At 50.5% G+C, this 114,293-nt stretch carries 116 protein-coding genes (1 of these 116 running past the window's edge); 90 read left to right on the top strand and 26 right to left on the bottom strand.

Features of this window, described 5'->3' with window-relative positions:
* On the bottom strand, positions 1-813 hold the 5' portion of the coding sequence (locus L3J94_00580) for a hydrogen peroxide-inducible genes activator (GenBank protein MCF6217250.1). 117 nt of this gene lie to the left of the window's left edge; the window shows 813 of its 930 coding nt (coding positions 1-813); it begins with the start codon at positions 811-813; its stop codon lies beyond the left edge, outside the window.
* Positions 814-906: 93 nt separating this feature from the next.
* On the opposite strand from L3J94_00580, the gene L3J94_00575 reads away from it, so the two are divergent.
* Positions 907-1,920 (top strand): cytochrome-c peroxidase, encoded by a 1,014-nt coding sequence (locus L3J94_00575; protein ID MCF6217249.1) that lies wholly within the window; start codon positions 907-909, stop codon positions 1,918-1,920.
* Positions 1,921-2,133: 213 nt separating this feature from the next.
* Here the strand turns inward: L3J94_00575 and L3J94_00570 are convergent, their stop codons facing one another.
* Positions 2,134-2,556, bottom strand: a complete 423-nt coding sequence (locus L3J94_00570; GenBank protein ID MCF6217248.1) for a hypothetical protein — start codon at positions 2,554-2,556, stop codon at positions 2,134-2,136.
* 741 nt (positions 2,557-3,297) lie between these two features.
* On the opposite strand from L3J94_00570, the gene hcp reads away from it, so the two are divergent.
* The 25 genes from hcp to L3J94_00445 all read left to right on the top strand — a co-directional run bounded on the left by hcp (position 3,298) and on the right by L3J94_00445 (position 32,307).
* On the top strand, positions 3,298-4,953 hold the full coding sequence (gene hcp, locus L3J94_00565; GenBank protein ID MCF6217247.1) for a hydroxylamine reductase: 1,656 nt from the start codon (positions 3,298-3,300) through the stop codon (positions 4,951-4,953).
* An 86-nt stretch (positions 4,954-5,039) separates the two neighbouring features.
* Positions 5,040-6,149: a 4Fe-4S dicluster domain-containing protein gene (locus L3J94_00560; GenBank protein ID MCF6217246.1), complete on the top strand. Its 1,110-nt coding sequence runs from the start codon at positions 5,040-5,042 to the stop codon at positions 6,147-6,149.
* Positions 6,139-6,960: an FAD/NAD(P)-binding protein gene (locus tag L3J94_00555; protein ID MCF6217245.1), complete on the top strand. Its 822-nt coding sequence runs from the start codon at positions 6,139-6,141 to the stop codon at positions 6,958-6,960. Before L3J94_00560 ends, L3J94_00555 begins: the two co-directional genes overlap by 11 nt.
* Before the next feature lie 187 nt (positions 6,961-7,147).
* Positions 7,148-9,328, top strand: a complete 2,181-nt coding sequence (locus L3J94_00550) for a bacteriohemerythrin (GenBank protein ID MCF6217244.1) — start codon at positions 7,148-7,150, stop codon at positions 9,326-9,328.
* 343 nt (positions 9,329-9,671) lie between these two features.
* A complete protein-coding gene (locus tag L3J94_00545) occupies positions 9,672-10,211 on the top strand; it encodes a flagellar basal body-associated FliL family protein (protein MCF6217243.1) in 540 nt (179 codons plus the stop codon).
* Between the two features lie 9 nt (positions 10,212-10,220).
* The gene (gene fliM, locus L3J94_00540) at positions 10,221-11,234 is read left to right on the top strand and encodes a flagellar motor switch protein FliM (protein ID MCF6217242.1); all 1,014 of its coding nucleotides are present in this window, start codon (positions 10,221-10,223) and stop codon (positions 11,232-11,234) included.
* Positions 11,227-11,694, top strand: coding sequence for a flagellar motor switch protein FliN (fliN, locus tag L3J94_00535; GenBank protein MCF6217241.1), 468 nt, complete (start codon positions 11,227-11,229; stop codon positions 11,692-11,694). Before fliM ends, fliN begins: the two co-directional genes overlap by 8 nt.
* A gap of 31 nt (positions 11,695-11,725) precedes the next feature.
* The gene (gene fliO / locus L3J94_00530) at positions 11,726-12,175 is read left to right on the top strand and encodes a flagellar biosynthetic protein FliO (GenBank protein MCF6217240.1); all 450 of its coding nucleotides are present in this window, start codon (positions 11,726-11,728) and stop codon (positions 12,173-12,175) included.
* Positions 12,153-12,923 (top strand): flagellar type III secretion system pore protein FliP, encoded by a 771-nt coding sequence (gene fliP, locus L3J94_00525; GenBank protein MCF6217239.1) that lies wholly within the window; start codon positions 12,153-12,155, stop codon positions 12,921-12,923. Before fliO ends, fliP begins: the two co-directional genes overlap by 23 nt.
* Before the next feature lie 9 nt (positions 12,924-12,932).
* Complete coding sequence (fliQ, locus tag L3J94_00520; protein ID MCF6217238.1) at positions 12,933-13,202, top strand: flagellar biosynthesis protein FliQ; 270 nt, start codon at positions 12,933-12,935, stop codon at positions 13,200-13,202.
* Positions 13,203-13,207: 5 nt separating this feature from the next.
* Positions 13,208-13,984, top strand: coding sequence for a flagellar biosynthetic protein FliR (gene fliR / locus L3J94_00515; protein MCF6217237.1), 777 nt, complete (start codon positions 13,208-13,210; stop codon positions 13,982-13,984).
* Complete coding sequence (gene flhB, locus L3J94_00510) at positions 13,984-15,120, top strand: flagellar biosynthesis protein FlhB (protein MCF6217236.1); 1,137 nt, start codon at positions 13,984-13,986, stop codon at positions 15,118-15,120. The genes fliR and flhB overlap by 1 nt, the downstream gene beginning before the upstream one ends.
* Positions 15,121-15,162: 42 nt before the next feature.
* Positions 15,163-17,232, top strand: coding sequence for a flagellar biosynthesis protein FlhA (flhA, locus tag L3J94_00505; protein ID MCF6217235.1), 2,070 nt, complete (start codon positions 15,163-15,165; stop codon positions 17,230-17,232).
* A gap of 35 nt (positions 17,233-17,267) precedes the next feature.
* Positions 17,268-18,668 (top strand): flagellar biosynthesis protein FlhF, encoded by a 1,401-nt coding sequence (gene flhF, locus L3J94_00500; GenBank protein MCF6217234.1) that lies wholly within the window; start codon positions 17,268-17,270, stop codon positions 18,666-18,668.
* Positions 18,661-19,539, top strand: coding sequence for a MinD/ParA family protein (locus L3J94_00495; protein ID MCF6217233.1), 879 nt, complete (start codon positions 18,661-18,663; stop codon positions 19,537-19,539). The genes flhF and L3J94_00495 overlap by 8 nt, the downstream gene beginning before the upstream one ends.
* On the top strand, positions 19,536-20,270 hold the full coding sequence (locus tag L3J94_00490; protein MCF6217232.1) for an RNA polymerase sigma factor FliA: 735 nt from the start codon (positions 19,536-19,538) through the stop codon (positions 20,268-20,270). The genes L3J94_00495 and L3J94_00490 overlap by 4 nt, the downstream gene beginning before the upstream one ends.
* A gap of 98 nt (positions 20,271-20,368) precedes the next feature.
* Complete coding sequence (gene cheY, locus L3J94_00485) at positions 20,369-20,761, top strand: chemotaxis response regulator CheY (GenBank protein MCF6217231.1); 393 nt, start codon at positions 20,369-20,371, stop codon at positions 20,759-20,761.
* Between the two features lie 43 nt (positions 20,762-20,804).
* Entirely contained in the window at positions 20,805-21,533 is a 729-nt protein-coding gene (locus L3J94_00480; GenBank protein ID MCF6217230.1) for a protein phosphatase CheZ, read from the top strand.
* 9 nt (positions 21,534-21,542) lie between these two features.
* Entirely contained in the window at positions 21,543-23,645 is a 2,103-nt protein-coding gene (locus L3J94_00475) for a chemotaxis protein CheA (GenBank protein ID MCF6217229.1), read from the top strand.
* Positions 23,646-23,655: 10 nt separating this feature from the next.
* Entirely contained in the window at positions 23,656-24,813 is a 1,158-nt protein-coding gene (locus L3J94_00470) for a chemotaxis response regulator protein-glutamate methylesterase (GenBank protein ID MCF6217228.1), read from the top strand.
* Positions 24,814-24,815: 2 nt separating this feature from the next.
* The gene (locus L3J94_00465; GenBank protein ID MCF6217227.1) at positions 24,816-25,556 is read left to right on the top strand and encodes a flagellar motor protein; all 741 of its coding nucleotides are present in this window, start codon (positions 24,816-24,818) and stop codon (positions 25,554-25,556) included.
* Positions 25,557-25,622: 66 nt separating this feature from the next.
* Positions 25,623-26,423 carry an OmpA family protein gene (locus L3J94_00460; GenBank protein ID MCF6217226.1) on the top strand — a complete coding sequence of 267 codons (801 nt, stop codon included), beginning with the start codon at positions 25,623-25,625 and terminating at the stop codon, positions 26,421-26,423.
* A gap of 273 nt (positions 26,424-26,696) precedes the next feature.
* Complete coding sequence (locus L3J94_00455; protein MCF6217225.1) at positions 26,697-27,893, top strand: methyl-accepting chemotaxis protein; 1,197 nt, start codon at positions 26,697-26,699, stop codon at positions 27,891-27,893.
* Between the two features lie 83 nt (positions 27,894-27,976).
* Positions 27,977-31,666, top strand: coding sequence for a methionine synthase (metH, locus tag L3J94_00450; GenBank protein MCF6217224.1), 3,690 nt, complete (start codon positions 27,977-27,979; stop codon positions 31,664-31,666).
* An 80-nt stretch (positions 31,667-31,746) separates the two neighbouring features.
* Positions 31,747-32,307, top strand: coding sequence for a heme-binding beta-barrel domain-containing protein (locus L3J94_00445; protein MCF6217223.1), 561 nt, complete (start codon positions 31,747-31,749; stop codon positions 32,305-32,307).
* 62 nt (positions 32,308-32,369) lie between these two features.
* On the opposite strand, the gene L3J94_00440 is transcribed toward L3J94_00445, so the two are convergent.
* Entirely contained in the window at positions 32,370-33,764 is a 1,395-nt protein-coding gene (locus tag L3J94_00440) for an OmpA family protein (GenBank protein ID MCF6217222.1), read from the bottom strand.
* Positions 33,765-34,038: 274 nt separating this feature from the next.
* Here L3J94_00440 and L3J94_00435 point away from each other — a divergent pair, with 274 nt between their 5' ends.
* From L3J94_00435 to L3J94_00415, 5 genes are all read left to right on the top strand, one after another.
* Complete coding sequence (locus tag L3J94_00435) at positions 34,039-34,941, top strand: class I SAM-dependent methyltransferase (protein ID MCF6217221.1); 903 nt, start codon at positions 34,039-34,041, stop codon at positions 34,939-34,941.
* Between the two features lie 49 nt (positions 34,942-34,990).
* Positions 34,991-35,752, top strand: coding sequence for a phosphonate ABC transporter ATP-binding protein (gene phnC / locus L3J94_00430; protein ID MCF6217220.1), 762 nt, complete (start codon positions 34,991-34,993; stop codon positions 35,750-35,752).
* Between the two features lie 12 nt (positions 35,753-35,764).
* Entirely contained in the window at positions 35,765-36,598 is an 834-nt protein-coding gene (gene phnD, locus L3J94_00425) for a phosphate/phosphite/phosphonate ABC transporter substrate-binding protein (protein MCF6217219.1), read from the top strand.
* 1 nt (position 36,599) lies between these two features.
* Positions 36,600-37,400, top strand: a complete 801-nt coding sequence (phnE, locus tag L3J94_00420; GenBank protein MCF6217218.1) for a phosphonate ABC transporter, permease protein PhnE — start codon at positions 36,600-36,602, stop codon at positions 37,398-37,400.
* Between the two features lie 261 nt (positions 37,401-37,661).
* Positions 37,662-38,210, top strand: a complete 549-nt coding sequence (locus L3J94_00415; protein ID MCF6217217.1) for a DUF2058 domain-containing protein — start codon at positions 37,662-37,664, stop codon at positions 38,208-38,210.
* Positions 38,211-38,252: 42 nt separating this feature from the next.
* Here L3J94_00415 and L3J94_00410 read toward each other — a convergent pair whose 3' ends face one another.
* The 5 genes from L3J94_00410 to L3J94_00390 all read right to left on the bottom strand — a co-directional run bounded on the left by L3J94_00410 (position 38,253) and on the right by L3J94_00390 (position 42,625).
* Positions 38,253-38,831 (bottom strand): LON peptidase substrate-binding domain-containing protein, encoded by a 579-nt coding sequence (locus L3J94_00410; GenBank protein MCF6217216.1) that lies wholly within the window; start codon positions 38,829-38,831, stop codon positions 38,253-38,255.
* A complete protein-coding gene (locus L3J94_00405; protein MCF6217215.1) occupies positions 38,824-39,459 on the bottom strand; it encodes a UbiX family flavin prenyltransferase in 636 nt (211 codons plus the stop codon). Before L3J94_00405 ends, L3J94_00410 begins: the two co-directional genes overlap by 8 nt.
* A gap of 138 nt (positions 39,460-39,597) precedes the next feature.
* Positions 39,598-40,665 carry a hypothetical protein gene (locus L3J94_00400; GenBank protein MCF6217214.1) on the bottom strand — a complete coding sequence of 356 codons (1,068 nt, stop codon included), beginning with the start codon at positions 40,663-40,665 and terminating at the stop codon, positions 39,598-39,600.
* Between the two features lie 72 nt (positions 40,666-40,737).
* Complete coding sequence (gene mpl / locus L3J94_00395; protein MCF6217213.1) at positions 40,738-42,123, bottom strand: UDP-N-acetylmuramate:L-alanyl-gamma-D-glutamyl-meso-diaminopimelate ligase; 1,386 nt, start codon at positions 42,121-42,123, stop codon at positions 40,738-40,740.
* Positions 42,124-42,136: 13 nt separating this feature from the next.
* On the bottom strand, positions 42,137-42,625 hold the full coding sequence (locus L3J94_00390; protein ID MCF6217212.1) for a hypothetical protein: 489 nt from the start codon (positions 42,623-42,625) through the stop codon (positions 42,137-42,139).
* A gap of 154 nt (positions 42,626-42,779) precedes the next feature.
* Here L3J94_00390 and rnd point away from each other — a divergent pair, with 154 nt between their 5' ends.
* Positions 42,780-43,931, top strand: a complete 1,152-nt coding sequence (rnd, locus tag L3J94_00385) for a ribonuclease D (protein ID MCF6217211.1) — start codon at positions 42,780-42,782, stop codon at positions 43,929-43,931.
* On the opposite strand, the gene L3J94_00380 is transcribed toward rnd, so the two are convergent.
* Both L3J94_00380 and apaG read right to left on the bottom strand, forming a co-directional pair.
* A complete protein-coding gene (locus L3J94_00380; protein ID MCF6217210.1) occupies positions 43,928-44,521 on the bottom strand; it encodes a class I SAM-dependent methyltransferase in 594 nt (197 codons plus the stop codon). The two genes, rnd and L3J94_00380, sit on opposite strands and share 4 nt — an antisense overlap.
* Before the next feature lie 6 nt (positions 44,522-44,527).
* Positions 44,528-44,911: a Co2+/Mg2+ efflux protein ApaG gene (apaG, locus tag L3J94_00375; protein ID MCF6217209.1), complete on the bottom strand. Its 384-nt coding sequence runs from the start codon at positions 44,909-44,911 to the stop codon at positions 44,528-44,530.
* Between the two features lie 197 nt (positions 44,912-45,108).
* Between apaG and L3J94_00370 the strand changes: the two genes are divergently transcribed.
* The 10 genes from L3J94_00370 to L3J94_00325 all read left to right on the top strand — a co-directional run bounded on the left by L3J94_00370 (position 45,109) and on the right by L3J94_00325 (position 56,424).
* Positions 45,109-47,085, top strand: a complete 1,977-nt coding sequence (locus tag L3J94_00370) for a bifunctional aldolase/short-chain dehydrogenase (protein ID MCF6217208.1) — start codon at positions 45,109-45,111, stop codon at positions 47,083-47,085.
* A 381-nt stretch (positions 47,086-47,466) separates the two neighbouring features.
* Entirely contained in the window at positions 47,467-48,891 is a 1,425-nt protein-coding gene (gene ccoN, locus L3J94_00365; protein MCF6217207.1) for a cytochrome-c oxidase, cbb3-type subunit I, read from the top strand.
* 14 nt (positions 48,892-48,905) lie between these two features.
* Positions 48,906-49,571 carry a cytochrome-c oxidase, cbb3-type subunit II gene (gene ccoO, locus L3J94_00360; protein ID MCF6217206.1) on the top strand — a complete coding sequence of 222 codons (666 nt, stop codon included), beginning with the start codon at positions 48,906-48,908 and terminating at the stop codon, positions 49,569-49,571.
* Complete coding sequence (locus L3J94_00355) at positions 49,568-49,786, top strand: cbb3-type cytochrome c oxidase subunit 3 (GenBank protein MCF6217205.1); 219 nt, start codon at positions 49,568-49,570, stop codon at positions 49,784-49,786. Before ccoO ends, L3J94_00355 begins: the two co-directional genes overlap by 4 nt.
* Positions 49,773-50,627, top strand: a complete 855-nt coding sequence (gene ccoP / locus L3J94_00350; protein ID MCF6217204.1) for a cytochrome-c oxidase, cbb3-type subunit III — start codon at positions 49,773-49,775, stop codon at positions 50,625-50,627. Before L3J94_00355 ends, ccoP begins: the two co-directional genes overlap by 14 nt.
* A 431-nt stretch (positions 50,628-51,058) precedes the next feature.
* Positions 51,059-52,480 (top strand): cytochrome c oxidase accessory protein CcoG, encoded by a 1,422-nt coding sequence (ccoG, locus tag L3J94_00345; protein MCF6217203.1) that lies wholly within the window; start codon positions 51,059-51,061, stop codon positions 52,478-52,480.
* 16 nt (positions 52,481-52,496) lie between these two features.
* Positions 52,497-53,030, top strand: a complete 534-nt coding sequence (locus L3J94_00340; GenBank protein MCF6217202.1) for a FixH family protein — start codon at positions 52,497-52,499, stop codon at positions 53,028-53,030.
* A gap of 14 nt (positions 53,031-53,044) precedes the next feature.
* Positions 53,045-55,522 carry a heavy metal translocating P-type ATPase gene (locus L3J94_00335; GenBank protein ID MCF6217201.1) on the top strand — a complete coding sequence of 826 codons (2,478 nt, stop codon included), beginning with the start codon at positions 53,045-53,047 and terminating at the stop codon, positions 55,520-55,522.
* 178 nt (positions 55,523-55,700) lie between these two features.
* Positions 55,701-55,889 carry a cbb3-type cytochrome oxidase assembly protein CcoS gene (gene ccoS, locus L3J94_00330; protein ID MCF6217200.1) on the top strand — a complete coding sequence of 63 codons (189 nt, stop codon included), beginning with the start codon at positions 55,701-55,703 and terminating at the stop codon, positions 55,887-55,889.
* Positions 55,890-56,007: 118 nt separating this feature from the next.
* The gene (locus L3J94_00325) at positions 56,008-56,424 is read left to right on the top strand and encodes a hypothetical protein (protein ID MCF6217199.1); all 417 of its coding nucleotides are present in this window, start codon (positions 56,008-56,010) and stop codon (positions 56,422-56,424) included.
* Between the two features lie 171 nt (positions 56,425-56,595).
* On the opposite strand, the gene L3J94_00320 is transcribed toward L3J94_00325, so the two are convergent.
* Positions 56,596-57,072, bottom strand: a complete 477-nt coding sequence (locus tag L3J94_00320) for a YcgN family cysteine cluster protein (GenBank protein ID MCF6217198.1) — start codon at positions 57,070-57,072, stop codon at positions 56,596-56,598.
* A 2-nt stretch (positions 57,073-57,074) separates the two neighbouring features.
* Positions 57,075-57,497 (bottom strand): HIT domain-containing protein, encoded by a 423-nt coding sequence (locus tag L3J94_00315; protein ID MCF6217197.1) that lies wholly within the window; start codon positions 57,495-57,497, stop codon positions 57,075-57,077.
* A gap of 100 nt (positions 57,498-57,597) precedes the next feature.
* Between L3J94_00315 and L3J94_00310 the strand changes: the two genes are divergently transcribed.
* Complete coding sequence (locus L3J94_00310; protein ID MCF6217196.1) at positions 57,598-58,254, top strand: flagellar brake protein; 657 nt, start codon at positions 57,598-57,600, stop codon at positions 58,252-58,254.
* Positions 58,255-58,266: 12 nt separating this feature from the next.
* Positions 58,267-58,704, top strand: a complete 438-nt coding sequence (locus tag L3J94_00305) for a YhcB family protein (GenBank protein ID MCF6217195.1) — start codon at positions 58,267-58,269, stop codon at positions 58,702-58,704.
* A gap of 36 nt (positions 58,705-58,740) precedes the next feature.
* Here L3J94_00305 and L3J94_00300 read toward each other — a convergent pair whose 3' ends face one another.
* From L3J94_00300 to L3J94_00290, 3 genes are all read right to left on the bottom strand, one after another.
* Positions 58,741-59,127 (bottom strand): hypothetical protein, encoded by a 387-nt coding sequence (locus tag L3J94_00300; protein ID MCF6217194.1) that lies wholly within the window; start codon positions 59,125-59,127, stop codon positions 58,741-58,743.
* Between the two features lie 149 nt (positions 59,128-59,276).
* Positions 59,277-60,050: a hypothetical protein gene (locus L3J94_00295; GenBank protein MCF6217193.1), complete on the bottom strand. Its 774-nt coding sequence runs from the start codon at positions 60,048-60,050 to the stop codon at positions 59,277-59,279.
* Positions 60,050-60,556: an RNA polymerase sigma factor gene (locus L3J94_00290; GenBank protein ID MCF6217192.1), complete on the bottom strand. Its 507-nt coding sequence runs from the start codon at positions 60,554-60,556 to the stop codon at positions 60,050-60,052. Before L3J94_00290 ends, L3J94_00295 begins: the two co-directional genes overlap by 1 nt.
* A 410-nt stretch (positions 60,557-60,966) precedes the next feature.
* On the opposite strand from L3J94_00290, the gene L3J94_00285 reads away from it, so the two are divergent.
* On the top strand, positions 60,967-62,397 hold the full coding sequence (locus tag L3J94_00285) for a S8 family serine peptidase (GenBank protein MCF6217191.1): 1,431 nt from the start codon (positions 60,967-60,969) through the stop codon (positions 62,395-62,397).
* A complete protein-coding gene (locus tag L3J94_00280) occupies positions 62,384-63,061 on the top strand; it encodes a hypothetical protein (GenBank protein MCF6217190.1) in 678 nt (225 codons plus the stop codon). The genes L3J94_00285 and L3J94_00280 overlap by 14 nt, the downstream gene beginning before the upstream one ends.
* A gap of 147 nt (positions 63,062-63,208) precedes the next feature.
* On the opposite strand, the gene L3J94_00275 is transcribed toward L3J94_00280, so the two are convergent.
* Entirely contained in the window at positions 63,209-64,156 is a 948-nt protein-coding gene (locus L3J94_00275) for a polysaccharide deacetylase family protein (GenBank protein MCF6217189.1), read from the bottom strand.
* 104 nt (positions 64,157-64,260) lie between these two features.
* Between L3J94_00275 and L3J94_00270 the strand changes: the two genes are divergently transcribed.
* The 4 genes from L3J94_00270 to L3J94_00255 all read left to right on the top strand — a co-directional run bounded on the left by L3J94_00270 (position 64,261) and on the right by L3J94_00255 (position 68,625).
* Positions 64,261-64,716 carry a YaiI/YqxD family protein gene (locus L3J94_00270; protein MCF6217188.1) on the top strand — a complete coding sequence of 152 codons (456 nt, stop codon included), beginning with the start codon at positions 64,261-64,263 and terminating at the stop codon, positions 64,714-64,716.
* A gap of 112 nt (positions 64,717-64,828) precedes the next feature.
* Complete coding sequence (locus tag L3J94_00265; GenBank protein ID MCF6217187.1) at positions 64,829-67,336, top strand: glycogen/starch/alpha-glucan phosphorylase; 2,508 nt, start codon at positions 64,829-64,831, stop codon at positions 67,334-67,336.
* 35 nt (positions 67,337-67,371) lie between these two features.
* Positions 67,372-67,788, top strand: coding sequence for a VOC family protein (locus tag L3J94_00260; protein ID MCF6217186.1), 417 nt, complete (start codon positions 67,372-67,374; stop codon positions 67,786-67,788).
* 333 nt (positions 67,789-68,121) lie between these two features.
* Positions 68,122-68,625: a hemerythrin domain-containing protein gene (locus tag L3J94_00255; protein MCF6217185.1), complete on the top strand. Its 504-nt coding sequence runs from the start codon at positions 68,122-68,124 to the stop codon at positions 68,623-68,625.
* 76 nt (positions 68,626-68,701) lie between these two features.
* On the opposite strand, the gene L3J94_00250 is transcribed toward L3J94_00255, so the two are convergent.
* The 3 genes from L3J94_00250 to rsmD all read right to left on the bottom strand — a co-directional run bounded on the left by L3J94_00250 (position 68,702) and on the right by rsmD (position 70,075).
* Positions 68,702-68,947, bottom strand: coding sequence for a YfhL family 4Fe-4S dicluster ferredoxin (locus tag L3J94_00250; protein ID MCF6217184.1), 246 nt, complete (start codon positions 68,945-68,947; stop codon positions 68,702-68,704).
* A gap of 61 nt (positions 68,948-69,008) precedes the next feature.
* Positions 69,009-69,485, bottom strand: a complete 477-nt coding sequence (gene coaD, locus L3J94_00245) for a pantetheine-phosphate adenylyltransferase (protein ID MCF6217183.1) — start codon at positions 69,483-69,485, stop codon at positions 69,009-69,011.
* Positions 69,482-70,075 carry a 16S rRNA (guanine(966)-N(2))-methyltransferase RsmD gene (gene rsmD / locus L3J94_00240; protein ID MCF6217182.1) on the bottom strand — a complete coding sequence of 198 codons (594 nt, stop codon included), beginning with the start codon at positions 70,073-70,075 and terminating at the stop codon, positions 69,482-69,484. The genes coaD and rsmD overlap by 4 nt, the downstream gene beginning before the upstream one ends.
* A 139-nt stretch (positions 70,076-70,214) precedes the next feature.
* Between rsmD and cysM the strand changes: the two genes are divergently transcribed.
* The 13 genes from cysM (at position 70,215) to L3J94_00175 (ending at position 81,301) form a co-directional block, all read left to right on the top strand.
* Complete coding sequence (gene cysM / locus L3J94_00235; GenBank protein ID MCF6217181.1) at positions 70,215-71,105, top strand: cysteine synthase CysM; 891 nt, start codon at positions 70,215-70,217, stop codon at positions 71,103-71,105.
* 9 nt (positions 71,106-71,114) lie between these two features.
* Positions 71,115-71,810, top strand: coding sequence for a hypothetical protein (locus L3J94_00230; protein MCF6217180.1), 696 nt, complete (start codon positions 71,115-71,117; stop codon positions 71,808-71,810).
* Between the two features lie 4 nt (positions 71,811-71,814).
* On the top strand, positions 71,815-73,158 hold the full coding sequence (gene rlmD, locus L3J94_00225) for a 23S rRNA (uracil(1939)-C(5))-methyltransferase RlmD (GenBank protein ID MCF6217179.1): 1,344 nt from the start codon (positions 71,815-71,817) through the stop codon (positions 73,156-73,158).
* 9 nt (positions 73,159-73,167) lie between these two features.
* Positions 73,168-73,644 carry a CYTH domain-containing protein gene (locus L3J94_00220; protein MCF6217178.1) on the top strand — a complete coding sequence of 159 codons (477 nt, stop codon included), beginning with the start codon at positions 73,168-73,170 and terminating at the stop codon, positions 73,642-73,644.
* Positions 73,634-75,106, top strand: a complete 1,473-nt coding sequence (locus tag L3J94_00215) for an ABC transporter substrate-binding protein (GenBank protein MCF6217177.1) — start codon at positions 73,634-73,636, stop codon at positions 75,104-75,106. The genes L3J94_00220 and L3J94_00215 overlap by 11 nt, the downstream gene beginning before the upstream one ends.
* Positions 75,090-75,614 (top strand): L,D-transpeptidase, encoded by a 525-nt coding sequence (locus L3J94_00210; GenBank protein ID MCF6217176.1) that lies wholly within the window; start codon positions 75,090-75,092, stop codon positions 75,612-75,614. The genes L3J94_00215 and L3J94_00210 overlap by 17 nt, the downstream gene beginning before the upstream one ends.
* A 76-nt stretch (positions 75,615-75,690) precedes the next feature.
* Complete coding sequence (locus tag L3J94_00205) at positions 75,691-76,062, top strand: hypothetical protein (protein MCF6217175.1); 372 nt, start codon at positions 75,691-75,693, stop codon at positions 76,060-76,062.
* Between the two features lie 19 nt (positions 76,063-76,081).
* On the top strand, positions 76,082-77,008 hold the full coding sequence (locus tag L3J94_00200; GenBank protein ID MCF6217174.1) for an ABC transporter permease: 927 nt from the start codon (positions 76,082-76,084) through the stop codon (positions 77,006-77,008).
* Complete coding sequence (locus tag L3J94_00195; GenBank protein ID MCF6217173.1) at positions 77,008-77,814, top strand: ABC transporter permease; 807 nt, start codon at positions 77,008-77,010, stop codon at positions 77,812-77,814. The genes L3J94_00200 and L3J94_00195 overlap by 1 nt, the downstream gene beginning before the upstream one ends.
* 13 nt (positions 77,815-77,827) lie before the next feature.
* On the top strand, positions 77,828-78,874 hold the full coding sequence (gene nagZ, locus L3J94_00190; GenBank protein ID MCF6217172.1) for a beta-N-acetylhexosaminidase: 1,047 nt from the start codon (positions 77,828-77,830) through the stop codon (positions 78,872-78,874).
* Positions 78,875-78,883: 9 nt separating this feature from the next.
* Positions 78,884-80,011, top strand: coding sequence for a mechanosensitive ion channel family protein (locus L3J94_00185; protein ID MCF6217171.1), 1,128 nt, complete (start codon positions 78,884-78,886; stop codon positions 80,009-80,011).
* Positions 80,004-80,555, top strand: a complete 552-nt coding sequence (locus L3J94_00180) for a hypoxanthine-guanine phosphoribosyltransferase (protein ID MCF6217170.1) — start codon at positions 80,004-80,006, stop codon at positions 80,553-80,555. The genes L3J94_00185 and L3J94_00180 overlap by 8 nt, the downstream gene beginning before the upstream one ends.
* A 5-nt stretch (positions 80,556-80,560) precedes the next feature.
* The gene (locus L3J94_00175) at positions 80,561-81,301 is read left to right on the top strand and encodes an S-methyl-5'-thioinosine phosphorylase (GenBank protein MCF6217169.1); all 741 of its coding nucleotides are present in this window, start codon (positions 80,561-80,563) and stop codon (positions 81,299-81,301) included.
* A gap of 3 nt (positions 81,302-81,304) precedes the next feature.
* On the opposite strand, the gene L3J94_00170 is transcribed toward L3J94_00175, so the two are convergent.
* A complete protein-coding gene (locus L3J94_00170; protein MCF6217168.1) occupies positions 81,305-82,222 on the bottom strand; it encodes a peptidoglycan binding protein CsiV in 918 nt (305 codons plus the stop codon).
* 156 nt (positions 82,223-82,378) lie between these two features.
* Here L3J94_00170 and L3J94_00165 point away from each other — a divergent pair, with 156 nt between their 5' ends.
* The 19 genes from L3J94_00165 (at position 82,379) to queC (ending at position 97,804) form a co-directional block, all read left to right on the top strand.
* A complete protein-coding gene (locus L3J94_00165; protein ID MCF6217167.1) occupies positions 82,379-83,506 on the top strand; it encodes a response regulator in 1,128 nt (375 codons plus the stop codon).
* A 201-nt stretch (positions 83,507-83,707) separates the two neighbouring features.
* Positions 83,708-84,256 (top strand): RNA polymerase sigma factor, encoded by a 549-nt coding sequence (locus L3J94_00160; protein MCF6217166.1) that lies wholly within the window; start codon positions 83,708-83,710, stop codon positions 84,254-84,256.
* Entirely contained in the window at positions 84,253-84,603 is a 351-nt protein-coding gene (locus L3J94_00155) for a hypothetical protein (GenBank protein ID MCF6217165.1), read from the top strand. The genes L3J94_00160 and L3J94_00155 overlap by 4 nt, the downstream gene beginning before the upstream one ends.
* On the top strand, positions 84,590-84,808 hold the full coding sequence (locus L3J94_00150) for a hypothetical protein (GenBank protein ID MCF6217164.1): 219 nt from the start codon (positions 84,590-84,592) through the stop codon (positions 84,806-84,808). The genes L3J94_00155 and L3J94_00150 overlap by 14 nt, the downstream gene beginning before the upstream one ends.
* Positions 84,801-85,247: a DUF3106 domain-containing protein gene (locus L3J94_00145; protein MCF6217163.1), complete on the top strand. Its 447-nt coding sequence runs from the start codon at positions 84,801-84,803 to the stop codon at positions 85,245-85,247. The genes L3J94_00150 and L3J94_00145 overlap by 8 nt, the downstream gene beginning before the upstream one ends.
* A gap of 41 nt (positions 85,248-85,288) precedes the next feature.
* Positions 85,289-86,158, top strand: a complete 870-nt coding sequence (locus L3J94_00140) for a hypothetical protein (protein ID MCF6217162.1) — start codon at positions 85,289-85,291, stop codon at positions 86,156-86,158.
* 93 nt (positions 86,159-86,251) lie between these two features.
* A complete protein-coding gene (locus L3J94_00135; protein ID MCF6217161.1) occupies positions 86,252-88,123 on the top strand; it encodes a DUF4382 domain-containing protein in 1,872 nt (623 codons plus the stop codon).
* 210 nt (positions 88,124-88,333) lie between these two features.
* Entirely contained in the window at positions 88,334-89,092 is a 759-nt protein-coding gene (locus L3J94_00130; protein ID MCF6217160.1) for a YebC/PmpR family DNA-binding transcriptional regulator, read from the top strand.
* Positions 89,093-89,168: 76 nt separating this feature from the next.
* Positions 89,169-89,660 carry a crossover junction endodeoxyribonuclease RuvC gene (gene ruvC, locus L3J94_00125; GenBank protein MCF6217159.1) on the top strand — a complete coding sequence of 164 codons (492 nt, stop codon included), beginning with the start codon at positions 89,169-89,171 and terminating at the stop codon, positions 89,658-89,660.
* Positions 89,660-90,277 carry a Holliday junction branch migration protein RuvA gene (ruvA, locus tag L3J94_00120; protein MCF6217158.1) on the top strand — a complete coding sequence of 206 codons (618 nt, stop codon included), beginning with the start codon at positions 89,660-89,662 and terminating at the stop codon, positions 90,275-90,277. Before ruvC ends, ruvA begins: the two co-directional genes overlap by 1 nt.
* Positions 90,278-90,283: 6 nt before the next feature.
* Complete coding sequence (ruvB, locus tag L3J94_00115) at positions 90,284-91,324, top strand: Holliday junction branch migration DNA helicase RuvB (protein ID MCF6217157.1); 1,041 nt, start codon at positions 90,284-90,286, stop codon at positions 91,322-91,324.
* A gap of 62 nt (positions 91,325-91,386) precedes the next feature.
* Positions 91,387-92,061 (top strand): protein TolQ, encoded by a 675-nt coding sequence (tolQ, locus tag L3J94_00110; protein ID MCF6217156.1) that lies wholly within the window; start codon positions 91,387-91,389, stop codon positions 92,059-92,061.
* Positions 92,058-92,489 (top strand): protein TolR, encoded by a 432-nt coding sequence (gene tolR / locus L3J94_00105; protein MCF6217155.1) that lies wholly within the window; start codon positions 92,058-92,060, stop codon positions 92,487-92,489. Before tolQ ends, tolR begins: the two co-directional genes overlap by 4 nt.
* Before the next feature lie 2 nt (positions 92,490-92,491).
* Complete coding sequence (gene tolA / locus L3J94_00100) at positions 92,492-93,475, top strand: cell envelope integrity protein TolA (GenBank protein MCF6217154.1); 984 nt, start codon at positions 92,492-92,494, stop codon at positions 93,473-93,475.
* 14 nt (positions 93,476-93,489) lie between these two features.
* Positions 93,490-94,806 carry a Tol-Pal system beta propeller repeat protein TolB gene (tolB, locus tag L3J94_00095; protein MCF6217153.1) on the top strand — a complete coding sequence of 439 codons (1,317 nt, stop codon included), beginning with the start codon at positions 93,490-93,492 and terminating at the stop codon, positions 94,804-94,806.
* Between the two features lie 21 nt (positions 94,807-94,827).
* Complete coding sequence (gene pal, locus L3J94_00090; GenBank protein MCF6217152.1) at positions 94,828-95,418, top strand: peptidoglycan-associated lipoprotein Pal; 591 nt, start codon at positions 94,828-94,830, stop codon at positions 95,416-95,418.
* A gap of 12 nt (positions 95,419-95,430) precedes the next feature.
* On the top strand, positions 95,431-96,438 hold the full coding sequence (gene ybgF, locus L3J94_00085) for a tol-pal system protein YbgF (protein MCF6217151.1): 1,008 nt from the start codon (positions 95,431-95,433) through the stop codon (positions 96,436-96,438).
* Positions 96,439-96,494: 56 nt separating this feature from the next.
* Positions 96,495-97,136 (top strand): 7-carboxy-7-deazaguanine synthase QueE, encoded by a 642-nt coding sequence (gene queE / locus L3J94_00080; protein ID MCF6217150.1) that lies wholly within the window; start codon positions 96,495-96,497, stop codon positions 97,134-97,136.
* Positions 97,133-97,804: a 7-cyano-7-deazaguanine synthase QueC gene (queC, locus tag L3J94_00075; protein MCF6217149.1), complete on the top strand. Its 672-nt coding sequence runs from the start codon at positions 97,133-97,135 to the stop codon at positions 97,802-97,804. Before queE ends, queC begins: the two co-directional genes overlap by 4 nt.
* Positions 97,805-97,816: 12 nt before the next feature.
* Here the strand turns inward: queC and L3J94_00070 are convergent, their stop codons facing one another.
* Entirely contained in the window at positions 97,817-98,236 is a 420-nt protein-coding gene (locus tag L3J94_00070) for an Rrf2 family transcriptional regulator (protein MCF6217148.1), read from the bottom strand.
* A gap of 121 nt (positions 98,237-98,357) precedes the next feature.
* Positions 98,358-101,183 (bottom strand): excinuclease ABC subunit UvrA, encoded by a 2,826-nt coding sequence (gene uvrA / locus L3J94_00065; GenBank protein MCF6217147.1) that lies wholly within the window; start codon positions 101,181-101,183, stop codon positions 98,358-98,360.
* Between the two features lie 116 nt (positions 101,184-101,299).
* On the opposite strand from uvrA, the gene L3J94_00060 reads away from it, so the two are divergent.
* The 3 genes from L3J94_00060 to L3J94_00050 all read left to right on the top strand — a co-directional run bounded on the left by L3J94_00060 (position 101,300) and on the right by L3J94_00050 (position 103,838).
* Positions 101,300-102,658 (top strand): MFS transporter, encoded by a 1,359-nt coding sequence (locus L3J94_00060; protein ID MCF6217146.1) that lies wholly within the window; start codon positions 101,300-101,302, stop codon positions 102,656-102,658.
* A gap of 67 nt (positions 102,659-102,725) precedes the next feature.
* On the top strand, positions 102,726-103,298 hold the full coding sequence (gene ssb, locus L3J94_00055; GenBank protein MCF6217145.1) for a single-stranded DNA-binding protein: 573 nt from the start codon (positions 102,726-102,728) through the stop codon (positions 103,296-103,298).
* 159 nt (positions 103,299-103,457) lie between these two features.
* Positions 103,458-103,838: a hypothetical protein gene (locus L3J94_00050; protein MCF6217144.1), complete on the top strand. Its 381-nt coding sequence runs from the start codon at positions 103,458-103,460 to the stop codon at positions 103,836-103,838.
* Between the two features lies 1 nt (position 103,839).
* Here the strand turns inward: L3J94_00050 and L3J94_00045 are convergent, their stop codons facing one another.
* Complete coding sequence (locus tag L3J94_00045) at positions 103,840-104,982, bottom strand: methyltransferase (protein MCF6217143.1); 1,143 nt, start codon at positions 104,980-104,982, stop codon at positions 103,840-103,842.
* Positions 104,983-105,065: 83 nt separating this feature from the next.
* Between L3J94_00045 and L3J94_00040 the strand changes: the two genes are divergently transcribed.
* A complete protein-coding gene (locus L3J94_00040) occupies positions 105,066-105,782 on the top strand; it encodes a UPF0149 family protein (protein MCF6217142.1) in 717 nt (238 codons plus the stop codon).
* 4 nt (positions 105,783-105,786) lie between these two features.
* On the opposite strand, the gene L3J94_00035 is transcribed toward L3J94_00040, so the two are convergent.
* Both L3J94_00035 and L3J94_00030 read right to left on the bottom strand, forming a co-directional pair.
* On the bottom strand, positions 105,787-106,740 hold the full coding sequence (locus tag L3J94_00035; GenBank protein MCF6217141.1) for a DUF1566 domain-containing protein: 954 nt from the start codon (positions 106,738-106,740) through the stop codon (positions 105,787-105,789).
* A 150-nt stretch (positions 106,741-106,890) separates the two neighbouring features.
* Complete coding sequence (locus L3J94_00030) at positions 106,891-107,853, bottom strand: porin (GenBank protein MCF6217140.1); 963 nt, start codon at positions 107,851-107,853, stop codon at positions 106,891-106,893.
* Positions 107,854-108,142: 289 nt separating this feature from the next.
* On the opposite strand from L3J94_00030, the gene L3J94_00025 reads away from it, so the two are divergent.
* From L3J94_00025 to L3J94_00010, 4 genes are all read left to right on the top strand, one after another.
* Positions 108,143-110,317 carry a GNAT family N-acetyltransferase gene (locus L3J94_00025; GenBank protein ID MCF6217139.1) on the top strand — a complete coding sequence of 725 codons (2,175 nt, stop codon included), beginning with the start codon at positions 108,143-108,145 and terminating at the stop codon, positions 110,315-110,317.
* Positions 110,295-110,648: a diacylglycerol kinase gene (locus tag L3J94_00020; protein ID MCF6217138.1), complete on the top strand. Its 354-nt coding sequence runs from the start codon at positions 110,295-110,297 to the stop codon at positions 110,646-110,648. Before L3J94_00025 ends, L3J94_00020 begins: the two co-directional genes overlap by 23 nt.
* Before the next feature lie 399 nt (positions 110,649-111,047).
* On the top strand, positions 111,048-111,953 hold the full coding sequence (gene ppk2 / locus L3J94_00015) for a polyphosphate kinase 2 (protein MCF6217137.1): 906 nt from the start codon (positions 111,048-111,050) through the stop codon (positions 111,951-111,953).
* Between the two features lie 42 nt (positions 111,954-111,995).
* Positions 111,996-112,217 (top strand): phosphatase, encoded by a 222-nt coding sequence (locus L3J94_00010; GenBank protein ID MCF6217136.1) that lies wholly within the window; start codon positions 111,996-111,998, stop codon positions 112,215-112,217.
* Between the two features lie 2 nt (positions 112,218-112,219).
* Here L3J94_00010 and L3J94_00005 read toward each other — a convergent pair whose 3' ends face one another.
* The gene (locus tag L3J94_00005) at positions 112,220-113,734 is read right to left on the bottom strand and encodes a DUF4080 domain-containing protein (protein MCF6217135.1); all 1,515 of its coding nucleotides are present in this window, start codon (positions 113,732-113,734) and stop codon (positions 112,220-112,222) included.
* Between the last annotated feature and the right edge of the window lie 559 nt (positions 113,735-114,293).

The raw sequence follows: 114,293 nt of genomic DNA, 5'->3' as shown, positions 1-114,293 counted from the left end.
TTCTGATAACGGGCGCAAGTGGATTCTGCTCTGCTCTACCAACATACTCTCTGCCGCCATATCAGGAATAAAAGTTATCCCCTGCCCCCCTGCAACCATCTCTATCATCGTGTAGAGGCTCGTGCCTTGGATGACCGCACGCTGGCGTGACGATTGCCAGTGGCAGGCGGCGAGTGCATGATCACGCAGGCAGTGCCCCTCCTCCAGTAACATGATCTCATCGGCGGGTAACTGATCAGACGACATCGCTTCGTGACTGCTCGCGAGTGGGTGATCTGGCGGGAAGGCAATGCAAAAGTTCTCTTCGCTGATAAGTTGATGCTCTAGCCCCTTCAAATTGTAGGGTAAGGCCATGATGGCGCAGTCAATCTGACCACTATTTAACCGCTCCAGCAGCGATGCACTTTGCTCCTCGATGAGCAGTAACTTCAATTTTGAAAAGTGTTTACGAATACTAGGCAACACCCTAGGCAGCAAAAAAGGGCCGATGGTTGGAATGATGCCAAGTCTCAGCTGTCCAACCAGTGTGCCCATCTCGCCTTTGGCGGTATCTACGATCTCTTTGGCTTGCTCTATTAACTGCCGCGCTTTAGGCTCCAGCTTATAGCCTAAAGGTGAGATAAGCACCTTGCGCTTATTACGTTCAAACAGCGCCCCGCCCAGCATCGCTTCCAGCTCTTGTATGCCGGAGCTTAAGGTAGATTGAGTGACAAAGCAGCGCTCCGCCGCATGGCCAAAATGCTTTAACTCAATAACGGCAAGAAAATATTGCAGTTGGCGCATGGAGGGTAAGTTAATAATCGAAATTTCCAATCACAGTTAGTTAATTAATTCATTGGATCTACTTTATCGATTTTTCTAGACTAGCTCCAGTTTAATTACCTTTCACCACACAAGGAACAATTCATGAAAAAATCTATCTTTGCCCTCGCTATGCTGGCTGCCGGTTCAGTCCATGCCCTAGAGGTGATACCGAGTGTAGTACAGGTGCCTGCTGATAACCCAATGAGCATGGCGAAAGTTGAGCTGGGAAAACAGCTGTATTTTGATCCACGCCTCTCAATAGATGGCACAGTATCGTGCAACTCTTGCCATAACGTCATGGCGGGCGGTGCGGATGATCGTCCAACCTCTGTTGGTGTCAATGGCCAGCGGGGTGGTCGTAATGCACCCACCGTTTGGAATGCTGCTCTATTGAGTGTCCAGTTCTGGGATGGCCGCGCAGCAACTCTGGAAGATCAGGCGAAGGGGCCACCGCTGAATCCAATCGAAATGGGTATGCCATCTGAGCAGGCCGTTGAAGAGCGCCTCAGCAGCATTCCGGGCTACAAAATTCAGTTTGAAGCGGTTTTTGGTGAGGTCTCCTACGATAATATGGCAAAAGCCATTGCGGCCTATGAACGCACCCTGATTACAATCAACAGCCCTTTTGACCGTCACATGAATGGCGATAAAATGGCAATGAGTGAGCAAGCAATTAAGGGCATGCAGCGCTTTGAGGAGCTAGGCTGTGTGAGCTGTCACTCAGGCATTAACTTTGCGGGCCCTCAAATGACTCTAGGCGAAGGCTTTTATCAGAAGTTCCCGCTCTTTGAAAATGACGACATCGCTAAATATAATCTGGATGAAGATAAGGGGCGCTACGAAGTCACAAAGGATGCCGCTGATATGAATAGCTGGCGTGTGCCTTCGCTACGAAATATTGCGGTTACAGCGCCCTATTTCCATAATGGTGCGGTAAAAACCCTGCATGAAAGTGTGCGTATCATGGCGGTCTCTCAGCTGGGTGTGGAGTTGAAGGAGAGCGAAGTTGATGAGATTGTTGCCTTCTTAAGCAGTCTGACAGGCGAGTTTCCTGAGCAGACCATGCCCAGGTTGCCCGGGATTGCAGGCGAGAGCTTGGTGGGTAGCATAAAGTAATCCACCTGCTTCCATCAAAACCCGCCTTGGGTGCCTGCGGCGCTTAGGGCGGACTGACTGTGAAAGTTCATTTAGGTACGTTTTTATCGGGTTTTTAGCGTCATCAATCTTCAAGAGAAGATGAGGAGTGATAGCGCGTTGCTTCGCCAAATGAACAGGGAAAAAGGTTGAAGTGATACTTGTCCTTTTCCTTGGCTGCCCGATTAGACATTTTTATCCTTTATACACTAGATGTTTTATTGCGCTACGCTTACCTGCAATATGTAAATTTAGATACAATCTTTTGCCAGTTAAAGCTTGACCCCACTCAAAATAATCTTGACCACTAAAGTTTAGGGTTTTACTTGAATGAGCTGATATGAAAATATCTCTTGTGTTTTCTGCTGGGTTTTCGTTTCGATATGGAATCCATTTCAGACTTTTGCGCTCACAAAATAAAAGCTCCCAATAAGTTAATGTCATCGGTTTGTCAGATAGGTTTCTTATAATGATGTCATTCCCATCGGGGCCACTGCTAAATCCATAACTAACCTCAATTCGGCTTCGGCTTGACCATAGCTCCCACATCTTTACAAGGGCTAGAGCAGTAGATAATCCTGCTCCCCATAATGCAAGAACTTCTTTACTGATTTCCATGATGCCCCTTCTTCAGATGCCTAACGCCTTGCTCAGCGGCAACTTAAAGGGGTGCGTTTTTGCGAATGCAAAAAAGTGCCGCTTTAAATTGTCCTCTGGGACTAGCCAGCATGGGCGAGCTAATAAGGTGAAAGTCCTCTGTAGCAGGATTACCGTCGAGCACCGTGCTGTTAGTAGACGATAACCACTAGCGAATGGCAAGGGCCAAGCCGCGAGGGGTGGTCTGAAGGGCTGATAGTTTGCTCCTGCAATATCTGCATTTCCACCCTCCATGACGGTCAATCGATAGCGCCAGCAGGGTAGCTCTGTGGATAATTAAGCAAGAGTCAGCAACTGGCCAAACGCTCATTGTAATGATTGGAGCACGGTGAAGGCTCGGATCTGAAGATCAGTAGCCGGTATTGGGGTAAGCCGAAGCTAGTCGGTCAGCTTGCTTTAAAACACCTTCGGAAACCGCCCCGTGCGGAACCGCATGCAGGGTGCTGTGGGGGCTTGACGGTATGGGGTCAGGTTGACACATAGGGCAGGGGCCGCATTGGCGGCTTGTGATGCTCTATTTTAGGGTTAGGGATTGATTTTTTCTTTACAAACCTCACCAAGGCATGCTTATATCTCTGAACTTAAGGCACTAGCGCATGCTTTTGGGTGTTGACTGTGGTGGTGCTAGATATAACACGTATGCTTAACAGAGTCTTTCTGTCTTGCTGTCTCTTAAAGTAATATTGAAGTGGAGAATGCTTAATGTTTTGTAATCAATGTGAACAAACAACTCGAACCCCTATGGGCGCTGGCTGTACAGTTGAAGGGGTTTGCGGTAAAACCGAAAAAACGGCTTATCTGCAAGACTTAATCGTTTATGCGGCAAAGGCAATTGGTCAATACGCAACACGGGCGCGTAAGCTGGGTGTGGTTGATGACAAGGTTGATCGCTTTGTGGCTTCTTTTTTATTCACAACCCTTACCAATGTTAATTTTGACGATGATGCTTTGGCTGCACTGCTTAAAGAGTCTGCGGTCATGCGTGACAGTATTCGTCAGCAGTATGAAGATGCTTGCCGCAGCGCAGGCATACAGCCAGAGACTTTAACCGGCCCTGCGGTATGGCGACCTACTGCGACAGTGGCTGAGCTTGTTCGCCAAGGCGGGCAGGTTGCACAAATGTTTAGTCGCACGCATACCAATGAAGATATCGCAGGCCTGGTTCAGCTGGCGACCTACGGTCTTAAGGGCTATGCCGCCTACGCCACTCATGCTCAAGGGCTAGGTCAAACGGATGAAGCGGTTTACGCCACGCTGCATGAAAGCTTGGACGCTTTGTGTAACTCGTCCCCTACTGCTGATGAGCTGCTAGCGCTAAACTTAAAAATAGGCGAAATGAACTTTAAAGTAATGGAGCTGCTTGATACGGGTCATACCACTAACTTTGGTCACCCGGAGCCAACTCAGGTACGTGTTAGCCCTGTAAAAGGCAAAGCCATTTTAATCAGTGGCCATGACATGATGGATTTAGAGGCGCTATTAAAAGCGACACAAGGCAAGGGTCTCAACATTTATACCCACGGTGAAATGTTACCAGGGCACGCCTACCCCGAGCTGAAAAAGTATCCCCACCTAGTGGCAAACTACGGCGGCGCTTGGCAGGACCAGCAAGAAGAATTTGCTAAATTCCCCGGCCCTATCCTAATGACGAGCAACTGTATTATTGAGCCAAAAGAGAGTTACAAACCACGTATCTTTACCACAGGGCCGGTTGGCTGGCCTGGGCTTGCTCATATTGAAAACCATGACTTCTCTGCGCTGATTAATGCGGCACTTTCTTCAGCGGGTTTTGCGGAAGATGCGGCTGAAGAGACCATTACTATCGGCTTTGCCCACAATGCCGTACTCGGTGTGGCAGATAAAGTCATTGATGCGGTTAAAGCCGGCGAGATTAAACACTTTTATTTAGTCGGTGGTTGTGATGGTGCAAAAACAGGACGTGACTATTACACTGAATTTGTTGAAAAAGCGCCAAATGATACCGTTATTTTAACCCTTGGCTGTGCAAAGTATCGCTTTAATCGTCAAGAGCTGGGCGATATTGGTGGCATCCCTCGTCTGCTTGATCTTGGCCAGTGCAACGATGCTTATTCAGCCGTAAAAATTGCCTTAGCCTTAGCCGATGCCTTTGAGTGCGAGGTTAACGACTTGCCGCTTTCTTTAATCATCTCTTGGTTTGAGCAAAAAGCAGTGGTCATTCTGTTAACCCTACTGCACCTCGGATTAAAAAATGTGCGCTTGGGGCCCAGCTTACCCGCGTTCATCACGCCCAACGTATTGAATATATTGGTTGATGCCTATCAAATTAAGCCCATTACCACAGCCGAAGAAGATTTGGCTGCGATTGCTGCGGCTTAAATAAAAGGAGATTTGAGGGGAGGCTGGCCATGCTTTGCATGTTTGGTTTCCCTTTTTTTATTTACCTCTCTTTTTAGGAAAATACCATGTCTTATTATTTCCTTGCCCATAAGCGCTTTCAAAGCCTGATAGATGTGCTGACAAAGCAGGGCTACGCTTGTATTGGGCCACGAGTACAAAATGGCGGCATCATGCTTGCGCCCTTAAACCACGCCACTGAGCTGCCGTGGGGGGTGCAAGATGAGCAAGGTCCCGCCCACTACCGCTTGCTCGAGGGAGACAAAAAACGTGCTTTTGCTTGGAGTAATAGTCCATCTTCCTTAAAGCCTTTTTTGTTTAAGCAGCAAGAAACCCTATGGCACGCCAGCCGAGATGAAGAAGGGCGTTATAAATTTGACCCTGTTATTGAAAGCCAGCGCCAAGCACTCATTGGTATTCGCCCCTGTGATTTGGCGGCAATGGCGATACAGGATAAGGTCTTTCTCGAAGGGCCATATATTGACACTCGTTACCAAGCGCGTCGTCAATCTTTATTTACCGTTGTTGTCAATTGCACCCACCCTGCAGACACGTGCTTTTGTCATGCCCAAGGCTGCGGCCCCAAGGCCAATAAAGCCTACGATCTTGCCATGAGCGAAACAGATGACGGGCTCGTTATGGAAGCAGGCAGCCCCGCTGGAGAAGAGGTGCTTTGCCTGCTGAATTTACCCATCGCAGCAGCCGAAACCGTTGAGCAAGCAGCACAAGAAATTGCCGCTGCGGCACAGCGTCAAACCCGCACCACTCCCCCACTTTCTTCTATGAAGGCGCAATTTTTAGCCGAAGGAAAAGAGGCGCAATGGCAGGCGGTGAGTGACCCTTGCACCAGTTGTGGCAGCTGTACCCAAGTTTGTCCCAGCTGTTTTTGCCATAAAGAGACCCTATTTCCTTCAATGGATGGCGTCGGGGGTGAAAAAGTACGGGAGTGGGATTCTTGCCACGGTGAGGCTCACAGCTACCTTAATCATGGCGCAATACGTAAAGAAAAACATCAACGCTATCGCCAATGGCTTAGCCACAAATTTGTTTCTTGGCATGAACAATTTGGTGAATCAGGTTGTGTTGGCTGTGGGCGTTGTATTAGTTGGTGCCCACAGGGTATTGATGTAACCGCCAGCATAGCAACGGTGATGGAGGTTAAAGATAATGATGGATAGCTATACGCCACGCTCGGTAAAAGTGCTTGAGCGATTTCAAGAAACGGCTAACACCGTCACCCTTAGGCTAGGCTTTACAGCCACGGTGCAGGCGAGTGATTATGCTTTTAAACCTGGGCAATTCAACATGCTTTGCTGCGATGAGGGTGAGATACCGATTTCGATAGCGGGCGCGTCTGAGCAAGGCTACTTTGAACACACCATTAGCATATTAGGCCGTGTTAGCCAGCACTTAAGCCTTGCTCAGCAGGGGGACTACCTTGCGTTGCGCGGCCCCTTTGGTCAGGGCTGGCCGCTGGATAAAAGCGCTGATTTGCTCATCATAACCGGTGGCATTGGTGCGGCACCGCTACTGCCTCTGGTCAATCACTATCTATCTAACCCACATTGGCAAGGGCATTTATATTTACTACATGGCATTCGGGATGAGGAGAACTTCTTGTTTCGTAAGCAGTTCGAAGCATGGCAAGGTTCGGATAAAGCAACGGTGCTACTGAGTGCCAACAGAGCCACCGATACTTGGCAAGGAGAAGAAGGCCTAGTGACAGAGCGGATTAATGATTTACCACACCTTGATTTTAAAAAGTTAACGATGCTCAGTTGCGGCCCGGAAGTGATGATGAAGGATGCAATTAAGCGCTTAGAAGAAAAAGGCTTACAAGATGAAAATATCTATATCAGCCTAGAGCGCAATATGCACTGTGGTATAGGTCACTGTGGCCACTGCCAGATTGGCGGCCAATTTGTCTGCAAAAATGGCCCTGTCTTTGCCTACCCCAAGCTTAAGAGATCATTGCAGCTTGGTTTATAACGCTGATCAGTATCCCTCGGAGTCAATGCCAGTGAGTTAAGCCTTAAGCTATTCAGTTGGAGGCCTTTGCACCAGAAGGCCTCATTATATTTAAAATTTGTGATAGGGGACATGGCGGCTATCCTTTTATAATCTATACTTTTCGTCTATGCAGAGAAAAAAGTATCGTCTTGAGTGGAATAGCGGTATGAGTGTCGGTATCGATGTTATCGATAACGAACATAAGATGCTGATTGATATGGTCGCCCGACTATCAGATGCCATTGATAACAATGATGCTGATGAAGTGGTTCTGGAGATATTCGAGCGCCTTGAGCTTTATGTAAAAGAGCACTTCTCTCGGGAAGAGGCGCTGATGGCAGCGTTTAATTATGCTCGTCTGGTTCCCCACAGAAAACAACACCAAAAATTTATAGAAAAAATATCTGAATTCAAAGTGACACTGCAGGAGAACTACTCCATTGCGGTCGCAGAAGAGGTTAACTTATTTCTATTCAACTGGTTAACCAACCACATCCTAATTGAAGATATGCGTTTCTCCTTGCCCGCTTATGAGTGTGGCTTGAGTGATTACCAGGCCAGACAGTTAACTGGATTAAAGGGTTTTGCTATCTGGCTTGGGCGCAATATTCCGCTTAGACAGCGAATATTATTGGCTGCATTGATCCCCATTGGTGGCATATTGCTGTTGAGCCTATTTATCCTTTTTTCCGGTTATCAACAGCTAGGTGATATGAAATCGCTTCTGGTGAAAAATAAGCTATTGCAGACAGTCAATGAGCTTACACATCACTTACAAACCGAGCGAGGCCTCTCCGTAGGCTATATAGCCTCTGAAAACGACTACTATTTTAATAAACTTGCCGACCAGCGGCGTCTCAGTGACCAGCATATTGTACGGTTTAATGATGAGTTGCAGCGTAGTTATGCTGTAACCCTTGGGGTGGATGTTTTACGGCCCATTGAGCAAGCCTGGCAACAGCTACTGCAGCTGAAACGATGGCGTGAAAAAGTAGATGAAAAAATGGTTGCGGAGGGTGACGTTAAACAGTTTTACACCCTGCTGATTGCTGATTTTCTTGATCTTCCGAGCACCCTATTGCAACTCGAAGTGGCCTCTAATATCGCCTTGAAAATGGCCGCTTTTACCTCGGTGTTGCGCCTTCGGGAGTCGGGGGCATTGCAGCGTGATTTGGGGGTTGAGGTCATCGACGCAGTGCACTTTAGTGAAGAGGATCACACGGTTTTTGCCCGTCTGTCAGGTGAGCAACGCGGCATCCAACACTTGATTGAGCAGCTGTTAACCAGCAAGCAGCGAGAGACGCTTCTCGCGCCGTATCAGCTCGAAGCGGCAGCCGTGCAATCTTATCAGGTACAGATATACCAAGCGGCGGCTGATGGCCAGCTCACTCACCTGAGTAGCCAGCGGTGGTTTGAAGTGATGTCGAACAAGCTAAATAAGTTGAAAGTGATCGCCGATCAGCTGGCAGCAGATGTTGAATCTCGTATTCATCATAAAATTCAAATATTGACAGCAAGGCTCAGTTACTATGCTTTTGGGCTCTTGGTTATTTTGGCGCTTATCTCATGCTCATCCTGGTTGTTGAGTTACAGTATTATCTCCCCTGTACACCGTGTTACCAGAGCCATGAAACGTTTGGCGCTGGGGTATCGAGATTTTCATTTTTTCGATAAATTTGCAAAAGATGAGCTGGGTGAAATGGTTGATGCCTATGAGGCTTGCCGTATCAATCTTCTGCGGGCTGATATTGCCGAAACCGTTCACTCTCGGCGGCAGGATTTTAACTTGAAAATAAAGATCAGGGAGCGGGAGCATTATAGAGCGCTCTCGTCAATTGATCCTCTAACCGGTGTATTGAACCGGCGTGAATTCAATAAACGCGCTCAATATGAGATTGAGATGGCGTGGCGTTATGGTCGGCCCTTCTCCTTGATGATGATTGACCTTGATCATTTTAAAAAAATAAATGATCTGTACGGGCATGGGGGCGGTGATACTGTTCTTAAGGAGTTTTGCAACACCTGTTATCGCACTATTCGAGAGATTGATATTCTGGCCCGCGTCGGAGGAGAGGAGTTTGCTATTCTGCTGCCAGAGACAAACGCCAGACAAGCTTACGAGCTGGCTGAGCGGATACGTATAGCGGTCAGTAAATTATCGATTCCTGTGAATGGCGCAGAGGCTTCGGTAACGGTCAGTATCGGCATAGTTGAGTGGTCATCGGCACATCAAAAAGAGATCGAGAAAGTGCTGGCTGATGCTGACTCGGCACTCTATCAGGCTAAAAGTTCGGGGAGAAATCGAAGCATCATCTCTACACCTGTTGATGGCAAAACTACTCACTGAAGAGTTGTTTCAGTAGCATGCGGCCCACCGTAATACCCTCTTTTACATGAAAAAATACCTTTTATCACCCAAGATCGAATGTAATACTTGCCTAGCTATTTCATGGGTTTGTACAAAGACCTCAGACACGTTAAATTGTACATAATTTATGAATTATTCGGGCTTGGTTTCAGGTTGTGGTTGTGTCAAAAAAATAACACCCACTGTTTTGCGGGTGGGTTAAGGTGGGGTGTGAAGGGTGATGACCGTGGTTGTCTTTCTGTATCTATTTGTTTTTGTACGATAAATAAAAAGTGGGCGCAAAATTTGCATTTTGTGTCGCAAGTTTAATGGAGAGTGAGTTATGGCAAAGCCAGAAGAGCTTGATTTGGCAGATAAAGGCGCAAAAGGCGGTAGCAAAAAGATTATTTTAATCGCCGTTCTGGTGCTGGTCGGGATGTTAGCGCTGGTGGGTACCCTGGTGGGTACCTTGTGGGCGTTAGGTGTTATTCCGGCACAACAGGGGGAGTCTGCACAGGTTTCGGCGGAGCAGGTTGAAACAAGCACCGAAGAAGAGCCAAAAGGGCCTGCGGTTTATATGAAGGTTGAGCCACCTTTTGTGGTTAATTTTGATGGGCAGGGAAAAGCACGCTTCCTGCAGGTGACGATGGAGATTGTGGGGCATGACGAGTCGGCGCTGGAGGATGCGATGCATCACATGCCAGCCATTCGCAACGCAATGTTGTTGATTTTAAGCAGCCAAAGTTATGACGTGCTGAGCACGGTGGAGGGGAAAGAGCAGTTGCGCCAGCAGGCGTTAACTGAGGTTCAGGTCATTCTTGAGCGTGAAGTGGGTCACTCCGCCGTTGAAGATCTCTATTTGACCAGCTTGGTGATGCAGTAGGAAGGTACCATGTCAGCTAACGACTTACTCTCGCAAGACGAAATCGATGCGCTGTTACACGGCGTAGATGATGGGGATGTCGAGACAGATAATATGGCCGATGATGGCCAGCCCCATAGCTACGACTTTACCTCACAGGATCGTATCGTTCGGGGGCGGATGCCAACCCTGGAGATGATTAACGAACGTTTTGCCCGTTTCTTTCGTTTTAGTATTTTTAACATGTTGCGCCGTTCGCCGGAGATCACCACCAGTGGTGTCGAAATGATTAAGTTTGGTGAATATGTCCACACTCTTTATGTTCCGACCAGTTTGAATATGATCAAAGTAAAGCCGCTGCGTGGAACCGCGCTATTCGTTATTGACCCTAAGTTGGTTTTTATTTTGGTGGATAACTTTTTTGGCGGTGAAGGGCGTTTTCATGCGCGAATTGAGGGGCGGGAGTTTACACCGACAGAGCAGCGTATTACCCATATGTTGTTGCAAGAGGCCTTCAAGGATATGCAGAAATCCTGGGCGTTGGCGATGGAGGTAGAGTTTGAGTATCAGAGCACAGAAGTTAATCCGCAGTTTGCCAACATTGTAAGTCCTACCGAGGTGGTGGTGGTGAGTAAATTCCATGTAGAACTGGAGGGCGGGGGAGGTGATTTCCACATTACCATGCCTTACTCAATGTTGGAGCCGATTCGAGAGCTATTGGATGCGGGTGTCCAGAGTGATCGTTCAGAGAGGGACGACCGCTGGACTGATGCACTGCGTGAGGGTGTTCAGGATGCCCTGGTGGAGGTTGACTGCCCTCTGACTCGGGCAACGATGTCGTTGCGGGATGTTGTTAAGTTGCAAGCGGGTGATGTTATTCCCATTGAGATGCCGGAGTCATTAACCGGATATATTGAAGGCTTACCCATGTTTCGTGGCCAATATGGCAGTCATAAAGGTAATGCGTGCCTGAAGGTCGATGAGATTATCGTTCGCTCTGAACAGAAACCGAGCCTAACCATAGGAGGCGATGCCGATGAGTGATGAAAAAAACCAGGATGAGATGGCCGACTCTTGGGCGGCAGCCCTTGATGAGCAGACCGGCGAGAGTGGTGATGCCGCAGGTGCAGCAGATGTTGAAGCGGGTGATGCCTGGGCTGATGCTTTAAACGAGCAGGCTGAGGCCGAAGTGGCACCGCTACAGGAGATGTCAGAAAACTCAACTTTCGCCTCTGCGGAGGGCGATGTGAATCTTGATATGATTCTGGATATTCCGGTTGATATTTCAATGGAGATCGGGCGCACCAAAATCAGCATTCGTAACCTTTTACAGCTCACCCAAGGCTCGGTTGTCGAGCTGGACAGACTGGCGGGTGAACCCCTCGATGTGATGGTTAATGGCACACTCATTGCGCACGGAGAGGTGGTGGTGGTTAATGAGAAATTTGGTATCCGTCTAACCGATGTCATCAGCGCCACAGAGCGCATCAAACGCCTGAAATAATATGTTTAAAACTCTATTTATAGTGCTTATATTGGCCCTTTTTCCACTGCTGGTGATGGCCGGGGGTGAGGTGAGCAGTGCCGATGCAGCGGCCACGGCCACGGCTCAAACAGGTGTGTTGGATGTTGGCAGTGCGATACGGTTAGTTCTGGGGCTGTTTGTTGTTCTCTTTCTCATCATCGCTAGCGCCTGGTTGTTTAAGCGCTTTGGCCGCTGGCAGGGGGGTTATACCGATCAGCTGAAAGTTGTCGGTGGTCTGGCCGTGGGGGCGCGTGAGCGTATCGTTTTGGTTCAGGTGGGTGAGCAACAGCTATTGATTGGTATCGCCCCAGGCAATATTCGCACACTGCATGTATTAGATGAATCACTTCCTCCGGTCGATCTTGGCAGTATGGGCAAACCGATAGCAGAAAAGTTTGCAGCGGTTTTGAAAAAACAACGTAACGGGCGAGTGGTGAATGAAGCTTCTACAGAAAAATAGCCCATCCTTTGTTTTGGCCGCGGTGGTACTCCTGTTAATGCTGTGGCCAACACTCTCCATGGCCGCTGACGGTGTGCTGCCGGCAGTGACCGTGACGGATAATCCCGACGGTTCGAAAACCTACTCCGCAACACTGCAAATTCTCTTTTTGATGACCATGCTCAGCCTGCTGCCCGCAGCGCTGATCATGATGACCTCTTTCACGCGGATTATTATTGTATTGGCGGTATTGCGCCATGCCATCGGGCTGGCACAGTCACCCTCGAATCAGATTTTGATTGGCCTGGCACTGTTTCTCACGCTGTTTGTGATGGCACCGGTATTTGAAAAGGTGAATGAGATGGCCGTGCAGCCCTACCTCGCAGATGAGATGAGCCTTCAGGATGCAGTTGTGGCCGGGAGCGGCCCGTTTCGTGAGTTTATGCTAAACCAGACGAGGGATAATGATCTGGAGGTGTTTGCGAAAATATCAGGCACCGAGTATATCGCCTCTCCGGAAGAGATTCCTTTTACATTGCTGTTGCCTTCATTTGTGACCAGTGAGTTGAAAACGGCATTTCAGATCGGCTTTATGATTTTCCTGCCTTTTCTAATTATCGATCTGGTTGTTGCCAGTGTGTTAATGGCCATGGGCATGATGATGCTCTCACCCATGATGATCTCACTGCCCTTTAAATTGATGCTGTTTGTCTTGGTTGACGGCTGGGTTCTGATTATGGGCACCCTGGCATCAAGCTTCTATATGTAGGAGGGAGATATGACTTCAGAAACGGTTCTAACCATTGCCCGGCATGCCATTGAAGTAGCAGTGCTGATGGCGCTGGTGCTGTTGCTGCCAGGATTGATTATCGGTTTATTGGTTGCTGTTTTTCAAGCCGCGACACAGATCAATGAGATGACACTCAGCTTTGTGCCCAAATTGATCTTCACTTTTGGGGTGCTACTCTTTGCCGGGCCATGGCTGTTAAATCTGTTAGTTGATTATACGCGTGGCCTGTTCATGAGTATCCCCTCGATGATTGGTTAGATAGCGTGCACTTTACGACGCCAGAGTTAACCGCCATGGTGGGTGCTTATCTATGGCCCTTTTTTCGTATTGGCGCGATGTTGATGGCGATGCCTTTGATCGGCACAAAAACAGTGCCAAAGCAGGTGCGCCTCGGCTTTGCTCTGGTTTTAACGCTGATCATAGCGCCGCTGGTACCCGCTGTTCCCCAGGTTGACCCCCTCTCTATAGAAGCAATTTTTATCATTTTTCAGCAGATTTTAATCGGCGTTGCGATGGGCTTTGTGTTGCACCTGGTGTTTGCCGTTTTTCTGGTCGCTGCACAGGTGATCTCCATGCAGATGGGGCTTGGCTTTGCGATGATGATTGACCCTCAATCGGGTACCAGCGTTCCTGTTTTGGGGCAGTTTTTTTCGATTGTCGTCACACTGGTATTCCTGTCGCTAAATGGCCACCTGTTGTTAATCGAAATGTTGGCGAATAGCTTTTACACCCTCCCTATCTCCTCTTCAGGCATCTCAACAGATGGCTTTTGGCGGATCGCCTTGTGGGGACAAGAGGTTTTTTCAGGTGCTGTTTTGGTGGCACTGCCTGCCATTGCCGCGCTGCTGTTTGTCACGTTGACGCTGGGTGTGATGACCCGTGCGGCGCCGCAGTTTAATATTTTTGCAGTGGGTATCCCGATTAGCCTTATCTGGGGGTTGATGATCATTTACGTCATTTTACCCGGTCTGATTGAGCAGATTGATGACATGTTTATGAGTGGTTTCCAACTCATTAGTCGCCTGCTAGGCGGTGCCTAATGGCCCAGGACGACAGCGGTGAACGCACCGAAGAACCCACCGCAAAACGATTACAAGAGTCCCGCGAAAAAGGACAAATTCCTCGATCCCGCGAATTAAATACCCTGATGGTTCTTATCGCCAGTGTGCTGGGGCTGCACCTGTTAGGTGCGGGCATTGTTGAAGAGATTTCATCAATTTTCAGAGCCACCCTGCACATTAGTCGCGAAGAGATTTTTGACAGCAGAGCCCCATTGGTGATGTTGAAGCAGGTATTGACGGATGCCTTGCTAATGCTGGTGCCTTTTTTTGCATTGATCGCTATTGTTGCCATCTTCTCGGCAATCATGTTGGGAGGGTGGAGTTTTAGTGTGAAATCACTCGCCTTCAAGGCATCTAAAATGGACCCGATCAAAGGCGTTGGCAGAATGTTTGGTGTCAAAGGGTTGATGGAGTTGGTGAAAGCGTTAGCCAAGTTTTTTCTGATCGCAACCGTGGCTGGACTCTTGTTGTGGAACCAGTTGGAGGAGTTTCTCCAGCTGGGGATGCAGACCGTTGAAGTGGGGATGGCACACTTTGTGGATATCCTCTTTTGGGTCATGCTTATTTTGGTGCTCTCGCTGGTGGTGGTTGCGGCCCTTGATGTGCCTTTTCAGTTATGGGATCACAAGCGGCAGCTGAAAATGAGTATGCAAGAAATCAAGGATGAAACGAAACAGGCTGAGGGTAGCCCTGAGATGAAAGGGCGGATTAGGCAGATGCAGATGGAAGCGGCCCAACAGCGCATGATGCAAGACGTACCAACGGCTGACGTGGTCATCACCAACCCGGATCACTATGCGGTAGCGCTTAGTTACAACCAGAATGAGAGCGGTGCTCCCAAGGTTGTTGCCAGTGGGGTTGACCTGGTTGCACTGCAAATTCGTGCGATTGCCAAGGAGCATGACGTGGCCATTGTAGAGGCGCCACCTCTGGCGCGTGCCATTTATCACAGTGCTGAGATTGGAGCCGAAATTCCGGCAGGGCTCTATGTTTCAGTCGCCAAAATTTTGGCTTATGTCTACCAAGTGGACTTGTATCAGAAACAGCAAGGGGGTAAGCCCAGCTCATTAAAAGAGAGTGACTTACCTATTCCTGATGATTTACGAAGAGATTGATCGTTGATGTTTGAGTTAAAAAAAATCACTCAATTCTTTAAAATGGTAATGAGCAATGGCTTGGGTGCGCCGCTGCTGATGTTGGCAATGCTGGGTATGGTGGTGATACCGATGCATCCGCTTATACTGGATGCGCTATTTACCTTCAATATTGCGCTGGCACTGTTGGTTCTCCTTGCCGCCGTCTACGTTAAGCGACCGCTTGATTTTGGTGTATTTCCGGCTGTTTTGCTGATTGCGACTCTGATGCGACTGGCCCTTAACGTAGCCTCTACTCGAATAGTCTTGCTTGAAGGTCATACCGGAACAGATGCCGCAGGCTATGTGATTGAAGCGTTTGGCGAGTTTGTTATCGGTGGTAACTACGCAGTGGGTATTGTGGTGTTTGCCATATTGGTGATTATCAACTTCGTGGTGGTTACCAAAGGTGCTGGGCGCATATCAGAAGTGAGCGCACGCTTTACTCTTGACTCCATGCCGGGCAAACAGATGGCAATTGATGCTGACCTGAATGCCGGTATGATCGATGCCGACACCGCTAAATTGCGTCGATCAGAAGTGGTGCAGGAGGCTGATTTTTATGGCTCCATGGATGGTGCCAGCAAATTTGTCCGTGGTGATGCTATTGCGGCGATCATGATTCTATTCATCACCCTGATTGGTGGGTTGGCAATTGGTATGGCGCAGCATGATATGCCCTTTGGCGAGGCGGTGCATAACTTCAGCCTGCTGACCATCGGTGACGGGCTGGTGGCGCAAATTCCATCACTGCTGCTCTCTACCGCCGCCGCCATTGTGGTGACCCGTGTCTCCTCGGAGCAGGATATGGGCGGGCAGGTGGCCGACCAACTATTGCAGCCCAGAGCGTTAGCCGTGACGGCCGGTATTATGGTCGTGATGGGGGTCATTCCGGGCATGCCTAACATCGCTTTTTTAAGCTTGGCAGCGCTGTGTGGTGGTGCGGCTTATTGGGCTAAACAGCGCCTCGCCCAGTCGTCAGAGGTAGCCCTTGCGGGAGGGGGTGTCACGGGGCAGGCTGCGGTTTCGCCGGTCGAGCCGGTAGCGGCAGAGCCTGAGGTGAAAGAGCTGGGCTGGGACGATGTACCTCCAGTCGATTTGGTGGGCTTAGAGGTTGGCTATCGCTTGATTCCCATGGTGGACAAATCCCAGGGTGGCGAGTTAATGGGGCGCATCAAAGGTGTCCGTAAAAAACTCTCGCAAGAGTTGGGCTTTTTGATTCCGCCGGTACATATTCGGGATAACCTGGATCTTGCGCCGAACGCTTATCGTCTTATATTGATGGGCGTTACAATTGCTGAAGATGAGGTGTTTCCTGATCGTGATCTGGCACTGAACCCCGGGCAGGTGTATGGCAGCCTGCAAGGGGCTGAGTGCCGGGATCCCGCCTTTGGCTTGGAGGCAGTTTGGATCGAGGATGGACAGAAAGAAAATGCACAGACACTGGGATATACCGTGGTCGACCCCAGTACCGTGGTGGCGACACATTTGAGCCATATATTGCAACGTCACGCCCATGAGTTGATCGGTCGAGAAGAGGTTCAACATCTATTGGACAACCTGGCTAAAAAAGCGCCTAAACTGGTGGAGGAGCTGGTGCCCAATGCGCTGCCACTGGGGGCTGTATTGAAGGTGTTGCAAAACCTGCTGGTTGAAAATGTCACTATTCGGGATATTCGTACGATCGCCGAAACTTTGGCGGATTACGCACCGCAAAGCAAAGACCCTCTCTTTTTGACGGGTGTGGTACGCGTATCGTTGGGACGTGCCATCCTGCAAAATATTGCGGGGCCAGCGGTTGAGCTGGAGGTGATGACACTCGCGCCTAATCTGGAGCAGATACTGCAACGCTCGGTACAACAGGCAGGTGAGGGCGGGATAGAGCCAGGCATGGCTGATAAGTTGCACAGTGCACTGCAAGAGCACACCCAGCGCCAGGAGTCATTGGGCAAGCCCGCTATTCTCCTTGTCTCAGCGCCGATACGCCCGTTAGTGGCGCGATTTGTGCAGCACTCAATCCCAGGGGTGAGTGTGCTCTCATATAATGAAGTGCCGGATGATAAACAGATTAAAATTATCGCCACTATTGGATAGCCATCTATCTATGGCAAGGGCGAAAGGGGCTAGCTATGAAGATTAAGCGTTATTTTGCGGCTGATATTCGCCAGGCGATTCGCCTCGTTCGTGAAGAGCAGGGGGCTGACGCGGTGATCCTTTCCAATCGCAGCGTTGAGGGTGGAGTGGAGATCGTCTCGGCAGTTGATTATGATGAGTCACTCTTTGAAGAGCAAACCGCTGGATCTGTAGAACCCCCGGTCATAAAGCCACCTGCCGTGGCGAAGAAGAGTGAACACCCCGCCCGTTTTGATGATCACTTTCGTGATGATGAGTATCACCCCGACCCCATACGTCAAAAGAGTGTCAATAAGGCAGCGGCACACCACTCTCCCCAAGGTGCCCCTGAAAAAAGAGCCGGTGCGATGCGTCAAAATCGTGCTGCTGCACGAAAAGAGGCCGTCACAACGCCCTCTGAGCGTCAAGTTTTCGACAGATCACCAAGCCATCGTACACCTCAAATGGAGTGGAGCCAGGATCCAGTGCTGGTGGGTATGAAAAATGAGCTAACAGAATTGCGGGGTTTAGTCGAGCAGCAATTGAGTGGCTTTGCATGGGGAAGTATGGTGCGTCAGCATCCGCTGCATGCGCGGTTGATGCGACAGCTAATGACATTGGGATTGAGTGCGCAAGAGAGTATGCGCATCGCAATGGCAGTCAATGAAAAGCAATCTTTTGAACAAGCGTGGCGTTTAGCACTGACGATTATGGAGCAGCGCTTAATGATGACAGAAGATGATATTTTGAGTGATGGCGGTATGGTTGCGCTGGTAGGCCCCACGGGCGTTGGAAAAACTACCGCGATTGCGAAACTGGCAGCACGTTATACGCTGCGTCACGGGGCAGGCCGGGTAGCACTGATCACCACAGACAATTACCGTATCGGCGCTCAGGAGCAGTTGCGTACTTTCGGTCAGATTTTGGGTGCCCCCGTCTATGTTGCCAAAAACTACCAAGAGCTGGCGCAGACTATTGAGGCGATTGATGATAAAGAGCTGATATTGATCGATACCGCAGGGATGAACCCTCAGGACCTTCGACTAACGGAACAACTATCCCGGCTGCGAAGCTCGGTGCATGAGGTGAAGTGTTACCTGGTTCTCTCGGCAAACAGTCAGGCCGCCGGGCTGGAGGTGGCAGTGAATACATTTAAAAAAGTGGGCTTACAAGGGTGTATTATCAGCAAGATTGATGAAACGACCAGCCTTGGTGAGGTACTATCGGTTGTGTTGACTCACAACTTACCCATCGCATACATCAGTGACGGGCAGCAGGTCCCAGAGGATTTGCACCCTGCGCGTGCACATGACCTGTTGGCGCGCTGCATCGCGATGGCCGAGAAACAGAACTGCCCGCTCTCCGATGAAATGGTTGAGCTTCAATATGGAAAGGTGGCCATGAATGCTAATGTCTGAAGGCTACGATCAGGCAGAAGGACTTCGTCGAATGAGTAAAGTAAACCCAGTTAGAGTGTTGACGGTTGCCAGCGGTAAAGGCGGCGTGGGTAAAACAAATATTTCGGTCAACCTCGCGGTGAGCCTTGCCCAGCTAGGCCGTCGAGTGATGGTGATGGATGCCGATCTGGGGCTGGCGAATCTTGATGTTATGCTGGGTCTTCACCCGCAATACAACCTTTCACATGTACTGAGTGGCAAACGAACACTTGAAGAGATCATACTCACAGGGCCGGCGGGTATTCGTATTGTGCCCGCCTCCTCCGGTGTGCAAAATATGGCAGAACTACAGCCCGCACAACATGCGGGTTTAATCCGCTCATTCAGTGAGTTAAGTCATACACTGGACGTGCTGATTATCGATGCCGCAGCGGGTATTTCAGATAGTGTGGTCAGCTTTAGCAAGGCGGCACAAGAGGTACTGGTGGTGGTGTGTGACGAGCCAGCTTCACTCACCGATGCTTATGCGCTGATTAAACTATTAAGCCGTGAACATGGGCTGTTTCGTTTCCGAATTATAGCGAATATGGCCGGTTCTACTCAGGAGGGGCGTGAGCTGTTCAAAAAGTTGACCCGCGTCACAGATAAGTTTTTAGATGTGATGCTGGACTTTGTTGGCGTAGTTCCCTACGATGAATACTTGCGAAAATCCGTGCGCAAACAACGAGCTGTGGTGGAGGCGTTTCCTAGAAGCAAAGCCTCGATGGCCTTTAAAGAGATGGCCAAGCGCATTGAAAATTGGCCAGTGCCCAGTGGGCCTGGAGGGCACGTTGAGTTCTTTGTTGAGCGACTAATACAAGCAGGGCGAAACAGTGAAGAGGGGAAATTATGAGTGGCGTTGCCATGCCTAAAGCTCCAAGAAGTGATATAGCCATCCCTGATAAGATGGTGAAAAAGTATGCCACCTTAGTCAAGCGAATAGCTTACCACCTGATGGGGCGGTTGCCGCCTACGGTTCAGGCGGATGATCTGATTCAATCGGGCATGATCGGCTTACTTGAAGCCGCACGTAATTATGATGAAACACAGGGTGCCAGTTTTGAAACTTATGCCGGTATTCGTGTGCGAGGCTCGATGCTGGATGAGATTCGTAAAAATGATTGGGTGCCGCGTTCAGTACACAAAAAAACTCGAATGGTGGCTGAGGTTGTCAGAGAGATCGAAAACCGTACAGGGCGCGATGCCCGTGACCACGAAATTGCCGAAGGCCTGGGCTTTACCATGAAGGAGTATCACAAGATACTCAAAGATACGGGTGGACAGCGGGTATTTAGTTTCGATGAGATTGGTTTAGATGGTACCTCACTTTCTGAAACCTATGCCGATGAGCGAACCGGGCCATACGAAGGTTTGCAGACCGATGGTTTTCGTAATCACCTGATGGATGCCATTGCTGGCCTGCCTGAGAGAGAGCGACTGGTGATGGGGTTATACTACGACGAAGAACTCAATCTGCGAGAGATCGGAACCATCCTGGGAGTGAGTGAATCCCGGGTGAGTCAAATTCACAGTCAAGCGGTTATTCGTCTGCAAGCGCGCCTGACACCTTGGACTCGGGGCTGATTTATTAATTAAATAAAAAAGCACCTAAACTAAACTCCCCTATAGGCCGAATAGTAACCCATAGTTTATTACTTCAGATAATTACAAGGTGAGCTTCAATGCCTGCGAATCCTAACATGAAGATCCTTATTGTGGACGACTTCTCCACAATGCGACGCATCATTAAAAATCTTCTTCGAGATTTGGGTTACAACAACACAGCGGAGGCGGATGACGGCCAGACTGCACTGCCTCAGCTTAAAAATGGTAATTTTGATTTTTTGGTAACCGATTGGAACATGCCGGGTATGACCGGTATTGAGCTTCTTAAGCTTGTTCGAGCTGATGAAAACCTCGCTAAGTTGCCTGTCTTGATGGTGACGGCGGAAGCTAAACGTGAACAAATTGTTGATGCTGCGCAATGCGGTGTCAATGGCTACATCATCAAACCTTTTACAGCCGCCACTCTCAAAGAAAAAATCGACAAAATATTTGAACGCATAGACGGTTAACAGTGCTCCCGTGTTTCCTCTTACCTAGGACGACTCTTTAAATATGTGCGACTCGAATACCCACCCAGAGATGCTCTCTATAGCCGAAAAGCTAGTGGTCGAATTAAAGGCTGGAAATGACGAGCAAGTGACACTGTTGGTTGATGAGCTGGCTCACATTAGAGAGGGTGAGCTGTTTCAGGAGATTGGTAAGCTCACCCGGGAGCTACACAGCTCAATTGCCAGTTTCGAGGTGGACTCAGAGCTTTGTGATATTACCAAAAGTGATATTCCCGATGCAAAAGAGCGTCTGAATTACGTCATCACCATGACCAATCAATCTGCCAACAAAACACTGACAGCGGTTGAAAGTGCCATTCCTCACTGTGAAATGTTACAGGAAAAATCGATTGAGCTACGAGCCGAGTGGAAGCGTTTCGTAAATCGAGAGATGAGTGCAGAAGAGTTTCGCAGGGTAAGTAAAACCCTTGAGGGGTACTTATCTGAAAGCGAAGGCGAGTTGGATGCCGTAAAAGACGCGCTTAATGAGATTTTGATGGCGCAGGAGTTTCAGGATCTGACCAGTCAAATTATCAATCGTGTCATCAAAATGGTTGAAGATGTAGAGGCTCACTTGGTCAATATGATAAAGGCCACGGGTGGTATGCCGGTTGCAGATAAAAAAGATGAAAAAGGTAAGTTGGAAGGGCCACAAGTTCCTAGTTTATCCAAATCAGATACGGTTAATGGACAGGATGAAGTGGATGATCTGCTCTCTAGTCTAGGCTTTTAAGGGTTAATTATGTCGTTTGATGCTGATGACGAAATACTTCAGGACTTTCTGGTTGAAGCGAGTGAGATCCTTGAAGAGCTCTCCGAGCAACTGGTTGAGTTAGAGCACTCCCCCGATGATAGCGAACTGCTGAATACTGTTTTTCGTGGCTTTCATACCATTAAGGGCGGTGGAAGCTTTCTCAGCCTAACGGGGCTTGTGCAGGTTTGTCATAGTGCAGAAGATCTTTTTAATCTTTTGCGCAATGGTGAGCTTTCAGTCAATGCAGGGTTGATGGATGTGGTTTTACGGGTTCTGGATGTCGTGAATGAACAGTTTGATGAGCTGCGCGAAGGGACAGAGCCCTCACTGGCACCACCAGAACTATTGCAACAACTTGAAGCACTTAAGAGGTCGCCAGACTCAGCGAAAGCCGAAGCAGCGGCTGCGCCTGAAGCTGAAGTGACACCAAGCGCACCTGCTACAGACGAGTCGGTGAGTGCGAGTGATGATGTTTTTTTCGAGGCGGATGTCACGCCTAATGCCCCAAGTGATTCCGATGAAATCACCGATGAAGAGTTTGAAAACCTGCTGGACCTGTTGCAGGGCGAAGACGGCAAAGATGTGGCAACCGCACCGGCATCTGATGAAATCACCGATGATGAGTTTGAAGCACTGCTGGATCAACTGCATGGTAAAACAGGTACGCCTGCCCCCGTTGTTGGCGTTAAAACAGCGTCAGCTCCCCCGGCTCCCGGTACCCTTAGTGATGCTGACGAGATCAGCGAAGATGAGTTTGAAGCGCTGCTGGATAAAATTCACGGTAAAAGTGGCGAGCCAGCTCAAGCCGCCTCGACACCTCCACCGAAAGCCCCCGCCACTAATGAACCTGCTAAAAAAGAGGCGGCCTCACCCGCGGCTGTAAAAGAGCCCGTTAAAGCGGCACCACCACCTAAAGCAAAAAAGCCAACCGCACCTCAGGGTGAAACGACGGTGCGGGTGGATACCAGTCGCCTAGATGACATCATGAACATGGTGGGTGAGTTGGTATTAGTCAGAAACCGCCTTGCAACACTCGAGGCGGTTCAGGTCGATGAAGAGATGGCAAAAGCGGTTGCCAATTTGGATGTGGTCACCGCTGACCTGCAGTCTGCGGTAATGAAAACCCGTATGCAGCCAATCAAAAAAGTCTTTGGTCGTTTTCCGCGAGTTGTGCGCGACCTGGCGCGGAGCTTAAAAAAGGAGGTCGACTTGGTCTTGCAAGGAGAAGAGACCGACCTGGATAAAAACCTCGTTGAAGCACTTGCTGATCCACTGGTTCATCTGGTGCGAAATGCAGTGGATCATGGTATCGAGATGCCTGACAGCCGTGTTAAGGCGGGAAAAGAGCGGGCAGGTACGGTTACTCTTTCGGCTGAACAGGAGGGTGATCACATTCTTCTCACCATTTCTGATGATGGTGGCGGTATGGATGCCGATGTGTTGCGTAAGATTTCGGTGGAAAAGGGCGTTCTGGAGCCGGATGCGGCCGCTCGCCTGAGTGATCAAGAGTGTTTTCAGTTGATTTTCGCCCCCGGATTTTCCACTAAGGCAGAAATTTCAGACATATCCGGCCGTGGTGTCGGTATGGATGTTGTCAAGACCCGTATTGTACAGCTGAATGGCTCAGTTGAAATTAGCTCTGAGCTGGGAGTGGGCACTACGCTACAGATAAAAGTACCACTCACCTTGGCGATTATGCCGACCTTAATGGTTTCACTGAAAAAACAGATTTTTGCTCTGCCGCTGGTTAATGTTAATGAGATTTTCCATCTGGATCTCCGTCACACCAATGTGATCGATGGTCAATGTGTCATTATGGTGAGAGAGAAAGCACTGCCACTCTTTTATCTCGCTGACTGGCTGGTGGGTGGTAGCGAACAGAAGGATGAGGGGCACGTTGTGGTGGTCAGTGTCGGTTCGCAAAAAGTTGGCTTCGTGGTTGATCAGCTGGTTGGTCAGGAGGAGGTTGTGATTAAACCACTGGGCAATATGCTGCTTGGAACAGGTGGGTTAGCCGGTGCTACAATCCGGGGTGATGGAAAGATCGCATTGATTCTGGATGTACCCAGTTTAATGAAATCTTACGCCTGATGGAGGCTGAATGTCGGTACGTGTACTGGTAGTTGATGATTCGAGGTTTTTTCGCAAGCGTATCGAAGAGATTCTGAAAGCTGATGGCGGGATAGAGATTGTTGGTTTCGCCGTAAATGGTAAAGAAGCGGTTGAGATGGCCGCCAAACTCAAGCCTGATGTGATCACCATGGATGTGGAGATGCCCGTAATGGATGGCATTACGGCGGTACGAATGATTATGAAGCGCAGGCCCGTGCCGATTTTGATGTTCTCTTCATTAACAACCGATGGCGCACAATCGACACTGGATGCCTTAGATGCGGGTGCGCTGGATTTTATTCCCAAACGGTTCGAAGATATCTCTAGCAACAGTGATGAGGCGAAGTTATTGCTGCGCCGAAGAGTTAAAGAAATTGCTCGCCGAGGCCATGCCGTCAATATGCGGATTCGGCATGCTGCTGTAAATACGCACCCAGCTTCAACGGCAGTGGCTGAGCGCCCAGGCTCAATTATCCCCCGTAACAAACCGATCCCACGGCTGCCGATTCGCTCCCATGAATCATCTAAACAAAACGCTGCCACTGCGACATCCTCGCGGACACAGCCCCGCGAGGCGGCGGACATTAAATTGTTGGCCATTGGTACTTCAACCGGTGGCCCTGTGGCCCTGCAAAATGTATTAACCGCGCTACCTGCTAATTTCCCACTACCCATTCTCATGGTTCAACATATGCCCGGTACCTTTACACCCGCATTTGCTCAGCGCTTGAATCAGGTGTGTGCTATTACCGTCAAAGAGGCGCAAGAGGGTGATCTGTTGCAGCCGGGTGTGGCTCTGCTTGCCCCCGGAGGTATGCAGATGAAGATTGCGCGCCGTGGCAGCCAATATATTGTCAAAGTGGAGGCGGGTGACCCTAAGCTTAACTACAAACCGAGTGTCGATGTCACCTTTTCTTCGATCGCCGCCAACTTTAATGGGCGCACGCTGGGGGTGATACTGACCGGTATGGGGGCCGATGGGCGTGAGGGGTGTCGCACACTTAAACAGAAAAAAGCTGAAATTTGGGCCCAAGATGAAGAAAGCTCCGTGGTATATGGCATGCCTTTTGCTGTTTTTGAAGCAGGGTTGACCAACCGAGTCCTCCCGCTGACTGAAATAGGCTCGGCAATATTGCAAGGAGTATGAGATTGGATTATATAGCCTTGGTAGGCTTGGCACTCGGGTTGCTCGCCGTACTCGCGGGGCAACTTATTGAGGGTGGATCACTCTTAACGCTGATAAATGGCCCTGCTTTTTTGATTGTTGTGGGCGGCACACTGGGAGCCACCATACTGCAATCTCGCTTGCCGGTTTTTAAGCAGAGCATGCGCTCACTGCCCACGGTATTTACGCCACTTGAGATCGATGATAAACAGATCCTCAGAAAAGTAATGCGTTGGTCGACTGTGGTACGCAAAGAGGGCTTTCTGGGGCTTGAGCCTATCATGAATCGAGAGCAAGATCCTTTTGCTAAAAAAGCACTCTCCTACCTTGTAGACGGTATTGTTCCGTCTAGTTTGCGTGATGCGCTCGAAATGGAAATCTCGCTGAGGCAAGAGTCGGAAATTGAATCGGCAAAGGTTTTCCTCGCCATGGGTGGTTATGCGCCTACCATTGGCATTGTTGGTGCGGTAATGGGTCTGATCCATGTGATGCACAACTTGACAGAGCCTGAGCTGTTGGGTGCCGGTATTGCGACTGCTTTTGTTGCCACAATTTACGGTGTTGGGTTTGCGAATTTGGTCTTTATTCCCATTTACAATAAGCTCCGTAGTCTCACCGCTATCCGGTGCCGTTATCGCGAAATGTTGATGGAGGGGGTTGTTGCGATTGCAGAAGGTGAGAACCCTCGATTTATCGAATCAAAACTGAAAAGCTTCCAGACGTAGCCCGCCATGACACGTAAATATCGCAAGCGCCACATGGAGCAAGACCCAGATATACATGAGCGCTGGATGGTCTCCTACGCTGATTTTATTACCCTTCTGTTTGCCTTCTTTGTTGTTATGTATGCCATCAGTATCAGTAAAGAGGGGTCGCTTAGTGTTGTGAGTGACTCTATTGAGCGGGCATTTACACCACAAGATACAAGTAAATCGGTCGCTGAAGATGATGCCGCCTCTTCAACAGAAAGTTCACTCAGTGTCATTGACTTGAATGGTGGTGAGGGCGTGCTTGAAGGGCATGAGTCGCCATCGCCCCCGGTGCCGGAAATATCTGAATCAATGGCTAAGTTGCAAGAGCTGGCAACTCAGGGTGTGATGAAGCCGGTTGTTGATGAAGTAGAGAAGGCGCTTGAATCCTTGATTGAAGAGGGGGGGGTCAACATCACCAGTGACGATCTTTGGGTGCAGATCGACATCGAAAGCAACCTGCTCTTTGAGAGTGGCCTGGCTCAGCTCAATAACAACGTCACCTCGACGATGCGCTCACTTGCACGGGTACTCGAGCAGTTTTCCCATAATATTCAGGTGGAGGGGTATACCGATAATGTCCCGATTCAGAACGAAACTTATCCTTCAAACTGGGAGTTGTCGGCTGCCCGCTCAGCCAGTGTTGTTCACCTTTTCGCACAGAGTGGCGTGGATCCAAAACGGATGTCGGCTGTCGGTTTTGGTGAGTTTCGGCCAGTAGCTGAAAATGATACCCCACAAGGGCGTGCTAAAAATCGGCGTGTGGTGATTGTGGTGTTGGCGGATCAACAGGCGGGTCGACTGATTGAGCTTCAGCAACAACTGCAAGTAGATGACCCATAAATTAAGCCTCTTGTTATGAGCCGCATCGCTTATTTGAGATGGATTGAAAACCCCATGTTAACTGGCATAACCCTCTGTATTAAAAGTGTTTATTATCTGTTTGGCCTGCCTGCTATTCGCGTAAAAATAAAGTTGCCCTATAGTATAGAGGCCTCAATGTATATTTTGGGGTAAGTGAATCGGTGGTTGTGACGATAACAGCGGGTATAACGAAAAAATATTTTACGCATAGGATAAATAGAGCGTGATCAAGCATTGTATGGAGGGGGTTGAGTGAAGGGGCGTGATCGGATATTTCTGGGTGTGGTCTTAACATTTATTGTGGCGGGAGTGATATACCAACTTTCCTCCCCCCTCTATAATATTCTCTTACTTTTTGTGGTCTCCGGGTATTGGGTCTATACGCTCTTGCGGATGAAAAAAAACGGTGAAGCAGCGGCTAAGCTGGCGCTAAGCGAGGCACGTCAGGAGATAAAACAGAAAATCATTGAGATCAACCATGACACCGCTCAATTTGGTGTGGCGCAAGTCAGCGCGGTTTCTGAAGGGTTGGGAAGTGCCCGAAATATTATCTCCAGTGCGGTGGAGGGTCTGTCGATGGGCTTTCAGGGTATGGAGAGCAAATCTCGGCTCCAGCTCGACCTTACGATGCAGATGATGCAACGCTTGACTCCCGATGATAATGCCGGTGGAAAAAGCCTGGCAGATGAAGTGGCAGATATCATGGGGATGTTTACAGAAAACCTGACCATGATGCGAGATGATAGTTTGGCCATGGTCACATCGCTCAATGCGATGAAAGAGTATATTTCTGAGGTTGATCGTCTGCTGCATGAAATTGATGGGATTAGTGCACAAACAAACCTGCTGGCACTCAATGCGGCAATTGAAGCGGCAAGAGCAGGCGAGCAGGGGCGCGGTTTTGCGGTGGTGGCAGACGAGGTGCGTGCCCTCTCAACACGAAGTCATCTATTCAGCGAGCAGGTCAGGGGCAAGTTTACTGTAGTTAAACGTGAAATGGAGGTGGCCAGCCGGGTTGTGGGAAAAATGGCCTCCCGTGATATGACAATGTCGATTAACTCCAAAGATCACCTTAATGATTTGATGCGGGATATTGAGGATATTAACCGCTATGTGGCGCAGAAACTCAGTGAAGTCTCAGGCGTTTCTGAAGAGCTAGCGGTTGATGTAGGCAATGCCGTAAGATCACTCCAGTTTGAGGATATATCTCGACAGCTGTTAGAGCACATGGAGCACCGTGTACAGGGGCTGAATCAGGTGGTTGGCTGTGTGACTCAATTTGAGAGCGACATGGTTGAGATAATGGCCTCACCCGGTGCTCAACAAGAGGCGCTCTATTTTGAGCGCATTGAACAGTTACAAAACCAGCTCAATGAGATCATGGCGGCGATACGTGATACCCCTGTCAGCCATGAAAACATGGATGAAGGCGAGGTGGAGCTATTTTAGTGTTCACCGGTTTCTATCCGGGGGTTAGGGAGATATAATGGCGTACTTTCGTCAATGCCCTCTACATTAGGTTGGAAACGCCCATGTCAACGCACACCACCCGTGCACAGCTACTCAGTGATGCTCTCAAACAACGTATTCTGATTCTCGATGGTGCCATGGGCACGATGGTTCAGGGCTATGCTCTGGATGAGCAGGGCTATCGCGGAGAGCGTTTTAGTGACTGGCATTGTGATGTAAAAGGCAACAATGACCTATTGGTGCTCTCTCAGCCCGATATCATTAAGGCGATTCACAGCGAATATCTCGAGGCGGGTGCCGATATTCTGGAGACCAATACCTTCGGTGCCACCACCATTGCAATGGCTGACTACGACATGCAGGCGCTCGCCTACGAGATGAATGTGGCGGGTGCCCGCCTAGCACGCGAGGCGTGTGATGCTTATGCAACCTCGGAGCGTCCTCGCTTTGTCGCGGGTGTACTCGGTCCTACCAATCGTACCTGCTCGATCTCTCCTGATGTCAATGATCCCGGCGCACGCAATGTCACCTTTGATGAGCTAGTGGAGGCTTACTCTGCGGCGACTAGGGGGCTGATAGAGGGTGGCTCCGACATCATTCTGATCGAGACCATTTTTGATACCCTGAACGCCAAAGCGGCTATCTTTGCCGTACAAAGTGTCTACGAAGCGTTAGATGTTGAGCTGCCAATTATGATCTCCGGCACCATTACCGATGCTTCGGGTCGCACCCTGTCGGGACAAGTGACAGAGGCGTTCTACAACTCGCTGGTACACGCTAAGCCGATCTCCATCGGTTTGAACTGTGCGTTGGGTGCCGATGAACTACGACAATATGTAGAGGAGCTGTCACGGGTGGCAAGCTGCTATGTGAGTGCCCACCCCAATGCCGGACTGCCAAACCCGCTGGCACCTACCGGCTATGATGATACGCCCGAAAACATGGCAGGCCTGATCCGTGAGTGGGCCCAAAGTGGCTTTTTGAATATTATCGGTGGCTGCTGTGGCACCTCCCCCGCCTTTATCAAAGCAATTGCGGATGCGGTTGCGAATCTTCCACCACGCAAAATCCCCGACAATCCTGTCGCCTGTCGCCTGTCAGGTTTGGAGCCGCTCAATATTTACCCAGAATCACTGTTTGTTAACGTGGGTGAGCGCGCCAACGTAACGGGGTCGGCGATGTTCAAGCGGTTGGTGTTGTCGGGTGACTATGATCAGGCGCTGAGTGTGTGTCGCAATCAAGTTGAAAATGGTGCTCAAATTATCGATGTCAATATGGATGAGGCGATGCTGGATGGTAAGCGGGCGATGGTTACCTACCTGAAGCTGGTCGCCTCAGAACCCGATATTTCCAAAGTGCCGGTAATGGTTGACTCCTCTAAGTGGGAGATTATTGAAGAGGGTCTGAAGTGTATTCAGGGGAAAGGAGTGGTCAACTCGATCTCCCTGAAAGAGGGTAAAGCGCAGTTTGTGAAGTATGCGAATTTGATCAAAAGATACGGTGCGGCAGCGGTGGTGATGGCGTTTGATGAGAAGGGCCAAGCCGATACTTTTGAGCGCAAAACGGAAATTTGTAAACGCTGCTACGACATTCTGGTAAATGAAGTGGGTTTCCCGCCAGAAGATATTATTTTTGACCCTAATATTTTTGCCATTGCGACGGGTATTGACGAGCATAACAACTATGCCGTGGATTTTATCGAAGCGACCCGTTGGATTAAGCAAAACCTGCCCCACGCAATGGTCAGTGGCGGCGTTTCAAATGTCTCCTTCTCTTTCCGTGGTAACAACCTGGTGCGTGAAGCGATTCATGCGGTATTTCTCTACCACTGTTTTAAAGCCGGTATGGATATGGGTATTGTCAACGCGGGTCAATTGGCGGTTTATGATGATCTGCCCGACGAATTGCGAGAGCGGGTGGAGGATGTGGTGCTTAATCGCCGCTTGGATGGTACAGATCGACTGCTGGAGATTGCTGAAAAATACCGTGGCGATGGTATCGAGGCAAAAAAAGAGGACCTGGCGTGGCGAGAGTGGCCGGTGGGTAAACGCCTTGAACATGCGCTGGTGAAGGGTGTAGATGCCTATGTAACCGAAGATGCCGAAGAGGCGCGCCTCTCTTTTGATCGACCGATTCATGTCATTGAAGGCCCCTTAATGGACGGTATGAATGTGGTGGGCGACCTGTTTGGCGAAGGGAAAATGTTTCTGCCGCAGGTAGTGAAATCGGCCCGGGTGATGAAAAAGGCGGTCGCGCACTTGATTCCGTTTATCGAGGAGGAGAAGGCCGAGGGTGCCAACAAGAGCAATGGCCGAATTTTGATGGCCACGGTGAAAGGCGATGTGCACGACATTGGCAAGAATATCGTCGGCGTTGTGTTGCAGTGTAATAACTTCGAAGTTATCGACTTGGGGGTGATGGTCTCTACCGCAACCATTTTGGAGGAGGCGAAAAAGCACCAGGTGGATGTGATCGGCCTCTCTGGGTTGATTACCCCCTCACTGGAGGAGATGACCCACATTGCCAAAGAGATGCAGCGTCTTGGCATGAGCACACCGGTGATGATTGGGGGGGCGACAACCTCTAAGGCGCACACCGCAGTAAAAATAGCCAATAACTGCGACCATCCCATCGTGTGGGTGAAGGATGCTTCCCGTGCGGTGGGTGTGGCTCAGAGTCTGATCTCCCCTGAGTTGCGGGGCAACTTTGTTGATAAGCTGCAAGTGGATTATCAGCGGGTGCGTGAAGGCTTTGCCGCCCGTCAAAAAGAGGCTAGCTCGGTCACTTTGAGTGATGCCCGTGCCAATAAAACTCCAATTGATTGGAGCCACGGCGTTGCTCCCGCCCCCCGCACTCTCGGAGTGCAGGTTTTTGAGGGTTACCCCCTTGCTGAAATTGTTGATTACATTGACTGGACACCCTTTTTCCACGCTTGGGAGCTAAAGGGGCGCTACCCAAATATTCTGGACGATGCCACTAAGGGCGAAGAGGCACGCAAAGTGTTTGCTGATGCTCAAGTGATGCTTAAACAGATTATCGAGCAGGCGTGGCTCAAGGCCAATGCGATTATTGGTCTGTTTCCGGCCAATGCGGTGGGAGACGATGTTGAAATATATGAAGATGAATCCCGCCAGAGCCGATTAGAAACCTTCCATTTTTTGCGGGTTCAAAAGCAGCAGCCAAAAGGTAAAGCAAACCGCTCTTTGTCCGATTTTATTGCCCCTAAAGAGAGCGGTCAGCCTGACCATATGGGCTTCTTTGCACTCACCACCGGCTTAGGGATTGAGCAGAAACTGAGTGAGTTTGAAGCGGCTCATGATGACTACAGCGCAATTATGCTGAAGGTGCTGGCGGACCGTCTCGCTGAAGCTTTTGCCGAATTGATGCACGAAAAGGTACGCAAGCAGCTGTGGGGTTACGGTGTCGCCGAAGTGCTGAGCAATGAGCAGTTAATCATGGAAGATTATCAGGGAATTCGACCCGCACCCGGCTATCCAGCCTGTCCGGAGCATACTGAAAAAGGGGTGATCTGGAAGCTGCTGAATGTAGCGGATAACATCGGTCTTGAGCTAACAGAAAGCTACGCGATGGTACCCACCGCAGCGGTGAGTGGTTTCTACTTCTCTCATCCACAAGCCAGCTACTTTTCGATTAGTAAAATCTATAGGGACCAGGTTGCCGATTATGCCAAGCGCAAGGGCATGAGCCTGGAAACTGCTGAAAAGTGGTTGGCTCCCAACTTAGGCTACTGATGCTTAACCGGCCTACCTCTCGCGTGTAGGGGGAGGCTGGTAGCTTTAAAATAATGTGTAAATTTGATGAGGTAGCCGAAATGGCTCACGAAAATGATACTGATTATGGGCCGCTCACCGGGTTGATAGGTACTTGGCAGGGTGACAAGGGAATGGATGTGGCACCTGAGCCAGATGGGCCAGATAATAACCCCTATTATGAGACCATTACCTTTGAGGCTGCCGGTGACGTGGATAATGCGGGTGAGCAGTTTTTGTCGATTGTTCACTATAAACAGGTGGTGCAGCGTAAATCCAACGATGAAATATTCCACCATCAAGTGGGCTACTGGTTGTGGGACGCAAGCAAGAAATTGGTAATGCAGTCGTTTACGATTCCCAGAGGTGTGGCGCTGGTGGCGGGAGGCGTGGCTGTGGCTGAAGATGAAACGATTGTGATTGAGGTCGCCGCAGGTGGTCGCAGTGCCGAATGGCCCATTGCTCAGTCGCCATTTATGCTTGATAAGGCGCGTACCTTGGCATTTGATCAGCAGCTAACACTGCGCGGCGATTGCCTTCACTACCGGGAAACCACGTTGTTGGATATCTACGGTAAGTCGTTTGAACATACCGATCAGAATGAGTTGCTGCGGATGCAGTGAGTAGTGGGGCGTTGAATAATGGCCCCCTTCACCCATTGAACCGGATGAAGGGGGTATTGGTTTTAGCGTTTAAGAATATGCAGCTCTACGCGACGGTTTTTCATCCGCCCATCGGCTGTGTTGTTATCTGCAATCGGATTGGCCGGCCCATACCCTTTGGCTTGCAGGCGCTGTGCGGAAATGCCACGATCCGTGAGGAAGGTGACGACCGCCTGAGCACGTTTTTGGGAGAGTTGTTGATTGAAGCTCTCAGCACCGCGGTTATCGGTGTAGCCAGAAACCTTGATCTCCAACGTTGGGTAGCGCTTCATGGTGCTTACCACTTGATCCAGCTCGATGCCGGATGCTGAAGTCAGCTCAGCCGAGCCTGTTTTAAAAGTGACACCCTTTAGCACAATCACTTTAGCCAGTTTGCAACCACTTTCATCAACCTTGGCACCCATTGCACTATCAAGGCACTGGTCGATATTGTCCAAGACACCATCACCATCCCGGTCAGCAATACACCCTTTGGCGTTGACGGAAACACCTGCTTCGGTGTTTGGACACGCATCCAGCGCATCGACAACACCATCGCGATCACTATCTTTCTCGCAGCCATTAAGATCGACGGTACGCTCAGGCGCGGTATCAGGACACTGATCAAGGGCATCTGTTACACCATCACTATCAGCATCTTTTTCACAGCCACGCTGGTCGACTATGCGTTCAGCAGGCGTATCAGAGCAGCGGTCCACCGCATCAGCCACTCCATCATTGTCACTATCTAAAGCGCAACCATTCGCATCAACGGCATAATTTTGCGCTGTGTTGGGGCAGCGGTCACTGCTGTCTGCAATGCCGTCATTATCGCTGTCTGTTGAGGCTGCTGGCATCGGCTTAGGTGCAGGCTGGGGTTTGGGTGCCGGCTTGGCTTTCTCACCAAAGGGGATCATCAAACCAACATTGAGCAGTAGATCTTCAAAGCGATCCGCACCCAGTATTCGATTTTCTTCGTCGAGTCGGTAGCGTAGCTCAGCGCGTAGCTGCATAGCATCACCGATTGGCTTCATCAGGCCAAGGCCGATGTTGGCGCTGGGGTTGATGGCAGCGTCGCCCGTAAGGGTGGTGCGGAGCATACCAACACCTAAAATTCCGTAGGTGGAGAGGTCGCTACCCCGATTGAAAAAATAGAGACCATCAAGCTGTAGCCCGGTCTGTTTATACTCACCACTACCACTCTCAAAATCCAAAGTATCGAAGTTGAAGTTAAGCTCAAGGTTCCAGCGCTCAGACAACTGCTGGCCCAGTGCAATTTGTGCACCGAAGCCATTATCAGAATTACGGTCCTTATCGGCCTGAATATAGGTGAGCATGGGCGTGAAATATTGCCCCGATGGCTCTGCCACGGCGTTACTTAGCGGAAGTGACACCAGTAATGAAGTGCAGATCAGTAGTGGTGATAACGGTCTTTTCATTTTCCCATCCCTCTGTTTTTCGAGTATCTAACTTATATTTTGAGGCGACAGTGTAGAGGATAGCGGTGATAAATAAAATAGACCACGACTCAGATTGGAAGCGTATTTTGAGTAGCCTGAGTGGTTTGAAGCTGAAAGTTGTTTTTTACAATTTACAAAGAAGGATCTCTTCTCCCGCCTCTACTTTAAGGGTCGTGACTGGGGCAGCTGTTGTCTATGCTGCGGGTGTGATCCGTGTTATTGAGCGTGTTACATGTAGTGTACACTACGACAAATGATTGAATATATCGACTTTTCTCCTCAGCAGATCGACAACGTAGAGCAGGCGCGGCGGCTATTTCATGGTCGTGGTCATCGTTATCCGGGTTGGGAGCACCTCGCTATCGATTGGTTGCCACCGGTGGTGTTGATCACCCTCTATAAAGAAGAGCCACACGATAATTTGATGGCGCTGGCCGAGCAGTTAATGGCACGACTGGCGGGTTGTCGCTCAGTGCAGGTGCAGTTTCGCTGTCGGTCGGGGTCACCGACTGAGCGGTTGCGGGGTGTGGCGATTGAGCAGTTGACGGTTGAGGTTGCGGGGTTGAAGTTTCAACTGCAACTTGGGCGCAGACAAAATTGTGGGCTGTTCTTGGATATGAGTAACGGCTGGCAGTGGTTGCGAGAGCGGGCAGAGGGTAAGCGAGTACTCAATCTGTTCTCGTATACTTGCGCCTTTTCTGTGGCTGCAATAGCGGGTGCTGCTGAGTCGGTTGTGAATGTGGATCTTAGTAAGGCGGCGCTCAGTCGTGGTCGAGATAACCATCGCTTGAATGGCCAAGATACCGGCAAGGTGATCTTTCAAGGTGTGAATATTTTTAAGTCATTCTCACGCCTTAAAAAATATGCCCCTTATGACTTGCTGGTGTGTGATCCGCCGCTGTTTCAAAAGGGTAGTATTGACCTAAAACGAGACTATAAGAAAATTATTCGGCGTATTCCAGAGTTGATGCGTCCGGGTGGTTTGATGATGCTCTGTTTGAATGCGCCAGAGCTGGATGAGTCATTCCTACATGAGACCGTAGCGCAAGCGTGTCCGTCATGTCGCTACCTAGAGCAGATAGCGCCGCCCGAAGTATACGTTGAGGCGCAGCCTGGCAAAGGGCTAAAAGTGTTGATTTTCGTTTACGATGGCTGATTTTTTTTATGCAACATGACGTGTGCGCTAATTTGGTTATGAGGCCCTGATGATTCAACTGCAACAACTTACAGTCACCTACCCCGGAGCCTCTCAGGCTGCGCTGCTACCGACCTCGCTGACTTTTCAACCGGGCGAGCTGGTAGGGCTGTTGGGTGCTTCGGGGGCGGGCAAGTCAACTCTGTTGCGGGCGATTAATATGTTAGTCAGGCCGACGGCGGGTCAACTTGTGGTGAATAATCAGCTGATACACAGCGGGTGCTCACTGCAACAGCACCGCCGTAACAGTGCGATGATATTTCAGCAACATCAACTGCTACTGCAGCAGAGTGCACTGAAAAATGTGCTGTTGGGCCGGTTGGGCTACTACAGCTCTTTGCGTAGTCTGCTGCCGATGTCAAAGGGTGATAAAGAGTTTGCACTCTACTGCTTGGAGCGCGTGGGGCTGCTGGATAAAGCACTTGAGCGGACGGATCGTCTCAGTGGTGGCCAACAACAGCGGGTAGGTATTGCTCGTGCCTTGGCGCAGCAACCCAAAGTGATTCTTGCGGATGAGCCGGTGGCCAGCCTCGATCCTGTCTCCTCTGAGCAGGTGTTGGGGCTGCTGCGTGATATTTGCAAAGAGGATGGTATCACTGCAATTGTCAGCCTGCACCAACTGGTGTTGGCAAAACAGTTTGCAGAGCGTATTGTGGCCCTCTCTGCAGGTGAGGTGGTGCTCGATGGCCCGCTTAATGAGCTGGACGAGACTCAGCTGGCCACCATCTATCCGCAGGGTTGTGTAACCCGAGCCCACGGGGTTGAATCATAAAAGAGAGAGAAGATGTTACAAAAGTGGATATTAATGATGGTATTGACCACGCTGCCCTTGCTTGCGGCAGTGGCGGATAATCCTGATACCCTGAAAGTCGCACTGTTACCCGATGAAGATGCGGCGACTATTATTAAAAAGCATCAAGTATTCAAAGCCTATCTTGAGCGTGTGCTGGATAAAAAAATTGAGCTGATCGTCACCACTGATTACTCATCCATGGTTGAAGCGATGCGCCATGCGCGAATTGATCTAGGCTACTTTGGCCCGTTCTCCTACATCATGGCTAAATCGAAAAGCAATATTGAAGCATTTGCCGCCAAGAGCACCCAGGGAACCCCCCATTATCAGGCGCTACTGATCGTCAATGCGGAGAAAGGAATCAGCCACTACGCCGATATCAAAGGGTACGACGTGGCGTATGGTGATCCCGCGTCAACCTCCTCTCATCTGATCCCTAAGTCGATGTTGCTGGCGGCGGGGCTTCGGGCGGGTGTGGATTATAATCAGCACTTTTTGGGTGCTCATGATGCGGTGGCAATGGCGGTGCAGCGGGGGCATGCAGCGGTGGGCGGCCTTTCCAAGCCTATTTTTGAGACATTGATTGCCCGGGGTTTAATTGATGCCCGAAAAGTAGTGGTGTTCGCAGAATCCAAACCTTTTCCACAATACCCTTGGGTGATGCGCAGCGACTTGGATGAGGTGCTTAAGGCACAGATCAGAGATGCCTTTTATACGCTAAAGGATAAACAGGTGTTGGCAGCATTTAAGGCGGATGGCATGGTCGCCGTCAGTGATGCTGACTACGACGTGGTGCGTCAGCTAAAACATGAGCTCAAGCTGTAGAATGTCTAAACCGCGTTATCACGCCATATTGCAACAGCTGCGTAAACAGCGCCGGCGGCAGGGCTTGCAACTGAGCCTGTTGCTGGTCGTGATCTTACTCTGTGGCTATTTTGTTGGGTTGTTTGATGCTGCGCGACTGTTGGAAGGCATTCCCAGTCTGTGGTTGATGGCGCAGGAGAGCTTCCCCCCGGATGCGAGCGAGTGGCAAAGTTGGTTAAAGCCGCTGTTCGAAACCGTGGCGATGAGCGTTGTCGGCACCGCGTTAGCCTTTTTAATGGCGCTGCCGCTCGGTGTTCTTGCTGCACGCAATACCTCACCCCATCCACTGATCTACTTGGCTGTTCGTGGCCTGCTCAACCTGTTGCGTGCCATACCCGAGTTGGTGATGGGGATTCTGTTTGTCGCTGCGGTCGGCTTTGGCGCGTTGCCCGGAGTGCTGGCACTCGCCTTTCACTCCATCGGTATGGTGGGCAAGTTCATTGCCGAGGCGATTGAACATGCTGATAATGGCCCCATTGAAACGGTACGCTCCACCGGAGCCACCCCCTTTCAAGTGATCAGCCATGGGGTGTTGCCGCAGGTCATTCCCCAGTTGCTGGATCTGGCTATCTATCGATGGGAATATAATTTTCGCGCCTCCACAGTAATGGGAATGGTGGGCGCAGGAGGAATTGGCCTGGAGCTAATGAGCGCGCTAAGGTTGATGAACTACGATGTGGTGGCCGCCATTTTACTGCTCATTTTGATCACGGTCACTTTGGTCGACACAGCCGGCGCGGTATTGCGCAAGCGCTATAAGTAGCGCCGGGTTTTCGGGTATGTACCTTGATGCAAAGGCCTCATACAGTATAATCACCACTGGGTACCCAGTACATCAACCCTTCGGGCGATTCTGTGGCACTCCGCCTCGGCGTTATAGCGCTGGTCAAGGGAATAATAACCACTACCTGCGAGCTATGCCTTGTTGCGAAATGCCACAGAATCGCTGACTAGGCAATATAAGAGGGTTGATATGCTAGCATGCCCCCACTCATTTTTGATTAAACAATTAAGAGCAAAGCACATGGCAGGTTCACTATTTGATCAGCTGAAAAAAGCCGGTTTGGTTGATGAGAAAAAAGCCAAGAAGGCTAAGCAGCAAAAATATCAGCAAACCAAACAGAAAAAAGGCAAAAAGGGGCGTGTCATTGAAGATGATGCCGCTCTCGCCGCACAGCAAGCGCAGCAACAAAAAGTGGCGCGTGATCGCCAACTCAACCAGCAGCAACAACAGCAGCAGGCGAAAAAGGCAGAACAAGCCGCACTTCGCCAGCTGATTGATAGCCACCGGCTAAGTGGTTGCGAAGGTGAAGAATGCTTTAATTTTGTTGATGGCAAACGGGTAAAAACACTCCATGTTAAGCCCGCTATTCAGCGCCAGCTAGCCGAGGGTGATGTACGAATAGCTCGGTTTAATAGCGGTTACGCCCTGTTGCCCAAGGCGGCGGCAGAGAAGATTTTGCAACGAGATGCCGCGATATTGATACCACTGCCCGTAGCGGATGAAACACGGTCAAAAGAAGAAGATGATCACTATTCACAATTTGAAGTACCGGATGACCTGAGCTGGTAAAGGTTACCTGCCGTAGGAGCCATCTTCAGATGGCGATGATGGTTATTTTTCTGTCAGTATTTCACGAATTCGAATCAGGCGCTGAATCGGGTCTTCCATCTCCAGCATGGTCTGTTTCTCTTGCAGGCCGATGGGTAGCAGTTCAGCTAGTCGGGCACTGACCCAGGTGGCACTGTTATAGTGTTTTGGCAGGCTGGTATAGGGGTGCCCCAATTCATTGAATATATCGCTGAGTATGTTGCGAAAGTCTTCGAATTCATCAGGCAAGGTGAGCTCGTCGGTGAGTGGTAACAGTTGAATCTCAGCGGTGGTGAGTTGATTGGATTCTACTTCACTGCTGAGGATGCGAAAGCGCTGTTTTCCTCGGGCGGTGATGCCCAGGCAGCCATCTTTGAGTTGCTGGAAATAACTGATCTCCACCAGGGTGCCGACGTTGAAGGTGGCGGCGGCATCACCGACCTCTGAGCCATCACTGATCAGGCAGATGCCGAAGTTACTTTTGTGGCGCATACATTGGCTGATCATGTCGAGGTAGCGGCTTTCAAAAACACGCAGTGGCAGCGCTCCGCCAGGAAAGAGTACGGAGTGGAGCGGGAACAGCGGTATGCGTAATTTATCCATCGTATTTTTCACCCCAGCGAGGCATCAGTTGTTGTTGGATTTGTAACTGATCAAGTATGCGGGCAACCACGAAATCGATCAAGTCGCTGATTTTGGCTGGGCGGTGATAAAAGCCGGGGCTGGCGGGCATTATCAGGCATCCCATGCGTGATAGTTTTAGCATGTTTTCTAGGTGAATGGCGGAGAGGGGCATCTCCCGGGTTACCAGGATTAGCTTTTTCTGCTCTTTGAGCATGATGTCAGCGGCCCGCTCGATCAGGTTATTGCTGGCCCCGCAGGCAATGGCGGAGAGGGTGCCGGTGGAGCAGGGGCAGATCACCATTGCACGCGGTGCGTTGGAGCCACTGGCAACGGGTGCCATCCACTGCTCTTTGCCAAATACCTGAAGTTGTCCCTCTTTTGCACCGAAGTGGCGGCTCAGCTGCTGTTGCAGCTCTGCTGGGCGGGATTTTATTTTGAGGTCTGTTTCTGTTGCGATGACCACTTGCGCTGCTTGAGAGACCATCAGAAAGACCTGTTGTCCCGCTTGAATCAGACATTCGAGTAGCCGCAAGCCATAGCAGGCACCGGATGCACCGGTAATTGCGAGGGAGATGCTCTGTCTGCTGTTATCTGTTAAATAAGCCATTTAAAGTTTGGGTGCTTTTTATAAGGGTTGGGCCAATATAGTCGAGTTGTCGCTTGTGTACACGTTATTTTAGAGATGGGTGAATGGCGGTGTGAAAGGTGGCTGCTGTTTTTGTGCTTTATGGGTCGAAAGATTTCACTACAATTCGATACCCGTTTGTATCAGCAGGCCAAGGGTGTAGCTTTGGCTGGGTTTGAGGCTATCGAGTTGTACTTGAAGCTTGAACGCGTCATTTTCATAGGCGAAGCCGAAAGCTTGGGTGTTAAGGGTGTAGAGGAGTGTTAGGTTCTGTTTGCCAAATATGCGGTGGCTGATACCGATACGATAAAAATTTTGTACTTCGCTACCGACTATCTGGGCATGCAGTCGGTTGCGGGAGCTGTAGTGGTGTTCAAGCTCGGCCTGCCACAAGATGGAGAGCTGTTGGCGGTAGGTTGCTGTTTCTGTATTACCGTTTAGTGCTTGGTTGACCGTAACATAGCCGTTCTCATCATAGCTTTTATCATCGGATGCGAGGGTGCCCGTGCTGTAGGGGCTGTTTTTCCATTTTATATAGCCTGCCAGGTTTCGAACTTGGAGTGAGAGCTGGTTGTTGCGGTTGATCTCCCAGTGAGCTGACAGATCCAGCGCAATGCCTTCTCCCTTTATCGACTCAACCACGCTGTTGAAGACTCTGTCTTCGGAGTAGCGATAGTCGATTTGTAAATTATCGTAGTCATAATCACGGTCACTGAGGGCTGTGACGCTGCCGCTGATGCGCCCTGACTGGAAATCGCTCCCTTTCATAAGGTGCGCGCCCAGTTGGAGTGAGATGTTTTGGTGTGGTTGCAGGCGATGAAATAGACGCACGCCTTCGGTGGTATAGGCATTGATCTGGTAGTCCATCTCATAGCGCCTGTCGGCTTCAAGAGGGCGCCTGTTTTGCGTGAGATAGTGGAACTCGGCCATATCACCCGAGAATTGCATCTGCACATATTGCTGCTGCACAATGGAAAGTCCCCACTGCTGGTTATGTACTCCCGCCTCTAGCCATGTATAACCGATGACGCTGTTTTTTTCTTGGAAGCCGGATGCCCACTCGCCAGTAAATTCACTATAGGGCACTGGGCCGCTATAAACAAAGCCCTCCATGTCGAGGTAGCTTTCCAGCGCGCTAAGCGAGGAGCTACTGAGCAGGAGTATTATGAGGAGGCAGATGCGGGGCATTATAAGTCGAAGGGGTCGCCTAATTTGTTGTATCAAGGGTGGTCTGATGGGTCGTTGATCGGCTGATTTTGCTTATTCCTTTAAATTAATGGTGGTTTTGCTCTCCTCGGCTAAAGCATCCAGCAATAGGGCGTGTATATTGCCAAAGCCACCGTTGCTCATGATGAGAATGTGGTCGCCGCTCTGTGCATGGTGTTGCAAGTATTCAACGATGGTGGACACCTCGTCAAACACCTTGCCACTGCCCGCCAGTGACTCCGCCATCTGCTTAATGTCCCAGCTGACTGTTTCGGGTTGGAGTATCAAAACGTCATTGGCCTCTTTTAAGCTGTTGGCCAGTGTCTCTTTATGCACCCCCATACGCATGGTATTGGAGCGTGGCTCCATGACCGCAATGATACGCGCTTCTCTGCCTACCCGTTGTCGCAAGCCATTAAGGGTGGTGGCAATGGCGGTGGGGTGGTGGGCAAAGTCATCATAAACCGAAATATTGTTGCAGCTGCCGCACAGCTCAAGCCGTCGTTTGACACCCGCGAACTGACACATGGCCATGACGGCATCGCTGGCACGAATGCCAGCGTGGCGTGCGGCAGCAATGGCTGCCAGGGCGTTGAAGATGTTGTGCTGACCAATTAACTCCCACTCGATGCGACCAATTAGTTTCTCTTCAAAATAGACATCAAAGGCTGAGCCGTCAGGCGCTTGGTTGCGTGCTTCCCAGCCTTGAGGTGAGGCGATTAACTCTTGTGGTGTCCAGCAGCCGGTTGCGAGGGTTTGGTGGATATGTGACTCATTGTCGGGAAAAATAATACGCCCATTGCTGGGTATGGTGCGGACCAGGTGGTGGAACTGCTGCTTGATGTCATCAATGCTTGAGAAGATATCGGCATGATCAAACTCCAGGTTGTTGATGACCAGTGTGCGTGGTTGGTAGTGGACAAATTTTGAGCGCTTGTCAAAGAAGGCGGTATCGTATTCATCGGCTTCGACCACGAAAAAAGGTGCAGCTCCCAGGCGTGCAGAGATATTAAAGTTCCGGGCGACACCGCCAATCAGAAAGCCGGGGTTAAAGCCTGCGTGCTCTAAAATCCAGGCGACCATTGAACTGGTGGTGGTTTTGCCGTGGGTGCCGGATATTCCGATAACCCAGCGTTGGGGCAGAATATGCTCAGCTAAAAAGGCGGGGCCAGAGCAGTAACGCATGCCGCGGTTGAGGACTAATTCAACCAGTGGATTGCCCCGCGACATGGCGTTGCCGATCACCACCAGGTCTGGCTCTGGCTCGAGGTGGGTGGGGTGGAAGCCCTCTTTTATCTGGATGCCTGCCTGCTCAAGTTGAGTGCTCATAGGAGGGTATATGTTGGTGTCTGAGCCGCTGACGAGGTGCCCCATCTGTTGGGCCAGCTGAGCAATGCCCCCCATAAAAGTCCCGCAAATGCCGAGTATGTGAATATGCATGGTCTCTATCCGTTTAACGTGTGAGTAGCGATGAGATGGCTAGATAGGTGATAGCGATGGCGATACCGGCAATCAATGGCAGGTTAAGCGCATGACGCAAAATATTGCCCAGTATCGCAAGGTTCCATAGGCCCAGAGTGGTAATGGCGGTGGCTAGCAGTGGCCCCGCCTGTTTATCCATTGCCAGATAGATGATTGCTAAGGGTGTAATGGCCAGGTTAAATAGTATACCGCTACCGTAGATTGCGCTGAGGGTCTGGTTGATACGTTCGCGCTTGCCTAATAATTGTAAGGGGACGACAGCGAGCAGTGCCAGAAACAGGGTGTCAAACAGTGTGGCCAAGAGTGAGTCTACGCTGGGTTCAATTGATATTGAGAGTGCAATGCCAATTGAGAAATAGCCGATAAGGGTGCTATTACGCAGCCAGCTTGAGGCCGGTAGGTGTTGGGGGCCATTGCGGAACAGGCAGAGGTCGATAAAGGCTTTAAGTAATCGATTCATATAAGGAAATAACGGCGTTAGCCTCTGTTATAGTGGAGCCATAGTAACTCAAAAAAGCGACTGACTGAAACCAGCCGTATGTGAATTAACCAAAATCCAAATCCATGCGCGTTGCTGTGTATGGATTTTGGTAAATAGAGAGGGTCATTTTGCCATGCAGGCACACTATATTGATACGCCAGAACAACTTCAGCAGCTGTGCCAGCAGCTTAAGGGTGCTTCTGTGGTGGTGCTGGATACCGAGTTTATGCGCGAGAAGCACTACTACGCGCAGTTTTGTCTGCTTCAACTAGCGACAGATGAGGTGATTGCGTGTGTTGATCCGCTGGCGATTGAAGATTTAACGCCGCTCATGGAGGTACTCTATGACGAGAAGATGATTAAAGTATTCCACGCGGCGGGTCAGGATTTGGAGCTGTTTTTTGATGCGTATGGCAAGCTGCCAAAGCCACTCTTTGATACCCAAATTGCCGCAGCTTTGCTGGGGCACGGTAACCAGATTGGCTATGGCAACTTGGTGCAGGCGGTGCTTGATGTGAGCTTGGATAAGTCCCATAGTCGCACTGACTGGCTATTGCGTCCGCTGGATGAGGCGCAGCTGGAGTATGCTGCCGATGATGTGCGTTATCTACTGCCGGTGTACCACCGTCTGGTTGATGAGCTGGCCGAGCGGGGTCGTAGTGAGTGGTTGGCTCGTGATTTTATGGCGTTGGCAGATGAGGCGCGCTATCAAAAAGATGATAATCAGCTCTGGCAGCGGATACGCGGTGCGAATCGGCTCAAGCCACCTCAATTGGCGATTTTGCGTGAGCTGGCAGCCTGGCGTGAGCACGTTGCCCGCGAGAAAAATAAACCGCGTAAGTGGATATTGTCGGATGATGTGATGCTGGATGTGGCGCGCCATGCCCCGGCGGATCTTACTCGGCTTGCGCGTATTCGCGGGCTTAATGAGAATAGTGTTCGTCAGTGGGGTGAGTCACTGCTGGCGCTGGTTGTGAAGGGGCAGGCGGTTGCTCGGGAAGCGTGTCCCTCCTTTCCGAAAAAGAGAACCCCAACGGTTCATCAGGAGGCGCAGGCTGACTTGTTGATGTCGGTGGTGCGGATGGTGGCGGCAGAGAGTCGTATCGCCATGGCGTCATTGAGCAGCCGTAAAGAGGTTGAGGCGCTGGTGATGGGTGACCAGGAGCAGGCGCTGTTGCAAGGGTGGCGTGGAGAGTTGCTGGGGAGACCACTTCTTGCGGTACTTAATGGTGAATCAATACTGAAAATTCGCGATGGTATGGTCGAACTACAGGCCACTCGCTAGGCTTTTTCGAGTGTGATCATGCGAAACCAGCCATTGAAAAGTGCCGGTTTGTTGTTCACCAGTTTCAGTGAAGGGCAGTGGGGAAGCAGTGCTTCAAACACCACATCAAGGGGTGTAGCGACCATACCGGTCAGTGGGCTGATAAGTCGGCGTAATGGTGCGGGGCGCTCTGGGGGTATGAATTTATCGAGGATAAAGATGTGCCCCCCAGGCTTTAAAATACGTTCAGCCTCTTTTAGCGCCTGTAATGGGTCGGGGACGACCGCCAGAATGAGGTGCATGATAACGTGATCAAACCGTTGTGATGGGAAGGGTAGTCGCATCACATCTCCTTGATACAGGCTTAGATCACTCCGGGAGTAGTGTTGCGCGCGCTCGAGCATGGCAAGGGTAATATCAACGCCATGGTAGTGGGGGCCATTTGGCAATAATGGAATATCCAGGCCACTGCCTATGCCGCTGATGAGTATGTGCTCTCCCGGCTTGGCGCTCAATTGTTGCAGACTTTTTTGGCGCGCCGGTTTGGTTACACGGGCGATGAAAAAGTCATAGAGCGGGGCGAGCAAGGTATAGCTTTGTTGTAGTCCCATTTTAAGTTAATGCAGCTGGTGGGGCTGTGAAAGTGTAAATGGCGCTATCTCGGCTTTAAAGAGCGCGCCATCTTCACCCATCATTTGATAGTGGCCTGTCATGTAGCCTATTGGCGTATTGAGCACAGTGCCACTGGTATATTCAAACTGCTCCCCAGGCCTTAAAAAGGGTTGCTTGCCTACGACGCCCTCACCAAATACCTCTTGTTGATTACCCTCAATATCGGTAATTAGCCAGTGGCGGGTTATCAGTTTTGCCGCCATATTTCCATGGTTTTGAATGCAAACAGTATAAGAGAAGGCAAAATACCCCTCTGCCGGAGTGGAGTGTTCGCTGATATAGCGGCTCTTGGTTTTTACATCGATTTTGTGAAGCGGCTCTTTTGGCATATGATCACTCTTTTTGAAGTTATTCGACGAGACTTTTGTGTGATTTATGCTCCGTAGTCTGTACCGGGCTGTGGCTGCACAAAGGTCTTAACTTTCCAATTATAGCGCTAATTCCTGGATAGGTGTGTTACGCAAGCTGTGACTCCTATCTGCTGGTGAGCGTATAGCCAAACACTGTCTGTTGAAAGGGGAATTACATGAAAAGTCTCTGGAGTGATGCCGAGGCAAAACAATATTCATCCGAGCTGGCGCAGCGTGTCTATACGTCACGACTGTTGGGTCGTGACGATAGCTTGGTGCTGCATGGCGGGGGGAATACTTCGGTAAAAATAGTTGAGACCAATTGTGTAGGCGAGCAGCAAGATATCCTGTATGTGAAAGGCTCTGGTTGGGATCTGGTTAGTATCGAAGAGGCGGGTTTTGCGCCGGTGCGTATGGATCACCTATTGAAGCTTGCAAAGCTCCCTTCATTGAGTGATGCAGATATGGTTAATGAGCTAAAAACCCAATGTACAGTGGCCACAGCGCCCTCTCCCTCAGTTGAAACCATTCTGCATGCGACGCTACCTTATAAGTATGTCGATCATACCCATGCGGATGCGGTGTTGAGCCTCTGCAATACGCCGGATGGTGAGCAGGTTATTCGCGAAATTTATGGCGAAGATACCGTCATTATCCCCTATATCATGCCGGGTTTCGACTTGGCACGTGTTTGTGCAGAGCGTTTTGCTGCTGAAGCGAATGAGAAGACTATTGGCATGGTGTTGATGAATCATGGCATCTTCTCTTTTGCTGAGAGTGCCCGTGAGTCATATGAGCGAATGATTGAGCTAGTGGCGCGCTCAGAGGCTTGCCTCGCCTCAAAAGGGGCGTGGCAACTCGATAATATTGCGAAACCCGACCTTACAGATGAATCAAAACGCCTTCCCCATGCCAGGCTGCGTGCGGAACTCTCCACGGTTGCGGGCAAGCCGCAGTTGTTGGCGCATCAAGCCGATGCGGTGAGCGAGGCTTTTTCTCAGCGTGATGATTTGCGTATCATTGCTCAGCAAGGCCCGGCAACCCCGGATCACGTGATTCGAACCAAGCAGCTGCCGCTGCTGGGTGATGATGTGGCTGCCTACGTGGCGGCTTATCAACGCTATTTTGATCAGCATGCTGCGAAGGCCAAGCAGCCTCTCTCCATGTTGAATGCCGTGCCGAAGGTGCTTATTGATAAAGCCCTGGGGCTTTGCACGGTGGGTAGCAGTGCTAAAGAGGTCTCGATTGTTGCTGATATCTATCGCCATACCATTTCGATCATACTGCGCGCAGAGGCATGGAGTCGTTGGCAGGCGCTGCCAAGTGAGGATGTTTTTGAAATGGAATATTGGGCGCTGGAGCAGGCTAAATTGAAAAACAGTGGTACAGCTCCCACCTTTTCCGGGGAAGTTGCTTTGGTGACGGGAGCTGCTTCAGGGATTGGTAGGGCGGCTGTTGATGCGATGTTAGCACGCGGTGCGGCGGTTATTGCGCTGGATATTGATGCGGCAGTCATAACGCATTGGAAGCGTGCCGATGTGCTCGGGTTGGTGTGTGATGTGACTCAGGAGAGTGCCCTGGAAGAGGCGCTTGAGCAAGGTGTGCGGCGTTTTGGTGGTTTGGATATGCTGGTTGTTAATGCGGGTGTTTTTCCAGGTGGTCGCTCTATTGGTGAGTTTGATATGGGTGAGTGGAGAGCGGTTCAACAAGTGAATATCGATGCCAATATGCAGCTGCTTAAAATGGCCCACCCACTATTGAAGCTTGCTCCCAATGGTGGCCGTGTGGTGATGATGGGTTCTAAAAACGTAGCCGCACCTGGCCCAGGTGCCAGCGCTTATTCCGCCTCCAAGGCTGCGTTGACCCAAGTTGCACGGATCGCCGCGCTTGAGTGGAGTGGTGACAATATTCGTGTTAACACGCTGCACCCGGACTGTGTTTTTGACACCGGCATCTGGAGTGATGAGGTGTTGCAGGCGCGTGCGGCCCACTATGGTGTGACGGTAGAGCAGTACAAGCGTAAAAACCTGCTGAAGGTAGAGGTAACCAGCCAGGATGTGGCAGAGCTTGTAGCTGAAAGCTGTGGGCCGTTGTTTGCCAAAATAACCGGGGCACAAATACCGGTTGATGGGGGTAATGATCGCGTTATCTAGCATGAGTTGCTGGGTGGTTAATGATGGCTGAATTGGCTTGCAACGAAGTGCCTGTGTTGAACTAATATTTATCTATCTTGTCGCGCAATGTGACGTGGCATCAGGGCTTGCGCGTCGCCAGATCAAAAACCCACTATAACGCTCTGATTTTATCCGTAAATTTATTATTGAAAAGTAGTCAAAGACAGGCTTGCTTAGCGGTATTAAATCAAGTACGCTGCGGTTAACGCCTAGTCAGCTCATTTAGCTATCAGTTGAAAGTGTTGGGGCTCAGAGGGCACTCTGGGTTTGGGGGTGATAAAAAAAGGTCGCGAATCAATTCATGGCACTATTTTGAAGTGATGAAGCGGAATTTTCTAACAAAGTATGGAGGGAGGCTTCGTGTCTGCAATAACAACCGATGATAAGACATACAATTTTGATGTCGTGCGGGCATTCACCATCTGTGCAGTCGTCTACCTAGTAGTCGGCGCGCTAATTGGTGTTTACATCGCATCAGAACTGGCTTGGCCTATTCTGAATTTCGATAATCCTTATATTACATTTGGACGTTTACGTCCGCTTCACACTAACGTCGTTATTTTTGCTTTTGGTGGTTGTACACTGATGGCGACATCATTTTATGTTGCACAACGTACATGTCATGTACGCCTGTGGAGCGATAAAATGGCATGGTTCACCTTCTGGGGCTGGAACCTGATAATGGTGTTGGCAGTAATAACATTACCGCTTGGTATGACCAGTGGTAAAGAGTACGCAGAGCTGGAGTGGTGGATTGACATCCTCATTGCGGTGGTGTGGTTATCCTATATGTTCAACTTTATTATGACCTTGGCGATCCGTAAAACTTCGCATATCTATGTTGCGAACTGGTTCTTCCTGGGCATGATGATCATGATTACCTATCTACATGTAGGTAACTCGCTGGCAATTCCTGTTGATTTTACTAAATCTTACTCAATGTTTCCTGGTGTTCAGGATGCAATGATTCAGTGGTGGTATGGTCACAACGCAGTAGGTTACTTCCTGACGGCGGGCTTCTTGGGGATTATGTATTACTTCATTCCTAAGCAGGCGAACCTACCTATCTTCTCATATCGTTTGTCAGTTCTTCACTTCTGGGCGCTGATGTTTGGTTATGCTTGGTTGGGTGCTCACCATCTGCACTATACTGCACTTCCTGATTGGACTGGTTCCTTAGGTGCGGCAGTCTCTATCGCAATGATTATCCCATCTTGGGGTGGTGCTCTGAATGGTCTTCTGACTCTTTCAGGTGCATGGCACAAGCTTCGCGATGATTACATCTTGCGCTTCCTGATCATCTCTTTGGCATTCTACGCAATGTCTACCTTTGAGGGTCCTGTTATGTCGGTTAAGACAGTTAATGCGCTGTCACACTATACTGATTGGACAGTTGGCCATGTACACTCAGGTGCACTTGGTTGGGTGGCGATGGTTTCTATCGGTGCGATCTATCATATGGTCGAGCGAATGTGGAATACCAAGATTTATTCTAAAGCGATGATGGGTGCGCACTTCTGGCTTGCAACAATCGGTGCTGTTATCTACGTCTGTGCGATGTGGGTGTCGGGTATCATGCAAGGTCTGATGTGGCGTGCTACAGATGATTACGGTAACTTGACTTATACCTTTGTAGAGTCTGTTGCTGCAATGCATCCGTTCTATGCAATGCGTGCCATCGGTGGAATAATCTTCCTGCTTGGTGCCGTAATCATGCTTTACAACATCGTAATGACGATTCGTAATGCGGATAAGCAACCCAGCATGGCTACCGCTAAGGCGTAAGGAGGAGAAAGATAATGGCTTCTAATAATGAAAAAATGTCTTTCCAGGAAAAGACAGAAACTAATGTATGGCTACTGGTGGCAACACTGGCACTGGGTCTTACTGTCGCGGGTATTGTGGAGATTGTTCCACTGTTCTATCTCCCGCAGACAATGGATGCAGGCTTGACGGAGGAAGAGGATAATATTCGCCCCTATACAGCGCTTGAGCTGGAAGGTCGAGATGTCTACATTCGTGAAGGGTGTTACACCTGCCACTCACAGATGATTCGTCCATTCCGTGACGAGAAAGAGCGTTATGGTCACTACTCGATTGCAGCTGAATCCAAGTATGATCATCCGTTCCAGTGGGGTTCAAAACGAACAGGTCCTGACTTGGCCCGCGTTGGTGGAAAATATTCAGATGAGTGGCATTTCCAGCACTTTATGTGTGCGAAGTGCGTTGTCCCCGATACTGTTATGCCCAACTACGCATGGTTAGCCGATGCTCTTGTTGATCATACGACGACAGCTAAGAAGTTGGCTGCTCTAAGAATGGTTGGCGTACCTTACACAGCAGCAGATGAGGCGGGAGCCGCAGATGCAGTGAAGGGTAAGACAGAGGTGGAGGCGTTAATCGCTTATCTGCAAGTTCTTGGGACTATGGTGAATTTCCAGGAAGGTAAGGACTATCGTAAATGATTGATTCGCTAAGGGAGCATCTATCAACAGACTGGGCGGCGTTGACCTTTATTGACTGGTTTGGCCTGCTGGTAGTTGTGATCTTAGCGACCCTTATGTTCGTTCTCTATGTCTATGTGTTTTCACCGGGCAATAAAGAGAAACTGGAATCATACAGAGATTTTGTCCTTAAAGATGATTTGACCGATGGGGAGAATAACCATGGCAGAAAATAATCAAAACAAAATTCCTGATACCGGCCACGAGTGGGATGGTATTCGTGAGTTGACTAACCCACCGCCACGCTGGTGGAATATTGCATTTGTTATGAGCTTTGTATGGATGGTGGCGTACATCATTATCTATCCATCCATTCCTCTAGTGAATGACTACACCAAGGGTGCTATGGGGTGGTCTGCGTTGCAAGAGTACAAGGATGCCGTTGCTAAAAATGACGCTATCCGCGCACCTTACATCGCAAAGCTTGAGAAGATGAGCGCTGAAGAGATCCTTGGTGATCAAGAGATGAAGAACTTCGCAGACTCCTATACCAAGGCGTTGTTCGGTGATCGGTGTGCATCATGTCACGGCTCAAACGGCCAGGGTGTTGACGACATGTTCCCTGTGTTGAATGATGATGACTGGCTGTATGGCGGTACCCTGCAAGATATAACCGATACGATCGCAGGTGGTCGCCTTGGTTTTATGTCTGCATTTCAGGGGCAGCTTGATGAGGCCGAGTTGGGTCAGCTTGCTGACTTCGTACTCAATGTTTCATCTGGCAAGGCAACGCAAGCAGGTTGGGATGCCTATAACAATGCAGGCTGCTCTGGTTGTCATGCTGAAGATGCCACAGGAAATAAATGGGTGGGCGCACCTAACCTGACCGATAGCATCTGGCGCTTTGGCGGCGGCCGTGATGAAGTCCTTCATACTATTAAGTTTGGTGTAAACCAAGATGGTGTTGAAGGTACACGGAGTGGTGTAATGCCTGGATTTAGCGAAGTGTTGTCAGCGAACGACATTAAGCTTCTGACAGTAAGGGTTTGGTCTCTAGGTGGTGGCCAGACTGAGTAATCTCTTGTTGAGAGGGGCCTCCCCTCTCATCTACACGAAATAAGGAGATAGAAATGGATGCAGTAGCAATATTATCGATACTCTCTGTAGCTGGATCTGCTGTCATCTTGGTCGTTATGGTCATCAAAGGCATTGCCTTGATTAACCAGGATCCACCCGAAGATAAATAAGACCAAGTTGTAGTAGTTGAGTTGACAAAGGGGCTTTTAGCCCCTTTGTTTTTTGTTATGCCCCTTTTTTTATCTGTAGTGATTGATAATCACCTCACCTCTCCGCTTTATTCACCAGCCTTCTGTTTTTTTGGGCTATTCATGCCGCGTTAGTGGCGAAATTATTTATTATGTGGTTGCCGCATATTACTGTATAAACTTACCCTGACCGAGTATAGTATTGGCTCATTGTGTAATAGCCTTGACGGGGTGAATCAGCGAATGGCAGAGCAGCATAAAGAGGAAAAAGTCGCTGGGGATGTTGGCGATATTTACGAAGAGCAACACGTTGTTAACGTGGGTGAAGAGACGATCCATGCTAAGCGCATGGGGGGGCGATTTCGTAAATACAAGGATCTGGTTTGGGTTTTTTGGTTGAGCTACTTGGTCCTGCCTTTCCTGCGTATAGGTGGCGAACAAGTTGTTCTGCTTGATATCCCGGCACGGCAGTTTCACTTCTTTGGTACCACTATCTATCCCCAAGATATTTGGATGCTGACCTTTGTTCTTATTCTGCTAGCCATGATGCTGTTTGGAATTACCGCAATTGCCGGTCGAATATTTTGTGGCTTTTTCTGCTTTCAAACGGTTTGGACTGATTGGTTTGTCTGGATTGAAGAGAAGATCGAAGGTTCCCCACTGCAACGCCGCAAGCTGGATAAAGCACCCTGGAATAGTGAAAAAATCACTAAGCGTGGCATTAAATATACGATATGGGCACTGATTTCATTAATGACAGGCATCAGTTTTGCGGCTTACTTTATGGACTCTTATGAGCTGCTGGAAGATCTGGTAACATTTGATGCCCATATTGCCGCTTGGATTGTGCTACTTTCATTTTTTCTGGGCACCTTTATTCTTGCGGGTTTTATGCGTGAGCAGGTCTGTTTTTGGCTCTGTCCCTATGCTCGAATTCAGTCTGTTATGGTTGATCGAGACTCCATTATCCCATCCTATGATATTGCCCGAGGCGAGCCACGAGGCAGGCTCAAAAAAGGTGTGGATAATGAACAAAAAGGTGATTGTGTCGACTGCAATCAGTGTGTGGCTGTCTGTCCGACAGGCGTTGATATACGTGAAAGTGCACTGCAAGAAGGGTGTATTATGTGCGGTCTCTGTGTCGATGCCTGTGACAAGGTAATGGAGAAGATCGACAAGCCAAAGGGGTTGATTCGCTACGCATCAGACAATGAGATGCAGGGGCATATTCAACCACCAATGATGAAGCGACCACGGGTCATCATCTATTTGGCTATTTCGCTGGGCTCAATATTAGCGATTATCTATGGTTTGGCGAGTATTCCCACACTGGAGATGCATGTGGTGCATGAGCGTCAGCCGCTCTTTGTGAAGATGTCTGATGGCTCTATACAAAACAGCTATACCATTAAGATTTTAAATAAATTGCCCGAGCCGCTTGATGTGAAGGTGACGGTAGACGGTGTTGAGGGCGCTGATATTATTGGTTTGCCCGATATTTTAACGCTGCAGTCTGCCAAGGTTGTCCCCTATACCATTCGTATTAGAGCAATGCAGAATGGTATTCCGGGGGAGAATGTGCCGGTCTATTTTAAGGTTGAAGCTCTAAATGACCCGACTATAAATGAAGAGTATGAGAGCTTCTTTGTCGGCCCCGCTCGCTAGGAAAAGGTTTGAAGATATGAGTGTTAATGAAAGAGAAGATAAGGCGAGTGCCAAAGAGCTCGTTCCTGCATGGAAAAGCCCTTTGGTTTGGGGCATGGCAATATTGGTGACCACCATGTTGGTGGTTAATTTTACGATGATTACCATTGGCCTGAACACCCACACGGGTCTGGTAATTGATGAGTTTTATGCGAAAGGTAAGGCTTATCTGCATGAAGAGGTGAGGCGTGATGAGGTCGCACAACGTTTGCAGTGGCGTATGGTTCTACGAGAGCCCAGCACCCCGAAGCTTAATCAATTGCAGCAGTATCAATTCATACTGAAAGATAAGCAGGGTGAGGCGATCAGTGATGCTACGGTTGAGTTATTCGCCTACCGAGTGAATGATGCCAGTAAAGATTTTACTATGCCAATGAAAGAGATACGCCCCGGTTATTATGCTGTTGAAATTGAATTCAAGCTGCCCGGACACTGGGATTTGATCGTTTCCGCCATGAAGAGTGAGGAGGATGCTCTTGACCTTGCTCAGCGCATCTTTGTACAAGACTAGTCATTGGTATCGACATGGGCAGTGATGTTGATAGCTGTTTTCACTGTGGTTTGGAGATCAAGCCGGACGCGTTGCAGCAGCAGACAATTAGTGGGCAGCTGAAAAGGTTTTGTTGCTCAGGTTGTGCGCTTGTTTGCCAAACCATTCATGACTCCGGTCTGGATGGTTTCTATCAGCGTGTTCGAGAAAATGAGCGGGCCCCTCCCCCTGGCCTGTTGGGCAATTTGGCCCAGTATGATCTTGAAGATATTCAGCAAGAGTTTGTTAAAGCTAATGGCACCCGCCGCGAGGCGATGCTGCTGGTCGAAGGCATCCACTGCGCGGCTTGTGTCTGGCTTATTGAGCGCGCACTCGCCTCACTGGGTGGGGTGTTGGAGGCTGAAGTTAACCTCGCTCACCACCGTTTGCGTGTGCGCTGGGATGAAACTGATCTCAAGCTTTCCGCGATTTTAAAACGACTGGCGGCCATTGGCTACTCTGCCATTCCCTTCGACATGGAAAAACTTGAGGGTCAGCAGCAGAAAGAAAACAGAGCGCTACTCTACCGCATGGCATTTGCGGGTTTTGGTGCTATGAACATGATGTGGCTCTCTATCTCGATATATGCGGCAGATATGTCGGCATCGGGCATGGACCTGGAGCATCGTCATTTTCTGCAACTGATCAGTCTGTTGTTGGCAACCCCCGTGCTGCTCTATTCTGGTTGGCCCTTCCTGAAAGGCGCATTGACGGGCCTTCGTTATCGCCAGATGACAATGGATCTGCCTATTGCAATTGGCGTAATGGTTACTTATCTCTACTCAGTCTGGGCAACCATTAACGGTTACATGGATGTCTACTTTGAAACGGTGGTCAGTTTTCTGTTTATCATCCTTGTGGGGCGGTACATGGAAAAAATGGCCCGCCGCAATGCAACCTCGGCAACCAGTCGTCTAATGGAGTTGCAGCCTCGTTCGGCAACGTTGGTTGTGAAGGGTGAAGAGAAACTGGTTTCGGTGCGGCAGTTGACTGTTGGTGATCAAGTTATTATTCGTCCGGGTGAACGTATTCCTGTTGATGGCATCGTCATCGAGGGTGATAGCGATGTCAATGAGTCTATGCTGACAGGTGAGTCACTGCCGGTTAAGAAAATGATGGGTGGAAAAATTGTTGCTGGCAGTGTGAACGGGCAGGGAACACTGGTTGTTGAGGTGGTCTCGTTGGGGCAGCAAACGGCACTTTCAAAGATTATTCATCTTGTAGAGGCGGCGCAAGGGTCAAAGGCCCCCATACAGTCTATGACGGATCGAGTCGTGCCCTGGTTTGTTCTTACCACGCTGTTGCTGGCGGCGGGGACATTTCTCTATTGGTCATATGCGGCCGACTTCGATGTGGCGATGTTAGCTGCTGTTTCAGTGCTTATTATTACCTGCCCCTGTGCTTTTGGCTTGGCAACCCCGATGAGTATTGCGGTCAGTGTTGGCCATGGCGCAAAAAATGGTCTGCTTGTCCGTAATGGCGCGGCGCTCGAAACACTGGCTACGGCTAACCATGTTGTTTTTGATAAAACGGGCACCATTACTGAGGGGCGCATGGGGGTCGGTGATGTCATCCTTAACGCTGCTGCCGGGGTTGATCGTGAGCAACTGCTGCACTATGCGTTGCTGGCTGAGTCTCGTTCTGAACACCTGGTGGCACGGGCGATCGTCCAACATGCCAAAGATCAGGGAATCTCGACCCATGGCGCTTCCTTGGATAGCTTCACCAGTATGCCGGGCCGTGGTGTGGTCGCTGAAGTGGCGGGGCAAGTAATCCAGATGGGAAGTCGCCGCCTGCTTGAATATATCAATATCAGCTTCCCTGACGATTTACGGCAAGCCTATGATGAAATAGAGGCATCAATGGGTGTGGCTGTGGTGGTGGTGGTTGATGGTGTTGTACTCGGAATTATTAGTGTATTTGATCAGATACGTGAGGGTGCAGTGGCACTGGTCAGAGCGCTTAATGAGCGGAATATTGGCGTAACACTTCTGACGGGTGATAGTCGGGCCGCCGCTGCGGCGGTGGCAAAGCAACTTGGCGGAACATTGGATGTTATTGCTGAAGTGTTGCCTCAAGATAAAGATAATGTCATCGATGAGTTACAAAAACAGGGGAAATCTGTCGTGATGGTTGGTGATGGGGTTAATGATGCCCCTGCACTGGCCCGTGCTGATGTGGGCATTGCGATGGGGTCGGGCACCGATGTATCACTTGAGTGTGCTGACATGGTATTGATGAGTAATCAGCTGATGCGTCTATTGTTTGCATTCGACCTGGCGCAACAGACAATCAGAACCATCAAGCAAAACATCAACCTTTCGCTTGGATATAATGTTATCGTGATACCCACAGCGGTGAGTGCGAGCTTAACGCCGGTGTTTGCCTCTATTGCGATGCCGATAAGCTCTTTACTGGTGATTGGTAACGCCATGTTGATAAAACGTCGTGCTAAGCTTGACTCGGGTGCCTGATCAGGTGGTCTGCGCTCTCACAATGGGATAGTGTGTGGTTATTCGAATTTAAATAGTCGCTAGCAGAGATCTCAACTAACCATCAATGAAGTATTTCGCTCTGGAGCGATTGTCGCTACGGGTCGATTTGCGCGCTGTAAATACACACATTAACTTGTCCAACTGAGGGTCTAGAGTTATGGATGTTATCTATGCATTACTGCCAGCGATGATAATGCTGGCGCTGGTGAGTGTGGCCGTTTTTTTCTGGGCTGCGCGTGCGGGGCAGTATGATGACCTCGAAGGGCCTGCTCATCGGATTCTTGATGATGATGACGACCCAATGTTGCCAATGAATAAACAACATGAAAAGTCAGAAACCAAATAAACAACTCAACTGCCTGGGGTGAATGATGTCAGAATTAAAATATAGTCGACAGGAATTGAAGGCTGCACAGCTACCGCATCAACTGTTTTTGTTTAATATGGTAGGGAATCACGTTCTCATGTCTGTTATCGCATTGAGCAACTCAACCGTTCCCTGGTTAGCACTGATTGTTCCCATTGTCTCTTTGATTATCGTGGGTTTCACCTTTATTCGTGGCATGAGCCAAGTGAATCATGAGAGTGAGTTTATTCGCTGCCATTGGCGAATGGTGATCAAGCGCACTAAGTTATTTATGATTACCTACGCTTTGCTGGCTATTGCCATCGGTCTCGCATGGCTGGTTCATAACTCGATCGAGATTAAAGAGATGGCGTATGCCATTGTTATTGGGCTGGGTATTTTGCCAACAATGGTACTGGTGCTTGTTTTGACCGTTATGGAGTCAGAATCATTGAACAAAGCGACAGCGGGCATATTAGATGACCGAGATCGCGAAAAGTTTTTAGGTGAATCACCGGTGACCCAAGCCGATTAGCGCTTGGTTTTGCCTGCGCAGGCCTAGTCAGGCTTGCGCTTGTTGCCCTCGCTACGCCCTGGTTTTTTTCGCGCTATCGCCCAGTAGACTAGGCCTAAAAGGCCGAAAATAATGATTAACTCAATATATGCGCTCATGCTTCTCTCCTAACAAAATTCTCTTGTCGTTATATTAACAGGGGCTCTCTGCTCTGTGCAGCTTTAATTCCTCTTCTGTGAGGATGAATTCAGCATACTCCCGATCACCCACTTCACACTCATGAATCACCTTGCCGCAAATTGAAATATTGGCCTTTTGAGCGCTATCATGCTCACCACTGACGAGCGGATGCCATGCCAAAAGTGACATACCCTCTGCCAATCGTTTGTAGGCGCAGGTGCTGGGCAACCAGCTTGCGGTTTCAGCAAGTTCCGGCGTAAGTTGGGTGCAATCGGGGGCCAATGAAAAACGATTTTCATAATCACTGCATTGGGCACTACACTTGTCTAATAGATCACAGGCAATGCGGGTCAGGTAGACCTCACCACTCTCCTCATCTTCTAGTTTATTAAGGCAGCAGAGGCCGCAACCGTCACATAGCTGCTCCCACTGTGTGGAGTTCATCTCTTTAAGGGGTGTTGTTAGCCAAAAGTGGGAGGAAGTGCTCATACTCAGGCTGTGGGCACAAAGTGGCTGTCTAGCGCATGGGTGAGTTGTTGAGTAACAACTCTTTGCTCTTCCGCAGTATAGGGTAGTGTCTTATGTCGCCCCCAAATCGGAGCAGGCCAAGATAGATCATTGCGGTAACGCACAACATGGTGAATATGAAGTTGCGCTACGATATTGCCTAGGGATGCGATGTTGATTTTATCGCTATTAAAAGTAGCGGCCAATGCTTTGGATAGTTGGCAAGACTCACAGGTAAGTTGCTGCTGCTGTTGATCGCTGAGTTGGTATATTTCTCGTGCATCAGCCTCTCGAGGCACTAGGATAAACCAAGGATAATTGGCATCATTCATCAGGAGTAATAAACTGAGCTTAAAACTTCCAATGACAGTACAATCGTTATCAAGTCTTGGGTCAAGTTGAAACATGGGGTGCCTGTTTTATTATTAATTAATGGTGGGCACTATTTTATCATGACTTTTTCATAGCGTCCTTAATCGTCAAAGTGAACGGACAAAAGGAAACACTATGCGATCACGCGCATTAAATCTGATGGTGGGTGCCAGTCTTAAAATTGAGCCGGAGAAGGGTGACTCATGTTATTTAGTTGAGCTGATTGGTTATGTTACAGATAAAAGCCTGATCGTTACCCCCGCCTATGGTGATGGCAGTATTCGGGTGCTTAAAGAGGGTGATAAACTGGCGGTTCGCTACCTGGGAAACGACAAAAGTTATGCTTTTTACAGCCAGGTAACCTTTGTGTGCGATAAGCCGTATCACTATCTGCACTTGGAGTATCCCAAAGGCGTTCAGGGGTTATCTGCCCGGCGAGCGAGCCGTATTCCCATTGAAGGGCCGGTGATGCGTCTGAGTATTCGTGAGGGTGAGCAGTCACTCTCAGTGACAATGGCGGATATCAGTACGCAAGGCGCTCGTTTTATCTCATCGAGCCGCCTAGGTGGCTGTGGGGATCAGTTTGTTATTGAAATGCCTGACATAGGGGGTGCGGGTGAAACCCTGTCCCTACCCTGTGTTGTTCGTCATGTGTGTGAGCAATACCCCGATGCAATGGGGGTCGCGACCACTTTTCACCATGGCGTTGAATTCGACCATCTGGATGAGGCAGCACAGCTATTTATTGCCCGCTTTATTCAAAATAGTATTTCACATGTTACCACGCGTTAACGGGAGGGAGTTATGTTGGTGGAAATTGCTATTGGAGTGATTGCAATGATTGTAGGGTTTTTCATCGGCCGTTTTGGTGGTGCCAAATCGAGGCAGGCCACAAAAGCGCACGAGCAGCGCATGGAAAAAGCTGAACAAGAGCTGGCAGAGTATCGTGAAAATGTGACCGCTCATTTTCAGGGAACCGCACAACTGATTGAACGAATGAATGAAAATTACCGTGAGGTATACCACCACCTTGCCCAAGGCGCACAGCAGTTAACTGATTGCGAAACAACCCTTCAGGCAGTAGAGCCGTTGAATATAGCTCAGCAATCGGCGGCCGCACTGCCACAAACGGTAGAGAAGTCACACGCAGAGATACCGGCTGAGTCAGTGGCAGAAAAAGTGGTCGAAAATGAAAGCGAAGGGCGGGATCAAGCCGTCTCAGCAAGGCAGGCGGGGCTTTAATCTGGTTTATTAATCGGATAGCCTGTCCCACTCGGGTTAGGTATACAGGTCAATTCCCACGGTCTTACGACCTTCTTGATCTGTATTGTGAGTGCTAACCGCGTCTGTATTGTTACTTAATTGACGTCGTTCACGGCCACTTCTCGTGTCGAGGATGACCGGTACTTGTTGCTGTCGCCGGTCATTGTGACGATGTTTATTTTCCTCTTGAACGGCTGTTGGCGCTTGTTGTTTCTCTTTATCTGGATACCCCTTCAGGGCGATATCTTCGCGCAGTGCACTCTCTTGAAAGCCTATTTTTACCGGATTAACTGCCGGGTAAGGGTCAACGGCTGTTGTGGCTTTGGTTGCGTGAGGCTTGAGGTTTTCATTTCGCAGATTTCGAATGCCCACATCATCAGGCCTAATGTTAAAGGATGTCATGCGGCTCTCCATTAATTATCGACACACTCAGCTGACTAGCGTCCAGTGTGCGCCCGCCTTCCAATAGAAATTTAATATAAAGGCTATAAAGTGGATTTATACTTGAATATTACAAGGGCGGCAATCAGATTTTCGCCTTAATTCTCATACTAACGCCACGCCTTCTGGATAAGGGCTTGCTCTTCGGTTTGGTCGAAGGCGATGCCGCTCCATAGATCATCAAGGACTGCATCCAGTGTGATTTGGCTATACCCTGAGGCGGGTTGATAGTTTTGATGATCTACCGGGTGGTGGTCAGCTGCGAGCAGAATTTCAGTATTCCAGGTGCCATCTTGTTTGCAGGCAACACCTACAGATACACTGCTCTCTTTATTGACTTGAAACTCGCGGCAATAGCGACCATCAACGGCCTGAAAGCTCATTACTGGCAGAATGGTATGGCCATTTTCAACCTCGAAGTGTTGTAGGCTGGGGGTTTTCTCCAAGGCAATATATAAGGCGCTTTGTGAGCTGGGGTTGCTTTGGCCTGTTTGGGCCAATTGATGGGTGCCAATGTCATCGCTGGTAAGTTGTGGCCCGAGTATCGCCCCCACCACCAGCGCTAATGAAGCGGCGGTTGCTAGGGGTAGCAAGCCTGAAAAGCGCCGACGACTGGCCAAATTTACCACGTTAGTGCGCGGCTGCTCGGCACCCTTTTTCCACACCGCATCGATGAGGCGCTGAGGTGTTGGCTCATGCATAGCGTGTTGATAGGCTTGTGAGGCCAGGTCGTCGGCTAGTGCCAAGCTCTCTGCTCTAGCGGCCAGTGCACCATCCTCATTTATGGCTTGTTCTACCCAAGTCATTTGCTCGTTTGAGAGCTCATTATCCAGAAAAGCAATCAGCATTTTATCATCAATATTATTGTGTTCAGATACAGGCATTATTCACCTCCGGGCCGTAGTTGGCCTGCCAATGTTTTACGGGCACGAGCCAGGCGACTCATTACGGTGCCCATGGGAACCTCCAGAATATGTGATGCTTCGCGGTAGGAGAGGCCGTCAACCAATACCAGGGCCACAATATTGCGCTGCTCTTCCGGCAACTTACTAATCGCTATCTCCGCTTTACGCACCATCAGTTGATCCTCGGTTACTTTGCGGCCATCTTCACCGCTTAAATCATGCAGTTCATCGATTGAGGCGCTGGTATCTCGGCGCTGGTTGGCTCGGCACTGGTCGATCCACAGGTTTTGTGTGATTCGAAACATCCAGCTATCCAAACGTGTTCCTCGCTCCCAGCTCTTCAGGCTTTTCAGGGCGCGTTCAATCGCGCTCTGCACCAAGTCATCACTGTCATGATAATTTCCGGTTAGCGTCAAACCAAAACGGCGCAATCGTGGAATCAGTGCGACAATCTCGTGTCTGAGGTCACTCTCATCTCTATTCATCTCTATTCATCTTCATTCTTGGGATAACGGCCTGGGTCGTGATTTATTCCACAAGAGTGAAAATATTTTTCTGAAGGGAATAAAATTGGGCGATGCTCGTTGTTGTAGCACATATATATGGTCTTTAATTTAAGTGAAGTCGCTTACATGAGGTCTATGCTTGATGGGGGGAAGCGTTATCAGTCGGTCTTTAGTGGGCACGGCTAAAAAATTCCATAAATCTATTTTACATCATACCGGTATCCTATTTTGTGTCTTTTAATACCTGATACCCCACTTGCGCAGAGGTCTCATCTATTTAAGGAGGCTCTGCATAATTTACAGCTGGTTTGAATGGCGCTGTTTCAACCTTTATTGAGTGGGTAGATAAATAGCACAACCAGATAATTTGAATGGTTTTGAAGAGTAATATGAAAAAATTAACCGCAATAATGGGCGTTTTGCTCGGTGTAGCAGGCAGCACTTTGCTACTGAATGAGCCTGTGACGCAGACAGTGCCACGGGCAACGGCACTGTTGTCGATCTTTGTCTCTGAGGCCATTGCAGATGAAGACGATGATGAGCTTGATGTGGATGACGATGCAGATGAGGTCGAGGAAGATGATGGCGATGGCGATGGCGATGGCGATGGCGATGGCGATGGCGATGGCGATGACGATGACGATGACGATGACGATGACGATGACGATGACGATGACGATGATTATGATGAAGTCGAAGATGAGGAGTTTTCAATAGATGAGGAGTATGAGGAGATCGACGAAATGGATGAAGAGTTCGATCATTATGGCTTTGTTGTTCGTACCGAAGAGATCCTCGCTATTGATGCTGATGATACCTCTCTGGAGTTGATAGAGGCACTCGGTTTCGCAGTATTACGTAAAAAAAGTCTCGGTGCGCTGGGTATCAGTATTGCGGTGATCGAAACACCGGAAGATCTTTCGGTGCGCGAGGCGATTGAACGCTTGCGGCAGAGTGATCAGAATGCCCTGTATGAATATAATCATCTTTACGAAACCATGCGTGATAGTGAAGAGAGCAGTTCTCTTTCCGCTACAGAGCCGCTGTTAGAGTTGAATGCGGAGAACCCCGTTATCGGGCTGATTGATACAGCGGTGGATAGGGAGCATGAGGCGTTACGCAACAGCCATATTATCCAGCAGTCATTCATCGGTGCTGGTGAGCTGCCTATGACGCATGGCACCAGTATCGCTTCGGTGCTGGTGGGGGAGTCGGACGCTATGCAGGGGTTGCTGCCGAACGCCACGCTCTATAATGCGGCAGTGTTTACCAAGAGTGTTTCTGGAGGTGTTAAAGCCAGTGCCGACAGCTTGGCCTCAGCACTTAACTGGCTGGTTGAACAGCGAGTCCCCGTTATTAACATGAGCTTGGCCGGGCCACATAATGTGTTGCTACAGGTGGCCGTGCGTAAAACGCTGGCGCGGGGGCATGTGGTGGTTGCAGCGGTAGGTAATGATGGCCCTGCCGCACCGCCACTCTACCCGGCCGCTTATTCAGGGGTGATAGCGGTGACCGCAGTGGATGCCAGTCGACAGGTATACCGGCGTGCCAATCGTGGCCAGTATGTGGATTTTTCGGCGCAAGGTGTGAAGGTGAAAGCCGCCAATCAACAAGGTGGCTACGGCGTGTTCAGTGGTACTTCCTATGCGGCGCCGGTAATCAGCGCACTATTGGCGAGTCGACTAGATAAACCGAGCGTGGCACGTCAACAGTATTTACTTGCGCAACTACAGCATCAAGCAGTGGATGTGGGTGCGGCTGGGCGTGACCCGGTCTTTGGTTATGGTCTACTTGGGGAGAGCCTGAATGTTGAAAAATAGAGCTATATTTGTACAAATTGCCATTTTTGTTATCGCTTGCCTAGTCGTCAATGGGGCGCAGGCTAAGGATGGAATTCCGGCGCCACTGCCCGATTATGAGGAGGGTGAAACCTTTATTTTTTCCAATAAGCGGGTTGAGCATGTCGAAAAAATAGAGGGTGACCTGATCACCTTTTCGTCCAGAAAAGGGCGCCACTATACTCGCCAGCGCAATATTGTGTTGCCTATTATACAGTGGCAACTGGCGGGTAAAAGTGGCCAGCGGACTCTGCATGGCGATGTTAATGAGCTGTGGCCTTTACACGTGGGTAACCAGATCCGCTTTCGTGTATTGACGACCGTTCGTGATGATAAAAAGCAGCATGAAACACGCCGTGTAGAGCTATGGAGCTGCCGCGTTCCTGCTCAGGAAAATATTCACGTGCTGGCGGGTGAGTTTGCCAGCTACCGCATTGTTTGTGACCATTACTCGGGCGAGAGTATGCGTGTTTTACGGCGTTATACTTGGAATTACTCCCCTGCCGTAGAACATTATGTACGGCGTGAAGTGAAGAACTTTATTACCGGTGATCGCTACCAGTATGAGCTGGCCTCAACACTGCGCCCAGAGCAGAGCAACTCCCTGCGGATAAAGGCAGAGTTGGATCGACTGGACAGTCTATAACGCTTCATTGTGCAGCTTGCCCCGGGATTTGTTATAAACCATGTGCAATCTAGCTCGTCTATAGTCAACCTGAAAACGGCTAACCATACCCTGTAGGGGCCTTTAAAGGTGGCTTCCATCTGGGGTTTAGGGAGGCTGCTTTTGGCTTCAGAGGCAGAGCTGGGTAAAGTTTTCCGGTTGCTGTGGTTGAGTCGGCGTGCTGAAGGTATATTGCCGCTGCATGAGTGCCAGTTTGTTCAAAATGTCACTCTGTTTGGGTAGGGTCTGCTGCTGATGCTGTTGGTAAAGAGGGTCGCTCATGGCTTCGTCAAGAGAGATAAACTTAACCCCCGTTTGTGAGAGTGCTGCCAATAGTGGCTCTAGCACATCAGCGGTGAACTCGCTGAAGTGTAATAGCAGGATATGTTTTATTTCACGTTGCAGTAGCATTTGAGAGGCTTCTTGACGGCTTTTGAGTACCTCAAGCGTATAGCTGATAAATGCACTTTTTAGGCTGTTCATGGCTGCCGTATCGTTTTTTTGTCGACACACTTCATATTTTTCAGCCCATACCCAGTCAGCTGGATTGATAGAGACATGGGCTATTTTGTAACCGGCTGTGGTCAGGTAGTTACGAAAATCGGTGCCGATTTCACTATTAAACCCCTCATCAAGAAAGGTGTAACGATAGACCCGGTCATCTTTTGGGGTGCGGTTGTTGTAGCGTTCAAGTTGCGCCATAACCTGTTCATTCATCTGGCTGTTTTTCTGGGCCTCCGCCAAGCTTTTTTGCTGCTTGATAGCGACGTGGTTGAAGCTGTGATTGCCGAGCAAAAACCCCTGTTGCAGCCAATAGTCGAGTATCGCCAGTTTGGCCGCACTATCGACCCCTCTTTTGTAGATGTAGCTGCCATTTACAAAGCCGTAGGGCTCGGGCACTTGGTACTGATTGAGAGCGCTGGCCATTTTTTCAATACTGGCAAGGGAGCTGGCGGGTAGGTCATCAAAGGTGATGGCCATCTCAATCGGCTTTTCTATGGCGGGTTCGGTACTCTTTTCGCAACTGACAAGGAAGAGAAGTGAGCTGATGAGAAGTGTGCTGGCTATTATCTTCATCTTAATTCCAGATCGTTTTTATATTAATGTATGGTTCATCATAGCATGCAAAAAGGGCGGTGGGCTGTGTCATAATAGCGACCAATAAAGGGGAGGGTTGCGAAGTGCAGATATGGGTAGATGCGGATGCGTGTCCCAAAGTGGTCAAAGAGGTGCTGTTTCGGGTGGCTAAACGGGCGAAGATTCAGGTGATGCTATTGGCTAACCATTCGATTCAGATACCGCGCTGCCCTTTTGTCGGATTTCGCCAAGTAAGTAGTGGCTTCGATGTGGCGGATGATGAAATTGTGCGATTGGTTCAACCGGGGGATTTGGTAATCACCAGTGATATCCCATTGGCGGCGGAAGTGGTAGAGAAAAAGGCGTTGGCACTCTCACCACGAGGGGAGTTGTTCACCGAAAAGAACATTAAAGAGCGGCTCAATATTCGTGATTTTATGGATACCATGCGCTCAAGCGGTATTCAGACCGGTGGACCTCCGGCATTGAACCAGAAAGACCGCCAAAACTTTGCCAACCATTTAGATCGTCTTGTAACCGCCCACCACAAACCGGAATAATTGAGGAGGCTATATTAAGCCGTGGATTAAGAATTTCTCAAGTTATACTCCCGTGAAGCGATAATCTTCCCCTATAATGCTATTGCTGAAATCGATATAAACGGAAAATATCATGCCGAAACCAAATGCTAAATCTGAATCGTGTACCACTAAACTCATCAAACTGCCGCCATTGGCGATGGATGATAAAGCGATATCCGATGATCTGATTCGTTATTTTAGTCGCACCTTGGGGCGTGACCTTGATAACTGTACCCCTCACTATCTTTATGAGGCATTGGCGTATACCGTTCGAGACCGCCTGATGGAGCGTTGGAAAAATACCCGCGCAACCTACGAAAAAGTGGATGCACGTCGTACCTGTTATCTCTCTTTGGAGTTTTTGATGGGTCGAGCGCTGGGTAATGCGATGTTAAACCTCGGTATCGATGAGGCGGTACACAAGGCGCTGTACGATTACGGTATCAACCAAGAGCAGATTGTTGATAGCGAACCCGATGCCGGTCTCGGTAACGGCGGCTTGGGCCGCTTGGCCGCCTGTTTTCTTGATAGCTGTGCTTCGTTGCAACTGCCTGTGCTGGGTTATGGCCTGCGTTATGAGTACGGTATGTTTCGCCAGCAGCTTGAGAATGGACACCAGCTGGAAGAGCCAGACCATTGGCTTCGTGATGGCCACCCGTGGGAGCTGGAACGCCCTGAGTTTACCCAGCGCATCCACTTTGGTGGGCGCACCGAACACTACACTGACTATGCGGGTGTTACACGGGTTCGCTGGGTTGACTCCCTTGACGTATTAGCAGTGCCTTATGATGTGCCGATTCCCGGCTTTGAAAATGATACGGTGAATAGCCTGCGGCTATGGAAATCGACCGCTACCGATGAGTTTAACCTGAGCGAGTTCAATGCCGGTGATTATATCGAAGCGGTTGCTTCCAAAAACAAAGCCGAGCATATCACCATGGTGCTCTACCCCAATGATGCCAGCGAAAATGGCAAAGAGCTGCGGCTGCGCCAGCAATATTTCCTCGCCTCTGCATCATTGAAAGATGTGCTGCGCCGATGGGTGCTCCTGCATGGGAATGATTTCAGTACCTTTGTTGATAAGAACTGCTTTCAGTTAAATGATACCCACCCCAGTATTGCTGTTGCGGAGTTGATGCGCCTGCTGATTGATGAGCACCAAATGGCATGGGATGACGCGTGGGTTATCGTCACCAAAGTAATGGCCTACACCAATCACACGTTGTTGCCAGAAGCGTTAGAGCGCTGGCCGGTACCGATGTTTGCTTATCTGCTGCCACGACTGCTGGAGATCATCTATGAGATTAATGCACGCTTTATGAAGCAGGTTGCACAGCGTTGGCCAGGTGATACCGCTCGCCAGCAGCGCATGTCGATTATTGAAGAGGGGCCATGCAAAATGGTCCGCATGGCCAATCTGGCGATAGTGGGTAGCTTTTCGGTCAACGGTGTCGCCGAGCTACACTCAAAACTATTGGTTGAAGGGCTGTTTAAAGAGTTCCACGAGATGTGGCCGGAGCGGTTTAATAACAAAACCAACGGCGTTACCCAGCGCCGCTGGCTGGCGATGTGCAACCCGGGGCTGAATGGGTTGATCACCCAGACGATCGGCCGTGGCTGGATTACTGAGCTTGAGCAGTTGCGTAAGTTGACACCCTACGCCAGCAAGACGCAATTTCGCAAAGCGTGGGCCGATGTCAAACTGGCTAACAAACAGCGCCTAGCCGAACTAGTACAAGAGGAGTGCGGCGTCACCTTCGATACCTCGGCAATGTTTGACGTACAGGTTAAGCGCATTCATGAATATAAACGCCAACTGCTGAATATCCTGCACGTTATCCACCTTTATGGTCGTATTAAGCGGGGTGATACCCAAAACTGGACCAAGCGTTGCGTCTTGATTGGAGGCAAGGCAGCTCCCGGCTATGCCATGGCGAAGTCGATTATCAAGTTGGTTGCAAATGTGGCTGAAGTGGTGAATAACGACCCGGATGTGGGTGACCTGCTCAAGGTGGTTTTCTTCCCGAATTATCGTGTTTCTGCAATGGAAGTGATTGCCCCGGGAACTGATCTTTCAGAGCAAATATCGACCGCCGGTAAAGAGGCCTCGGGTACCGGCAACATGAAATTCATGATGAACGGTGCGGTGACCATCGGTACTTTGGATGGCGCTAACATTGAAATTCGTGAAGAGGTGGGGGATGACAACTTCTTCCTGTTTGGTTTAACCGCTTCAGAAGTTGAAACCCTGCGAGGCAGCTACCAGCCGTGGGATTATATCAATCACGATGCCGACTTTGCATCGGTAATTAACCTGTTGCAAAGCGGCCACTTCTGTCAATTCGAATCCGGTATCTTTGATGGCATCATTGAGAGTATCACCAGCCCCCACGACCCTTGGTTAACAGCGGCTGATTTTCGCGGCTTTGTGGATGCACAAGAGCGTGTTGCTGCTGCATACCGAGATCAGGATCGCTGGGTTCGTATGAGCATCCTCAATACAGCGACCAGTGGTAAGTTCTCTACCGATCGTACCATGCGCAACTACAACGATGAAATCTGGAAGCTCGAAGTGGTGAAGCCTGCGGCGGTCAAATAACCTGACTATGGAATAAGCTGAAGGAGTCAGTGGCAATGCAGTTGGATCATATCTGTTTAGCGGTGCGAAAGATCGACAAGGCAAGCACAGTGTTAACCACGCTGCTGGGTTATACAGCGAAAACTGAAAAAGTTGAAAACAGCCGCCAGCAGGTGGTTGTGCAGTTTTTTAGCAAGGCGGGTGGGCTGGATATTAAGCTTATTGAGCCGAGCAACCTGGCATCTCCCCTGGTCTCTTTTTTGAAAAAGGGCGAAGGGTTGCACCATTTAGGTTTCAAGGTGGATGATGTGAGCCACTCTCTGAATGCGCTGGAGCAGCAGGGGGTCAGAGTAACGGCGGCTCCACAGCCTGGTGAGGCTTTTGATGAGGCCTTAATCGCTTTTGCCTATCTTGGCAGCGGTTTGAATGTTGAGTTGATTGATACCGATAAACGCCGAAACCTGATGGGTTGAGCGCTTTGTACGATTCATGTTTTCCGCAAGGCGCTTTTTGTGGATAGAGAGCGCCTGCTTTATCTCCTCTATTTCCCAAAAAATAGAAAATAGCCGCTATCCAATGAAGGTGGATTTGACCTCTTCCTTACCCCTTTTCCATCAGGAAATTCTCTTCACAAGCCATCACGCCACACCTCAAAGCACGTCGTGGCTTGCTTGAGGCACTTTTAATGCTAAAAATCAATTTATTGACAACATTTTAACGCACTTAGTATATACTTATCCGGTATTTTATAGCGGCAAAATATTATTTATTTTGTATAAATATCAACAGCTAAATAGGTTAAAAAAATGTGGGATTGGCTTTTTGGGAAAAAAAAGGCAACGGTTGATCACGGCAGAGTAGGGAGGCGGTATTTGCCGGGTACCCGGCTTTCGTACGATGAAAATTTGATCGCAAAACTGGAAAGCGACCATCAGGAGCTGGTGGCTATTTATACCTCTTGTGCCGATGCCTACGAAAAGAAGAGTTACTTAAAATTGAATCAACGGTTGAATCAGTTGAAAAGCAAGCTAACCAGCCACTTGCTGGTGGAGAATGCCTGTTTTTATGTCTATGTAAGTCATTATTATAAAGAGGATGAAAATACCCGCGAGCTGATTAAGAGCTTTCGTCGTGATATGGAGGAGATTGGTAAGGTAGCGTTTAAGTTTTTATCTGACTACTCTGTTTCGTATGCGGTATATCATGCTGAATTTAAAAGAGACTTTGATGTGATTGGTGAGGTGCTGACTAATCGGATTGCGGAAGAGGAGAGTGGGCTCTATATGCTCTATCTTCCGCCGCCTGATTAGGCTCGCTTACACCGCTTTGCTTGCTGGATAAAAAGGCCCCAAACGGGGCCTTTTTTGAGGGTGGGGAGTTTAAGCGCTAGCGGGTAATGCGCTTGTATTTTTCCATCAACTCATCCTCGTTCTCTTCGTGAGCGGGGTCTTTAGGGATGCAGTCTACCGGGCAAACATCGACACATTGTGGTGTGTCATAGTGGCCTACACACTCGGTGCAGAGGTCGGGATCGATCTCGTAGATCTCCTCGCCTTGGGTAATGGCGCCGTTAGGGCACTCTGGTTCACACACATCACAGTTGATGCATTCGTCAGTGATAATCAATGCCATGGTAATGTCCTGCTCATCTCTAATATTGTAAGTGGTTTTAAATTGCTGCTGTAATGGAATTCTACCGCAAACGCTGATGAAGTGCAGCTTCTACTTCTCTATTTACAAAGTTTGACACATTGCCGCCCATGGCTGATATTTCGCGTACCAGGCTCGATGAAATATAGGTGTACTGCTCTGAGGGGGTAAGAAATACCGTTTCAATCTGTGGATCGAGCTTACGATTCATGCCGGCTAGCTGAAACTCATAGTCAAAATCTGAAACGGCCCGCAGGCCCCGAATAATCACCTTGGCTTGCTGTTGTTGAGCAAAATGAACTAATAGCGTATCGAAGGCTTGAATCTCAACTTTGGGGCTGTTAGAAAAGGCAGATTGCGCCATGGCAACACGTTCGTCAAGGGAGAATACAGGCACTTTCTTGGGGTTGTGGGCGATCGCAAGGATCACTTTATCAAACAACGTGGCGGCACGCATTGCAATGTCGTGGTGGCCGAGGGTGATCGGGTCAAAAGTCCCTGGATAGACTGCAATGCTCATGTTTGCTCCTGCAATGGGTGGCGCTGTAGTAGGTAAAAGCGGACATGTCCGCTCTTTTTGCTGCGCAGGATCTCCCAGTTATCCGGAATAGGGAGTGTAGAGAGCTCCTTCTCTACTTCAAGGTAGATCATTGCGTCGGGCGCAAGCCAGTTGTTCTCTTCCAACAGGCGACAGCTGGGTTCCACCATTCCCTTTTGATAGGGTGGATCAATGAAGGCGATCTGCAAGGTCTGACTGGCAGGGTGGGCTAGATAGTCGAGGGCGCTCTGGTTGACTATTGTTGCCTGGCGGCATTTCAGTGTGAGTGCATTATCATGCAGTTGGCGGGTGACGTGGTGCTGATTGTCCAGCATGATGACACTGGATGCACCGCGTGAGATGGCCTCAAAGCCCAGCGCTCCACTGCCGCTGTAGAGGTCAATGCAGTGTGCGCCTGCAATGATCGGTTGCAGCCAGTTAAAGAGTGTTTCCCGCACCTTGTCCGGGGTTGGGCGCAGCCCTGTCGATGTGGCGAAGGGGAGCTTTCGGCCGCGCCATTCGCCGCCAATAATACGTAACTGGTTTTTTTTCTGATTGTTTCGGTTATTCATAACGGGTAATTATACGGCCTTGCTGTGGTTTGTCTCCTGCTAAAGTGGGGTTGAGTCCGTTTAATAAACGATAATTGGGCGTTCACCCAGTAGATTACTGGTGTAAACTAAGGCGATATTTTTTCAAGAAAGTAGTGTGATGTCTTATCCAACCATTGAATCTTTTATTGGCAACACCCCGCTTGTCCGGCTGCAACGTTTGCCGGGTAATAGCTCAAATACGTTACTGGTGAAACTGGAGGGTAATAACCCGGCAGGTTCAGTGAAAGATCGGCCAGTGTTGCGGATGATCCAGGCGGCTGAAGCGCGGGGTGATATTAAGCCGGGTGATACGCTGATTGAGGCAACCAGCGGTAATACCGGCATCGCACTGGCTATGGTGGCGGCTATTCGGGGCTATAAAATGGTGCTGATAATGCCTGAAACCATGAGCGCCGAGCGTCGGGGTGCCATGCAGGCGTATGGTGCTGAGTTGGTGCTGGTGAGCAAGGAGCAAGGGATGGAGGGTGCGCGGGATTTGGCACTTCAGATGCAAGCTGAAGGCGGCGGCCTGGTGCTGAACCAATTTGCTAATTTCGATAATCCACTGGCCCACTATGAAGGTACTGGCCCGGAAATTTGGCGTGATACTCAGGGCAAGATGACTCACTTTGTGAGTGCCATGGGTACCACGGGTACCATTATGGGGGTTTCGCGCTATTTGAAGGAGCAGTGTCAACAGGTGCAGATTGTCGGAGTGCAGCCAGAAGAGGGTTCGAGTATCCCCGGTATTCGCCGCTGGCCGAAAGCGTATCTTCCGGAAATTTTTGAGTCGTCCCGGGTCGATCAGGTAATTGATGTGAGCCAGCAACAGGCGGAGCAGACAACCCGTGCCTTGGCTGCCGAAGAGGGGATATTCTGTGGCGCCTCTTCGGGGGGAGCGGTGGCGGCCGCACTGACGCTCTCTGAGTGCCTTGAGAATGCACTGATCGTGGTGATTATTTGTGACCGGGGTGACCGCTACCTCTCCACTGATCTGTTTCGGGTATAAGGAGCTGTTTTGCAGAGCATAAGTTTTGATATTATTACCGCACCAGATCTATTGGCAGGCAGTCGTCTCTACGGGCTTAAAGGGCTGGAGCAGCACGCTATAACCAATGTGATGCTCTATAAGCAGCGCCAGCAGAGTGACGAGGCGCTGCCCTTGTATTTGCAGCGCCTTGTGGCGGTTTCACTGGTGATTGCAGAGGGAAGCGAGCTCTCTCATATCCAGTTGCAGAGCAAAGATGAAGCGCAGTTGTTGAGGGAGTTATTCGCTATTTTGGATAGTGAGTCCTGTCGTATTTACTGGCAGCAGGCTTCGGTTTTGGCGCTGTTACAGTTTCGTGCATTGCGGTTTGCTATTCCCCTGCCGCAGGACTGGCCGATGCCAGCAACGCATCATCGTCGAGCGATGCAGTGTGGCTGGTTTGACCTACGCCAGATGCTGGCTGTGGAGGGAGGTGAAAACAGCCTGAGCGAACTGGCTTCACTGATGGCACTGCCCCTGCCATCGGGCATGGCTACTGGGCAGTGCCGTGAAATTGAGAGTGCCACGCAACTGGCCGCCTTGCAGCAAGGGTGTTTGGCTAATGCCCGGCATATTTATCTGCTTTATCTGCGCCTGGCATTCATTCAGGGCGTGTTGTGTGAGGGTGCTTATCAGGCCGCGCTTGAATTAGTTAGGTTGAATCTAAAATCAGTGAGTAATCAGTAACCCTATGGCACGCAGAACCAGAAGAAGACGCTTTAAAAAAGTCCCCGCCGGTCAGGTGACGGTCACTATTGAATCACTCAGTCATGAGGGGCGCGGTGTGGCACGGGTTGATGACAAAGTAGTGTTTGTGAATGGTGCACTTGCTGGGGAGGAGGTGGTGATTAGCTATGTGCGCAGTGCCAGCAAGTTTGACGAGGCACAGGTTGATGAGGTGCTAACCGCCTCAGAAGATCGCACTGAGCCAAAATGCCCCCACTTTGCAGTGTGTGGGGCGTGTAGCCTGCAACATATGCACAGCGATAAGCAGATTGAGGCTAAACAGGCTCAATTGCTAGAGCATTTTGCCCACATCGGCAAGGTTGTACCTGAAGCCGTGTTGCCACCGTTGACCGGCCCGCTATGGGGCTACCGTCGCAAGGCACGGCTTGGGGTGCGTAATGTGCATGGCAAGGGGCGCGTGCTGGTGGGGTTTCGTGAGCGTTACAGCCCCTACCTGGCCGATATGCACCGCTGCGAAGTGCTACACCCCGATGTGGGTGAGCGGCTGGATGAACTCTCTGAATTGATCGGTTCGCTGGATGCTCATAGTGAGATCGCGCAGATTGAAGTGGCGGTGAGTGATGATGTGACCGCAATGGTTTTCCGTAATCTGGTTGCCCTTAGTGAGGGGGACCGTGAAAAACTGATCGCCTATGCCAAGAGAACCGGCATTCATCTCTACGAACAGCCCAAGGGGCCAAAAACGGTAGCCGCGCTGTGGCCAGTAGAGGGTGAGCTGTTTTATCGTCTCCCTGAATATGATATTGAGATGAAGTTCCGCCCCGGTGATTTTACCCAGGTGAATACCGATATTAACCAAAAAATGATTCCCAAAGCGTTGATGCTTTTAGATATTCAGCCCCATGAAACGGTGTTGGATCTATTTTGTGGCTTGGGTAATTTCACCTTGCCACTCGCGCGTAAGGCGAAGCATGTGGTGGGTGTAGAAGGGGATGAGGGGCTGGTGCAGAGAGCGATTGAAAATGCCCGGCGCAATGGTATCGAGAATGTGGAGTACCATGTGGCCAATCTGGCAGAAGATGTCTCGCAGCTGGCGTGGATGGCGCAGCACTACGATAAAATTCTCATCGATCCGGCGCGCAGTGGTGCGTTGGAGGTGTTGCACCAACTGGCTAAATTCACCCCAGAAAAACTGGTCTATGTCTCATGCAATCCCGCAACACTGGCGCGAGATGCGGGTGTACTGGTGAATGAGCATGGTTATCGCTTGAAGAGTGCAGGGGTGATGGATATGTTTCCCCACACCACCCATGTTGAATCGATTGCGCTGTTTGAGCGTAAGCGCTGAGGTGGTTTCATGGCCCAAGAGATTGAGAGAAAATTTCTGATAGTGAATGACCGCTGGCGTGATAACGCAGGGCCAGGGCTCTCTATCCGTCAGGGTTATTTGGGGGATGCTAAGCACGCTTCAGTGCGAGTGCGCATTGAAGGTGAACAAGCCAATATTAACATCAAGGGCGTGACGCTAGGCATCAGCCGCACGGAGTATGAGTATCCAATACCTCGGGATGAGGCGCTGGAGATGTTGAATAACCTCTGTCAAAAACCGCTGATTGAGAAGCACCGCTACCAGGTGAAAGTGGGCGATCATCTCTGGGAAGTAGACTTGTTTGAGGGAGATAATGCGGGTTTAAGGGTGGCTGAGGTTGAGCTAGAGAGTGAAGATCAGCCCTTCGAAAAGCCACCTTGGGTAGGGGATGAGGTCTCAGATGATGCGCGTTACTATAATGTCTGCTTGGTAAACCACCCCTACAAGGATTGGGATGATCGCTAAACATCTACTCTGGCTGTTGCTCATTTTGGGGCTGGTGGGGTGTGGCTCACCACCACCGGAGGGGCTGCGTTTTGCGATCGCCAATGCACCCGTAACCCTTGATCCTCGCTTCTCTACCGATGCCACCTCGGCGCGGGTCAATCGACTGATTTATCAACAGCTGATTGATTTTGATGAGGCCAATCGTGCCGCGCCGGCCCTTGCTCAATGGCAGCAGCTGGGTGAGCGTCACTACCGCTTTCAACTGACGGGTGACCCACGCTTTCATGATGGAACGCCGCTACAGGCGGCGGATGTGTTGGCCACCTATCAATCGGTTCTTGATCCGGGCACTGCCTCACCCCACCGTGCGACGTTGATGCTGATTGAGTCAATGGTCACCCTTGATGAGCGGACCATTGATTTTCACCTCAATAAAAGTGACCCACTTTTCCCCGGCTATCTGGTCATCGGTATTCTTCCCCGCAAGCTATTGGCCGCCCAACACCCCTTCAACACCCAACCGGTGGGCAGTGGGCCATTTAAGTTTGTGGCGTGGCCGGAAGAGGGGCGTTTGCAACTGGAGCGGCTATCCGACCAACGCTCAGTGACCTTTGTCCGGGTAAAAGACCCGACTGTACGCGCCCTGAAGCTACTGCGTGGTGAGGTGGATCTGTTACAAAACGAGCTGCCAGCCGAGATCGTGCAGCACCTCGTTGCAGAGGGGATGCAGGTTGAGCGACGTGCGGGCTCCAACTTCAGTTATCTTGGTTTTAACTTTGACGACCCGCTTACCGGACAGCAAGTGGTGCGTGAGGCGATTGCCTATGCGCTGGATCGTGAGTCGATTATTCACTACCTGTTTGCCGACGGCGCACAGCTGGCCACCTCACTGTTGCCCCCCTCCCACTGGGCGGGTCACCCCGGTTTGACACCTTACCCCTACGACCCTGAACGTGCCCGTCAACTCCTCTCATCTATTGGGGTGAGTACAAATAAACCGTTGAGAATCTCTTATAAAACCTCAAGCGACCCTTTTCGAATTCGCTTGGCAACGGTGATTCAGCAGCAGCTGGATGAGGTGAATATTAAAGTTGATATTCAGAGCTACGACTGGGGTACTTTTTATGGTGACATTAAAAAAGGGGTGTTTCAGATGTACAGCCTCGCCTGGGTGGGAATTAAAACCCCGGATATCTACCGTTATGTCTTTCACAGCGAGGCCATTCCCCCCAACGGAGCCAACCGTGGGCGATATGTGAACCCGGAAGTGGACCGGCTGATTGAACAGGCAGAGTCGGCATCTACCCAGGATATGCGGGTGGCGGCGTATCGGAAATTACAGGCGCTGGTATATAAAGAACTCCCCTATGTGCCTCTCTGGTACGAAGAACACCTCTACGTAGCGCGTCCCGACATTCAGGGTTATGTGCTCTCCAGTGATGGCAACTACGATGGTTTGATTCATGTACAGCGGCAGTGACTCTCCACAACATATTGTCGTCTCAATTGCTGATCAGCAGCTTGAGTTGCGCGAGGGCGACCGTTGTCTAAAGCGCTACACCGTTTCGACTGCTGAAAATGGCCCGGGTGAGCAGGCAGGTAGTGGCTGTACTCCTCGGGGTTGGCATCTAATTCGGGCGATGATGGGTAAAGGTGCTCCCGAAAACAGTGTCTTTGTAGGGCGGCGTGCTAGCGGTGAAATCTATACCCCGGCACTGGCTAAAAAACATCCACAACGGGATTGGGTGCTGACGCGAATTATGTGGCTGTCGGGGCTGGAGGTCGGTAAAAATCGCCTGGGGCGAGTAGACAGTATGCGGCGCTACATTTATATTCACGGAACCCCTGATGAACTGCCCATGGGCAAGCCGTTATCACACGGCTGTATCAGGATGAGAAATCGCGATATAGTGGCGCTGTTTGCGTTGTTGGAAGGGCGGTGTAAGGTCTTTATTAGTGAAGGACCTCTGCAAAAGGGTGATGGTTAACATGATTGGGACGAGAGATATGAAGTGTGTGAGACGCTCACTTAAAAAGGAAAGTGGAATCTACAGGTTAACGGTGATGGGGTTGGTCTCTCTGGTGGTCTTACTGTTTATTTCAGCTTGCAGCACCAGTATGGGCACTCGAGGCGACTTCAGTGAAGATGATCGCAAGGTCATCTTGGCCTATTTCGGTGAAATGGCACCCCCCCCCACACCCGGCCCGGGCACCTATCGCACCCAGCCTGCGAAAGTAAAGAGTGTTCGCAATCAACCCAGTGTTATGAACAAAAAACTGGCAAGGGGAGCTGGATTTCCACTGCCCAAAAAGCTGGAGAGCATGTTGTCGCCGCTAGATAGAGGTCTTGCCCGGGCGATGGTAGGCTGGAATGTGGTGATTGTGGATGTTTCATCTCGAAGGGTGATTGATCGTGTACACGCGATGGGGTATTGATCATTAGAGCGGCCCCTGCATGATTAATTTCATCGCCTCACGTCTACTCAGTGCCTTTGTTGTCGTGCTGGGTGTCAGTTGTATTGTTTTTCTGTTTATCCACATGATCCCTGGCGACCCTGTCGAAGTGATGCTGGGAGAGAGTGCTCGCCCCGCAGATCGCCAGGCGCTGCGTGAAGCGCTGGGGCTGCATCTGCCGATCTTTCAGCAGCTACAAAACTACTACATTGGCCTGTTTCAATTTGACCTGGGGCACTCGCTGCACTCCTCGCGTCCGGTGCTGGAGCTAATGGCTGAGCGTATACCGGCTACCCTCGAGTTGGCACTCGCCTCATTGATTGTTGCGGTCGCTATCGCCTTTCCACTGGGCACCATTGCAGCGATTCGTCAACATACGCTGTGGGACCAAGGGGCGATGGGTTTTGCACTGATTGGTGTCTCCATTCCCAATTTTGTGATGGGGCCGCTGCTGATTCTGCTCTTCTCGGTGATGCTGGGCTGGCTGCCTGTTTCTGGGCGCGAGGGCTTCGCTTCACTGCTGTTGCCCGCCATTACGCTGGGCAGCGCGTTGGCTGCGGTGTTATCCCGAATGGTGCGCGCCTCACTGCTTGAGGTGCTCTCGGAAGATTACATCCGTACCGCCCGCGCAAAAGGGCTGAGTGAGTGGCGGGTGGTCTGGCTGCACGGTGTGCGTAATGCGCTGCTGCCGGTGGTCACCCTGCTGGGGTTACAACTGGGAGTATTGCTGGGTGGCGCAGTGATTACCGAGACCATCTTCTCTTGGCCCGGCATCGGCCAGCTCACCATCGAAGCGATTCAGCGCCGCGACTACCCGGTACTGCAAGCGTGTGTGCTACTGATCAGCCTGGCCTATGTGGTGGTTAATACCCTCACCGATCTGGTTTATGGCTGGCTTGATCCGCGTATCCGTTTAGGGGAGGTGTGATGCCGATACGCTTATGGTTTCCCCTCGGTATCGTTTTGCTGTGGTTGTTGATGGCGCTGTTTGGGCCATTGATGGGGCTGCAACCCAACCAAATTGAGCTGTCAAAAATCCTGTTAAGCCACGATAGTGCGGCGTGGCTGGGGTATGATGACTTGGGGCGACCACTCTGGGATCGCCTAGTGATGGGTGCACAAACCTCCTTTATGGTGGCCGTCGGTGTGGTGACTATTTCACTTCTATTCGGCACCTTGGTGGGTGCAGTGAGCGGCTATCTTGGTGGTTGGTTCGATCACCTGGTCACCCGTATTATCGATATATTTCTGGCCTTTCCGGGTATTCTTCTGGCGATTGCCATGGCGGGTATTCTGGGTCCCGGGGTCGAGAATGTGGTGATTGCTTTGGCGGTAGTGGGTTGGGTTGGCTTTGCCCGCCTGAGCCGTGCTCAGGTGTTGGCGATTAAGCACCGTGACCATGTGCAGGCTGCGATTGCACTGGGCGTTTCGCCAGTGCTGATTATTGTGCGCCACCTGATTCCATTAATCATGGCACCGCTGATAATTGAGGCAACCTTTGGGGTTGCCTCAGTGGTGATTGCAGAGGCGGGATTGTCATTCCTCGGTTTAGGGGTGCAGGCACCCGAAGCTTCATGGGGGAGTATGATTCGCGACGGAACCCGCTACCTGCTGGTAGCCCCGCATATGATTCTCGTGCCGGGTGTGGCTTTGATGCTGGTGGTGTTGGCCGCTAATTTATTGGGTGACCAGCTGCGGGATCGCCTGGATGTTCGTTTGCAAAACAGTCGTTAATGGAACAGTTACTATGTCGCTTGGCCCTCTCATGTTGGATCTTCAAGGGGTGGAACTCACCGCTGAAGAGCGTGAAATTCTACAAAATCCGCTCGTAGGGGGGGTGATTCTGTTTAGTCGCAACTATGAAAGCCCCGAACAGTTGACGGCATTGATCAGTGAAATTCACACGCTACGCAAACCAAAACTACTGGTGGCGGTCGATCATGAAGGGGGGCGCGTGCAGCGCTTTCGTTCAGGTTTTAGCCGTCTGCCAGCGGTATCCCAAATCGGTGTGAACTATAAAGAGAGGCCACGCTATGCAAAAGAGCTGGCTGAAACCGCCGGTTGGTTGATGGCCGCAGAGCTTCGAGCGGTGGGGGTCGATTTTAGTTTTGCCCCGGTGCTTGACCTTGATTATGGACAGAGCGAGGTGGTGGGTGATCGCGCTTGGCATCGTGACCCACAAGCCGTGGCTGAGCTGAGCCACGCCTATATGACGGGTATGCAGTCGGCGGGAATGGCCGCGACGGGCAAACACTTCCCCGGTCACGGCTGGGTCAGTGGCGACTCCCACACGGCGATGCCGGTGGATGAGCGTCGCTATGAAGATATCTACCCGGATGATATTTTACCCTTTGAGCGCATGATCAACTACGGCATGGCCGCCATTATGCCAGCCCATGTGATCTATAGCCGCTGCGATGAACAACCGGCAGGCTTTTCACCCTTCTGGTTGCAGGAAGTGCTGCGCAGACGTTTGAATTTTCAGGGTGTTATCTTTAGTGATGACCTCAGTATGGCAGCAGCGGGTGCAGGTGGTGGGTTTGTTGAACGTGCCGAAAAGGCGCTGGATGCGGGCTGCGACATGCTGTTGGTGTGCAATGATCGCAGCGCCGTACTCGAAATATTACAAGGGCTTAAGGATCGCAATGATGCCGCCTCCCACAGCCGCCTGGCGCGAATGCATGGGCGACACCGCGTGACTCGGGTAGAATTACTACGCGACCCCGCGTGGGAACAGGCGGTCATGGTGATGGATAGGCTGCACGATGATGATGAACTACTGCTAGATATATAGGGCAAGATAATGATCGAAGAGCTGATGACAACCCTGGGGTTACCCAAGGATGGCAACGGGTGGATTGTTCAGGTATTTGTGGTGGTGTTTCTGGTGCTGCTGCTGAACTTCATACAGAAGCGTGTTTTCTTACGCATCGCCAAACAGGCATCGAAGACCGCCAACCCGTGGGATGATGCGCTGATTAGGGCGATTATCAAGCCACTGTCGCTGTTAATCTGGGTGGTCGGGCTCACCTTTGCGGCAGAAATGGTGCAGGGCATAAAGGATCAGCCGATCTTTTCCGCACTGGCCCCTTTGCGTGATGTGGGGGTGATTTTCGCCCTGGCCTGGTTTCTGATTCGCTTTATTGGTGAGACTGAAAAAAACCTGGTATCACTGAAACGTGTGGATGTTACCACCGCCAGTGCCTTCGCCAAACTGCTACGGGTTTCAGTGATGATAACCTCCGTGCTGGTGGCGCTACAGACCCTCGGTTTCAGTGTCTCCGGGGTGCTGGCTTTTGGTGGGATTGGCGGTCTGGCGGTGGGTCTGGCAGCAAAGGATCTGCTGGCAAACTTTTTTGGTGGGTTGATGATTCATCTCGACCGGCCCTTTTCGATTGGCGACTGGGTGCGCTCACCGGATAAAAATATCGAAGGCACCGTAGAGGAGATCGGCTGGCGCTTGACCAAAATCCGCACCTTCGATAAGCGGCCACTCTATGTGCCCAATGCCACGTTTACGACCATCTCGGTAGAGAATCCATCGCGCATGAGCCACCGGCGTATCTATGAAACCGTGGGTATTCGTTATGATGATATTGGTGAGATGCCATCTATTGTGGCTGATGTCGAAGCGATGCTGCGCTCACACCCCGAGATTGATACTAGCCAGACCTTGATGGTTAACTTCAACCAATTTTCAGACTCATCGGTCGATTTTTTTGTTTATACCTTTACCCACACCACTAACTGGGTGAAATTTCACACCATAAAACAGGATGTGTTATTGAAAATAAGCGATATTATTGCCCAGCATGACGCTGAAATCGCATTCCCCACATCAACCCTCCATCTTGCAGACTCACCGCAATTTTCTGGTGAAGCGTTGAGTGGCTCCCCTTTAACTCCAGATCGAAAATATGACCATGAATGAGACAGCCCCCCACGCCTGGCAGATCTACCAAGAGTCAGACTGCCTATACAATGAACAGCAGATCCAGCAGGCGCTGGATAATATGGCCGCCGAGATTACCCAGCAGCTGGCAGATAAAAACCCACTGGTTTTGAGTGTCATGAACGGCGGCCTGATAACCGCAGGCCAACTACTGCCCCGTTGCCTGTTTCCGCTGGAGATGGACTACCTGCACGCCACACGATACAACAACAGTACCGAGGGTGGCGAGCTGACTTGGCTAGTGAAGCCACAGAGTGACCTACAAGGGCGTACTGTGCTGATCGTAGATGACATTCACGATGTGGGTGCCACGCTTCAGTCGATTATTGATGAGTGTTATCGTGCGGGTGCTGAAAGGGTATACAGCGCTGTTCTGGTTAATAAACTACATGACAGAAAAGTAGAGATGCGCGCCGACTTTGTTGGGTTGGATGTGGAAGATCGCTATATTTTTGGTTGTGGAATGGACTACAAAGGTTACCTGCGTAACCTGCCGGCGATCTACGCCATGAAAGAGAAGTAAGGGCTATGGCTAAAACGGCATTTATTGGCGGTACCGGACTGGCTTCGATGGCGGGGCTGGACGTTATACAGCGGCAAACGCTAGAGACACCCTACGGCGCACCCTCTGGCGAATTGACCACCGGTAAGCTGGCTGGGCACGAGGTGGTTTTTCTTGCCCGGCACGGCGAGCACCACACCATTCCACCCCATCGAGTGAACTATCGGGCTAACCTGTGGGCACTGCACTCAGTGGGTGTTGAGCAGATTATTGCGGTAGCGGCGGTAGGCGGAATAACCGCCGCTATGGGGCCGGCCCAAGTGGCCATTCCAGATCAAATTATCGATTACACCCACAGCCGCGAAGCTACTTTTTATGATGGCGGAGAGCAGCCGGTTGAGCATGTTGATTTCAGCTATCCATACAGCGAAACAGTGCGTAAAAAACTACTGGAAGCCGCCCAAGAAGTGGACTTTTCCGTTGTGGCCGGTGCAACATATGGGGCAACCCAGGGGCCGCGCCTAGAGAGTGCCGCCGAGATTATCCGCATGCAACGGGATGGTTGTGACCTGGTGGGTATGACCGGAATGCCCGAGGCGGTTCTGGCGCGGGAGCTGGGTGTGGATTATGCCTGCTGTGCCGTGGTCGCTAACTGGGCCGCTGGCTGCGCTGAAGGCATTATCACCATGGCAGAGATCGAGCAGACACTGGAGCTGGGAATGCAGCGGGTGCGTCAGCTGCTGACGCGGGTGATTGTAGCGGTGTAGTGACTAAGGAACGGTGCCAGTTGCAGGCTCAGTAGCGGCTTGCTCAGCCTCTTCTACCTCCTCAACCGGTGGCGTGTAATCACGCACCACCAGTAACATCCCAAAACGTGGATGATCAAAATAGTGCAGCTCCTGCTTGCGTACCCGACGGTTTTCATCAATCCTGAAATAGTGATTCTCATGCAGAGAGGCCGGCTGTCGCAAGGGGATGCTCAGAGGCGTTAATAATTGATCGGGAGAGTTGAAATAGTCGCCATTCCCCGCTGTGTGCAAACGTGTTGAAATATTATTTAGAAGCAGTTGGTGAGGAACCACTTTTGCCGGTTTTGAAAGCAACAGATCACTCTCTACATGAAGGTAGCGACTCAGGGAGAGGCGAATATAACCGAAAATGTGGCTCTGTTCTCGCCACACAGCGGTTTGCTCGTCGGGGGGAGGCGGTGTCTTACCCCTCTCGTCAATAAGCCCCAAATAGGACTCCACACTAATCTGCCGCTCTGTTGCATAAGGGTAGATCAGAATCGCCGGAGCCAGCTCACGGCTCAGCCCGGGTTGTCGCCAGCCGATGTGCAGCAGGGGTTTATAGGCCGGATTTCTTTTCAGACTTTTGAATGCAGTAGAGAGCTGAAGCTGTGGTTTTGTTAATTGCTGATACGCTGTTTCAACCGCTTTACCCTCATCGGAGCCAGGTTTGAAAGGGGGGGTTAGCTCAAGGGTGTCGATCAATTCGGGTGTTATCACCCGCTGGTTTAATACCTCATGGAATGGCTCCTGTTTTGAATTTCGCTCAAACAGAATGATCTCAACCTCATACCAGGGAGCGGGTTCTGATTCAGCTTGTAGCCAATTGGAACACAAGAGTAGCGAGATAAGCAGCAGATGTTTTATGGCGCTATTGTTTGTAAAAAGGTTTCTAGTCATTAGGGTTATGTTACGCAAGTTGACCGGTCACGTCACCGTTTTAAGCCGATTTAGATCTATCTCGGATATTTTCCTGCATTTGGCCATGAAGTGCTCATTTTTATCACTACGATGTCGTTATAGTGGCAATATCTTGAACCGCACAAGAGTCTACTTATGTCAGATAAAGCCCCTACTGTTTTTATCATTGAAGATGACCCCGCCTTAATGGAACTGAATGCGCTGCATATCGCCATGGAGGGGTACGAGGTGCTGCGTGCAGAAAACGCCGAAGAAGCTCTGGCGCTAATGCAGCAGCCAGCGCTATCGGCAGACCTGATTGTTTCAGACATTGTTATGCCAGGTATGGATGGTTATGCGCTCTGTACAGAAGTACACAAACTGCCCACATGGCAAGAGGTGCCCTTTATCTTTGTCAGCTCCCTCTCCACCCTCGAAGAGCGCCTGAAAGGGTATGAAGTGGGCGGCGATGACTACATCACCAAGCCCATCGACCCCAAAGAGTTGGTGCAAAAAATTGCCCGAGTGTTAGATGTTCGGAATAAAAACCACCAGCTAAAAGAGCAGATAACCCAGACGCAGAGTGTGGCGATGCAAGCGATGACTTACTCAAGTGACCTGGGTCAGGTGATCGAGTTTTTTAAGCATAGCGTGTCATGTGAGAGCTACGCTTCCATTGCCGAGCTGTTTTTTGAGTTTATGCGTAATAATGGCCTGCACAGCTCGATTCAGTTTCACACCCCCCACGGACAGCTCAATTTTGGTGACCAGGGCGAAGTGTCGCCACTTGAAGCCAATGTGATTGAGATGTCACGTAAAAAATCCCGTTTCTTCGATTTTGGCAGTCGCACCATTATCAATTACCAGGACTTCTCCATTCTGATAAAAAACATGCCCATTGATGATCCTGACAAATATGGCATTTATAAAGATACTATTGGCACGCTCTGCAACGCTATTGAAGCGCGTGTCACGGTCATCATGAATGATGATAAAAATAGAAAGCGTCAGGCGCTGGTCGATGCCATTCAGGATGCAATGCGTGAGCTAAAGCAGACCATGGCAGAGATGCAAAAAGATAACATGGCAGTCATCGAAACCATGGTCAATGATGTGGATAACGCGATGATGGTGCTGGGTTTAACCGATGAAGAGGAGAACCGCATCCGTGAAATCGCCATGAAAACCACCGATGCGATTGAAGCAGTATTTGGCCGTGTAGTCTTTATCGAAGCGCAGTTTGATACTGTAAAGGCGCGCCTCGACGATGTTTTTAACGATTAGCGCGCGCTTTCTGCCTCCACCCTCCACCCCTCTATAGTCAGCCTCCTCTGCTTTACCCTCAGTTCAGCTACACTCAATTTATGAGCTATTCGATTAGCATGAAAAAAATTCACAAGCGTGTCAACCAACGCCAGGTTGATGCGTTAAAGACTTCATAGGATCACCCCAAGAGAAAAATGTGAATTTATTGATACTCTGGCAATGCAGCCGCCCAACGGAAAGGTCGGGGGTGGTGTGATAGAGCAGTTTCTCTCTCGTGTGGAACGCCGTGCTTACCGAATGGCCTATATTGCAACCGGCAGCCGCGAGGATGCGCTGGATATCGTGCAAGATGCCATGATTAAACTGGTACAAAAATATGCATCAAATGATGAGGCCGAATGGGGGCCGCTTTTTCACCGCATTATGCAGAGCCATATTCGAGACTGGTACCGCCGCAGCAAATTTCGTAACGGCCTGCGTAGACTGATTGGTTGGGGTGACGAAGGTGACCCTATGGACAACCTGCCATCCACAAAGCGGTGGCAACCCGACGAACAGCTGCAAGCAGAAAACACCATGGATCTATTGGATGCGGCCATTCGCCGCCTGCCACTGCGCCAACAGCAAGCTTTTTTATTGCGTTGCTGGGAGGGGCTGAGCACCGCAGAGACCGCGGCTGCCATGGGCTGCTCCAGTGGCAGTGTAAAGACCCACTATTCGCGTGCATTAAAAGCGTTACGTCATCATCTGGAGGGGCAATCGTTATGAACGAAGATGAACAAAATACTCGGTTTGCCGCACAGCTGAAATCCCGGCTTGACCAAACAGAGCGAGCACTTGATGTGGCCACCGTAGAGGCGCTGCGCGTTGCACGCCAGCAAGCACTCACCGCGCCACGTCACTTGGGTTGGAAGCTGCCCAGTGCCGCTTTTGCCTCGCTGGTTTTTGGTGCTCTGCTGGTCAACAGCGTAATGGTATCGAGTGAGCCACCTGTGCCGGTGGCGTTATTTGAGGATATTGCGCTGTTAAGCGCCGAAGAGGATCTGGAGATGTATGAAGATATTGACCTTATTCTCTGGTTGATGGAAGAGGAGAGCAGCCGTGATTTGGGTTAGCCAACAGCGCACCCTTCTGTTGGTGCTGTGGCTTTTTTGCACGGTGGTTTATGCCGAGGATGATGAAGCGCTCCCTCTGGTGCTGTTTGAATTTATTGCCGAGTGGCAAGATGAGGAGGGGCACTGGGTCGACCCATTGGCGTTAGCCGTTAATGACGAAGAGCCAGTGGCCGGTGAAAAAGATGAGGAGCGTCGCGATGATTAATCGACTACTGTTTGCACTTCTATTAATGAGTATTAGCCATGGACTAATTGCCGACACCACACACACTGCCTGGAGCGAGTTGAGTGCAGGCCAGCAGCAGTTATTGAAGCCGTTTGCTGAACAGTGGGGCAGCCTTCCCGCAGCGCGTCAGCAGAAAATATTAAAAGGCATCGAGCGCTGGGAAAAATTGACCCCCCAGCAGCGCCAGCAATTTAAAAGGCGCTTTGAGCGCTGGCAACAACTCCCCCCTGATCGACGAGAAAACGTGCGCAAACAGTTTCAACGGTATCTTGTCATGACACCGCAAAAGAGAGAGAACATACGTCAACGCTACCAACGATTTAACCAACTACCGGCCGCACAACGGCAACAGCTACGACAGCGCTGGAATAACTTGCCCCCACAGGTAAAGCGGCGGATTATAGAGCATCGTCGTTAACCAAAAAGACTCGCTACAAACCCCTGTGGATAAAGTAGAAAATGAGCGTTGTCAGTCACCCCTTTAGCCTGCTGTGCCAGCCGAGTGCCGTTTGTCTGCTCCTACTGACTTCATACGCTCACGCCGCAGACAGCCGGTCATCACTCACCCTCGAAATCGGTTTTGATGAGCAGGGCAACCAGAGCCAAACCCTCTATGCCGACTCGACACTGCCCCACAAACGACAGCTATCCCTCGCGGCTAGTCAGCAAAAAAACAGCAACTCAAATGCCAAACAGTACGCCATCAACCTGGGAAGTGATCCCTACGCACCGCTACACCTCTCTATAGGCTATGACCACTGGCAGAGCGGTGCTGGCTTTGAAATAAACAGCCAAAATTTAGTGATCGGCTTAAACATAGCGCAGTGGTATATCGCCCTTAGCCCGATTCAACGCGAGATTGAAATTGAGGTGTTGGCTCGACCAGGCGCACGTAGAAAAATCAGCCTTTCCGCCACAGGCTTCACCCGCTCACTACGCTACTTCACTGCAAGTGGCTGGCAAATGGGGTTTCGCTACACCGAGTATCGCTACACCGAGTATCGCTACACCGAAAAGCTCAGCCGGCTTGACCCAGTGCGCAGCCCGAGAGTGGTGCGGCTCTTTACACCCCATGTATTGAGCCAGGCTCTGGGGCTGGATAGCCGTAACGGCTATTTTGACCTGGGCTTCCCCTTTAAAACGCTCTATGTTGTCTTGACCCTTGGCCAGAGCCAATCTGCGGTTGATGGCCGTCGCACTCATATCGCCCTAATTGACCACTACATTCCGCTCACAGACGAGTGGGAAGTTGGCATCGGCTTTGGTCAGCAGCGCTTCGCAGCTGAGGCCATTACCTTTAGTAATTTGGCGTTGACCTATGAGTGGTAAATGGTATTCACTTGTTAGTACAACGAGGTGTCAACCGATTCACACGTCGTGCGTTATAGCCGTTGATAGCCAGACAACGTGGAGAGCGTGACAATGAACAGTGAAAAAATAGAGCGATCAAAATATCAACCAACCTTGGCCATTCGCCATGGACTCATGGCGCTACTACTCAGCCTGGTGCTCATACTCAGTGGCTGTAACGATAGCGGATCCGATGTCAGTAGCGGCGATGGCGAGCTCTACATTAGCCTCACCGATGCCGAAGGGGATTTTAGCTCATACACCGTTGATGTGACCGCCATCAGCCTACAAAAAGCTGACGGCACCGTCATCGAAACCCTACCCATCACGACACGGGTAGACTTTGCCCAATATGTCGACATGAGTGAGCTTCTCACTGCGGCCACCTTGCCCTCAGGCGTCTACGTTAAAGGCACTCTGACAATAGACTACAGCAACGCCGATATCTGGGTAGAAGATGGCAACGGTGTGCCAGTACAGGTTGCACCTGAAAACCTGCGGGATGAAACGGGCACCCCCCTGAACAGTACCGTGGATTTGTCGGTGCGCCTAGAAGACCACAATACACTGCTGATTGTTCCTGGCCTGCCCTCCCACCTGACACTCGACTTTGACCTCAACGCCTCACATCAAACCGACTTCACAGGTGACGCTCCCGTGGTCACAGTCAGGCCAGTACTGGTGGCCGATATTGACCTGGAAAAAAACAAACCACACCGGGTTCGTGGTCCGCTACAGCATGTTGACCTGGCCGATAGCAGCTATCAGATCTATCTGCGCCCCTTCCATCAACGGCTCTCAAGCCGTCATCGCGGCGACTTTGGGGAGTTAACCGTAAAAACCACAGATGAAACCATCTTTCAGATCGATGGAGAGATGTATAAAGGCGAGCGTGGCTTACAGATGCTAGCATTAAAAGAGCGCTTCACCGCCACCATTGCCCTGGGCGACCTGACACTCAACCCTCGCCAGTTCGAAGCGCGTGAAGTCTATGCGGGGCGCAGCGTACCGGGAGGCGAGCAGAGCGTAGTAAAAGGCAATGTTACTTCTCGAAATGGAGAGTATCTGACAGTGCGCGCTGCTACGCTGATTCGTAGCGGAGGCGGTACTGGCTACAGGCAGCAGATCATCGTAACCATCGGCCCGGATACCAAAGTAACCAAACAGCTCTCCATGGAAGATCATGACATTGCCGCCATCTCCGTAGGGGCGCGGGTCACCATCTTTGGAGAAATTACCCCCTCCATCACTACCGTACTGGCACTGGATGCTCAAGAAGGCTTAGTCCATTTAGAGATGACAACCCTCAGCGGCAGCGTGGTGGACAACAACCAAGGCGTAGTGATGAACCTGGAAGCCATCGACCGGCACCGTATCGCACCGTTTGACTTTACTGGCACCGGCACCTCCAGCGAATATGATGCCGATCCCGCACACTATGAACTCGAAACCGCCACCCTCGACAGCACACAGCTCAAGCCGAACGACCCACTCCGTGTGCGCGGTTTTGTCACCCCGTTTGGCACCGCACCGGCAGACTTCACCGCGCACACACTGATCAGCTCAGGCACACAACCCGCGCTGATGGTAATTGACTGGGCACCCGCCTCAGCCAGTGCTATCAGCCGGTTAGACAACAACGGCATGGTACTCAACTTGGAAGGCGTGGGCCGTTTTCACCACGTTAGCCTGCGGGGAGAGCGCATCGACCTCACCACACAAGCCGCTCCGCCCACCCTGCTTGCGGGTGAAACGGGCATGAGTCACTACGTTATTATCCAAGGAGAGTCATACCACCTGCACCAGAGCTTTGAATCGTTTGTAACCGAACTGAAAAACGTACTCAGCAGTGGCGGTACCGTCAAACGATTAGAAGCACCCGGTGAATACCTGAAAAGTGATGGCTCACTAACCGCACGGCGCTTGACGCTTTACATGCAATAAAATCACACCCACTCACCCCCCATCAAACGATGGGCCGGTGAGCCTCTTTGCCCCCACCCAAGCATCGCTATCTGAAGATGGACTCCTACGAGGAGAGCTACCCACTACAAATCACATAGAGCCGATATTTTAAAGCAAGCTGGCTCTTTTGAGAGCCGTGCGGGAGTGGTAGACTGTCGCCATTCATTTTTACTGGACGGTAGGTAGGATATGGCAGGTCATAGTAAGTGGGCGAATATTCGCCACCGCAAGGGCGCTCAAGATGCTAAGCGCGGTAAAATTTTTACCAAGCTTATTCGTGAAATTACGGTTGCGGCTAAGGCGGGTGGCGGCGATCCGGCAACCAACCCTCGACTGCGTACCGCGATTGATAAAGCCTTAGGCCAAAATATGACCCGCGATACCATTGAACGCGCTACAAAGCGGGGAAGTGGTGATGTTGATGGTGAGAATTTCGAAGAGATTCTCTATGAGGGGTACGGTATCTCTGGTGTGGCGGTGATGGTGGAGTGCTTGAGTGATAACCGTAATCGAACGGTTGCGGAGGTGCGCCACGCGTTTACAAAGCGCGGCGGCAATCTGGGTACGGATGGTTCGGTCGCCTATCTGTTTACCAAACAAGGTATTTTGAGTTACTCCGCCGGCAGCGATGAAGATAAAATCATGGAGGCTGCGTTGGAGTCAGGTGCGGAGGATGTGCTGAGTCACGAAGATGGATCGATTGATGTGGTGACTACGCCAGAGAGTTTTGTGGATGTAAAAGAGGCGATGCTTGCAGAAAATTTGATAGCTGAAAATGCGGGTATTACCATGACCCCGAGTATGACGGTGGTGCTTGAGCTGGACGATGCGGAGAAAATTATGGGGCTGATCGATATGCTCGAAGAACTTGATGATGTGCAAAATGTCTACACTAATGCTGATTTTTCGGAGCAGGTGCTGGCTGATCTGGAAAGCCGGATCGGTTAGGGAAATTCATGATGACTTTACGCAAGCTCAAGCGCCCTCCCTTTTTTGCGATCACTCTGTATTCAGTGTCGCTGTAGTGCGTATTCTTGGAATAGACCCCGGCTCTCGTATTACCGGCTTTGGGGTTATTGAGGTGACGCAGGGGCGTATTCAATATGTGACCAGTGGCTGTGTCAGGGTTGTCGGAACTGGGTTTCCTCAGCGTCTTAAAGAGGTTTTTGATGGTGTGCGGCAGATTAGCCAGCATTATCAGCCCGACTGCATGGCCATTGAGAAGGTGTTTGTACATAAAAATGTGGACAGTGCTCTTAAACTGGGGCAGGCGCGGGGTGCGGCAATTTGTGCGGTGCTTGAGCAGGTGCTGCATGTTTATGAGTATGCGCCCACGGAGATTAAGAAATCGGTTGTGGGTAAAGGACGTGCGGCAAAAAATCAGGTACAACACATGGTGATGGTGTTGCTTAAGTTGCCCGCTATGCCCCAGGAAGACGCCGCCGATGCGCTGGCGGTGGCACTCTGCCATGCACACACACAAAGTACGCTGCAACGATTAGGGAAAAATAGATAATGATAGGTCGATTACAGGGTATTTTAGTCGCAAAGCAGGCGCCTGAGCTGCTGGTGGATGTGCAGGGTGTGGGGTATGAGGTGAATGCGCCGATGAGCACGGTTTATCAGCTGCCCGCGCTGGGTGAGGCGGTTGTGCTGCATACTCATATGGTGGTGCGTGAGGATGCCCAGCTGCTTTACGGCTTTGCTTCACTTGAAGAGCGCACCCTGTTTCGTACGCTGATTAAGGTGAACGGGGTAGGGGCTAAGTTGGCATTGACCATTCTTTCGGGTATTGCGGCCGATGATTTTGTGCGCTGTGTGCGCGATGAGGATGCCGCCACGCTGGTGCGCTTGCCGGGCATCGGCAAAAAAACCGCTGAACGGCTGATTATTGAAATGCGAGACCGGTTTAAGGATTGGCAGGGAGGTGACCTGGAGTCACTCGGGAATTCAGCTAACCCCAACACCCGTACACCCTCTGTGGAAGATCCGGCTAAAGAGGCGCTCTCGGCGCTGATTGCGCTGGGCTACAAGCCTCAGGAAGCGAGCCGCCTTATCAAGTCGCTTGATACTGATGGTAAATCCAGTGAGGATATTATTCGAGCATCACTGCAATCATCGGTGAAGAAGTGATCGATTATGATTGAGACCGATCGTCTAATCAGCGCGGCCCCAAAAGTCAATGAAGAGGAGCGGGTAGACCGCGCAATTCGCCCGGTAAAGCTGGCCGACTATGTGGGGCAACCTGTTGTGCGTGAGCAGATGGAGATTTTCATCTCGGCGGCAAAGGGGCGTGCGGAGTCTCTTGATCATGTTTTGATTTTTGGCCCGCCTGGGCTGGGTAAAACCACTCTCTCCAATATTATTGCCAGTGAGATGGGGGTGCATATTCGCCAAACATCGGGGCCGGTGCTGGAGCGTCCCGGCGATTTGGCTGCGATGCTGACAAACCTTGAACCCCATGATGTGCTCTTTATTGATGAAATACATCGCCTATCGCCCATTGTGGAGGAGATTCTCTATCCGGCTATGGAGGATTTCCAGCTTGATATCATGATCGGTGAGGGGCCAGCAGCGCGTTCAATTAAATTGGATTTGCCGCCCTTTACGCTAGTGGGTGCAACCACCCGGGCAGGGTTGCTGACCTCTCCACTGCGGGATCGTTTTGGAATTGTGCAGCGTCTGGAGTTCTATTCGGTTAAGGACCTCTCTTATATTGTGGGCCGTTCGGCGGCTATTCTGGGTATTGAGATGGCACCGGAAGGTGCGGCTGAAATCGCCCGGCGCGCTCGGGGAACCCCTCGAATCGCCAATCGACTGCTGCGCCGGGTGCGTGATTATGCCCAGGTGAAGGGCGATGGGACGATTGATAAATCAGTCGCCCAGTTGGCCCTAGAGATGCTGGATGTGGATGACGAAGGCTTTGATATGATGGATCGTAAGCTGATGCTGGCGATTATCGAAAAGTTTGAAGGCGGCCCGGTGGGGCTGGATAACTTGGCGGCAGCCATTGGCGAAGAGCGTGGTACGATTGAGGATGTATTGGAGCCCTATCTGATTCAGCAAGGTTTTATTATGCGGACACCCCGTGGGCGCATTGTCAGCCGGGCGGCTTATCTCCATTTTGGCCTGCTGCCGAATCGAGAGTTTGCTGTGGATGGGTGTAATGGTAGTCACTAAAAGTGGGGTGCTATATTAATGAGTGTTATTTTTACCCCTCAAGATGAGTTTGGAGATTTTTAATGGCAACTGATATGTCATTTATACACCTGATTACCCAGGCCAGCGTGGTTGTGCAGCTGGTGATGCTACTGCTGTTGCTGGCATCGGTAATGTCGTGGTTTATCATCTTTCGCAAGGGTCAATCGATTCGAAAGGCACAACGAGAGGCTAAACAATTTGAAGATCAATTCTGGTCGGGTAGTGATATTACCGAGCTCTACAAGGGCCTCTGTGCGAATGAAAAAAACAGCGGTATGGCGGCCATTTTTGAAGTGGGTTACCGCGAGTTTATGCGTCAAAAAAGCAGCGCGGGAAGCAATCCTGAGGCAGAGCTGGAAGCGTGCCAGCGCCGGATGCGGGTGGCGCTCTCCCGTGAGCTTGATGAGCTGGAGTCACAACTACCATTTTTGGCCACGGTTGCATCCACTAGCCCCTACATCGGCCTGTTTGGTACCGTTTGGGGAATAATGAACTCTTTTCGGGCGTTAGGCTCCGCTAATAATGCCACGTTGGCGATGGTTGCGCCGGGTATTGCCGAGGCGCTGATTGCCACCGCACTAGGGCTATTTGCCGCTATTCCTGCGGTGATTGCATACAATCGTTATGTCAATCAGGTTGACCGTATCAACAATCAGTATGAAAACTTTATGGAGGAGTTTTACTCGCTGTTACATCGTCAGGCGTATAGCTCATGAGCGCAGGCCCCATTCGCAAACCGATAAAACGTCGGGCGATGGCTGAAATTAATATCGTCCCCTACATCGACGTTATGCTGGTGTTATTAGTTATTTTTATGATCACCGCTCCACTGCTTGCACAAGGGGTAAAGGTTGACCTACCCCAGGCGAGCGCGGAGCCTATAGTGCCGGATGAGAGTGATCCGCTGGTGTTGACGATTGATCATCAGGGGTTGTACTACCTAAGTGTCGGTGACGAAGAGGAAGCGGTGGATGCGGATGTGATGATGGCCCGTGTTGCCGCCGTGCTGCGCCGCAATCCGCAGACACCGGTTATGGTACGAGGTGATCGCAATGCCAGTTATGGTGATGTGGTGCGCGCCATGACACGTCTGCAAGCCGCAGGAGCGCCGAGTGTTGGCCTTGTAACCGAGTCAGATAACTAACCATGTTGAGTGAAATCGCCAAGCATCCACTGCTTTTTATTGGCTCTCTGTTGATGCACCTTATGCTTGCTGGGCTGCTGCTTTATGGTGTTGAAATTGAGAGTCCAATGCCCAAACCTGAAACCGTTGCAGTTGTTCAGGCGATGGTCGTTGATGAGGCCAAAATTCAGCAGGAGCTGCGTAAGCTTGAGGCGCATGAGAAGGATAAGCAGCAGCAGGCAGAGGCAGCGCAGCGGCGACTGACGGAGCAGAAGCGCCTGGCAGATGAGGCAGAACGGAAACGAAAAATGGAAGAGCGTCGTCTGAAGGAGGCTGAGGCCAAGCGCAAACAAGAGCAGCAAGCTGCCCGCAAGGCGGAGCAGCGCCGCAAAGAGGCAGAAAAGCAGCGCCAGGACGAGGAGGCGGCACGCAAAGCGGCCGAACAACAGCGCCATGCTGAGGCGCTACGTACCAAAGAGGCGGCATTGGAACAGCAGCGAGCTCAGGAGGTGCAGCGTATTGAAGAGGATAAGAGGCGAGCCGCAGAGCAGCGCCGCCTGGCTGAAGAGGCTGAGCGTCAAGCCGAGCTAGAGGCGCAGCAAAAAGAGCAGCAGCGCCGTAAGGCAGAAGAGCAGGCACGCCGTGCAGAAGAGACGCAACGCATGCGTCAACAGCTGGAGGCTGAGCAGCAAGCACTGGCTGCGGAGCGTACTAAAAAAGTACAAAATGAGGTGGATCGTTATAAACTGTTAATCGCACAAAAAGTCGAGAGTAAATGGCGAAAACCAGCCAGTATCGCTGATAACCTGGTTTGTGAGGTGTTGGTTAAGATGATACCGGGTGGTGGTGTGGCGCTGGTACAGATTGTAAAAAGCAGTGGCAATCAAGTGTTTGATCGCTCCGTTGAGGTGGCGGTTCGAAGTGCTGAGCCACTTCCGCTACCGGCAGATGCCACTATGTTTGAGCATTTTCGTGAAATTCGTTTTCTATTTGACCCACAAGAGTAACCAAATTTACCGTGATGAATAGCCTGACAAAAATATTTTCCTACCTGGTGTTGATGTCGTTTCTGCTCTTGGCGACCTCACAGACCCGTGCCGCCATGACCATTGAAATTACCCAAGGTGTGAGTGGCGCGCTGCCCATTGCCGTGGTGCCCTTTGGCATGGCGCCCAATGTCCTTCTTCCCCAGGATGTTTCTGCTATTGTGCAGGCCGACCTGATTCGCAGCGGTCGCTTTAAGTCGGTGAGTGAGAAGGACTTCATTACCCAGCCCCATGAAGGGCATGAAGTGAACTTTCGTGACTGGCGTCTGTTGGATGTCCCGTACCTGCTGATTGGCAAGGTGAGTAGTCGCGAGGCGGGTTATTTTGATATTCAATTTCAACTGTTTGATGTCTTCAAATCTGAGCAGATGGAGGGCGTTATTCTACGTAATGTGACCGAGGATCGCTTGCGTGGCGCGGCTCACCAGATCAGCGACTTGGTTTATGAGGTGTTAACCGGCGAAAAAGGGGCATTTAGTACACGCATTATGTACGTGGTTGCAGAGCCTAAGCCGGGTAACCGTGATTTATACTCTCTACAGGTTTCAGATATTGATGGTTACGGCCCGCAAAAAATATTGACCTCCAGTGAACCGATCATGTCACCCTCATGGGCACCCAATGGTGAGTGGGTCGCCTATGTCTCGTATGAGAGCAACGGGAGTTCAGCTATTTTCGTTCAGGAGGTGGCTACAGGGCAGCGGCGCATGGTCAGCAATCATCAGGGGATTAACGGCGCTCCGGCATGGTCGCCTGATGGTAAACAGTTGGCACTAACCCTTTCCAAGGGCACCAACCCGGATATTTACATCTTGGACTTGGCATCGAACAAATTACAACGTATAACAAAGAACTATGCAATTGATACCGAACCGAGCTGGGCACCGGATGGGAAGAGTATCGTCTTTACGTCAGATCGAGGGGGGAATCCACATATTTATCAGTATCACCTCTCTGATAAAAGCATCAAGCGTGTTACGTTCGAAGGGCGCTATAATGCGCGTGCTTCATTTTCACCAGATGGTAAGCTGTTAACTTTTATTCATCGGCCTAATAAGAAATTTAATGTGGCAGTAATGGAAATGGCAACCGGAGCAGTGCAGATTTTAAGTGATGGGCGATTGGATGAATCACCCAGTTTTTCTCCGAATGGAAGCATGATTATCTATGCAACAGAAGATCGCTATAGTGGTGTGTTGGCGGCGGTTTCTGTTGATGGCAGTGTAAAACAGCGTTTGGCGATGCAGGAGGGTGATATTCGTGAACCTGCATGGGCACCCTTTAATAATTAATTTAGAAAGCTTGAGGAGAATATGATGAAGCGTGTGTTGTTGGGGTTGTTATTAGTTGGGTCCGGTGGGCTGGTGGGTTGTAGCTCTACGGGCGATACCTCTGATGAGGTGGTGAATCCTGATTTAATCGTGGTGGAAGAAGTGAAGCCTGAGGTCACGGATGATGCATCAACATCGGCAGCGAGCCGTGCGAATAGTGCTGATAGCGAAAAACTGAATGCTCAAAAGGCGGTTGCCACCTACACGGGTCATCCGCTTGATAATCCCGCTAGCCCATTGGCCCGCAAGGTGGTTTACTTTGATTTTGACCAAAGTGTCATCAACGATGAAGACAAAGTGACCTTGAATGCCCACGCGGATTACCTGATCGCTAACCCAGTCGCTCATGTCCGTCTGGAAGGGCATGCCGATGAGCGCGGCACCCGCGAATACAATGTTGCACTGGGTGAGCGCCGTGCAGGTGCGGTGAAGCGTTACTTGACGCTTAAGGGTGTGGCCGCTTCACAGCTTAACATGATCAGTTATGGTGAAGAGCGACCTGCCAAAAGAGGCCACGATGAAGGCTCTTGGGCGCTTAATCGTCGTGTCGAACTTGTTTATACCAAGCGTTAATTGAGGTTGCTGGTGGATCTATTTAAGCATCGATTACCCACCGTGGGTGTTTTGTTTGCGGCTGTTTTTTCGGGCACTCTCTCTGCGGATGTGCCGGTGGTTGATTTAACCGCCAAGCCACAACAACAAGCGGCTGTTTACGTTGCAAAGCCGCTGAGTGTGGAGCAACGGTTGAGCCTTCTTGAACGTAAGCTGGATAATGATGCCTTGATTGATCTATACCAGCGGCTGGATGCCTTGCAGCTCGAGGTGCAGCAACTTCGTGGCGAGCAGGAGCAACAGCAGCACGGTATTGAGGGTATTAAGCAGCGTCAGCGCAGCCTCTATATTGACCTTGACCAGCGTATTGGCAGCCTGCAAAAGAGCTTCAAACGGCTCTCCTTGCCAACAGCGGCTGTGGCCGATGTCACGGCGGCATTACCCGAGGGTGAGTTGGCAGGGGTGGTGGATGGGGCGGCTGGCTCTGGTCTGACTGAGCAGGGTGTAGATGCGGCATCTAACGGTGCGCTTTCTGTGGAGGCAGGGGCCGCTGTGATTACACCTCTGCCGGTAACGGGAGGTGGTGTGGGGGTTGCCGATAACGGCGCGCCTAGCGCGGATTTAGCCGCAGCTAAGCCACCGGAGCCGATCAACCCACTGCAAGAGCAGTCTGACTACCAAAAGGCACTTGACCTGCTGATGGCGGGTAACTATGAGCAGTCAATCACTGCTTTCTCCTCATTTTTGCAGCGTTATCCAACGGGAGAGTACCAGCAGAATGCTCAATATTGGCTGGGTGAGGCCTACTATGTCAGTCGCCTTTTCGACCAGGCAATTGAGTCATTTTCTCAGGTGATTGCAGATAAATCTGCCCGCAAACGCCCTGACGCAATGCTTAAGAGTGGTTACAGTTTATATGAGCAAAAGCGCTGGGGTGAGTGTCGTGAAATACTGCAACAGCTGATTAATGAATATCCGCAAAGTGCCGCAGCAGGTTTGGCTGAACAGCGTATACAAATGTTGCGTGCGGCTAATTTGTAAAGCACAACTTACACCCCTTTTCTGGGGTGTTTTTCCATCATATCGAGTGATTGTGTATGAGTTCTCTTCGCATGAGTGAAATTTTTGTTTCACTACAGGGTGAATCCCGCAGCATCGGCTTCCCAACGGCTTTTATTCGCTTAACCGGTTGCCCACTTCGCTGCCACTACTGTGATACCCAATACGCTTTTCAGGGTGGTGAGCAGATGGCGTTGGGTGAAGTTGTCAGGCGGGTTGAGGCATTTCATGTTCATCACGTCTGTGTGACCGGCGGCGAGCCACTGGCACAGAAGGGTGTTCTGGCGCTATTGAGTCAGCTGTGTGATAAGGGCTATGAGGTCTCTCTTGAGACCAGCGGTGCACTTGATGTGAGTGATGTCGATAGTCGTGTGATCAAGGTAATGGACCTTAAAACACCGGCTTCCGGTGAGATGGAAAAAAACCTCTATGAGAACATCTCATCTCTGACACCTCAGGACCAAGTTAAGTTTGTCATCTGCAATCGCGAAGACTATCTGTGGGCAAAGGAGATTGTACTGCACCACGATCTGCCCGCCTGCTGTGAAGTGCTCTTCTCCCCCAGCTTTTCCCAGCAACAGCCTGCTGAGTTAGCGCAGTGGATTATTGATGACCACCTTCCGGTTCGTTTTCAAATGCAGTTACATAAGATTCTCTGGGGGGAGGCTGAGGGGCGATGAGTAAAAAAGCGGTCATATTGCTTTCCGGGGGGCTGGATTCAGCAACCGTTTTGGCTATCGCACAGGCTCAGGGGTATGCATGTTATGCGCTAAGTTTTCGTTATGGGCAGCGCCATGAGAGCGAGCTGGTGGCAGCATCCGGTATTGCCAAGCAGCAAGGTGTTGTTCAACACCTTATTATTCCTCTCGATTTTGCAGACATTGGTGGCTCGGCACTGACTGACCACACGATTGATGTGCCGGCTTCTTTGTCAGAAGGTATTCCCATCACCTATGTTCCCGCCCGTAATACCATTTTCCTCTCTTATGCGCTGGGCTGGGCCGAGGTGCTTGAGGCAGATGATATTTTTATCGGCGTGAATGCGGTTGATTATTCGGGTTACCCTGATTGCCGGCCTGAGTTTATGTCGGCATTTTCAGCGATGGCAAACCTTGCAACGAAAAGAGCGGTAGAGGGCGATCCCATGACGCTTCATACGCCACTGCTTGAGTTGAGCAAAGGCGATATTATCCGTAAGGGGACGGTGTTAGGTGTTGATTATGGGGTGACGGTCTCATGTTATCAGGCGGATGAGCGTGGTGATGCCTGTGGTGTCTGCGATTCATGTCGTCTGCGTAAACAGGGTTTTTCCGATGCCGGTATCGTTGATCCAACTCGTTACAAATGAGTTGGCGTGGCGCTACAGATCAATTTTTTCGTCCAGTGAGCAGATGTCGCGCACAGTGACGCTGCTGAGCATCTCCTCGAAAGCGGCGCGGATAGGTTTGAAGTGCTGGTGCAGGGGGCAGGGCTGGTCGTCATTGCATTGGCCAAGACCATAGGCACACTCTTTTGATTCGGCAGCAGTTGGCCCTTCGACCACTTCCAGTGCTTCATTGATAGGACGTGCCATCGCCTCGTCCCGAATGGTAAATCCGCCGCCCCAGCCTTTACGTGACTCGACAAACCCATGTTTGGCGAGATTGTTCAGTATTTTGCCCAGGTAGTTGGCGGGTATATCGGTTGCCGTGGCAATATCCTGGCCAGAAATCCAGGTACCCTGGTTCTTTACCAGGTGGCCGAGAATTTGTAGGGCGTGCTTTCCAGTGCGGCTTATCATCTTAGGCTATTAACTCATGGGGTTATGGATTAAGAGTCTACCACTCTCTATTCCGTTTACCAATGGTTTGGCGCGCATATTTTACAAGGCCACTTTGAGGTCTACTCGGCAGCCAATTTGATCAGCCGTTATCCAGCACCGGGGCGAGAAACCGCCCAGTGTGGGAGTGCGCTTCTCTTGCTACCTCTTCTGGCGTTCCGGCGGCAATAATGGCCCCACCCTTATCTCCCCCTTCGGGACCGAGGTCGATAACCCAGTCTGCTGTTTTGATCACATCGAGGTTGTGCTCAATCACCACAATAGTATTGCCATGCTCCTTGAGTCGCACTAACACTTTGAGCAGTTGGGCGATATCGTGGAAGTGCAGCCCGGTGGTGGGTTCATCCAGAATATAGATGGTTTTACCGGTATCTCGTTTGGAGAGTTCGCGGGAGAGTTTAACCCGCTGTGCTTCGCCTCCCGAGAGGGTGGTGGCACTCTGTCCCAGTCGAATGTAGCTCAGCCCCACATCCATCAAAGTTTGCAGCTTTCGTGCAACAGACGGGATGGCATCAAAAAACTCACGGGCATCCTCGACGGTCATTTCGAGGATCTGGTTGATGTTTTTCCCTTTATAGGTGATATCCAGGGTTTCGCGATTATAGCGCTTACCTTTGCAGGCATCACAAGGGACGTAGATGTCGGGTAGGAAGTGCATCTCCACCTTGATCATGCCATCCCCCTGGCACGCCTCACAGCGTCCCCCTTTTACATTGAAACTGAAGCGCCCCGGCGTGTAGCCACGCGTGCGTGACTCCTGAGTGCCGGCGAGCAGTTCACGGATCGGCGTGAAGAGCCCTGTGTAGGTGGCCGGGTTGGAGCGAGGGGTGCGACCAATGGGTGATTGGTCAATATCGACCACTTTATCAAGATACTGCAGGCCTTCGATTGAGCTATATTTTGCCGCTGTCATTTCGGCTCGATTGAGGCTGTTAGCCAGTAGCGGATAGAGCGTGCGGTTGATTAGAGTCGACTTTCCTGAGCCGGAGACCCCGGTGATGGCGGTCATAATGCCCAGCGGAATCTCCAGATTGACTGATTTTAGATTGTGACTTTGTGCGCCAAACAGTTGTAGGCAGCGCTCGGGATCGAAAGGTTTGCGCTGTTTCGGAATTGCAATTTTCAATTTTCCGGAGAGGTACTGGCCGGTGATGGAGTTAGGGTTATCCATCACCTCCTGTGGTGTGCCCTGAGCGATAATATTGCCACCATGCACACCGGCACCCGGCCCAATATCGAGCACATGATCTGCCAGCAGAACCGCCTCTTCATCATGTTCGACCACGATGACGGTATTACCCAAATCGCGCAGATAGATGAGGGTGTTGAGCAGTCGTTCGTTATCCCGTTGATGCAGGCCGATGGAGGGCTCATCCAGTACATACATCACACCTACCAGCCCTGCACCGATTTGACTAGCCAGGCGAATACGTTGTGCCTCACCACCAGAGAGCGTATCGGCGCTGCGGTCCAGCGAGAGATACTCCAGTCCAACATTAACCAGAAACTTAAGGCGTAGGTTGATCTCACTGACGATTTTATCGGCAATCTCTCCTTTGCGTCCGGGGAGTGTTAGCTGCTCGAAAAAACCTTGCGCGGTACCGATAGGCATCTCAGTCACTTCGGGAAGTGTAGAGCGGGCAATAAATACATTCCGCGATGCCAGTGATAATCGGCTCCCCTTGCACGCGGGGCAGGAGTGGCTGTTAAGAAATTTGGAGAGCTCTTCGCGTACCACGTTGGAGTCGGTCTCTTTATAACGGCGCTCCATGTTGTTAATGACCCCTTCGAAAGGGTGCTCACGGATGGTTTTTTTACCGCGTTCTCCCTGGAATTTGAAGCTGATAATCTCATCATTACTGCCGTATAAAACAACATTTTGTATCTTTTCGGGAAGCTCTAGAAAGGGCAGCTCGATATCAAAATTGAAGTGCTCAGCAAGGGAGGTCAGCATGCTGAAGTAGTAGCCATTGCGGCGGTCCCAACCGCGTACAGCGCCCCCTGGAAGGGAGAGAGTGGGCGAGCTGACCACTTTGGCGGGGTCAAAAAACTGTTTTACACCCAAGCCGTCACAATCAGGGCAGGCACCCGCCGGATTATTGAAAGAGAACATGCGCGGTTCAAGCTCGGTGAGGCTAAAGCCACACTGTGGGCAGGCGAAATTGGCAGAGAAGAGAATCTCCTCTTGCGCCTCCTCCATGTAGGCAATGCGTGCGAGGCCATCGGCCAGATTAAGTGCGGTTTCGAACGATTCAGCAAGGCGCTGTTTGAGTCCACCACGCACTTTGAAGCGATCAACCACCACCTCAATCGTATGCTTTTTGTGCAGCTCTAGTGGCGGGACATCGTCGAGCTCAAGAATTTCACCATTGATTCGGGCGCGAATAAAACCATTGGCGCGTAGCTCGGCCAAGGTGCTGAGGTGCTCGCCTTTTCTGGCTTTTACCACCGGCGCGAGGAGCATTAACTTAACCCCCTCGGGCAGTGCCAACACCTGGTCGACCATCTGGCTGACGGTCTGCGCCTCCAATACATTGCCGTGTGTCGGGCAGCGCGGTTCACCCGCCCGTGCAAACAGCAGGCGCAGGTAGTCATAAATTTCGGTCACGGTGCCCACGGTTGAGCGCGGATTATGCGAGGTGGTCTTCTGCTCTATGGAGATGGCCGGCGAGAGACCTTCGATATGGTCCACGTCGGGCTTCTCCATCATGGAGAGGAATTGGCGGGCATAACTTGAAAGTGACTCCACATAGCGTCGTTGCCCCTCAGCATAAATGGTATCAAATGCCAGGGACGACTTGCCGGAACCCGATAGCCCGGTAATTACAATTAACTTGTTACGGGGGAGTTCCAGGTCGATATTTTTCAAATTGTGGGTGCGTGCACCCTGAATCTTGATAATTTCCATCGGTTATTTTCGCAATGTCGGAGAACCTGCTACTATACGGCTTTTTTACGCCCTTGGGTAAATTCAGAGTTGGAATTTTTGTGAAAAAGCACGAACAAGAGATACAAATTGATGCCATGACCCCTCTCGAAAAGAGGGCGGTCTCCTCGTTGGCCAGTATTTACGCACTGCGTATGCTGGGCCTGTTTATGATTTTGCCGGTGTTTGCTCTGTATGCAGAGCAACTTGAAGGCGTTACACCGTTTATGGTGGGGCTGGCAATCGGCATTTATGGTCTGACCCAGGCTATTTTGCAGATTCCATTTGGTATGCTTTCGGATCGCTTTGGCCGCAAGCCGATGATCATTCTTGGTCTGGTCATCTTCGCGATAGGAAGCGTCATCGCGGCGATGTCAGATTCAATCTACGGGGTTATTCTGGGGCGAGCCATTCAGGGGGCCGGGGCGATTGCGGCGGTGATTATGGCGCTTACCTCAGACCTGACCCGTGAAGAGCACCGCTTACGAGCCATGGCCGTTATTGGTATGAGTATCGGCATGTCATTCGCCTTCTCTTTGGTGCTTGGCCCCGTGCTGGATCAATGGATCGGTGTTGATGGTATTTTCTGGTTGACCGGGGTAATGGCGATTCTGGCGATTGTGGTATTGCTAGCGATTGTCCCCACGCCCGCCAAAAGCCGTTTCCACCGTGATACCGAACCGGTACCCGCACTCTTCAAAAGTGTGCTGAAAGATAAGCAGCTGTTGCGCCTGGACTTCGGTATTTTAGTTCTGCACACCATGTTGACCGCTACCTTTGTGGTTACACCGCTGGCACTGCGAGACTTTGGCGGGCTGGCATCGGCGGACCACTGGTATGTCTATTTCCCAGTGCTGGTGTTGGCGTTGGGCTTGATGGTGCCATTTATTATCATTGCGGAGAAAAAACGTAAGATGAAGCAGGTGTTCGTCGGCGCGATTGCCGCGTTGGTAGTTGCCCAGTTGCTGCTGGTGTTTGCCCATCAAAGTCTCTATGGCATTATTGCGGCACTGCTGATCTTTTTTATCGCCTTTAATACCCTGGAAGCATCACTCCCCTCGCTGGTGGCTAAAACCGTAAAGCCGGATCGTAAGGGCACTGCGATGGGGGTCTACTCCAGTTCACAGTTTTTTGGTGCTTTTGTCGGTGGCGCACTGGGTGGTTGGTTGCACGGTGAATTTGGTATGGAAGCGGTCTTTGCTCTATGTGCCTTCATGGGCGTGTTGTGGCTGATTGCAGCCGCAACCATGCAGAACCCCAGCTATCTGAGCAGTTATATGGTGCGTGTTGGAGATGTAGATGAGGCGCGTGCCGCACAACTAACCGAACAGATGGCTGCGATCAAGGGGGTTAGCGAGATTAATATTCTTACGGAAACAGGTGTTGCCTACTTAAAAGTAGACCTGCATACTCTCGACCGTGAGGGGTTATTAAAATTTGCCGTAGACGATGGGTAGGCGAGGCATTATCATGGTGAATTATCAGGGCGTTCGGCTCTAACCGTAAAAATGGGGAGATAGCGTAATGGCAAGAGGTGTTAACAAGGTTATTTTGGTGGGTAACCTGGGCAAAGACCCCGAGGTGCGTTATATGCCGAGCGGCGGAGCCGTTGCCAATGTGACCATCGCAACTTCCGAAAGCTGGAAAGATAAGCAGACCGGAGAGCAACGAGAGCGCACTGAGTGGCACAATGTGGTTTTTTATAACCGCTTGGCTGAAATTGTCGGTGAGTACCTTAAAAAAGGATCGCAAGCCTATATTGAAGGGAGTTTGCGTACTCGTAAATGGCAGGATAAAAGCGGCCAGGATCGCTACAGCACAGAAATTATTGCCAGTGAAATGCAGATGCTAGGCAGTCGTGGTGGTGGTACGGGTGGCGGTTATGATAATCCGGCCCAGCAGCAGCAAGGTGGTTACAACCAAGCACCGGCGCAACAACCGCAAGGTGACTATAACCCGGCCCCGGCACAGTCGCAAACTCAAGCGCCATCACCACCGCAACAAGCACCTCAGCAGCAGGGTGGGCAAGCCGCCCCGCAGAAGAGTGGCAAGAATTTTGGTAACTTTGATGATTTTGACGACGACATTCCTTTTTAAATGAGTCTGTTGAGTCTGGTCTTTTAATTTAAGCCCCCTGTGAGCGAAGGCCTCCAGGGGGTTTTATTATGAGGTCTTTGTACGAAAAATAGTTTTTGCTCCAGCAGAAAATATGAATCGCGCAAAGGTCTCTATTTGTATTCGTATGCAGGAGTGGTTATGAGTGAGATCGGTGTGCGGCGAAAAACTTCGCTGATATTTGCTTTAAAGGCGGGTGGGATTCCAGCAGTTATTTTGATGTTGGTGACGGACTTCTTTTTTGCCTTGGCACCGATGGGTATGTGGATGTTTCTGATTTCGCTGACAGTGCTAACAGTGCTGGGTATGGTGGCCGCTTTACAGCCCAACGAGGTCGATATCAAAGAGCGGGGAATTTGGTTTGCTCCTCTTGGTTATAGTTTGGCGCTATTTTTTATGTTGTCGCTCGCGGGCTATATCGCCTCTGAAGGCGCGGAAGGGGGCATGGGCTACCTCTCTAACCTCTCTCCAGCGATCGCTTCGATGCAATCGAACATTGGGCTGGCACCTAGAAATCAATAGATCAGGAGGCTGGGCTCTTTTTAACACTTTTCAGTATGACAAATTTTTTGTTGCTACTGACCACTTTGCAGTTACCAAATAGCTTTTTGAGTCTTATGTGGTAATCCAGGTGGCGGTTGCCAATGACCCATAACTCGCCGCCACTCCTAAGCGCTGCCAGTGACTGCTTAAACATCTGCCAGGCGATATGGCCGCTTACCGCGCTATTTTGATGGAACGGTGGATTGTTGAGGATCAGGTCAACGGTCGCCGTTTTAACCTTTGTCAGGCAGTTCATCACCTCAAATTGCGCCTCTCGCTGCGGAAATGCCGCCTTAAAGTTCTCCTCGGCAGAGCGGACCGCCATATACGACTCATCGACAAAAAACAGTGTTGCCTCGGGGTTGTATTGGGCCGCGATCAGACCAATCACCCCATTGCCACACCCTAGGTCAACCACTCGCTTCTGGCCAATATCTTTAGGCAGGTGGGCGAGGAAAAATCGACTGCCAATATCGAGGCTCGCCTGAGAAAAAACATTGGCGTGGTTAACGAGAGTGAAGTCAGTACCTTCAAGGGTGTAGTGTTTGGGGTAGGGGGTCTCTCCCGCCATGAGCGGGTTATCAGGCTGGGAAAAAATTAGCCGTGCTTTTTTTTGGGCCAGAGAGGTGTGGGTGGAGCCGATAATACGTTCAAACAGCTTTAGCGTGGAGCGGTGTATCTGTTTGCACATGGCTGATGCGATGACCTGACTCTGCTCATTGAGCAGAGGTCGCAAGCGGTAGAGTTGATCTTCCAGCATGGCGAGGCTTTTGGGTATTTTTATAATGATTAAATCAAACGCCCCTTGCGGCCAGTTGAGGCTGTCGCAAAAGGTGACCCTGTCAGGGTCAATGCCACTCTCCTGTAGGTTGCTCAATGTGCCTTGCTGGGAAAGATAGGAGTCACTCAGGGTAGTGGGTTGGTACTCTGACAATGCTACAGCCAGTGCGCCAAAGTTATCGTTGATCAACAGAGTGCGTGGCATTTTCTGAGTGAGCGACTGTTCGGCTAGAGTGTGTAGCAGGTATTCATCGGCAGCATCCCAGGCACGCAGTGGCTCTTGAACTCGTTTGGGGAACCGGCTTAATCGAAACTGGCCCTGAGGTACGCTAAGTGTCGCCATAATGAGGCTGCTTTGGTTGTTGCTGAGTGGCTATTATACCCGCCTGGCACCCAGGTAAACGATTTTTTATGTCAGGACTATCTATGAGAAATAGCGCGCCTCTTTCTGCATCACAAGTACGCCTGTTATCCAGCTCACTGGCAGATGACAAGTCGGAGCAGTGCTTATCGTATCCAGCATTGTGTGGCTTCCTGTTTGCGGTTGGCTGTGTGCCAGAGACCCTAGCAGAGTCGGAGTGGTTGCCGCTGGTATTCGAGGTTGATGGGCAAAGTAACCGCAGAGAAGGGCCAACTGTTGAGCTGATACGCCAGTTGCAGGCCTCTATCTCTCAACAGATTGAGGAAGGGTCGGTCGAAATCCCCGAGCAGTGTAGGCCAGTGGTAGCCACCATGGATAATTTGCAGTCGGGTAGTGCCTTCTCTCAGTGGTGTGCTGGCTTTTTAGGTGCCCATGATTGGCTGGATGAGCTGTGGCTGGAGTACACGCCGGAAGCAATGTTGGATGAGCAAAGCACCACGGTGCTGCTGTTGAGTTTTTTTGCCAGTGAGCGTTTGGCGAGGGAGTACTGCTCTGATCTAAATGATCAGAGCTATCGCTTTGAAGAGGTAGCTGAGCAGGTATTAGCATTACACTCGGAGGCACTACAGAGATATGCCGGATTGGGTCGTGCAATTTTAGTGGCACTGCAAGAGATAGAGGCACAGCCACTGCAGCCAGGCGAGGCTCAGCAGGAAATTGGACAAGATGAACCTTGCCCCTGCAACAGTGGTAAGCAGTTTAAGCAGTGTTGTGGGTATTAGGGGTTTAATAGCTACTGATTAACCGCAAATGGAAGGGTTGAGTTTTTGCCTGTGACTTTTCAAACCCAGATGAAAAGTCCACCGTCCAGGTGCGGTTTTTAGCGTATTGAAAAGGTGTTGAGCTCCAGTAATAGCCCAGTTGGGTGTTGGGGAAATAGTGGCTGTCAATGGCCGCCTCGCCCTCTTCGTGACGGCTTTTTGTCAGTGAGTTTAGTTCGGTTTTCTTGGGTAAACGCCAGTTGCTTCGCCCGCACAGCGCTATTTTATTGAGATACTGGATATATTGCTGGGTTGAACACTGCTTTTGATTGCACTGCCCAGCATCACCTTCGACGGTATAAGTGTGCTGGGTATGGCGTTGCTTGCCGGTGGTTTTCGCCTCCCATAGCACGTTATGGGTATTATCTTTTACGCAAAACCAGCGCTCACTCTCAGCATTAATGACACGGCCCCGCTGATCCGTTTTGTAGAATCGGCCCCGCTCAGTAGATCTGTAAAGTAATTTTTTCTGTGCACGGCGCTGGGTTGACTCTTCATTATCCAGTTTAACGGTGGTTATTTTCTTCTCCGTTAGGGTGCGAGAGGAGAAATCCAGCTCCTTGAAGCCGGTATTGGGCTGTTTAGTTGCGGGCTTATTTTCGATAGTAACCGCTGTCGCTACTTTTTTGGGGGCAGGTGCAGGGCTCGGCATCTTTTCCCTTTGCGGCTTTACAGGTTGTGATGGCTCTTTTATTGGCTCGGGCGCAACATTTTTTTGTTCTGGCAGCGAAGGGGTGGCGGTTGATTTTTCACCCATGGCAAGTGCGATGGATAAAACATTGGTTGAAGAGGGCGTGTGCTCATCATCAGCTGGCTGGGGAGAGCCATAGCCATACTCTGGTGGCATCGGGTAGCGGTCCGAATCACTGCACGCTATGAGTGATGTCATGCATAACATGGCTACTGAAGTAAAACGCATACCCTCTCCACCCAAACTCTCTTTTAACGTAATTTTAATTATCGACGGGAAGGGCACAGACCTTAGGGAAAGCCGTCAGTAATCGTTTTTATAGGCACTAAAAAAGGGAGCCGAAGCTCCCTAGTTTTGCAGCGTTATAACGTGGCTTGCTTAGAAATTGTGCTCCATGCCAAAGCCCAGTGTAGTGATCTTGCTGTTGGCGGCGTAATATTCATAGCTTGAGAGGTAGCCGTGCAGCTTGGTCTTCTCGCCCAGTTTATAATCAGCGCCCAAGGCCATCAGCTTAGCATCCTTTTTCTTTCCGTCTCCAGCACCATATTGGGCTTTCAGCTTAAAGGCATCGATTTTATAGGATCCACTCACGACGAAGCCATCATTGCTTTCGGCATTAGCCACTGTTGCATCCTCAGACATGCTGTAGATAACACCAGCGGTATACTTTTTGGCTTTATATTGAAGTGCGAGGCGGGTGGTGTCATAACCCACTACATCACTATCGACACCGATAGCAGCAAAGATCGCGCCCTTGTCGTAGGTAGCCGAAAATGAAGTGCCATTACTGCCGTCGCCATTCTCTTGCAGCTGGGTGGCTACTTTGACAGTGATGCTGTCCGCTATTTTTGGAGAGGTGTAGTGAACCAGGTCGTTGATACGCTCTTGAGCGACGATGACATACTTGATATCACCTTGAGGCAGGCGGTCAAACATGTCGATTTTTCCAGCGGTTTTCTTGAGTGGAGTGTCGTGGGTGCCGGCAAGGATTTTACCAAACTCGCCTTGCAACCCGATGTAGGCGTTACGCTGTTTGAAAATCTGACGAACATCTTCATCATCATCATGATTTTCAGCTTTCTCATCAGGAGAGATACCATACTCCAGCTTGTAAATAACATACAGGCCACCATCCAGCTTGGTTTTACCTTTGAACCCCAGCCGTGAAGACCAGTTGCTCAGATAGGTGTCATCGCTGCCCGCTGCCTCACCATCTTCCATAATAATGGCCGTATTGATCTTCCCATAGACGGTGCCATCGATAGGACCATCAGCCATTGCAGTGGCGACAAAGCCTTGCGCAACAACAGCGCCAATAAGCAGTGAGAGCGTTTTTTTCATTTTATGAATCCTCAATTATGTTAATTGTAATGTTTATCTGTAAAGGTGCAGGTCTCTACTTGGTGCGCCTCCAATGAGGCGTATTGTGAGTCGTTTTTGTTAAGAAAATGCGTCAGAAATACTACAGAATTGTTACACGCTATTCCAGACTATTTTGATCAGCTCTTTGCTATTGGGTGTTATATTGCAGAAATAATACCTTATTTATGAAATATCTGGGCGAGGTTATGGCAAAAATGACTCAACTCAAAGGCTATCTGAATAGAGTGGTGAACGGGTGCTGGTTGAGATGACAAGTGACTACCTTCAGCTTGCGCAACGCTTACGAGATCAAGCGTGTCGGAATAATCAGCGTCGTACATTGGTGCTGTCAGGTGATGCGAGCTGGTGCTACCAGCTGGCGGCGGCTATTTGTGAGCAGCTTTCGGGCCTGAGCCAGTGCTGGGTTGGTGAGGCGGTGCCGGATGGCGTGGAGTCAATCACCAACCAGCAGGTTAGAGGGGTGCTGGGGGGGGAGTGCAGCCTGCTGGTTTACGATGCTCACGACACGCTTGATGCCGACGCTTTTGCTGCCGCCGCCGGGGCAATTTGTGGTGGAGGAGTGCTGTTACTGTTAACACCCTGTTTTTCAGCATGGGCTGAGCGCGGTGGAGACAACAAAAGTGCTGGACACTTTATTCAATACTTTATCCGTCAGCTACGCGGTGCCGAGGGTGTGCTGTTAGCCGCTCAGGGAGACGTGCTGCCACCATTGCCCCCGGAGCCAGCGCAGGCTGCCCAGCCCGTTGCAGAGCACCCTTATCTTACGAATGACCAGCAGCGAGCCGTGCAGGCAATCCATCGCCTATTGCAGGGGCATCGTCGCCGACCCTTAGTGATTACCGCTGATCGCGGCCGGGGCAAGAGTGGCGCATTGGGGCTGGCGGCTGCGCAGCTTTTGCAACAAGGGGTAAAGCGAATCCTGGTAACGGCACCCAGCCGAGAGGCGGCGCGTGCTGTTTTTGAGCAAGCGGCGATGTTACTGATGGTGGAGGTGACGGATAACCGCCTAAGCTGGCAGGGTGGTGTGTTGCAGTTTGTTTCGCCCGATCAACTGCTGGCATCCAGAGAGAAAGCTGACCTGCTGTTGGTGGATGAAGCGGCCGCGATCCCGGTGGCGATATTGCAGCGTCTATTGGCGCGCTATAGCCGCATTGTGTTTGCATCGACTATTCATGGATATGAGGGGAGTGGCCACGGCTTTGCTATTCGTTTTCAAAAGCACCTTGATAAGGTGGCCGCAGGCTGGTGGAAACTGCATTTAAAACAGCCGATTCGCTGGTCTGAAAATGATCCGCTCGAGGCACTGCTCTCTAGGGCGCTCTGTTTGAATGCGGAGTTAGAGAGTGTGGATGCGGTTGTCAGCCACTTGACCCCAGAGCAGTGCTCTATCGGCCAGGTTGCTCCGCAGGTGTTATTGGAAAATAGCGCACTGTTGAACTCACTCTTTGGCTTGTTGGTGAATGCACACTATCGCACCTCCCCTTCCGACCTCAAGAAATTACTGGATGACCCTGATCTTACCCTCTATCTGATGCAGGCACCGCCAGAGAGTGGTGGCCAAGTAGTGGGCGTGCTGTTGCTTGCCGACGAAGGTGGCTTTAGTCTGGAGATGGCGCAGCAGATTCAGCAGGGGCGGCGACGACCGCGTGGACACTTAATGGCCCAGAGCTTAACAGCTCAACTCGGGTTATTGAGTGGCGCACAGTTGAATTGTGCCCGGATCATGCGAATAGCAATTCATCCGCAACTACAACGGCGGGGGTTTGGGAGCTACCTACTATCGGCTGTCAAGCGAGCATCCCAGGCGTGTAAAAGGGATCTATTGGGTGCTAGTTTTGGTGCTACACCTGAGCTTTTGCACTTTTGGCAGAGTGAAGGTTTAGAACCGGTATTTTTGGGGGTGGGGTGTGAATCCAGTAGTGGAGCACATGCTGCGCTGATGTTGCAGCCACTGAGTGATGCCGGTGAGCGATTATTCCAGAGTGCACGACAACGAGGTCGCCAGCTTTTACTGGCGCAGCTTGCGGAGCCACTGGCCACTCTAGAGGCAGAGGTGGCGCTGCTGTTGTTACAGCAACAGCAGGCGCTACCCCTGCCGCTGCTTGATAACCAAGATAAGAGCGACTTGTACCATTTTGCACATCACCAGCGTGGATATGAGCTAACGCTGCACGCACTGCGGCCATTGGCGTGTTGGGGGTTGGTGAATTGCCAGCCAGCGCTGAGTCATGCGGATGCCGTTTTGCTACTGTGCCGGGTATTGCAGCAGCGTCCGATGGCGCAGTGTATAGCGTTGACGGGGTTGACCGGGCGTAAGCAGCTGATTTCAGCGCTACGGCAGGCGGTGAAAAGCGTGTTGTCTCAGTTGCGGGGTAGATCAAAAGAGCGAGGGTCAGAATATGAAAAACCGTCGATTCAGTGAGCGCTTTGCATTCGCATCTTCCGGTATTGTAGCCGCGTGGCAAAGCGAGCGCAGCTTCCGCAGTCAATCCACTTTAGCGCTCATTATGTTACCGGCTATGCTTTGGCTACAGCCGACACTGCTATGGTGGGGGGTTATGATTATAATGGGCGCGTTAATCCTTGCAGCAGAACTGTTCAATACTGCACTGGAGCAGATGATTGACCACTTGCACCCAGAGATTCACCCCAATATCAAAATAGCAAAAGATTGTGCGGCGGGCGCGGTATTGCTCTTGAGCCTGGCGGCCATTGTAGTTACAGGTTGTATGGTTCTGGATACGGTGGGGTGAGGGGACGCGCTGCGCTGATAAGCCATCGTGTGGGATATCATCGTAAAGTGAGACCTTTGCACGAGAGTGCACGGATAAAAAAAACTAAAAAACGCCTGATTTTCGCTCTAACAACGGCTCCACAGGCTCTGCTGATCGCCATGTAAAACGATGCGAAAACAAGGGCATCACGACGACTATTATCCTTCACCCATGGCCAGGTGAATAAGTGTGAAATGGTTCGGGTATCTGCACTCTTCAGCGCATTAAATTTTACAGCTTAAATCCCAAATTTCACATAGATAAAACCCACGCTTAGACCTACACTTTAAGGGTAAGTGGCGGACTCTTGGTGGAGTCCATTCGTATCTCGGAATCGGTATCAAATTCTGAGTAGTCAAGACGATTGATGAGGACTTTATGACAGAGCAATTAACATCGATAACGACTGAGATTAACCCTGAATCAACCAATCAGATCACCTCGCTAGTAGAGCCTTCAGTAGAGCCGCTCAGCAAGAAAGATATTTTCAAAAGCGGGCTCTATCCCTATAAGAAAATGATCAGTCGGCCTGAGTATGAAAAACGCAAAAAAGAGCTGCAAATTGAGCTGTTAAAGATGCAGAGCTGGGTGAAGGAGAGCGGGCAGCGGATTGTGATCTTGTTTGAGGGGCGAGATGCGGCAGGTAAGGGGGGCACCATTAAGCGTTTTATGGAGCATATGAACCCCCGTGGCTCCCATGTTATTGCACTTGAAAAACCCACCGAGCGTGAGAGTGGCCAGTGGTATTTTCAGCGCTACATCAAACACCTGCCCACGGCAGGTGAAATCGTGATGTTTGACCGCTCTTGGTATAACCGAGCAGGTGTTGAGCGGGTGATGAATTTCTGTACTCCAAAGGAGTATCTGGAGTTTATGCGCCAAGCGGCTGACCTAGAGCGCATGTTGGTGCGCAGTGGTATCAGCCTCTACAAACTATGGTTCTCAGTGAGCCGTGAAGAGCAGTTTCGCCGTTTCCAGCAGCGTCGAGGTGACCCACTTAAACAGTGGAAATTAAGCCCGATTGATCTGGCATCGCTGGATAAGTGGGATGATTACACTGAAGCGAAAGAGGCGATGTTCTTTTATACAGATACCGCCGACTCGCCGTGGACTGTGGTCAAGTCGGATGATAAAAAACGGGCACGCATTAATGCGATGCGCCATATTCTGAGTCAGGTCGACTACCCCAATAAAGATCACAAAGTAGTCTGTGAGCCAGATCCGCTCATTATCGGCAGCGCCAAAGACGTGTTCGAAAAAGATGAATATTGCAGCTTGCGCTAAAGAGTGTTTTGGAGTGCAACCAACTGAGAAGTGAGAACAACGATGACACATAAACACCTGGTTCATGCAGAGCATATTGTGGATGCTTTTAAAAGCAAACTGAGCAAAAGTGGTGTGGAGCATGTGGGAGAAAAGCATTTTGATGAGCTTTCACTGCTCATCGAATCGGCAATCAGTACAGCAGTGCTGGAGGAGGTCGAGCACGCGATGGATAAAGTTCAGCAGACGCTGACATCACTCAGGAGAGAGGTGGAGCACCTGTAAGCTCACTCTTTTTGTAGATGCCGGGCTTGCCGCTTGGGCCTGTTGGCTTGCGCGCTGCCGGCACCCTCTTGAGAGTGTGCCTCCCCCAGAAACTTGGGGTACCCCTTGATGCCGGATCGTTTAAAATCACCCAATAGCGACTTTTCGAGTAGCGCTTTATCAAGATCAAAAAGAGTCAGTAGTCCGTGGTGAAGATACTCAAATAACTTGGCAAGTGCGATTTTATGGGTCTGTCGAGTCGTGGCAAACAGCCAGTCACTCAGGGCTAAAAAGTTATCGAAAGGTGCCTTGCCCAGAAGCAGTGGCAGCGTGTGAGAAAAGCGCCCCGAGTTGGCGATAAGATCCCAATAGCGTGTAAAGCGGGTGAGTCGCTGCATGGTTGCAAAATCAAGGGTGCTGGTGCTGAGAATATTGTAGGGCGGGTGTGGATTGAAACGGAGTTGATAAGCTTCGGTGTGGCGGATCAATGGCGTGCCTCTCAGTCGTTTCAAAATGCCCACTTGAATCTCATGGGGGGTTAAATTAACCAGCTTGTCGAAACTCTGCTGCAGGCTATTAATATCTTCCCCCGGTAAACCGATGATCAGGTCAGTGTGCATATGTGCATGGCTCTCATTACTTAACCACAGAATATTGTCACAACTCTTCTGGTTGTTTTGGCGGCGGCTAATATTGTGCTGCACCTCGGGGTTGAAGCTCTGTACACCAATTTCAAATTGCAGCGACCCTTCAGGGAATCGCTTAATCACCTCTTTTAGTGGCTCGGGCAGATGGTCAGGAATCAGCTCAAAATGAAGAAAAAGGTTCTCATCCAGCCGCTCTAAAAAAAACTCCATAATCCGGATGCTCGACTTAACCTTGAGGTTAAAGGTTCTATCAACAAACTTGAACTGCCTGGCACCGCGATCGTAGAGCCTCTGCATCTCCGCCAAAAAAACCTCCAAATTAAATGGATAAGCGCTCTTGTCCAGTGACGAAATACAGAACTCACACTTAAAAGGGCAGCCCCGCGAAGCCTCCACATAGATAACGCGGCTCTTAATATCCTCATCACTATAAAAAGCATACGGCAGCTCTAAATCAGTAATCACGGTGCTATCGGATGGGTGAATCTTCATCAATGGCTGCGGGCCATGGAGAATTTGCTGGCATAGCTTGCCAAAACTGCAATCTGACAAGCCACACATCACATAGTCTGCTAGTGCCACAATCGGTTGTTGCGAATGCTCAAAACTGACCTCAGGCCCCCCCAACACAATTTTCACTTCGGGCGCGACCTGCTTCAGAATCGCCACCAGCCGGCTGCTTTCATCAATATTCCAAATATAGACCCCAAGACCGATGATTTTTGGCTCGCCCGTCAATAGCTTTTCAGCAATATCAATCGGACGCATCTGGATAGTGAACTCCATAATTTCAGTTTCACACTGAAGCTCGCCCATATTCGCCATCAAATAACGTAAACCGAGAGATGAATGGCTAAAGCGGGCGTTGAGAGTCGCGAGAATAATGGTCATAGTGAATTTTGGCTCAGGGCAATCGGCTTTGAATGTCAGTGATTTGGCCTGTTTTATGACCAAGCTCTAGTTGAAGTATGGTTTTGTAGTCTTGGCCGCCAAATATAGATCCCTAACCCCCCAGATAGAAAGCTCTAAAACGCAAGAAGCCTTGGCTGTATAATGGTTAGCGACAAAACCCACCATCACCCAAGTAGGTGCACAGCCCAAGGCTTACGAACACTTTACCCTACAAACTCGATAGCACAAACGACTTACTCGCTTCCCGTGCGGATTTATTGGCCGTTGCGCAGTTAATAGGCTCCCTGAAGCTCACCGAACGTATTGGTCAACCCCAAGAGTCATCGGGGGTATAAGCGCTCATGTTGGTGCAGCATGCAGGCCCCGTGTCAGAACAGTTGTCACCCCTTTTCCTTAAAGTACCTCCTGCAGCTAGTACTCCTCCAAGGTGATATTGCCTAATACGGAATTGCCATCATCAATTAACACTTGTCATGAGTGATGCACGGATAAAGTTGCTTCAGTTTTATTCGTGCATCTTCTGTCGTAAAGCGCCAAT

Source organism: Gammaproteobacteria bacterium (assembly GCA_021647245.1).
GTDB lineage: Bacteria > Pseudomonadota > Gammaproteobacteria > RBG-16-57-12 > RBG-16-57-12 > JAFLJP01.
This window is presented reverse-complemented; position numbering and strand designations above follow the sequence as displayed.

What these genes read in the sequence shown, in the direction of transcription:
- L3J94_00265 (MCF6217187.1), top strand. Translation starts at nt 64,829, where the DNA reads ATGCCGAAACCAAATGCTAAATCTGAATCGTGTACCACTAAACTCATC.
- fliN (MCF6217241.1), top strand. Translation starts at nt 11,227, where the DNA reads ATGAGTGATGAAAAAAACCAGGATGAGATGGCCGACTCTTGGGCGGCA.
- L3J94_00195 (MCF6217173.1), top strand. Translation starts at nt 77,008, where the DNA reads ATGCCGATACGCTTATGGTTTCCCCTCGGTATCGTTTTGCTGTGGTTG.
- L3J94_00460 (MCF6217226.1), top strand. Translation starts at nt 25,623, where the DNA reads ATGGTCTCCTACGCTGATTTTATTACCCTTCTGTTTGCCTTCTTTGTT.
- L3J94_00495 (MCF6217233.1), top strand. Translation starts at nt 18,661, where the DNA reads ATGTCTGAAGGCTACGATCAGGCAGAAGGACTTCGTCGAATGAGTAAA.
- L3J94_00280 (MCF6217190.1), top strand. Translation starts at nt 62,384, where the DNA reads ATGTTGAAAAATAGAGCTATATTTGTACAAATTGCCATTTTTGTTATC.
- L3J94_00435 (MCF6217221.1), top strand. Translation starts at nt 34,039, where the DNA reads ATGATTGAATATATCGACTTTTCTCCTCAGCAGATCGACAACGTAGAG.
- hcp (MCF6217247.1), top strand. Translation starts at nt 3,298, where the DNA reads ATGTTTTGTAATCAATGTGAACAAACAACTCGAACCCCTATGGGCGCT.
- L3J94_00560 (MCF6217246.1), top strand. Translation starts at nt 5,040, where the DNA reads ATGTCTTATTATTTCCTTGCCCATAAGCGCTTTCAAAGCCTGATAGAT.
- coaD (MCF6217183.1), bottom strand. Translation starts at nt 69,485, where the DNA reads ATGAGCATTGCAGTCTATCCAGGGACTTTTGACCCGATCACCCTCGGC.
- ccoP (MCF6217204.1), top strand. Translation starts at nt 49,773, where the DNA reads ATGGCAGAAAATAATCAAAACAAAATTCCTGATACCGGCCACGAGTGG.
- tolA (MCF6217154.1), top strand. Translation starts at nt 92,492, where the DNA reads ATGTTGAGTGAAATCGCCAAGCATCCACTGCTTTTTATTGGCTCTCTG.
- L3J94_00305 (MCF6217195.1), top strand. Translation starts at nt 58,267, where the DNA reads ATGTTGGTGGAAATTGCTATTGGAGTGATTGCAATGATTGTAGGGTTT.
- cysM (MCF6217181.1), top strand. Translation starts at nt 70,215, where the DNA reads ATGTCTTATCCAACCATTGAATCTTTTATTGGCAACACCCCGCTTGTC.
- L3J94_00570 (MCF6217248.1), bottom strand. Translation starts at nt 2,556, where the DNA reads ATGGAAATCAGTAAAGAAGTTCTTGCATTATGGGGAGCAGGATTATCT.
- L3J94_00145 (MCF6217163.1), top strand. Translation starts at nt 84,801, where the DNA reads ATGATTAATCGACTACTGTTTGCACTTCTATTAATGAGTATTAGCCAT.
- L3J94_00255 (MCF6217185.1), top strand. Translation starts at nt 68,122, where the DNA reads ATGTGGGATTGGCTTTTTGGGAAAAAAAAGGCAACGGTTGATCACGGC.
- ccoS (MCF6217200.1), top strand. Translation starts at nt 55,701, where the DNA reads ATGGATGTTATCTATGCATTACTGCCAGCGATGATAATGCTGGCGCTG.
- L3J94_00025 (MCF6217139.1), top strand. Translation starts at nt 108,143, where the DNA reads ATGACAAGTGACTACCTTCAGCTTGCGCAACGCTTACGAGATCAAGCG.
- L3J94_00220 (MCF6217178.1), top strand. Translation starts at nt 73,168, where the DNA reads ATGGCCCAAGAGATTGAGAGAAAATTTCTGATAGTGAATGACCGCTGG.
- L3J94_00410 (MCF6217216.1), bottom strand. Translation starts at nt 38,831, where the DNA reads ATGGATAAATTACGCATACCGCTGTTCCCGCTCCACTCCGTACTCTTT.
- mpl (MCF6217213.1), bottom strand. Translation starts at nt 42,123, where the DNA reads ATGCATATTCACATACTCGGCATTTGCGGGACTTTTATGGGGGGCATT.
- tolR (MCF6217155.1), top strand. Translation starts at nt 92,058, where the DNA reads ATGAGCGCAGGCCCCATTCGCAAACCGATAAAACGTCGGGCGATGGCT.
- L3J94_00180 (MCF6217170.1), top strand. Translation starts at nt 80,004, where the DNA reads ATGAATGAGACAGCCCCCCACGCCTGGCAGATCTACCAAGAGTCAGAC.
- fliP (MCF6217239.1), top strand. Translation starts at nt 12,153, where the DNA reads ATGAAGCTTCTACAGAAAAATAGCCCATCCTTTGTTTTGGCCGCGGTG.
- L3J94_00480 (MCF6217230.1), top strand. Translation starts at nt 20,805, where the DNA reads ATGTGCGACTCGAATACCCACCCAGAGATGCTCTCTATAGCCGAAAAG.
- L3J94_00165 (MCF6217167.1), top strand. Translation starts at nt 82,379, where the DNA reads ATGTCAGATAAAGCCCCTACTGTTTTTATCATTGAAGATGACCCCGCC.
- L3J94_00315 (MCF6217197.1), bottom strand. Translation starts at nt 57,497, where the DNA reads ATGTTTCAACTTGACCCAAGACTTGATAACGATTGTACTGTCATTGGA.
- queE (MCF6217150.1), top strand. Translation starts at nt 96,495, where the DNA reads ATGAGTTCTCTTCGCATGAGTGAAATTTTTGTTTCACTACAGGGTGAA.
- L3J94_00300 (MCF6217194.1), bottom strand. Translation starts at nt 59,127, where the DNA reads ATGACATCCTTTAACATTAGGCCTGATGATGTGGGCATTCGAAATCTG.
- flhB (MCF6217236.1), top strand. Translation starts at nt 13,984, where the DNA reads ATGGCCCAGGACGACAGCGGTGAACGCACCGAAGAACCCACCGCAAAA.
- L3J94_00555 (MCF6217245.1), top strand. Translation starts at nt 6,139, where the DNA reads ATGATGGATAGCTATACGCCACGCTCGGTAAAAGTGCTTGAGCGATTT.
- fliQ (MCF6217238.1), top strand. Translation starts at nt 12,933, where the DNA reads ATGACTTCAGAAACGGTTCTAACCATTGCCCGGCATGCCATTGAAGTA.
- ccoO (MCF6217206.1), top strand. Translation starts at nt 48,906, where the DNA reads ATGGCTTCTAATAATGAAAAAATGTCTTTCCAGGAAAAGACAGAAACT.
- L3J94_00400 (MCF6217214.1), bottom strand. Translation starts at nt 40,665, where the DNA reads ATGCCCCGCATCTGCCTCCTCATAATACTCCTGCTCAGTAGCTCCTCG.
- metH (MCF6217224.1), top strand. Translation starts at nt 27,977, where the DNA reads ATGTCAACGCACACCACCCGTGCACAGCTACTCAGTGATGCTCTCAAA.
- L3J94_00135 (MCF6217161.1), top strand. Translation starts at nt 86,252, where the DNA reads ATGAACAGTGAAAAAATAGAGCGATCAAAATATCAACCAACCTTGGCC.
- L3J94_00215 (MCF6217177.1), top strand. Translation starts at nt 73,634, where the DNA reads ATGATCGCTAAACATCTACTCTGGCTGTTGCTCATTTTGGGGCTGGTG.
- ruvA (MCF6217158.1), top strand. Translation starts at nt 89,660, where the DNA reads ATGATAGGTCGATTACAGGGTATTTTAGTCGCAAAGCAGGCGCCTGAG.
- L3J94_00205 (MCF6217175.1), top strand. Translation starts at nt 75,691, where the DNA reads ATGGGGTTGGTCTCTCTGGTGGTCTTACTGTTTATTTCAGCTTGCAGC.
- L3J94_00140 (MCF6217162.1), top strand. Translation starts at nt 85,289, where the DNA reads ATGAGCGTTGTCAGTCACCCCTTTAGCCTGCTGTGCCAGCCGAGTGCC.
- apaG (MCF6217209.1), bottom strand. Translation starts at nt 44,911, where the DNA reads ATGCCAAAAGAGCCGCTTCACAAAATCGATGTAAAAACCAAGAGCCGC.
- L3J94_00295 (MCF6217193.1), bottom strand. Translation starts at nt 60,050, where the DNA reads ATGCCTGTATCTGAACACAATAATATTGATGATAAAATGCTGATTGCT.
- L3J94_00020 (MCF6217138.1), top strand. Translation starts at nt 110,295, where the DNA reads ATGAAAAACCGTCGATTCAGTGAGCGCTTTGCATTCGCATCTTCCGGT.
- queC (MCF6217149.1), top strand. Translation starts at nt 97,133, where the DNA reads ATGAGTAAAAAAGCGGTCATATTGCTTTCCGGGGGGCTGGATTCAGCA.
- L3J94_00335 (MCF6217201.1), top strand. Translation starts at nt 53,045, where the DNA reads ATGGGCAGTGATGTTGATAGCTGTTTTCACTGTGGTTTGGAGATCAAG.
- ccoG (MCF6217203.1), top strand. Translation starts at nt 51,059, where the DNA reads ATGGCAGAGCAGCATAAAGAGGAAAAAGTCGCTGGGGATGTTGGCGAT.
- L3J94_00285 (MCF6217191.1), top strand. Translation starts at nt 60,967, where the DNA reads ATGAAAAAATTAACCGCAATAATGGGCGTTTTGCTCGGTGTAGCAGGC.
- L3J94_00045 (MCF6217143.1), bottom strand. Translation starts at nt 104,982, where the DNA reads ATGGCGACACTTAGCGTACCTCAGGGCCAGTTTCGATTAAGCCGGTTC.
- L3J94_00490 (MCF6217232.1), top strand. Translation starts at nt 19,536, where the DNA reads ATGAGTGGCGTTGCCATGCCTAAAGCTCCAAGAAGTGATATAGCCATC.
- L3J94_00175 (MCF6217169.1), top strand. Translation starts at nt 80,561, where the DNA reads ATGGCTAAAACGGCATTTATTGGCGGTACCGGACTGGCTTCGATGGCG.
- L3J94_00070 (MCF6217148.1), bottom strand. Translation starts at nt 98,236, where the DNA reads ATGATAAGCCGCACTGGAAAGCACGCCCTACAAATTCTCGGCCACCTG.
- L3J94_00380 (MCF6217210.1), bottom strand. Translation starts at nt 44,521, where the DNA reads ATGGGACTACAACAAAGCTATACCTTGCTCGCCCCGCTCTATGACTTT.
- L3J94_00545 (MCF6217243.1), top strand. Translation starts at nt 9,672, where the DNA reads ATGGCAAAGCCAGAAGAGCTTGATTTGGCAGATAAAGGCGCAAAAGGC.
- L3J94_00260 (MCF6217186.1), top strand. Translation starts at nt 67,372, where the DNA reads ATGCAGTTGGATCATATCTGTTTAGCGGTGCGAAAGATCGACAAGGCA.
- L3J94_00030 (MCF6217140.1), bottom strand. Translation starts at nt 107,853, where the DNA reads ATGAAAAAAACGCTCTCACTGCTTATTGGCGCTGTTGTTGCGCAAGGC.
- nagZ (MCF6217172.1), top strand. Translation starts at nt 77,828, where the DNA reads ATGTCGCTTGGCCCTCTCATGTTGGATCTTCAAGGGGTGGAACTCACC.
- L3J94_00290 (MCF6217192.1), bottom strand. Translation starts at nt 60,556, where the DNA reads ATGAATAGAGATGAGAGTGACCTCAGACACGAGATTGTCGCACTGATT.
- ssb (MCF6217145.1), top strand. Translation starts at nt 102,726, where the DNA reads ATGGCAAGAGGTGTTAACAAGGTTATTTTGGTGGGTAACCTGGGCAAA.
- L3J94_00470 (MCF6217228.1), top strand. Translation starts at nt 23,656, where the DNA reads ATGTCGGTACGTGTACTGGTAGTTGATGATTCGAGGTTTTTTCGCAAG.
- L3J94_00320 (MCF6217198.1), bottom strand. Translation starts at nt 57,072, where the DNA reads ATGAGCACTTCCTCCCACTTTTGGCTAACAACACCCCTTAAAGAGATG.
- fliM (MCF6217242.1), top strand. Translation starts at nt 10,221, where the DNA reads ATGTCAGCTAACGACTTACTCTCGCAAGACGAAATCGATGCGCTGTTA.
- L3J94_00170 (MCF6217168.1), bottom strand. Translation starts at nt 82,222, where the DNA reads ATGACTAGAAACCTTTTTACAAACAATAGCGCCATAAAACATCTGCTG.
- L3J94_00060 (MCF6217146.1), top strand. Translation starts at nt 101,300, where the DNA reads ATGACCCCTCTCGAAAAGAGGGCGGTCTCCTCGTTGGCCAGTATTTAC.
- L3J94_00325 (MCF6217199.1), top strand. Translation starts at nt 56,008, where the DNA reads ATGTCTGTTATCGCATTGAGCAACTCAACCGTTCCCTGGTTAGCACTG.
- L3J94_00390 (MCF6217212.1), bottom strand. Translation starts at nt 42,625, where the DNA reads ATGAATCGATTACTTAAAGCCTTTATCGACCTCTGCCTGTTCCGCAAT.
- L3J94_00370 (MCF6217208.1), top strand. Translation starts at nt 45,109, where the DNA reads ATGAAAAGTCTCTGGAGTGATGCCGAGGCAAAACAATATTCATCCGAG.
- ppk2 (MCF6217137.1), top strand. Translation starts at nt 111,048, where the DNA reads ATGACAGAGCAATTAACATCGATAACGACTGAGATTAACCCTGAATCA.
- L3J94_00155 (MCF6217165.1), top strand. Translation starts at nt 84,253, where the DNA reads ATGAACGAAGATGAACAAAATACTCGGTTTGCCGCACAGCTGAAATCC.
- phnD (MCF6217219.1), top strand. Translation starts at nt 35,765, where the DNA reads ATGTTACAAAAGTGGATATTAATGATGGTATTGACCACGCTGCCCTTG.
- flhF (MCF6217234.1), top strand. Translation starts at nt 17,268, where the DNA reads ATGAAGATTAAGCGTTATTTTGCGGCTGATATTCGCCAGGCGATTCGC.
- L3J94_00005 (MCF6217135.1), bottom strand. Translation starts at nt 113,734, where the DNA reads ATGACCATTATTCTCGCGACTCTCAACGCCCGCTTTAGCCATTCATCT.
- L3J94_00210 (MCF6217176.1), top strand. Translation starts at nt 75,090, where the DNA reads ATGTACAGCGGCAGTGACTCTCCACAACATATTGTCGTCTCAATTGCT.
- L3J94_00040 (MCF6217142.1), top strand. Translation starts at nt 105,066, where the DNA reads ATGAGAAATAGCGCGCCTCTTTCTGCATCACAAGTACGCCTGTTATCC.
- phnC (MCF6217220.1), top strand. Translation starts at nt 34,991, where the DNA reads ATGATTCAACTGCAACAACTTACAGTCACCTACCCCGGAGCCTCTCAG.
- L3J94_00185 (MCF6217171.1), top strand. Translation starts at nt 78,884, where the DNA reads ATGATCGAAGAGCTGATGACAACCCTGGGGTTACCCAAGGATGGCAAC.
- L3J94_00440 (MCF6217222.1), bottom strand. Translation starts at nt 33,764, where the DNA reads ATGAAAAGACCGTTATCACCACTACTGATCTGCACTTCATTACTGGTG.
- L3J94_00050 (MCF6217144.1), top strand. Translation starts at nt 103,458, where the DNA reads ATGAGTGAGATCGGTGTGCGGCGAAAAACTTCGCTGATATTTGCTTTA.
- phnE (MCF6217218.1), top strand. Translation starts at nt 36,600, where the DNA reads ATGTCTAAACCGCGTTATCACGCCATATTGCAACAGCTGCGTAAACAG.
- L3J94_00275 (MCF6217189.1), bottom strand. Translation starts at nt 64,156, where the DNA reads ATGAAGATAATAGCCAGCACACTTCTCATCAGCTCACTTCTCTTCCTT.
- L3J94_00575 (MCF6217249.1), top strand. Translation starts at nt 907, where the DNA reads ATGAAAAAATCTATCTTTGCCCTCGCTATGCTGGCTGCCGGTTCAGTC.
- rsmD (MCF6217182.1), bottom strand. Translation starts at nt 70,075, where the DNA reads ATGAATAACCGAAACAATCAGAAAAAAAACCAGTTACGTATTATTGGC.
- uvrA (MCF6217147.1), bottom strand. Translation starts at nt 101,183, where the DNA reads ATGGAAATTATCAAGATTCAGGGTGCACGCACCCACAATTTGAAAAAT.
- L3J94_00475 (MCF6217229.1), top strand. Translation starts at nt 21,543, where the DNA reads ATGTCGTTTGATGCTGATGACGAAATACTTCAGGACTTTCTGGTTGAA.
- rlmD (MCF6217179.1), top strand. Translation starts at nt 71,815, where the DNA reads ATGGCACGCAGAACCAGAAGAAGACGCTTTAAAAAAGTCCCCGCCGGT.
- L3J94_00010 (MCF6217136.1), top strand. Translation starts at nt 111,996, where the DNA reads ATGACACATAAACACCTGGTTCATGCAGAGCATATTGTGGATGCTTTT.
- pal (MCF6217152.1), top strand. Translation starts at nt 94,828, where the DNA reads ATGATGAAGCGTGTGTTGTTGGGGTTGTTATTAGTTGGGTCCGGTGGG.
- tolB (MCF6217153.1), top strand. Translation starts at nt 93,490, where the DNA reads ATGAATAGCCTGACAAAAATATTTTCCTACCTGGTGTTGATGTCGTTT.
- ruvB (MCF6217157.1), top strand. Translation starts at nt 90,284, where the DNA reads ATGATTGAGACCGATCGTCTAATCAGCGCGGCCCCAAAAGTCAATGAA.
- L3J94_00445 (MCF6217223.1), top strand. Translation starts at nt 31,747, where the DNA reads ATGGCTCACGAAAATGATACTGATTATGGGCCGCTCACCGGGTTGATA.
- L3J94_00415 (MCF6217217.1), top strand. Translation starts at nt 37,662, where the DNA reads ATGGCAGGTTCACTATTTGATCAGCTGAAAAAAGCCGGTTTGGTTGAT.
- L3J94_00310 (MCF6217196.1), top strand. Translation starts at nt 57,598, where the DNA reads ATGCGATCACGCGCATTAAATCTGATGGTGGGTGCCAGTCTTAAAATT.
- L3J94_00200 (MCF6217174.1), top strand. Translation starts at nt 76,082, where the DNA reads ATGATTAATTTCATCGCCTCACGTCTACTCAGTGCCTTTGTTGTCGTG.
- rnd (MCF6217211.1), top strand. Translation starts at nt 42,780, where the DNA reads ATGCAGGCACACTATATTGATACGCCAGAACAACTTCAGCAGCTGTGC.
- tolQ (MCF6217156.1), top strand. Translation starts at nt 91,387, where the DNA reads ATGGCAACTGATATGTCATTTATACACCTGATTACCCAGGCCAGCGTG.
- L3J94_00405 (MCF6217215.1), bottom strand. Translation starts at nt 39,459, where the DNA reads ATGGCTTATTTAACAGATAACAGCAGACAGAGCATCTCCCTCGCAATT.
- L3J94_00250 (MCF6217184.1), bottom strand. Translation starts at nt 68,947, where the DNA reads ATGGCATTGATTATCACTGACGAATGCATCAACTGTGATGTGTGTGAA.
- L3J94_00130 (MCF6217160.1), top strand. Translation starts at nt 88,334, where the DNA reads ATGGCAGGTCATAGTAAGTGGGCGAATATTCGCCACCGCAAGGGCGCT.
- L3J94_00550 (MCF6217244.1), top strand. Translation starts at nt 7,148, where the DNA reads ATGAGTGTCGGTATCGATGTTATCGATAACGAACATAAGATGCTGATT.
- flhA (MCF6217235.1), top strand. Translation starts at nt 15,163, where the DNA reads ATGGTAATGAGCAATGGCTTGGGTGCGCCGCTGCTGATGTTGGCAATG.
- L3J94_00355 (MCF6217205.1), top strand. Translation starts at nt 49,568, where the DNA reads ATGATTGATTCGCTAAGGGAGCATCTATCAACAGACTGGGCGGCGTTG.
- cheY (MCF6217231.1), top strand. Translation starts at nt 20,369, where the DNA reads ATGCCTGCGAATCCTAACATGAAGATCCTTATTGTGGACGACTTCTCC.
- L3J94_00340 (MCF6217202.1), top strand. Translation starts at nt 52,497, where the DNA reads ATGAGTGTTAATGAAAGAGAAGATAAGGCGAGTGCCAAAGAGCTCGTT.
- L3J94_00160 (MCF6217166.1), top strand. Translation starts at nt 83,708, where the DNA reads ATGCAGCCGCCCAACGGAAAGGTCGGGGGTGGTGTGATAGAGCAGTTT.
- L3J94_00035 (MCF6217141.1), bottom strand. Translation starts at nt 106,740, where the DNA reads ATGCGTTTTACTTCAGTAGCCATGTTATGCATGACATCACTCATAGCG.